The organism is Nocardioides sp. CFH 31398 (genome assembly GCF_022436705.1).
Taxonomy (GTDB): Bacteria; Actinomycetota; Actinomycetes; order Propionibacteriales; family Nocardioidaceae; genus Nocardioides.
In genome coordinates, this window is the sequence record NZ_JAKUHT010000029.1 from 1 (window position 1) to 82,872 (window position 82,872).

Annotated in this window: 81 protein-coding genes, 1 pseudogene and 1 riboswitch; of the genes and pseudogenes, 13 read left to right on the plus strand and 69 right to left on the minus strand. The window is 74.3% G+C overall.

From position 1 onward, the window contains the following. Positions 1–170 precede the first annotated feature (170 nt). Positions 171–1,391: an alanine racemase gene (locus MJ876_RS18670; protein WP_240238768.1), complete on the plus strand. Its 1,221-nt coding sequence runs from the start codon at positions 171–173 to the stop codon at positions 1,389–1,391. Positions 1,392–1,411: 20 nt separating this feature from the next. After that, complete coding sequence (locus MJ876_RS18675) at positions 1,412–1,963, plus strand: AAA family ATPase (RefSeq protein ID WP_240238770.1); 552 nt, start codon at positions 1,412–1,414, stop codon at positions 1,961–1,963. Between the two features lie 7 nt (positions 1,964–1,970). Here the strand turns inward: MJ876_RS18675 and MJ876_RS18680 are convergent, their stop codons facing one another. From MJ876_RS18680 to ligD, 13 genes are all read right to left on the minus strand, one after another. Continuing rightward, a complete protein-coding gene (locus MJ876_RS18680) occupies positions 1,971–2,411 on the minus strand; it encodes a PH domain-containing protein (RefSeq protein WP_240238772.1) in 441 nt (146 codons plus the stop codon). Then, complete coding sequence (gene hisG, locus MJ876_RS18685) at positions 2,395–3,249, minus strand: ATP phosphoribosyltransferase (protein ID WP_240238773.1); 855 nt, start codon at positions 3,247–3,249, stop codon at positions 2,395–2,397. Before hisG ends, MJ876_RS18680 begins: the two co-directional genes overlap by 17 nt. Beyond that, positions 3,246–3,509, minus strand: a complete 264-nt coding sequence (locus MJ876_RS18690) for a phosphoribosyl-ATP diphosphatase (protein ID WP_240238774.1) — start codon at positions 3,507–3,509, stop codon at positions 3,246–3,248. Before MJ876_RS18690 ends, hisG begins: the two co-directional genes overlap by 4 nt. Before the next feature lie 304 nt (positions 3,510–3,813). Then, a complete protein-coding gene (locus MJ876_RS18695) occupies positions 3,814–4,152 on the minus strand; it encodes a transcriptional regulator (protein ID WP_240238775.1) in 339 nt (112 codons plus the stop codon). Next, positions 4,149–4,616 carry a hypothetical protein gene (locus tag MJ876_RS18700; protein WP_240238776.1) on the minus strand — a complete coding sequence of 156 codons (468 nt, stop codon included), beginning with the start codon at positions 4,614–4,616 and terminating at the stop codon, positions 4,149–4,151. The genes MJ876_RS18695 and MJ876_RS18700 overlap by 4 nt, the downstream gene beginning before the upstream one ends. A gap of 61 nt (positions 4,617–4,677) precedes the next feature. Beyond that, positions 4,678–5,145 (minus strand): 6,7-dimethyl-8-ribityllumazine synthase, encoded by a 468-nt coding sequence (ribH, locus tag MJ876_RS18705; protein ID WP_240238777.1) that lies wholly within the window; start codon positions 5,143–5,145, stop codon positions 4,678–4,680. Then, positions 5,142–6,413 carry a bifunctional 3,4-dihydroxy-2-butanone-4-phosphate synthase/GTP cyclohydrolase II gene (locus MJ876_RS18710; protein WP_240238778.1) on the minus strand — a complete coding sequence of 424 codons (1,272 nt, stop codon included), beginning with the start codon at positions 6,411–6,413 and terminating at the stop codon, positions 5,142–5,144. Before MJ876_RS18710 ends, ribH begins: the two co-directional genes overlap by 4 nt. Next, positions 6,410–7,102 (minus strand): nicotinamide riboside transporter PnuC, encoded by a 693-nt coding sequence (gene pnuC, locus MJ876_RS18715; protein ID WP_374202485.1) that lies wholly within the window; start codon positions 7,100–7,102, stop codon positions 6,410–6,412. The genes MJ876_RS18710 and pnuC overlap by 4 nt, the downstream gene beginning before the upstream one ends. Next, positions 7,102–7,713 (minus strand): riboflavin synthase, encoded by a 612-nt coding sequence (locus MJ876_RS18720; RefSeq protein WP_240238781.1) that lies wholly within the window; start codon positions 7,711–7,713, stop codon positions 7,102–7,104. Before MJ876_RS18720 ends, pnuC begins: the two co-directional genes overlap by 1 nt. A 112-nt stretch (positions 7,714–7,825) precedes the next feature. Beyond that, positions 7,826–7,955: riboswitch (FMN riboswitch) on the minus strand. Between the two features lie 108 nt (positions 7,956–8,063). Next, positions 8,064–8,735: a ribulose-phosphate 3-epimerase gene (rpe, locus tag MJ876_RS18725; RefSeq protein ID WP_240238783.1), complete on the minus strand. Its 672-nt coding sequence runs from the start codon at positions 8,733–8,735 to the stop codon at positions 8,064–8,066. Positions 8,736–8,766: 31 nt separating this feature from the next. Further along, entirely contained in the window at positions 8,767–9,783 is a 1,017-nt protein-coding gene (locus MJ876_RS18730; protein WP_240238786.1) for a zinc-binding dehydrogenase, read from the minus strand. 28 nt (positions 9,784–9,811) lie between these two features. Continuing rightward, positions 9,812–10,246: a hypothetical protein gene (locus MJ876_RS18735; RefSeq protein ID WP_240238788.1), complete on the minus strand. Its 435-nt coding sequence runs from the start codon at positions 10,244–10,246 to the stop codon at positions 9,812–9,814. A 13-nt stretch (positions 10,247–10,259) separates the two neighbouring features. After that, a complete protein-coding gene (ligD, locus tag MJ876_RS18740) occupies positions 10,260–11,225 on the minus strand; it encodes a non-homologous end-joining DNA ligase (RefSeq protein ID WP_240238790.1) in 966 nt (321 codons plus the stop codon). A 32-nt stretch (positions 11,226–11,257) separates the two neighbouring features. Here ligD and MJ876_RS18745 point away from each other — a divergent pair, with 32 nt between their 5' ends. Further along, a complete protein-coding gene (locus MJ876_RS18745; RefSeq protein WP_240238792.1) occupies positions 11,258–11,995 on the plus strand; it encodes an AAA family ATPase in 738 nt (245 codons plus the stop codon). Between the two features lie 37 nt (positions 11,996–12,032). Here MJ876_RS18745 and MJ876_RS18750 read toward each other — a convergent pair whose 3' ends face one another. The 14 genes from MJ876_RS18750 to MJ876_RS18815 form a co-directional block, all read right to left on the minus strand. Further along, positions 12,033–13,328: an RsmB/NOP family class I SAM-dependent RNA methyltransferase gene (locus MJ876_RS18750; protein WP_240238794.1), complete on the minus strand. Its 1,296-nt coding sequence runs from the start codon at positions 13,326–13,328 to the stop codon at positions 12,033–12,035. Further along, the gene (gene fmt / locus MJ876_RS18755; RefSeq protein ID WP_240238796.1) at positions 13,325–14,263 is read right to left on the minus strand and encodes a methionyl-tRNA formyltransferase; all 939 of its coding nucleotides are present in this window, start codon (positions 14,261–14,263) and stop codon (positions 13,325–13,327) included. Before fmt ends, MJ876_RS18750 begins: the two co-directional genes overlap by 4 nt. A gap of 10 nt (positions 14,264–14,273) precedes the next feature. Then, on the minus strand, positions 14,274–14,819 hold the full coding sequence (gene def, locus MJ876_RS18760) for a peptide deformylase (protein WP_240238798.1): 546 nt from the start codon (positions 14,817–14,819) through the stop codon (positions 14,274–14,276). 70 nt (positions 14,820–14,889) lie between these two features. Then, on the minus strand, positions 14,890–17,016 hold the full coding sequence (locus MJ876_RS18765) for a primosomal protein N' (RefSeq protein WP_240238800.1): 2,127 nt from the start codon (positions 17,014–17,016) through the stop codon (positions 14,890–14,892). A gap of 79 nt (positions 17,017–17,095) precedes the next feature. Next, positions 17,096–18,286 (minus strand): methionine adenosyltransferase, encoded by a 1,191-nt coding sequence (gene metK / locus MJ876_RS18770; protein WP_240238802.1) that lies wholly within the window; start codon positions 18,284–18,286, stop codon positions 17,096–17,098. A 131-nt stretch (positions 18,287–18,417) separates the two neighbouring features. Further along, positions 18,418–19,662 (minus strand): bifunctional phosphopantothenoylcysteine decarboxylase/phosphopantothenate--cysteine ligase CoaBC, encoded by a 1,245-nt coding sequence (gene coaBC / locus MJ876_RS18775; RefSeq protein WP_240238804.1) that lies wholly within the window; start codon positions 19,660–19,662, stop codon positions 18,418–18,420. Further along, the gene (gene rpoZ, locus MJ876_RS18780; protein WP_308192624.1) at positions 19,659–19,988 is read right to left on the minus strand and encodes a DNA-directed RNA polymerase subunit omega; all 330 of its coding nucleotides are present in this window, start codon (positions 19,986–19,988) and stop codon (positions 19,659–19,661) included. The genes coaBC and rpoZ overlap by 4 nt, the downstream gene beginning before the upstream one ends. A gap of 72 nt (positions 19,989–20,060) precedes the next feature. Next, positions 20,061–20,642 (minus strand): guanylate kinase, encoded by a 582-nt coding sequence (gene gmk / locus MJ876_RS18785; protein ID WP_240238806.1) that lies wholly within the window; start codon positions 20,640–20,642, stop codon positions 20,061–20,063. Beyond that, positions 20,639–20,965 (minus strand): integration host factor, actinobacterial type, encoded by a 327-nt coding sequence (gene mihF / locus MJ876_RS18790; RefSeq protein WP_240238808.1) that lies wholly within the window; start codon positions 20,963–20,965, stop codon positions 20,639–20,641. The genes gmk and mihF overlap by 4 nt, the downstream gene beginning before the upstream one ends. Positions 20,966–21,083: 118 nt before the next feature. After that, on the minus strand, positions 21,084–21,512 hold the full coding sequence (locus tag MJ876_RS18795) for a hypothetical protein (protein WP_240238810.1): 429 nt from the start codon (positions 21,510–21,512) through the stop codon (positions 21,084–21,086). 17 nt (positions 21,513–21,529) lie between these two features. Next, the gene (gene pyrF / locus MJ876_RS18800; protein ID WP_308192625.1) at positions 21,530–22,381 is read right to left on the minus strand and encodes an orotidine-5'-phosphate decarboxylase; all 852 of its coding nucleotides are present in this window, start codon (positions 22,379–22,381) and stop codon (positions 21,530–21,532) included. After that, positions 22,378–23,265, minus strand: a complete 888-nt coding sequence (locus tag MJ876_RS18805; RefSeq protein WP_240238812.1) for a hypothetical protein — start codon at positions 23,263–23,265, stop codon at positions 22,378–22,380. The genes pyrF and MJ876_RS18805 overlap by 4 nt, the downstream gene beginning before the upstream one ends. Continuing rightward, the gene (locus MJ876_RS22375; protein WP_240238814.1) at positions 23,265–24,185 is read right to left on the minus strand and encodes a hypothetical protein; all 921 of its coding nucleotides are present in this window, start codon (positions 24,183–24,185) and stop codon (positions 23,265–23,267) included. Before MJ876_RS22375 ends, MJ876_RS18805 begins: the two co-directional genes overlap by 1 nt. Then, entirely contained in the window at positions 24,182–25,237 is a 1,056-nt protein-coding gene (locus tag MJ876_RS18815; protein WP_240238816.1) for a quinone-dependent dihydroorotate dehydrogenase, read from the minus strand. Before MJ876_RS18815 ends, MJ876_RS22375 begins: the two co-directional genes overlap by 4 nt. Before the next feature lie 107 nt (positions 25,238–25,344). On the opposite strand from MJ876_RS18815, the gene MJ876_RS18820 reads away from it, so the two are divergent. Further along, positions 25,345–26,508, plus strand: coding sequence for an MFS transporter (locus tag MJ876_RS18820; RefSeq protein ID WP_240238817.1), 1,164 nt, complete (start codon positions 25,345–25,347; stop codon positions 26,506–26,508). 269 nt (positions 26,509–26,777) lie between these two features. Here the strand turns inward: MJ876_RS18820 and carB are convergent, their stop codons facing one another. Both carB and carA read right to left on the minus strand, forming a co-directional pair. Continuing rightward, positions 26,778–30,140, minus strand: coding sequence for a carbamoyl-phosphate synthase large subunit (carB, locus tag MJ876_RS18825; RefSeq protein WP_240238819.1), 3,363 nt, complete (start codon positions 30,138–30,140; stop codon positions 26,778–26,780). Continuing rightward, positions 30,140–31,284 (minus strand): annotated as a pseudogene (gene carA, locus MJ876_RS18830) (glutamine-hydrolyzing carbamoyl-phosphate synthase small subunit). Before carA ends, carB begins: the two are co-directional and overlap by 1 nt. An 87-nt stretch (positions 31,285–31,371) precedes the next feature. On the opposite strand from carA, the gene MJ876_RS18835 reads away from it, so the two are divergent. Continuing rightward, positions 31,372–32,283, plus strand: a complete 912-nt coding sequence (locus MJ876_RS18835; protein ID WP_240236700.1) for a hypothetical protein — start codon at positions 31,372–31,374, stop codon at positions 32,281–32,283. Between the two features lie 30 nt (positions 32,284–32,313). Here MJ876_RS18835 and MJ876_RS18840 read toward each other — a convergent pair whose 3' ends face one another. Further along, positions 32,314–33,303, minus strand: coding sequence for a sulfotransferase (locus MJ876_RS18840; RefSeq protein WP_240236699.1), 990 nt, complete (start codon positions 33,301–33,303; stop codon positions 32,314–32,316). Between the two features lie 107 nt (positions 33,304–33,410). Here MJ876_RS18840 and MJ876_RS18845 point away from each other — a divergent pair, with 107 nt between their 5' ends. Beyond that, positions 33,411–34,433: a metallophosphoesterase gene (locus MJ876_RS18845; RefSeq protein ID WP_240236698.1), complete on the plus strand. Its 1,023-nt coding sequence runs from the start codon at positions 33,411–33,413 to the stop codon at positions 34,431–34,433. Between the two features lie 35 nt (positions 34,434–34,468). Here the strand turns inward: MJ876_RS18845 and MJ876_RS18850 are convergent, their stop codons facing one another. The 5 genes from MJ876_RS18850 to MJ876_RS18870 form a co-directional block, all read right to left on the minus strand. After that, positions 34,469–35,779, minus strand: coding sequence for a dihydroorotase (locus MJ876_RS18850; protein WP_240236697.1), 1,311 nt, complete (start codon positions 35,777–35,779; stop codon positions 34,469–34,471). Beyond that, entirely contained in the window at positions 35,776–36,708 is a 933-nt protein-coding gene (locus tag MJ876_RS18855; protein WP_240236696.1) for an aspartate carbamoyltransferase catalytic subunit, read from the minus strand. Before MJ876_RS18855 ends, MJ876_RS18850 begins: the two co-directional genes overlap by 4 nt. Next, positions 36,705–37,259: a bifunctional pyr operon transcriptional regulator/uracil phosphoribosyltransferase PyrR gene (gene pyrR, locus MJ876_RS18860; RefSeq protein WP_374202475.1), complete on the minus strand. Its 555-nt coding sequence runs from the start codon at positions 37,257–37,259 to the stop codon at positions 36,705–36,707. Before pyrR ends, MJ876_RS18855 begins: the two co-directional genes overlap by 4 nt. Positions 37,260–37,335: 76 nt before the next feature. Beyond that, positions 37,336–38,163 (minus strand): DUF1206 domain-containing protein, encoded by an 828-nt coding sequence (locus tag MJ876_RS18865; RefSeq protein ID WP_240236695.1) that lies wholly within the window; start codon positions 38,161–38,163, stop codon positions 37,336–37,338. A 7-nt stretch (positions 38,164–38,170) separates the two neighbouring features. After that, positions 38,171–39,580 carry an NAD(P)/FAD-dependent oxidoreductase gene (locus MJ876_RS18870; RefSeq protein ID WP_240236694.1) on the minus strand — a complete coding sequence of 470 codons (1,410 nt, stop codon included), beginning with the start codon at positions 39,578–39,580 and terminating at the stop codon, positions 38,171–38,173. Between the two features lie 53 nt (positions 39,581–39,633). Here MJ876_RS18870 and MJ876_RS18875 point away from each other — a divergent pair, with 53 nt between their 5' ends. Next, positions 39,634–40,434 (plus strand): tryptophan 2,3-dioxygenase, encoded by an 801-nt coding sequence (locus MJ876_RS18875; protein WP_240236693.1) that lies wholly within the window; start codon positions 39,634–39,636, stop codon positions 40,432–40,434. Between the two features lie 105 nt (positions 40,435–40,539). Here the strand turns inward: MJ876_RS18875 and MJ876_RS18880 are convergent, their stop codons facing one another. The 25 genes from MJ876_RS18880 to MJ876_RS19000 all read right to left on the minus strand — a co-directional run bounded on the left by MJ876_RS18880 (position 40,540) and on the right by MJ876_RS19000 (position 67,151). Then, the gene (locus MJ876_RS18880) at positions 40,540–42,057 is read right to left on the minus strand and encodes a hypothetical protein (RefSeq protein ID WP_240236692.1); all 1,518 of its coding nucleotides are present in this window, start codon (positions 42,055–42,057) and stop codon (positions 40,540–40,542) included. Between the two features lie 55 nt (positions 42,058–42,112). Then, positions 42,113–42,601, minus strand: a complete 489-nt coding sequence (nusB, locus tag MJ876_RS18885) for a transcription antitermination factor NusB (RefSeq protein WP_240236691.1) — start codon at positions 42,599–42,601, stop codon at positions 42,113–42,115. Between the two features lie 3 nt (positions 42,602–42,604). Then, on the minus strand, positions 42,605–43,168 hold the full coding sequence (efp, locus tag MJ876_RS18890; RefSeq protein ID WP_240236690.1) for an elongation factor P: 564 nt from the start codon (positions 43,166–43,168) through the stop codon (positions 42,605–42,607). Positions 43,169–43,212: 44 nt separating this feature from the next. After that, positions 43,213–43,386, minus strand: coding sequence for a CsbD family protein (locus tag MJ876_RS18895; protein WP_240236689.1), 174 nt, complete (start codon positions 43,384–43,386; stop codon positions 43,213–43,215). 79 nt (positions 43,387–43,465) lie between these two features. Continuing rightward, a complete protein-coding gene (locus tag MJ876_RS18900) occupies positions 43,466–43,891 on the minus strand; it encodes a type II 3-dehydroquinate dehydratase (RefSeq protein WP_240236688.1) in 426 nt (141 codons plus the stop codon). Further along, complete coding sequence (gene aroB / locus MJ876_RS18905) at positions 43,888–45,039, minus strand: 3-dehydroquinate synthase (RefSeq protein ID WP_240236687.1); 1,152 nt, start codon at positions 45,037–45,039, stop codon at positions 43,888–43,890. Before aroB ends, MJ876_RS18900 begins: the two co-directional genes overlap by 4 nt. After that, positions 45,036–45,548: a shikimate kinase gene (locus MJ876_RS18910; protein WP_374202472.1), complete on the minus strand. Its 513-nt coding sequence runs from the start codon at positions 45,546–45,548 to the stop codon at positions 45,036–45,038. Before MJ876_RS18910 ends, aroB begins: the two co-directional genes overlap by 4 nt. Then, entirely contained in the window at positions 45,545–46,741 is a 1,197-nt protein-coding gene (gene aroC, locus MJ876_RS18915; RefSeq protein WP_240236686.1) for a chorismate synthase, read from the minus strand. Before aroC ends, MJ876_RS18910 begins: the two co-directional genes overlap by 4 nt. Before the next feature lie 13 nt (positions 46,742–46,754). Next, positions 46,755–47,483 carry an A24 family peptidase gene (locus MJ876_RS22380; RefSeq protein ID WP_240236685.1) on the minus strand — a complete coding sequence of 243 codons (729 nt, stop codon included), beginning with the start codon at positions 47,481–47,483 and terminating at the stop codon, positions 46,755–46,757. A 1-nt stretch (position 47,484) separates the two neighbouring features. After that, entirely contained in the window at positions 47,485–48,354 is an 870-nt protein-coding gene (locus tag MJ876_RS18925) for a shikimate dehydrogenase (protein WP_240236684.1), read from the minus strand. 7 nt (positions 48,355–48,361) lie between these two features. Beyond that, positions 48,362–49,741 (minus strand): endolytic transglycosylase MltG, encoded by a 1,380-nt coding sequence (gene mltG, locus MJ876_RS18930; protein WP_240236683.1) that lies wholly within the window; start codon positions 49,739–49,741, stop codon positions 48,362–48,364. Beyond that, the gene (gene ruvX, locus MJ876_RS18935; RefSeq protein WP_240236682.1) at positions 49,738–50,271 is read right to left on the minus strand and encodes a Holliday junction resolvase RuvX; all 534 of its coding nucleotides are present in this window, start codon (positions 50,269–50,271) and stop codon (positions 49,738–49,740) included. Before ruvX ends, mltG begins: the two co-directional genes overlap by 4 nt. 2 nt (positions 50,272–50,273) lie before the next feature. Beyond that, on the minus strand, positions 50,274–52,988 hold the full coding sequence (gene alaS / locus MJ876_RS18940; RefSeq protein WP_240236681.1) for an alanine--tRNA ligase: 2,715 nt from the start codon (positions 52,986–52,988) through the stop codon (positions 50,274–50,276). Further along, a complete protein-coding gene (locus MJ876_RS18945) occupies positions 52,988–53,263 on the minus strand; it encodes a DUF6167 family protein (RefSeq protein WP_240236680.1) in 276 nt (91 codons plus the stop codon). Before MJ876_RS18945 ends, alaS begins: the two co-directional genes overlap by 1 nt. Then, positions 53,263–53,775: a hypothetical protein gene (locus MJ876_RS18950; protein WP_240236679.1), complete on the minus strand. Its 513-nt coding sequence runs from the start codon at positions 53,773–53,775 to the stop codon at positions 53,263–53,265. The genes MJ876_RS18945 and MJ876_RS18950 overlap by 1 nt, the downstream gene beginning before the upstream one ends. Positions 53,776–54,007: 232 nt before the next feature. After that, on the minus strand, positions 54,008–54,988 hold the full coding sequence (locus MJ876_RS18955) for a hypothetical protein (protein ID WP_240236678.1): 981 nt from the start codon (positions 54,986–54,988) through the stop codon (positions 54,008–54,010). 350 nt (positions 54,989–55,338) lie between these two features. Next, positions 55,339–56,625, minus strand: coding sequence for a replication-associated recombination protein A (locus MJ876_RS18960; RefSeq protein WP_308192601.1), 1,287 nt, complete (start codon positions 56,623–56,625; stop codon positions 55,339–55,341). 116 nt (positions 56,626–56,741) lie between these two features. Then, positions 56,742–57,962 (minus strand): dipeptide ABC transporter ATP-binding protein, encoded by a 1,221-nt coding sequence (locus tag MJ876_RS18965; RefSeq protein WP_240236677.1) that lies wholly within the window; start codon positions 57,960–57,962, stop codon positions 56,742–56,744. Further along, positions 57,962–59,101, minus strand: a complete 1,140-nt coding sequence (locus MJ876_RS18970) for an ABC transporter ATP-binding protein (protein WP_374202471.1) — start codon at positions 59,099–59,101, stop codon at positions 57,962–57,964. The genes MJ876_RS18965 and MJ876_RS18970 overlap by 1 nt, the downstream gene beginning before the upstream one ends. Further along, positions 59,098–60,102 carry an ABC transporter permease gene (locus MJ876_RS18975; protein ID WP_240238822.1) on the minus strand — a complete coding sequence of 335 codons (1,005 nt, stop codon included), beginning with the start codon at positions 60,100–60,102 and terminating at the stop codon, positions 59,098–59,100. Before MJ876_RS18975 ends, MJ876_RS18970 begins: the two co-directional genes overlap by 4 nt. Positions 60,103–60,245: 143 nt before the next feature. After that, positions 60,246–62,021, minus strand: a complete 1,776-nt coding sequence (locus tag MJ876_RS18980) for an ABC transporter substrate-binding protein (RefSeq protein WP_240236675.1) — start codon at positions 62,019–62,021, stop codon at positions 60,246–60,248. A gap of 95 nt (positions 62,022–62,116) precedes the next feature. Continuing rightward, a complete protein-coding gene (locus MJ876_RS18985; protein ID WP_240236674.1) occupies positions 62,117–63,124 on the minus strand; it encodes an ABC transporter permease in 1,008 nt (335 codons plus the stop codon). Positions 63,125–63,245: 121 nt separating this feature from the next. Further along, positions 63,246–65,054 (minus strand): aspartate--tRNA ligase, encoded by a 1,809-nt coding sequence (gene aspS, locus MJ876_RS18990; RefSeq protein ID WP_240236673.1) that lies wholly within the window; start codon positions 65,052–65,054, stop codon positions 63,246–63,248. After that, positions 65,051–66,424: a histidine--tRNA ligase gene (gene hisS / locus MJ876_RS18995; RefSeq protein ID WP_240236672.1), complete on the minus strand. Its 1,374-nt coding sequence runs from the start codon at positions 66,422–66,424 to the stop codon at positions 65,051–65,053. Before hisS ends, aspS begins: the two co-directional genes overlap by 4 nt. 4 nt (positions 66,425–66,428) lie before the next feature. Continuing rightward, entirely contained in the window at positions 66,429–67,151 is a 723-nt protein-coding gene (locus MJ876_RS19000) for an MBL fold metallo-hydrolase (protein WP_240236671.1), read from the minus strand. A 73-nt stretch (positions 67,152–67,224) separates the two neighbouring features. On the opposite strand from MJ876_RS19000, the gene MJ876_RS19005 reads away from it, so the two are divergent. Genes MJ876_RS19005 through opgC form a run of 6 tightly spaced genes read left to right on the plus strand, consistent with a single transcriptional unit; the run spans position 67,225 to position 74,917 of the window. Next, positions 67,225–68,451 (plus strand): DUF349 domain-containing protein, encoded by a 1,227-nt coding sequence (locus tag MJ876_RS19005; protein WP_240236670.1) that lies wholly within the window; start codon positions 67,225–67,227, stop codon positions 68,449–68,451. Beyond that, positions 68,448–69,665 (plus strand): PP2C family protein-serine/threonine phosphatase, encoded by a 1,218-nt coding sequence (locus tag MJ876_RS19010; RefSeq protein ID WP_240236669.1) that lies wholly within the window; start codon positions 68,448–68,450, stop codon positions 69,663–69,665. The genes MJ876_RS19005 and MJ876_RS19010 overlap by 4 nt, the downstream gene beginning before the upstream one ends. Before the next feature lie 17 nt (positions 69,666–69,682). Then, on the plus strand, positions 69,683–71,683 hold the full coding sequence (locus MJ876_RS19015) for a glycosyltransferase family 2 protein (protein WP_240236668.1): 2,001 nt from the start codon (positions 69,683–69,685) through the stop codon (positions 71,681–71,683). Beyond that, positions 71,680–72,009, plus strand: a complete 330-nt coding sequence (locus tag MJ876_RS19020; protein ID WP_240236667.1) for an STAS domain-containing protein — start codon at positions 71,680–71,682, stop codon at positions 72,007–72,009. The genes MJ876_RS19015 and MJ876_RS19020 overlap by 4 nt, the downstream gene beginning before the upstream one ends. Then, the gene (locus MJ876_RS19025; protein ID WP_240236666.1) at positions 72,009–72,431 is read left to right on the plus strand and encodes an ATP-binding protein; all 423 of its coding nucleotides are present in this window, start codon (positions 72,009–72,011) and stop codon (positions 72,429–72,431) included. The genes MJ876_RS19020 and MJ876_RS19025 overlap by 1 nt, the downstream gene beginning before the upstream one ends. Then, positions 72,428–74,917: an OpgC domain-containing protein gene (gene opgC / locus MJ876_RS22385; protein WP_240236665.1), complete on the plus strand. Its 2,490-nt coding sequence runs from the start codon at positions 72,428–72,430 to the stop codon at positions 74,915–74,917. The genes MJ876_RS19025 and opgC overlap by 4 nt, the downstream gene beginning before the upstream one ends. 89 nt (positions 74,918–75,006) lie before the next feature. On the opposite strand, the gene MJ876_RS19035 is transcribed toward opgC, so the two are convergent. The 9 genes from MJ876_RS19035 to MJ876_RS19075 all read right to left on the minus strand — a co-directional run. Next, positions 75,007–77,364 (minus strand): bifunctional (p)ppGpp synthetase/guanosine-3',5'-bis(diphosphate) 3'-pyrophosphohydrolase, encoded by a 2,358-nt coding sequence (locus MJ876_RS19035; protein WP_374202470.1) that lies wholly within the window; start codon positions 77,362–77,364, stop codon positions 75,007–75,009. Positions 77,365–77,395: 31 nt separating this feature from the next. Continuing rightward, positions 77,396–77,935 carry an adenine phosphoribosyltransferase gene (locus tag MJ876_RS19040; protein WP_374202474.1) on the minus strand — a complete coding sequence of 180 codons (540 nt, stop codon included), beginning with the start codon at positions 77,933–77,935 and terminating at the stop codon, positions 77,396–77,398. Positions 77,936–77,947: 12 nt separating this feature from the next. After that, positions 77,948–78,280 carry a preprotein translocase subunit YajC gene (gene yajC / locus MJ876_RS19045; protein WP_240236664.1) on the minus strand — a complete coding sequence of 111 codons (333 nt, stop codon included), beginning with the start codon at positions 78,278–78,280 and terminating at the stop codon, positions 77,948–77,950. Positions 78,281–78,485: 205 nt separating this feature from the next. Next, complete coding sequence (gene ruvB, locus MJ876_RS19050) at positions 78,486–79,514, minus strand: Holliday junction branch migration DNA helicase RuvB (RefSeq protein WP_374202473.1); 1,029 nt, start codon at positions 79,512–79,514, stop codon at positions 78,486–78,488. A 61-nt stretch (positions 79,515–79,575) separates the two neighbouring features. After that, a complete protein-coding gene (gene ruvA, locus MJ876_RS19055) occupies positions 79,576–80,184 on the minus strand; it encodes a Holliday junction branch migration protein RuvA (protein ID WP_240236663.1) in 609 nt (202 codons plus the stop codon). Continuing rightward, positions 80,181–80,702: a crossover junction endodeoxyribonuclease RuvC gene (gene ruvC, locus MJ876_RS19060; RefSeq protein ID WP_240236662.1), complete on the minus strand. Its 522-nt coding sequence runs from the start codon at positions 80,700–80,702 to the stop codon at positions 80,181–80,183. The genes ruvA and ruvC overlap by 4 nt, the downstream gene beginning before the upstream one ends. A 95-nt stretch (positions 80,703–80,797) precedes the next feature. Continuing rightward, on the minus strand, positions 80,798–81,562 hold the full coding sequence (locus MJ876_RS19065) for a YebC/PmpR family DNA-binding transcriptional regulator (protein ID WP_240236661.1): 765 nt from the start codon (positions 81,560–81,562) through the stop codon (positions 80,798–80,800). A gap of 106 nt (positions 81,563–81,668) precedes the next feature. Continuing rightward, positions 81,669–82,187, minus strand: a complete 519-nt coding sequence (locus MJ876_RS19070; protein ID WP_240236660.1) for a hypothetical protein — start codon at positions 82,185–82,187, stop codon at positions 81,669–81,671. Next, positions 82,187–82,872, minus strand: a 686-nt coding sequence (locus MJ876_RS19075; protein WP_240236659.1) for a TasA family protein, incomplete at its 5' end; no start/stop codon positions are given. The genes MJ876_RS19075 and MJ876_RS19070, both read right to left, overlap by 1 nt.

Genomic DNA, 82,872 nt, shown 5'->3' on the forward strand with positions numbered 1-82,872 from the left:
CCGAGGGGGCCGACGGCCGTCCCGCCGTCGGCGCGGGCCAGGACCGGGCCCCGGCGGGCCGGCGCGGTCGCTCCGCGCGCCAGGCCCCGCCGGCCCAGCAGCCCGCCGACGAGGGCATGGACGACATCGAGGCCATCCTCCGCCGTCGCGGCATCGAGTAGGCGCGGCGGATGAGCGAGGACCGGGACCTCCTCGCGGCACGGCTGGGCCGCGCGCTCGCGGCGTACGGCGAGGCCGGCGCCCGCCGTCCCGTCGTGGTGGTCGACCTCTCCGCGTTCGACGCGAACGCCGCCGACCTCGAGCGCCGGGCGGGCGGGGTGCCGATCCGCGTGGCGTCGAAGTCCGTGCGCGTCCCCGCGCTGCTGTCGCGGGTGCTCGCCCGCGACGGGTTCTCGGGCGTCCTGGCCTACACGTTGGCCGAGGCGCTGTGGCTGCACCGCACTGGCGTCACCGACGACGTCCTCGTCGCCTACCCGAGCGTCGACCTGCCGGCGCTCACTGCGCTCGCCGCCGACCCCGAGGCGGCCGCGGCGATCACGGTGATGGTCGACGACGTGAGGCACCTCGACCTCGTGGACGAGGCGCGCCGCTCGGTCGGGGACCCGGCGGTCGTCCGGGTGGCCCTCGACGTGGACGCGTCCCTCCACGCCGGCCCCGGGCGCCTCGGACCCCGACGCTCGCCGCTGCGCTCCGTCGCCGACGTGGTCCTCCTCGGTCGCGAGGTCCTCACCCGCGACGGCCTCGACCTGGTCGGGGCGATGACCTACGAGGGCCTCGTCGCCGGCCTGGGCGACGCGGTCCCCGGCCAGGCGGTCCGCACCACCGTGCTGCGGCGGCTGCAGGCCGCCAACCTGGCGCAGCTGCGCCGCCGGCGCCGTCGGGTCGCGGTCGGCCTCGCCCGCGCGGGGGCGGCGCTCGAGCTGTGGAACGCCGGGGGCACCGGGTCGGTCGAGGCCGCGGCGTCCGACCCGGTGGTCACCGAGGTCGCGGCCGGCTCCGGCCTGCTGGCGCCCCGCCTGTTCGACCACTACCGGGCGTTCGCGCCCACCCCCGCGGCGTACCTGGGCCTGCCGGTCACCCGGCGTCCCGACGCCACCACCGCCACCGTCCACGGGGGCGGGTACGTCGCCTCCGGGGCCGCCGGGCCCGACCGGCTCCCGACGCCGTGGGCGCCGTCCGGGCTCGAGCTGACGGCCACGGAGGGCGCGGGCGAGGTGCAGACCCCGCTCGTCGGCGCGGGCGCCGCCGACCTCGCCGTGGGCGACACGGTCTGGTTCCGGCACGCCAAGGCCGGTGAGCTGATGGAGCACGTCGGCTCCGTCCTGCTGCTCCGCGGTGCGGACGTCGTCGACGAGGTGGCGACCTACCGCGGGCTGGGGCAGGTCTTCTGAGCACCGGGTGGGCCGAGGCCGTGGCCGGCGAGGTGCTGGCCCTGGCGCGCTCCCGGCCGCCGACGCTGGGGACGGGCCGGCTCGTCTGCCTCGACGGACCGGCCGGCACCGGGAAGACCACCCTGGCCGCCGCGATCGCCGACCGCGCGGGGCCGGACGGCTGCGAGGTCGTCCACGCCGACGACCTGTACGCCGGGTGGTCCGGCCTCGGCGAGGTCGCCGTCCAGCTCGACTCGCTGCTGCCGCCGCTCGCCGAGGGCCGGCCCGGCGCCTACCGCCGCTGGGACTGGCACGCCTCCGCGTGGGCGGGCACCGTCACGGTGGCGCCCTCCCCGCTGCTCCTCGTCGAGGGGGTGGGGTCCTGGGCCGCCGCCCACGCGGCCCGGGTCACCGTCCTGGTGTGGCTGACCGCACCGGTCGCGCTCCGCCGCGACCGGGTGCTCGCGCGCGACGGCGCTACGGTCGCGCCGCACCTCGACGCGTGGTCGGCCGACGAGGACGCCCACCACCGGGCGCAGGGCACCGAGGCCCACGCCGACCTCGTCGTCGACGCGGCGGCGGCTCGGGACTGACGCGCGCCTAGCGCTCGAGGAGGGCGCGGAGCTCGCGGAGCTGCGCGCGGGCGCGGTCGCCGTCCGACGACTGGATCCCGAGCGCCGTGCGCGTCGTGCCGTCCGCGAGGTCGAGCGTCGCCCACGGCGCTCCCGAGGGGAGGCGCACGGCGAGCACCTGCGCCTGGTCGTAGTCGTGGCGGCGGAACCCGTTCACCACGACCAGCCTCTCGGCCGTGACGGTGATGCGCGAGCGCACCAGGCCCCACCAGACCGAGAACAGCAGGAGCCCGAAGAACAGCATCGTGCCGATCTGGAACGGGGTGAAGCGGTCCCGGATGTCGCGGGCCAGCAGGAACCACGCGGCCAGGCAGATCACCAGCAGCATGCCGCCGAGGAGCGTCGCCGCCATCCGGGTGGCGAGCGGCCGGAACGTGCGGGGCAGGCCCCGCTCAGATGCGGCAGGCATGGATGTCCGTGAGGAGGATGCCGCGGGCGCCGACGCCGTACAGCTCGTCCATGAGGCGCTGGGCCCCGGCCCGCGGGACCATCGCGCGGACCGCGACCCAGCCCTCCCGCTGGAGCGGGGAGATGGTCGGGCCCTCGATGCCGGGCGTCAGCGCGGTCGCGGGCTCGAGGTGCTCGCGGGCGATGTCGTAGTCCATCATCACGTAGCTCCGGGCGAGCAGGACGCCGTCCACGCGACGGCGGAAGACGTCGAACCCGTCCGGCATCTCGCCGCCGCGGCGCGTGACCAGCACGGCGCGCGACGTCATCACCGGCTCGCCGAAGATCTCCAGGCCGGCGGCGCGCAGGGTGCTGCCGGTCTCGACCACGTCGGCGACGACATCGGCGACGCCGAGCTGGATGCTGGTCTCGACCGCACCGTCCAGCCGGGTCACGGACGCCTCGATGCCCTCGCGCTCCAGGAACGAGGTCACGATCCCGACGTACGAGGTGGCGATGCGTGCGCCGGCCAGGTCCGACCACTCGCGGTAGGCGCCGGGGCGCGCCGCGAAGTGGAAGCGGGAGCCGCCGAACCCGAGGTCCATGACCTCGTCGGCGTCCGCGCCGGAGTCCAGCAGCAGGTCGCGGCCGGTGATGCCGAGGTCGAGGGTCCCCTCCCCGACGTACAGGGCGATGTCACGGGGGCGCAGGTAGAAGAACTCGACGCCGTTCTCGTGGTCGGTGAGCGCCAGCTCCTTGCTGTCGCGGCGCTGGCGGTAGCCGGACTCGCGCAGGATCGCGGACGACGCCTCCGACAGCGCCCCCTTGTTGGGGACGGCGATGCGCAGCGGCCGGCTCACAGGTGCGCGTACACGTCGTCGGGGCTGATGCCGACGGCGAGCATCAGCACCTGGGCGTGGTAGAGCAGCTGGCTGATCTCCTCGGCGGCGCGCTCGGCGCCCTCGTGCTCGGCCGCCATCCAGGACTCGGCGGCCTCCTCGACCAGCTTCTTGCCGATGGCGTGCACGCCGGCGTCCAGCGCAGCCACGGTGCCCGAGCCGGCGGGGCGCTCGACGGCCTTGGTCGACAGCTCCGACCAGAGCTCCTCGAAGGTCTTCACGAGGGTCCAGCCTAGGCGGGGCGACGCAGGCACGCCGAGTCGGCCCGAACGCACGCCCCACGGACCCCGAGTCGGCCCGAACGCACGCCCCACGGACCCCGAGTCGGCCCGAACGCACGCCTCCACGGACTCGAGTCGCCACGTCCGGACGGCTCGTGGTCTCGTCGGCGCCTCGCCCGGCTGCTCAGACGTGCCGACTCGACGCCGTACAGCTGCGCAGACGTGCCGACTCGACGCCATACAGCTGCGCAGACGTGCCGACTCGACGCCGTACAGCTGCGCAGACGTGCCGACTCGACGCCCCTCAGCTGCGCAGACGTGCCGACTCGGCGATGTCTCCCCCGGCGATCTCGGCGAGGGCCGCGAGGTGGCCCTCGAGCGCTCGGGAGCCCTCCCGGGTGAGTCCGACCCAGGTGAGACGGCGGGCGTCGCCGCGGCCGGGCGAGCCCTCCTTGCGCAGCCGGACGTAGCCCCGGTCGACGAGGACCTTGAGGTTCTTCGAGAGGTGGGCGTCGCTGAGCCCCAGGGTGTCGCGGACGACGCCGAACTCCACCTCGTCGAGCCGTCGCAGCACCCCGCAGATGCGCAGACGGACGGCGGAGTGCACCACCTCGTCGAACGCCGGCTCGACGGGAGCGCTCATCGCCGGCCGGCGGCGAGGTCATGCCGCAGGGCCTCGTCGTAGCGGCGCCCGAGGACGACGACCGCGACCAGCACCAGCCCCGCCGGCACGAGCGCCCACACGGGCGCGAGCACGCCGAGCAGCGCTCCCCCGACGATGCCGAGGACGATCGCGGCCATCACCCACCGGAACATCCGCCGGCTCCGGTCGCCCGCGGGCTGGCTCACCCGGACGCCGTACCGGCGCCGGTACGCCACGGGCAGCAGCGCGAGGACGACGACGCAGAGCGCCACGACGGCCACCGTCGCCGACGGGGGCAGGGCCGGGCTCAGCGCCACGGCGGCCACCACCGCCCCCAGGACGGGGTGGTACCACCACGGCGTCACGACCCGGTCGGCCAGACGGGCGTTGTCGTCGTCCAGCCCGCTGAGCGCCTCGCGAGCCGCCTCGGCGGTGAGTCGCTGGCCGTCCGAATTGGTTGCCATGTCGGCAACACTATGACTTACCGTCTCGGCAAGTCAATGCTCGCCCGGGGACGGTGAGGGGTCAGACCCGCAGGGCTCGGACCGTCGCGAGGGCCGCGCTGGCGGCCTCGTGGCCCTTGTCCTCGCTGCTCCCCGGGAGCCCGGCGCGGTCGAGCGCCTGCTCGTCGGTGTCGCAGGTGAGGACGCCGAAGCCGACGGGGACGGCGTGATCGACCGCCACCCGCGTCAGGCCGTCGGTGGCCGCCGAGCAGACGTAGTCGAAGTGCGGCGTCCCGCCCCGGACGACGACGCCCAGCGCGACGATCGCGTCGAACCCGCGCTGCGCGAGGGCGGCCGCCGCCACCGGCAGCTCGAACGTGCCGGGCACCCGGACGACGGTCGGCTCGCTCACCCGGTGCTCGGCCAGGGCGCGGTGCGCGCCGTCCAGCAGCCCGTCCATGACCTCGGTGTGCCAGCTGGCCGCGACGACGGCGACCCTCAGGTCGCTCGCGTCGTACGCCGTGGTGTCGGGGGCTCCGTGGCCGCTCATCGTGGGGTCTCCTCCAGGTCCTTCTCGAGGTCGTCGAGGTCGTCGAGGTCGGGCAGTCCGGGCAGCACGTGGCCCATCCGGTCGCGCTTGGTCAGCAGGTAGGCGAGGTTGTGGTCGTTCGGGCGCGGCGTGAGCGGCACCCGCTCGGCCACGGGAACGCCGTACTCGGTCAGCGACTCGGTCTTGTCCGGGTTGTTGGTCAGCAGCCGCACGGAGGTGACGCCGAGGTCCTTGAGGATCTGCGTGGCGGTCCCGTAGTGGCGTGCGTCGGCGGGTAGCCCGAGGTCGAGGTTCGCGTCGACGGTGTCGCGGCCGCCGTCCTGCAGCTGGTAGGCCTGCAGCTTCGCCACGAGCCCGATCCCGCGTCCCTCGTGGCCGCGCAGGTAGACCACCACGCCGCGCCCCGCGTCGACGATGCGCTCCATCGCCTCCTCGAGCTGCGGCCCGCAGTCGCAGCGGTCCGAGCCGAAGACGTCGCCGGTGAGGCACTCGGAGTGCACGCGGACGAGCACGGGCTCGTCCCCGGCCGCCTCCAGGTCGCCGTGGACCAGCGCGACGTGCTCGGAGTCGTCGAGGTCGACGCGGTAGCCGTACGCCGTGAAGTCGCCGTACCGGGTCGGCAGGCGGGTGGTCGCCACGCGCTGGGCGTGCCGCTCGGTGCGACGGCGGTACCGGACGAGCTGCTCGATGGAGATCATCGACAGCCCGTGGGTGTCGGCGAACTCGCGCAGCTCCGGCCCGCGCTTCATCGTGCCGTCGTCGTTGACGATCTCCACCAGCACGCCCGCCGGCGTCAGCCCGGCGAGGCGGGCCAGGTCGACGGAGGCCTCGGTGTGGCCGCGGCGCACGAGGACGCCGCCCTCGCGGTAGCGCAGCGGGAAGACGTGCCCGGGTCGCGTCAGCTCCCAGGGCTCGGTCGCGGAGTCGGCGAGGGTCCGCGCGGTGTGGGCGCGGTCGGCGGCCGAGATGCCGGTGGTGACGCCGTCTCGGGCGTCGACGGAGATCGTGTACGCCGTCCGCAGCGGGTCGCGGTTGTGCGGCGTCATCAGCGGGATCTCGAGGCGGTCGAGGGTGCGGGCCTCCAGGGGCACACAGATCACGCCGCTGGAGTGGCGGATCGTGAAGGCCATCAGCTCGGGCGTCGCGCGGGAGGCCGCGAAGACGAGGTCGCCCTCGTTCTCGCGGTCCTCGTCGTCGACGACGACGACGGCCTTGCCGGCCGCCACGTCGGCGATCGCCTGCTCGACGTCGTCCAGGCGCACGCTCACGCGGGGACCTCCTCGGTCGGTCGGGTGGTGTCAGTCGGTCCGGGGAGGCGCCGCGACGCGCGGACCCAGGCCACGAGCCCGGCGACGCAGAACACCCCGTAGAACAGGTACATGAAGGCCGTCGGGTAGTAGCCGGCCTGGACGAGGGTGGTCACCCCGACGACGTCGACGGCGATCCAGACCAGCCAGAACTCGACGTACCCCTTGGCCATCCCCCAGGTCGCCAGCAGCGAGCCGGCGAGGATCCAGGCCTCGGTGACCGGGCCCCAGGACCCGATCAGCAGCAGCAGGACGTACGCCGCGGCGTAGCCGAGGGCCGCGAGCCCGAGCAGCCGCAGCCGCTCGCCGGCGGAGGCCCACCGCGGGGTCAGCGCGCCGCCGTCCGCGGCGTCGGCGCCGTGGGTCCAGCGCCAGAACCCGTAGACCCCGACGGCGACGAACATGAGCTGGCGGCCCGCCTGCCCCCACAGCGGTTCCCCGGCGGTGTGGCCGCCGAGCTCGCCGGTGACGAACACGGTGAAGAGCAGGACGTTGCCGACCAGCCCGACCGGCCAGGCCCACACGGTGCGACGCATGCCGAGCACGGCGCTGGCCAGGCCGAACAGGTTGCCGACGACCTCGCGCACGGCGAGGGCGCCGCCGGCGACGGGGATCACCCCGTGCAGCAGCCACTGGATCGCGGTCTCGATCACGGGGTCACCGCCGTCGCGCGCGCGCCGAGCAGCTTCTCCACGTGCTTGGCGAGGACGTCGACCTCGAGGTTGACGCGGTCACCGGGCTGCCGGTGGCCCAGCGTGGTGCGGGCGAGCGTCTCCGGGATGAGGCTGACGGCGAAGCCGGTGGGGGTCGTCCGCAGCACGGTGAGGCTGACGCCGTCCACCGCCACGGACCCCTGGTCGACGAGGTAGCGGCCCAGCGCGGGGTCGGGCAGGTCCACCGTGACGACGTCCCAGTTCTCACCGGGCTCCCGCGACACCACCGTGCCCACGCCGTCGACGTGGCCCTGCACGAGGTGGCCGCCGAGCCGGGTGGACAGGGTCGCTGCGCGCTCGAGGTTGACCGGTGCGCCGTCGACGACGTCGCCGAGCGAGGTGCGCTCGAGCGTGGCGAGCATGACGTCGGCGGTGAAGGTGCCGTCGCCCTGGTCGGCGACGGTGAGGCAGCAGCCGTTGACGGCGATCGAGTCCCCACCGGCGGCGTCCGCCAGCACGACCTCGGCGGCGACGGTGAGCCGCGCTGACTCCGTCCCGCGCTCGACGGCGCGGACGGTGCCGAGCTCCTCGACGATCCCGGTGAACATCTGACCCTGCCTTCCCTGCTGCCTGCTGGAGGCTCCGGGGCGGGTCGTGCGCGGGGCGGATCGGCACTGGACCTCGTCGCACGGGGCGTCGTCGTCGGGTGCCGGCCACCGCCTGCGCGCTCTTCCCATCCGGACTCTCACCGTCGGTCCAGGAATCCCACCTGGTCAGCCGGTCACTGGATGTGACCGGGTCGCGGACTGTCACCGCCGGCTCGGAATTGCACCGACCCCAGAGCACGCGAGCGTTCGCTCGTCTACGGGCCCAATATGCCAGAGGTGCGCTTTGTTCCCGGTGTCGGATCGCTCACGCCCGCCGACCCCCACCTCGGCGGTTCCTGGCGGGTCCGCCGCTACGCGCCCTCGGTCGCGGCGGCCTCCGCGAGGCGACGGAGCTCCGCCACCATCGCGTCGGGGTCGTCGGCGGAGTAGACGGCGCTGCCGGCGACGAACGTGTCCGCCCCGGCCTCGGCGCAGCGGCCGATGGTGTCGGGCGAGACCCCGCCGTCCACCTGCAGGCGGACCTCGCCGCCGTGCGCGTCGACGAGCGCGCGGGCGCGCCGGATCTTGGGCAGGACGAGGTCGAGGAACGACTGGCCGCCGAAGCCGGGCTCGACGGTCATGAGCAGGAGCATGTCGAGCTCGCCGAGCAGGTCGGCGTACGGGTCCACGGGGGTGGCGGGCCTCAGCGCCATGCTGGCGCGGGCGCCGGCCGACCGGATCTCCCGCGCGAGCCGCACCGGGGCGGCGGCCGCCTCGACGTGGAACGTCACCGAGGCGCACCCCGCCTCGACGTAGGTCACGGCGTGCCGGTCGACGTCCGCGATCATCAGGTGGGCGTCGAGCGGGACGCTGCTCACCGCGGCCAGCGCCTCGACCATGGTGGGTCCGAAGGTCAGGTTCGGGACGAAGTGGTTGTCCATGACGTCGACGTGGACGAGGTCGGCGCCGGGGATGCGGGCCACCTCCTCGCCCAGTCGCGCGAAGTCGGCGTTGAGGATGCTCGGCGTGATCTGGATGCCCACGGCCCGAACCTAGCGGTGCGCCACCGGTGGCTCAGCGGTGCGGCTCGATCACCGTCTTGAGACCGTCGCGGGCCAGGGCACGGTCGAACGCCCCGCCCGCCTCGTCGAGGGCGAAGGTGCGGTCGACGAGGCCGTCGAGGCTCAGACGGCCGGACGCCAGCAGGGCCAACGCGGCCGGGTAGCTGTCGCGCATGCGCCGGACCGTCGTGAGACGCACACCCTTCCGGCGGGCCAGGTCGGCCGGGAACGAGGTGACGTTGCCGTCGGGGATGCCCGCCAGGACGACGTCGCCGTCCGGCGCCACGGCCCTCAGCGCCTCGACGAGCGCGTCCGGCGAGCCGCAGGCGTCGTACACGACACCCACGCCGTCGGGCGCGGTCTCGGCCCAGACGTCCTCCTCGCGGGCCGGGGCGGCGTCCAGGACGGCGTCGACGCCCCCGGGTCCGACCAGCGCGGCCTCCCGCCGGTGGGCCAGCGGGTCCACGCCGACCACGCGACCGGCGCCGGCCGCGCGGGCGACCCGGCAGACGAGCTGGCCGATGGGTCCCAGACCCACGACGGCGACGGTGCCCCCGACCGGCACCCCGACCAGCTGCACGGCGTACGTCGCGACCCCGAGCGGCTCGAGCAGCGCGGCGTCGACGGCGGTGCTGCCCTCGGGCATCGGGGAGAGCAACCGGGTCGGCCAGGCGATCCGCTCGGCCAGACCGCCCGGCGCAGTGCCGTCGCCGGCGAAGCGGATGGCGCGGCACAGGTTGTGCTTGCCCGCCTCGCACAGTGCGCACCGCCGGCAGCTGTCCGCCGGGTCGAGCGCGACGACCAGGCCGGCGTACGGGCCGGTGAGGGCACGGCCACCGATCTCGTGGCCGGGCACGACGGGCTGCGACAGCACGGCGCTGCCGATGCGGCCCTCGTCGTACCAGTGCAGGTCGCTGCCACAGATCCCCAGCGCCTCGACGGCGACGAGCGTCTCGTCCTCGGCGGGCTCCGGGTCGGGCACCTCGGCCGGGCGAAGGTCGTGGGCGCCGTGCAGCAGGGCGGCCCTCATGTCGTGCTCACGGCGTCCTCACGCATCCTCACTCGGGCTCCGGTTCCTCGCGGGTCCGGGTGACCTGCAGGGTCTCCATCTCGCACCCCATCGCCTGCAGCGCCCGGACCAGCGCGCGGGCCATCCGGGGCGCCGACTGCAGCGGGGCCTCCCGCCACAGGGTGGTGCTGTCGGTCGACCACGGCTTCTCCCACCCCTGCGCCAGCAGGGCGTCCACCGTCGCCGGGTCGAGGTCCCACTCGCCGCCCCACGACCGGGCACCGACCACCTCGCCGATCAGCACCGACTGCGCGGCCGTCACCGAGACCCAGCGCCGGGCGGGGACGGGCGGCAGCGGGCCGAGGCCGAAGAACGACCGCTTGCGCGGGCCGGTGTCGTCGCCGACCACGACGCAGTCGTACACGTCCAGCGACAGCATGGCGCTCGTGAGCCGTCGGGCCAGGTCGTCCCAGCTGCCTCTCATCGGCGGAGCCTCCTCATCGGTCCTCGTCCCCCGCGCCGTCGGGCTGCTCGGCGCCGTCGCGCTCGTCGCGGTCCGCCCACTCGAGGAGCGGAGTGACGTCGAAGGCGTGCTCGTCGATGTCCGCGTGGAGGTCGCCGAGCTCGGCGAAGCGCGCCGGGACCGTGGCGATGGTGAAGTCGTCCGGCTCGACGTCGTCCACCTCGTCCCACGTCACGGGCGTCGAGACGGTGCCGCGGGGCGTCCCGCGGACGGAGTACGCCGCCGCGATGGTGTGGTCGCGGCTGTTCTGGTTGTAGTCGACGAACAGGTCGGCGGGGTCGCGGTCCTTGCGCCACCAGGCCGTGGTGACGTCGTCCGCGCGCCGCTCGACCTCGCGGGCGAACGCGAGCGCGGCCCGCCGGACGTCGGCGAAGGGGCGCGGCTCGATGCGCACGTAGACGTGCAGCCCTCGCCCGCCGCTGGTCTTGGGGAACCCCACCGCGCCGAGCTCGTCGAGCACCTCGTGGACGACGGCGGTGGTGCGCTGCACCGTGGCCCAGTCGCAGTCGGGGCCCGGGTCGAGGTCGATGCGCCACTCGTCGGGCTCCTCGACGTGGCCGCGGCGGCTGTTCCACGGGTGGAACTCCACGGTCGACATCTGCACCGCCCAGATGACGCTGCCCAGCTCGGTGACGCAGAGCTCGTCGGCGGTGCGGTTCCAGCGGGGGAAGTGCAGGCGGACGGTCTCGACCCAGTCGGGGGCGCCCTTCGGCAGCCGCTTCTGGTGGACCTTCTCCCCCGACAGCCCCGTCGGGAACCGGTGCAGCATGCACGGCCGCTCCCACAGGGCGTTCACGATCCCGGGACCCACCGCGAGGTAGTAGTCGACGAGGTCCTTCTTGGTGGCGCCGGTCTCGGGGAAGTAGACCCGGTCGGGGTTGCTGACCCGGACCACCCGGTCGTCCACCTCGACCTCGATCGCCGGACTCGTGCTCGCCACCCGCTCAACCTACGGGTCCTAGCCTGCTGCGCGTGGACTTCGACCAGCCTCCGGTGCGCCGCTTCACCCTCGCCGACCCCGGCGCCCTGCCGCGCGGAGCCTGGCCCGCGACGGTGCCCGCCGTCGCGCAGGTGCTGCGCGAGGGCTTCACGCCGGCGAAGGGCGTCACGATGCTGGTGGGTGAGAACGGGTCGGGGAAGTCGACGCTGGTCGAGGGGTTCGCGGAGGCGTTCGGCCTCGCCCCGGAGGGCGGGACGCCGTACGGGCGGCACACGACGCGTCGCTCCGAGTCGCCGCTCGGGCGGGCGCTGCGGGTCGAGCGAGGTCTCGGGTCCGGACGCTACGGGTTCTTCCTGCGCGCCGAGACCATGCACCACTGGTACACGTTCCTCGAGGACAACCCGCCGCCGGACTCGTCGCGCTCGCGCGAGCCGCGCTTCCACGAGATGAGCCACGGCGAGTCGTTCCTCGCCGTCCTGCGCACCCGCTTCGACTCCCCCGGCTTCTACTGCCTCGACGAGCCCGAGGCGGCGTTGTCCTTCTCCTCGACGCTGGGCCTGATCGGCGCCCTCGCCTACCTCGTCGCGGACGGCGGGCAGGCCGTCTGCGCCACCCACTCGCCCGTGCTCGCCGCGATGCCGGGCGTCCGGCTGCTCGAGGTCGGCGAGTGGGGCCTGCGGGAGACCACCTGGGAGGACCTCGAGCTCGTGCGCCACTGGCGCGCCTACCTCGACGCCCCCCAGCGCTACCTCCGGCACGTCGTCGACTGACGCGGTCGGCCGCAGGACGTCGAGGGCGACGCGGACGTCAGGCGCGGCGGAGGAGGGCCGTGAACATCGCGTCGGTGCCGTCGCGGTGCGGCCAGAGCTGGTCGGTGGACTCGACGGCGACGTCCGGGGAGTCGGCGTACGGCGCCACGACGTCGCGGGTCTCGGCGAGCACGGGCGAGCAGGTGGCGTAGAGGACGACGCCGCCCGGGCGGACCAGCCGCAACGCGGAGTCGAGCAGCTGCCGCTGGAGCGGGACGAGGTCGTCGAGGTCCGAGGGACGCCGCCGCCACCGTGACTCCGGGCGCCGCCGCAGCGCGCCCAGCCCCGTGCAGGGGGCGTCGAGCAGGACGCGGTCGAAGGACCCGGCCTCCCAGGGCCCGTCGCGACCGTCGGCGACCGTCACCTCGGGCTCGCCCGGCATGCCCGCGAGCGAGCGGCGGACCAGGTCGGCGCGGTGCGGCGCGACCTCGTTGGCGACGAGGTGGGCGCCGCGTCCGGCGGCGAGGCCCGCCAGGAGCGCGGCCTTGCCGCCCGGTCCGGCGCAGAGGTCGAGCCAGCGGTGGTCCCCGCCGGCCAGCGGCGCGTCGGCCAGGGCGGTCGCGACCAGCTGGGAGCCCTCGTCCTGCACCCCGGCGAGGCCGTCCCGGACGGCGAGAACGGCGCCGGGGTCCCCGGAGGCGAGCACGACGCCGTACGGCGACCGCGGGGTCGCGGTGCCCTCGACCTGCGCGAGCAGGTCGGCGCGGGTGAGTCGGCCGGGACGCGCCACCAGGGTCACGGCGGGCGGCGCGTTGTCGGCGGCCAGCAGGGCGGGCAGCTCGCCGTCGGCGCCGTCGGCGGCCAGGGCCTCGCCGAGGCGCTCGACCACCCACGCCGGGTGGCTGTGACGCAGCGGGAGGTCGTCGCCGGCCGGGTCGAGGCGGTCGAGCCAGGCCGCGAGGTCGTGCTCGGCGACCCGGCGCAGGACGGCGTTCGCGAACCCGCCGGCACCCGCCCCCGCCCGGTCCCGGACCAGGTCGACGGTCGTCGAGATCGCGGCGTGCGCGGGGACCCGCATCGCGAGCAGCTGGTGGGCGCCGAGGCGCAGCGCGTCGAGGACCTTCGCCGGGGTCGAGGCCAGGGGCCGGTCCGTGCAGGCGTCCAGCACGGCGTCGTACGTGCCCCGGCCGCGGAGGGTCCCGGCGGCCAGCTCGGTGGCGAACGCGGCGTCCCGGCCGCTCAGGCCGGCCTCGCGCAGCACGCGCGGCAGCACCAGGTTGGCGTAGGCGTCGTCGACCCGGACCGCCTTCAGGACCTCGTAGGCGGCGAGGCGGGAGGGGTCGGGGCGGCTCACCCGAGACGCTCGCCGTCGGCGAGGCGCGCGCCCCGGGCCCAGTCGGCGGCCGGCATCATCCGCTTGCCGGTGGCCTTGACCTCACCGAGCCGCACCGGGCTGGTGGCGGTGCCGACGTACACGGCGTTCTTGCGGACCACGAGGCTCCCCGGCGCCGGCCGCGCGGCCCGGACGTCGTCGGGCACGTCGAGGGCGACCGGGCCCAGCTTGAGCCGGTCCTCGCCGTGGGTCGTCCACGCCCCCGGCGCAGGAGTGCACGAGCGGATGCGGCGGTCGACGGCGGCGGCGGGCTCGGACCAGTCGACCCGCGCGTCGGCGACCTCGACCTTGGGGGCGTGGGAGACGCCGTCCTCGGGCTGCTCGCGGGCCTCCAGCGACCCGTCCTCGATGCCGTCGAGGGTCGCGACGAGGAGGTCCGCCCCGGCGACGGCGAGGCGTCCCAGGAGGTCGCCGGCCGTGTCGGTCGGACGGACCCGCTCGGTCATGACGCCGAAGGTGGGGCCGGCGTCCATCGCCCGCACGATCCGGAAGGTCGTGGCGCCCGTGAACTCGTCGCCCGCCCGCACGGCGTGCTGCACCGGCGCGGCACCGCGCCAGGCCGGGAGGAGCGAGAAGTGCAGGTTCACCCAGCCGTGCGGCGGGATGTCGAGCGCGGACTGCGGCAGCAGCGCGCCGTACGCCACGACGGGGCAGCAGTCCGGCTCCCAGCCCCGCAGGGCCGCCTGGAAGTCCTCCTCGCGCGGGTGGCTCGGCTTCAGCACGGGCACGCCGAGCTCCTCGGCCGCCTCGGCCACCGGGCTGGCGACGAGCCGTCGCCCCCGACCGGCCGGTGCGTCCGGGCGCGTGACCACGCCCACGAGCTCGTGGCCCGAGGCGGCGACGGCGCGCAGCGACGGGACGGCGACCTCCGGGGTCCCGGCGAAGACGACCCTCACAGGCTCCCCCTCACAGGCCGAGCCCGCCGGTGACGTGCGGCGAGACCTGCACGCGCGGCTGCTCGGCGGCGAACCAGTCCGCGGCGCGGACCTCGGCCATCACCCGACGGCGCTCCTCGGTGTCGAGGCGGTCGATGAACAGCACGCCGTCCAGGTGGTCGGTCTCGTGCTGGATGGCGCGCGCCAGGAGCTCGGAGCCGTGGACGGTCACCGGCTCGCCGTGCATGTCGAAGCCCCGCGCGACGACGCTCATGGCCCGTCGGCACTCCGCGGTCAGCTCGGGCAGGGACAGGCAGCCCTCGAGGCCCTCCTGCTGCTCCTCGCTGAGCTCGAGCACGGGGTTGACCAGGTGACCGACCTCGCCGTGCACCGACCACGTGAAGACCCGCAGGCCGACCCCGATCTGCGGTGCCGCGAGACCGGCGCCGGGGGCGTCGAGCATCGTGTCGGTGAGGTCGGCGACCAGTCGGCGCAGCTCGGCGTCGAAGTCGGTCACCTCGGCGGCGCGGCGACGCAAGACGGGGTCGCCGAACAGACGGACGGGCCGGACGGCCACCGGCACTCCTCTCCCCCGGCTCTCGCCGGGGACTTCTCGGGCGAGCACCCGATTCTAGGGAGGCGGGAGGTCACAGCCCGGGCGGGTCGACCTGCACCCGGACGGCCGCCTGCTTGCGGGCCGACCGGGTGCGCTGCAGGTCGCCCAGGACCGTGGACAGCGTCGTCCCGTCCGCGCGCGGCACCCGCAGGACGAGCCGCTGCAGGTCGGACTCGGTCGGTCCGGTGCCGGCGGCCGGGACCGGCCCGAGCACCGTCACCTGCGGCGGCGGGTCGAGCTGCGCCAGCACCTCGTCGAGGACGTCGGGCGCGGCGGTCAGCGAGGCCATCCGGGTCGCGGGCGGCAGGCCCGCCTCGGTGCGGACGGCGACCTCGCGGTCGGCGAACCCGGCCGGGTCCCACCGCACGAGCGCCTGCAGGGCGGGGTGCGACGGGTCGCCGACGGCGACCACCCTCCCGCCGGGCCGGACGAGGCCCGCGGCCCCGAGCCAGCGCCGCAGGGCCTCCTCGTCGCTGCGGAGGTCGACCCGGCCGAGCGTCAGCCAGGTGTCGAGCAGGACCACGGCGGCGTACCCGTCGCCCTCGACGACCGGTTCCGCCCCCGGCGTCGCCACGACCACCGCGGGCTCGTCGCCCACGGTGGCGAGGACCTGCTCGCCGCTGGAGGACCGCATCCGCGCGCCGGGCAGGGCGCGACCCAGCTCCTCGACCGTGCGGTCCGAGCCCCGCACGGGGGCCCGCAGGCCACGGGAGCCGCAGACCGCGCAGCGGTGGTCGTCGGCCCGCTGCCCGCACCACCGGCAGGTCGGCACCCCTCCGGCTGCGGTGACCGCGAGCGGCCCGGCGCACCGGGCGCAGCGCGCCGGGGTGCGGCAGGTCTCGCACGCCAGGCTGGGCGCGTAGCCCGCCCGCGGCACCTGGACCAGAACCGGCCCCGGGTCGGCGCCGGTCAGGGCGTCGCGCACGAGGTCGCGCGCCGCCGTCGGGAACCGGGCGGCCCGCCCGGCGGGGTCGCGGGCGACCTCGCGGTCGTCGGCGCCCGCCACGTGCACGGAGACCCGCGCCCGGAGCGTCTCCCGGGTCGGTGCGATGGCGTGCGCCCAGCCGGAGTGCACGAGCTGCGCGCCCTCGACCGTCCGGGTGAAGCCGCCCACGAGGACGGCGGTGTCCTGCTGCGTGGCCCGCAGCAGGAGGGTCTCCCGGGCGTGGGGGTACGGCGCACGCGGCTCGGAGAAGAGGTCGTCGCCGTCGTCCCAGATCGCCACGAGGCCGAGGTCGGCCACCGGCGCCAGCGCGGCGGCGCGGGTGCCGACGACGACGCGGACGGCGCCGCGGGAGACGGCGAGGAAGTCGCGGTAGCGACGGGAGGGTCCGGCGTCCGCGCGCAGGGCGACGTGGCGGCCCTCGCCGAGCGCCGCGGTGAGCGCCGCCGAGACCCGGTCGACGTCGCGGCCGTCCGGGACGCAGATCAGCGCACCCTGGCCCGCCGCGTCGGCGACGGCCGCCGCGGTGGCGAGCATCGCCGGCCAGTCGGCGCCCGGCGCCGCCGTCCACACCGCCCGGGGCCGGGGGCCGTCGCTGCCCTCGGCCAGGTGCGCGAGGAAGGCCTCCGCGGGCTCGTGGTCCACCCAGGCCGCGGTGGCGGCGGCGAGCGCGGGCCCCGGCGCGGGCGGCTCCGGGGCGGGCGGGGTGTCCTGCTTCTCCACCGTCGCGTGGCGGGGCGGGACCGCGAGCCTCAGGACGTCGCCGCGCGTCCCCGCGTAGCGCCGCGCGACGGTGGCGGTCAGGGTCGCGACCTCCGGGTGGAGCACCCGCTCGGCGCTCACCACCCGCCGCAGCGGGCGCAGGGTCCCGCCGTGCTCGCTGGCGTCGCGGCGGGCGACGACGAAGCCGTCGACGTCCTGCCCGGCGAAGCGCACCTTGACCCGGACGCCGGGCCGGGCGGTCTCGGCGGCGTCGGCCGGCACCAGGTAGTCGAAGGGCCGGTCGAGGTGTGCCAGGGGCACGTCGACCAGCACCGAGGCGACCGGGTCGACCTCCGCCACGGGCTTCGGGGGCTTCTTCTCCCGTGCCTCCGCCCGCTTCCGCGACGCCCGCGCCGTCGAGCGCACGACCTCGGGCAGGAGGGCCGGCTGGCCGGCGTCCTGCTCGTGGTGGCGGCCCGGGTCGTGGCCCGGGCCGGGGTCGGAGTGCGTCACGTGGCCGATCCTGGCAGCGACCGCCGACAGGTCACGGGTCCCCGTCCACAGGCCCCGGACCGGTGGCCCGGTGCGGTGCTCAGACGCCTGCGGCGGCCTTCAGCGCGTCGGCACGGTCGGTGCGCTCCCAGGTGAACTCGGGCAGCTCGCGGCCGAAGTGGCCGTACGCCGCGGTCGCGGCGTAGATCGGGCGCAGCAGGTCGAGGTCGCGGATGATCGCGGCGGGGCGGAGGTCGAAGACCTCGAGGACCGCCTCCTGGATCTTCTCGTCGTCCACGACGCCGGTGCCGAAGGTCTCGATGAAGACGCCGACCGGCGCGGCCTTGCCGATGGCGTAGGCGACCTGAGCCTCGCAGCGTCGGGCGAGGCCCGCGGCGACGACGTTCTTGGCCACCCAGCGCATCGCGTACGCCGCGGAGCGGTCCACCTTGCTCGGGTCCTTGCCCGAGAAGGCGCCGCCGCCGTGGCGGGCCATGCCGCCGTAGGTGTCGATGATGATCTTGCGACCGGTCAGCCCGGCGTCGCCCATGGGGCCGCCGACGACGAAGCGCCCGGTGGGGTTCACCAGCAGCCGGTAGTCGGCCGAGGGGATGTCGAACGCCTCCAGGACCGGGTCCACGACGTGGGTCTTGACGTCCTTCTCGAGGGTGTCGAGGTCGACGTCCTCGGCGTGCTGGGTCGACAGCACGACGGTGTCGACGCGCACCGGGCGACCCTCGGCGTCGTACTCGATGGTGACCTGCGTCTTCCCGTCCGGGCGCAGGTAGGGCAGCGTGCCGTCCTTGCGGACCTCGGTCAGCCGCTGCGCGAGGCGCTGGGCGAGCGTGATCGGCAGCGGCATCAGCTCGGGGGTGTCGTCGCAGGCGTAGCCGAACATCAGGCCCTGGTCGCCGGCGCCCTGCTTGTCGAGCGCGTCCACGGACCCGGTGCGGGACTCGTGGCCGGTGTCGACGCCCTGGGCGATGTCGGCGGACTGGCCGCCGATCGCGACCTGCACGCCGCAGCTGGCGCCGTCGAAGCCCTTCTCGGAGGAGTCGTAGCCGATCTCCAAGATCTTCTTGCGCACCAGCTCCGCGACCGGGGCGTACGCCGTGGTGCCGACCTCGCCGGCCACGACGACGAGGCCGGTGGTCAGCAGGGTCTCGACGGCCACGCGGCTGCCGGGGTCGTGCTCGAGGAGGTAGTCCAGGACGGTGTCGCTGATCTGGTCGGCGATCTTGTCCGGATGACCCTCGGTCACGGACTCGGACGTGAAGAGGCGTCCTGGCACGGGCTCAGCTCCTGTGAGGTGGGATGGGGCCCCCTGCGGACCCGGTCCGTCAACCCTAACCAGATCGATGGTCGATGCCCGCACCCGGACGAGTCGTGGGCACGGCCGCCCCGGAGGGGGTCAGGGACTCCTCAGGACCCGGCCAGGCGCCGGGTCACGGCGTCCCACACCGCGTGGGCCAGCACGCCCTTGGGACCGGCGGGCACGGGGGTGGGCTCCGAGCCCTCGGCGTCGAGGACGACGGCCTCGGTGTCGGGGCGGCCGAAGACGCGCCCGTCGCCGACGTCGTTCAGCACGAGCAGGTCGCAGCCCTTGCGCCGCAGCTTGTCGGTGGCGAGCGTGAGGACGTCGGTGTCCCCGTCGCCCGTCTCGGCGGCGAAGCCGACGACGACCTGGTCCGGGCCGCCGGGCCGGGTGGCCGACAGCTCCCTGAGCACGTCGGGGGTCTGCACGAGCTCGAGCGCGGGTGCGCCGTCCCCGGTCTTCTTGATCTTGGTCTCGCTGCGCGCGGCGGGAGTGAAGTCCGCGGGGGCGGCGGCCATGACCACCGCGTCCGCGTCGGACGCGGCGGCGAGCACGGCGTCGCGCAGGTCCGCCGTCGAGTCGACCTCGACCACCGTGACGCCAGCCGGTGTCGGCAGGTCGACGTGGGCGCGGACCAGCGTCACGCGGGCGCCGCGGCCGAGCGCCGCGACGGCCAGCGCCTGGCCCTGGCGGCCCGACGAGCGGTTGCCGAGGAACCGGACGGGGTCGAGGGCCTCCCGGGTGCCGCCCGCGGAGACGACGACGTGCCGGCCGGCGAGGTCGGTGCCCCGCTCACCGCGCAGCAGCAGGTCGCGGGCGGCCTCGAGGATCGCGTCGGGGTGCGGCAGCCGCCCGCGGCCGGTGTCGGCGCCGGTCAGCCGGCCGGAGTCCGGGTCCAGCACGTGCACGCCGCGCTCGCGCAGGGTGGCGACGTTCGCCCGCGTGGCGGGGTGCTCCCACATCTCGGTGTGCATCGCCGGCGCCATGAGCACCGGGCACCGGGCGGTCAGCAGGGTGTTGGTGAGCAGGTCGTCGGCGAGGCCGTGGGCGGCCTTGGCGAGGATGTCGGCCGTCGCGGGGGCCACGACGAGCAGCCCCGCCTCGCGGCCGATGCGGACGTGCGGGACCTCGTGGACCGACGCCCACACGTCGGCGGCCACCGGCTTGCCGGACAGGGCGGCCCAGGTGGGGGCGCCGACGAACTCCAGCGCGCTTGCGGTGGGCACGACGGTGACGTCGTGGCCCGACTCCGTCAGGCCGCGGAGCAGCTCGCAGCCCTTGTACGCGGCGATGCCCCCGGCGACGCCGAGGACGACGCGGGGGGCGGGGGCCCGGAGGCCGGGCTCGCTCACTCCTCGAACGCGGGACCGGACTCCGTGGCGGCCTGCAGGGCGGCCTCCTCGGCGGCGAGCTCGGCCGGGTCGGCCTTCTCGCAGGTGAGCAGGTCGTCGTTGATCTCGCGCAGCGCGATGGAGAGCGGCTTCTCCTGCACGTGGGTGTCGACCAGCGGGCCGACGTACTCGAGCAGGCCCTCGCCGAGCTGGGAGTAGTACGCGTTGATCTGACGGGCGCGCTTGGCGCTGTAGAGCACCAGCTGGTACTTGCTGTCGGTCTTCGTCAGCAGGTCGTCGATGGACGGGTTGGTCACGCCCTCGGCGGCGATGTGGGGGGCAGACACAGGAGGACCTCGCTGGAGCTCGGAGTAACCGGGGTGTCGACGGGCGAGCGGTGCTCTACCTCTCAGCGCCTCTCAGCGCTGTCGCCCGGACACGGACGTCAGCAACGTTACCAACTCCGCCGCAGCGGCACGAACTTCGTGGTTGACGATGGTGACGTCGAACTCGGTCTCGGCGGCCAGCTCGGTGCGCGCGGTGAGCAGCCGGCGCTCCCGCTCGGCCTCGGACTCGGTGCCCCGGCCGACGAGCCGGCGCACGAGCTCGTCCCACGACGGGGGCGACAGGAACACGAACAGCGCCTCGGGCATCGTCTCGCGCACCTGCCGCGCGCCCTGCAGGTCGATCTCGAGCAGGGCCGGGCGACCCTCGGCCAGCGCGGCCTCCACGGGGGCGCGGGGGGTGCCGTAGCGGTGGGTGCCGTGCACGACCGCCCACTCGAGCAGGTCGCCGGCGGCGACCATGGCGTCGAACTCGGCGGCGCTGACGAAGCGGTAGTGGACGCCGTCGACCTCCCCGGGCCGCGGTGGCCTCGTGGTCGCGGACACCGACAGCCACACCTCGGGGTGGTCGGCGCGGACGGCGGCCGCGACGGTCCCCTTGCCGACGGCGGTGGGGCCGGCGAGGACGACGAGCCGCGAGGTGGCGGGTGCGCTCACGCGCCGTCGCGCGGGCCGAACTCCTCGCGCAGGGCGGCGAGCTGCTTCGCGCCGAGCCCCCGCACGCGCCGGGACTCCGCGATGCCCAGGCGCTCCATGGTCTGGCGGGCACGCACGCGGCCGAAGCCGGGCACCGACTGCAGGAGGTCCACGACCCTCATCTTGCCGACGACCTCGTTGCGCTGGCCCTCCTCGAGCACCTCGACGAGCGATCCGCCGCCGTGCTTCAGGCGGTTCTTGACCTCGGCCCGTTCGCGGCGGGACGCCGCGGCCTTGTCCAGAGCGGCCTGGCGTTGCTCGGGCGTCAGGGGGGGCAGTGCCACGGAAAGGAGTCCTCGTCGTCGACGGCTGGGCCGGTCGGGTCAATCTGTCAGATGCCCAGGCCCCCCGGCAATCGGGGGCACGGGCGTGCTCCCGCCGGGGCCGGGGCGGCGGGCCGCGTCACAGCCGGAGGGGGGTCCCGCACACGTCGAGGGCCTGCTGCTCGAGGTCGTCCATGGCCTGGACGGTCTCGGGCGCGGCGAGGTCGTCGGCGGCCTGGCGGATGCGGGCCCGCTCCTGGTCGTCGAGGTCGGCGGGCGGGTCCCGCGGGTCGTACGTCGCGGGGTCGACGTCGGCCTCGTCGAGGGTGGTCTCGAGGACGTCGATGCGGTCGAGGACGAGGTCCCAGTCGTCGGTGATGTCCTCGGGTGCGTCGCCGGCGAGCTCGCGGTAGACGTCGCGCGCCTCGAACAGGGCGAGGGCGTCGCCGGACTCGGCGATCTCGCCCAGGCGGTCCTGGTTGTCGGCGACGGCGTCGCAGTAGGTCTCGGTCGCGTCGGCGCAGCCGCCGGCGAGCAGCAGCACGCCGGCGAGGGCCAGGCCGGCCACCGCCGGACCTCGGGGCCTCACGGCTCGGCCAGCGCCGCCGCCTGCGCCTGGGCGGCGCGGCAGGCGTCCGCGAGCGCCTCCGGGTCGGGCCCGGCGGCCAGGACCTCGCGGGAGGTGGTGGGCAGGGCGGCCCGGGCGGCGGCGCCGACGAGGCGGCGTACGTCGGCCACGCCGGCGCCCTGCGCCCCGACGCCGGGCAGCAGCAGGGGTCCCCCGACGTCGAGGACCCCGGCGTCCGCGCCCGCGGGCAGCGTGGCGGTGGCTCCGACGACCGCGCCGAACGAGCCCAGCGCGGCGCCGTCGGCGAGCTCGGGGCGGTTCAGCTCGCGGAGGCCGTCCAGGACGGTGACGGCGACCGCCCGGCCGTCGTCGCCCCGCGCGTGCTGGACGGCGGCGCCCTCGGGGTTCGAGGTGAGCGCGAGGACGAACAGCCCCGCGCCGTGGGTCCGGGCGGCCTCGACGAAGGGGTCGAGCGAGCCGAGGCCCAGGTAGGGGCTCAGGGTGACGGCGTCGCCCGCGAGGTCGCTGGCGGGGTCGAGCAGCCCGTCGGCGTACGCCGCGGAGGTGGAGCCGATGTCGCCGCGCTTGGCGTCGAGCAGCGCGAGCGCCCCGGTGGCGCGGACGTCGGAGAGGGTGCGTGCCAGGACGGCGACCCCGGCGCTGCCGAAGCGCTCGAAGAACGCCGCCTGGGGCTTGAGGACGGGCGAGAGCGGGCCGAGGACGGCGACCGCGTCGCGCGCGAAGCGCTCGAGGCCCGTGACGTCGTCGGGGAGGCCCCACGCGGCCAGCAGGCCGGGGTGGGGGTCGATGCCCACGCACATCCGGCCCCGCTCGCCCAGCGCGGTGTGCAGCCGTGCGCCGAACCTCACGCCGGCACCCCCGCCCCGTCCGCCGCCCCGTCGCCGCCCGCGGGCTCGGCGGCCAGCTCGGCGCTGATGCGGTGGGCCGTCGTCGGGTCCGCCAGGAGCGCGGAGCCGACCTGGACGGCGACGGCACCCGCGGCGAGCATCGCGCGGGCGTCGTCCGCGGTCGCGACGCCGCCGCACCCCATCACCGGCAGGGTCGGCAGCCCGGCGTGGACCTCGGCGACGCAGCGCCGGGCGACGGGGAACAGGGACGGGCCGCTGAGCCCGGCGTGGCGGCCGTCGGGCATCAGGGCAGGCAGGGAGTGGCCGACCACGAGGCCGTCGACGCCCGCCTCGACGAGGGCGAGGGCCTGGTCGAGGACGCGCAGCGGGTCGGGGCGGACCTTCGCCAGCACCGGGACGTCGCGCGGCAGCTCGCGCCGGCACGTCGCGACGATGCGGGTCGCGACGAGGCCCGAGGCCATCGGCTCACGGGTCTCGACGAGGCCCCAGTCGAGGGGGTCCGGCTCGGACAGGTCGACCTCGACCGCCGCGACGCCGGGCGACTGCCCGACGCGGCGGGCGAGCTCGGCGTGCTCGGCGACCGTCTCCCCCGCGATCGAGACCACGACCCTGGCGCCGGCCCGGACGAGCCAGGGCAGCTCGGTGGCCAGGAACCGGTCGAGGCCGGGATTCTGCAGGCCGACGGCGTGGAGCAGCCCGGAGGGCGACTCGACGACCCTCGGCAGCGGTCCCCCGGGGCGGGGGCGCAGCGTGATGGTGCGGGTGACGAAGCCGCCGAGGGCCGACAGGTCGCCGTACGCGGCGAGCTCGCGGCCCGTCCCGGCGCAGCCGGCGGCGGTGAGGACCGGTCCCGGCAGGTCGACGGTGGCGACGTGGCGGCCCATCAGACGGCGCCTCCCCCGGCGGTCTCGGCGGTCTCGGTGGGCACACGGCCGAGCGAGTCCCACCGGACCCGGTCGCCGCGGAGCACGGGTCCCTCGGTGCAGCCGCGGACCATCCGCACCACGCGGTCCTCGCCGAGGACGGGGACGGCGCAGCCCTGGCACAGTCCGGTGAGGCACGGACCGGGCTGCTCGAGCGCGGTCTGGCTCCACGCGCCGGCGTCCTCGGCGGCCCCGGCGACCCGTGCGAGGGTCGCGGCGGGGGCGGCGGCGTACACGACGTCGGCCTCGGCGCGGGCGAGCACCTCGGGCAGCGCGGCGCCGACGAGGTCGGCGAGCGACGACCCGGCCCCGGCGCGACCGACGGAGCCGTCGCCGGTGACGACCGTGACGGACCGGGCGGTGCGGCGGGCCTCGAGGGCCGCGAGGAGGCGCGACTCGTCGGCGGCGGCGAGGAGGATGACGACGGTGCAGCCGCGCTCCTTCAGCCGTGACGCCAGCGGGAACAGGCAGGCGGCGGAGTAGCCCTCGCCGACCAGGACGCACGAGACCGGGTCGCGAGGCAGGGAGAACGGGCGTCCGAGGGGGCCGGTGACCTCGAGCCGGGTGCCGGCGGGCTGGGCCGCGAGCCACCGGCTGCCGGGGCCGACGGGGTCGACGACGACCTCGACGGCGCTGCCGAAGCCGCCGACGGTGCGGACGCCCCGGATCCAGAAGGCGCGCCGTCCGAGGCGGCCCTCACCGGCGGGCAGCGCGACGAAGGTGCCGGGGCGGGCGCGCTCGGCGACGTCGGGGACGGCGAGGGTGAGGTGCTGGTAGGCACCGACCTTCTTCGTGGTGAGGATCTCGCCGGTGACGTGACGCGGACCGGTGGGGGTGTCGGGGGCGCCGCCCGCGGTGGTCGACCCGGTGGCGGTGCTCACGGGACCAGCCCCGCGACGGTACGGCGGACGAACGCCGGGCCCTCGTAGACGAACCCGGTGTAGGACTGCAGCAGCGTGGCACCGTCGCGCAGCCGCTCGGAGGCCTCGGCGGCGTCGGCGATGCCGCCGACCGACACCAGCGTGAGGCGGTCGCCGGCACGGCGGTGAAGGAGGCGCAGCACCTCCCGGGAGCGGGCGGCGACGGGTGCGCCGGACAGGCCGCCGGCCCCGGCGGCGGCGACGTCCGCGGGCGGGCTGAGCAGCCCGTCGCGCGCGATCGTGGTGTTGGTGGCGACGATCCCGGCCAGCCCCTGGGCGACGGCGAGGTCGGCGACGGCCTCGACGTCCTCGTCGGCGAGGTCGGGCGCGATCTTCACCAGCAGCGGCAGCGGGCTGGTCCGGTGCGGGGTCGCGGTGTCCGCGCGACGTCGTACGGCGGCCAGGATGGGCTCGAGCCGCTCGACGTTCTGCAGGTCGCGCAGGCCCGGGGTGTTCGGGGAGCTGACGTTGACGACGAGGTAGTCGGCGTACGGCGCCAGCAGGCCGGCGCTCAGCTCGTGGTCGGCGACGGCCTCGTCGTCGGCGACGACCTTGGTCTTGCCGATGTTGACGCCGAGGACGACGTCGGGGGTGCGTCCGGCGTGGGCGAGACGGGCGGCGCGCAGCGCGAGCCGGGAGGCGACCGCTTCGGCACCCTCGTTGTTGAAGCCCATCCGGTTCACGACGGCGCGGTCGGCGGGGAGGCGGAACAGCCGCGGTCGCGGGTTGCCCGGCTGCGGGCGTCCCGTGACGGTGCCGACCTCGACGTGGGAGAACCCCAGGCCGGCCAGCGCGTCGACGCCGACGGCGTTCTTGTCGAAGCCGGCGGCGAGGCCCAGGGGGTGCGAGAAGCGCAGCCCCATGGCGGTGACGGGGCGGGCGCCGGAGGGGGCGACGGGCGCCCGCTGGAGCACCGGACGGGCGGCGCGGACGGCGGCGAACCCGACCCGGTGCGCGCGCTCGGCGTCGATGCGGGTGGCGACGACGTCGAAGAGGCGGCGGTACGTGCTCACGCCTCCGGCCCTCCTCGCGATGCTGACCCCCGAGAGCCCCGCCGCTCGGCGGGCTGCGGTGAGGCTAACAGGGCGGGGAGGCGAGCCGACCTGCGAGGATGCGCCGCGTGCGCGACTCCCGGGCCCTCGCCGGTGTGCTCGGCGTCCTGCTGGCGACCGGCTGGGCGGCGAACCACTTCTCGGCCACCATCCCGGTCCTGACCGGGCGCGAGGGCCTGTCGGTCACGCTGATCGACGCCGTCTTCGGGCTGTACGCCGTGGGGCTGGTGCCCGGCCTCTTCCTCGGCGGCGGTCTCTCCGACCGGTGGGGCCGCCCGGCCGTCGTCCTGCCCGGGGCGCTGCTCGCGGCGTGCGGGACCGTCGTCCTGCTGACCTGGCACGAGCCGGCGGGTCTGCTGCTGGGCCGCTTCGTCGTGGGTCTCGGCGCCGGGCTCACCACCGGGGCCGGCACGGCCTGGGCCGGGGATCTCGGCGGCACCCGCGGGACCGTCCTCGCCGGGGTGTTCCTCACCGCCGGCTTCGGCTTCGGTCCGTTGACCTCCGGGGTCGTGGCGCAGTTCCTGCCGCTGCCGCTCGTGCTGCCCTTCGGGCTGTCGCTGGTGCTCTCGCTGGCGGCCGTCGCGGCCGCCGTCCGGTGGAGCGTGCCGGTGACGCCCCGGCCCGTCCGTCGCACGGCCGACTCACCCGCGCCGCCGCCGGTCGAGGCGCACCGCGGCGTCGGGGTGACGCTGGCCTGGTCGGTGCCCGTCGCGATCGTGGTGTTCGCGAGCGCGACCGTCGTCCTTGTGACCCTGACGCCGCGGCTGCCCGGTGACCTCGACGGCCCGCTGCTCATGGGTGTCTCGGCCATCCTGTCCCTGGGCAGCGGGATCGCGGTGCAGACGCTCGCGCGGCGCCGCGGCTTCGGGCCGCGGGCCGGGGTCGTGGGCCTGCTGTTCTCCGCGCTCGGCTTCGCGCTGCTCGCCGCCGGGGGCTCCACGGTGGGGCTGCCGCTGTTCGTCACCGCGTGCGTCGTGATGGGTGCCGCCTACGGCCTCTGCCTGCGGGAGGGCCTGCTGGACGTCGAGTCCCTCGCCCCGCCCGCCCGGCGCGGCGTCCTGACCGGCTTCTTCTACGTCGTCACCTACGTCGGGTTCGGCCTGCCGCTGCTGCTGACCGTCCTCACGCCGTCCGTGGGCGTCCTCTGGCCCCCCGTCGTCCTCAGCGGCGTCGCGCTCGCCCTCGCCGCCCTCCGCACCACCCAGCTCGCCGCCGGCCACCCCGCCCGCTGACGCCCGCCGGGTCGGCACGTCTGCGCACCGAACAGGGCTCGAGTCGGCACGTCTGCGCAGCCCACACGGCTCGAGTCGGCACGTCTGCGCAGCCCACACGGCCCGAGTCGGCACGTCTGCACCGCACGGAGCTCGAGTCGGCACGTCTGTGCCCGCGACTCCCCGCCAGCGCCCCGACCTGCGCAGACGTGACGACTCGACGTCCTCAGCCTGCGCAGACGTGCCGACTCGGCGTCCTCAGCCTCCGCAGACGTGCCGACTCGACGTGCCTAGCGACCCAGCCGGGCGGCCCAGCCCTGGAGGGACTCGACCTGGATGTCGCCGCGCCGGGCGGCCTCGATGCCCTGGACGGCGGCGCCGAGGCCCTGGACGGTGGTGAGGCAGGGGACGTTCGACATCACCGCGGCGGTGCGGATCTCGTAGCCGTCGAGGCGGGCGTTCTCGGTGCCCGCGCTCGCCTGCGCCGAGCCGTACGGCGTGTTGATGATGAGCTGCACCTGGCCGCTCGTGATCATCTGCACGGTCGTCGGCTCGCCGTCCGGTCCCTCGCCCTCGTGGTGCTTGCGGACGACGGTGGCCGGGACGCCGTTGCGCCGCAGCACCTCCGCCGTCCCCTCGGTGGCGAGGATCTCGAAGCCCATGTCGGCGAGGACCTTCACCGGGAAGATCATCGACCGCTTGTCGCGGTTGGCCATCGACACGAAGACCCGGCCGGACGTCGGCAGCGGGCCGAACGCCGCGGTCTGGGCCTTGGCGAAGGCGCGGCCGAAGTTCGCGTCGACGCCCATGACCTCGCCCGTCGACTTCATCTCGGGGCCGAGGACGGTGTCGATCTGGGCGCCGTCCGGGGTGCGGAACCGGTTGAACGGCATCACGGCCTCCTTGACCGCGATCGGCTGGTCGGGCGGCAGCGTGCCCCCGTCGCCGGTCGCGGGCAGGACGCCGGCCGCGCGCAGCTCGGCGACCGTCTCCCCCAGCATCACGCGGGCGGCGGCGCGCGCCAGCGGCGTGGCCGTCGCCTTCGAGGTGAACGGCACCGTCCGCGACGCGCGCGGGTTGGCCTCGAGCACGTAGAGGATGTCGGAGCCGAGCGCGAACTGGATGTTCAGCAGCCCCCGGACGCCGACCCCGCGGGCGATCGCCTCGGTGGCCTCGCGGATCCGCGCGACCTCCCGCTCGCCGAGCGTGATGGGCGGCAGCGCGCACGAGGAGTCGCCGGAGTGGATGCCGGCCTCCTCGATGTGCTCCATCACGCCGCCGAGGAACAGCTCGGTGCCGTCGAAGATCGCGTCCACGTCGACCTCGACGGCATCGTCGACGAACCGGTCGACGAGCACCGGCGCCGTGGGTCCGATGAGCCCGGCGGCGACGTACTTCGTGAGGTAGGTGCGCAGCGACTCCTCGCCGTACACGATCTCCATGCCGCGCCCGCCCAGCACGTACGACGGCCGCACCAGCACCGGGTAGCCGATCGAGCCGGCGATGCGCCGCGCCTCCTCGAACGACGTGGCGGTGCCGTGCTGCGGCGCCACCAGGCCGGCCTCCGCGAGCACGCGCCCGAAGGCGCCACGGTCCTCGGCGAGGTCGATGGCGTCGGGCGACGTGCCGACGATGGGGACGCCGGCCGCGGCCAGGCCCTGGGCGAGCCCCAGCGGGGTCTGGCCACCGAGCTGGCAGATGACGCCGGCGACGGGCCCGGCGGCCTGCTCGGCGGCGATGACCTCGAGCACGTCCTCCAGCGTGAGCGGCTCGAAGTAGAGCCGGTCGGAGGTGTCGTAGTCGGTCGAGACGGTCTCGGGGTTGCAGTTGACCATCACGGTCTCGTAGCCGCCGCCGGGGATCGACTCGTCGGCCAGCGCGAGCGAGGCGTGCACGCACGAGTAGTCGAACTCGATGCCCTGCCCGATCCGGTTCGGCCCCGAGCCGAGGATGACCACGGCCGGCTTCTCGCGGGGCCGCACCTCGGTCTCCTCGTCGTACGACGAGTAGTGGTACGGCGTCGCCGCGGCGAACTCGGCCGCGCAGGTGTCGACCGTCTTGTAGACGGGGCGGATCCCGAGCGCGTGCCGCACGCCGCGGACGACGTCCGGGGTGTAGCCGCGGATCTTGCCGATCTGCGCGTCGGAGAACCCGTGCCGCTTCGCCTTGCGCAGCAGGGTCGGGGTGAGCTCGTCGGCGGCGGTGACCTCGACGGCGATCTCGTTGATCAGGCTGAGCTGATCGAGGAACCAGGGGTCGATGCGCGTGGCCTCGAAGACCTCCTCGAGGCTCGCGCCGGCGCGCAGGGCGTCCATGACGAGCTTGAGGCGACCGTCGTGCGGCGTCCGGATCGCGTCGAGCAGCTCGTCCTTCTCGAGGTCGACCCACTCCTTCGACCAGTCGAAGACGGCGTCGGGGCGCTCGAGGCTGCGCAGCGCCTTCTGCAGCGCCTCGGTGAAGTTGCGCCCGATGGCCATGGCCTCGCCGACCGACTTCATGTGGGTCGTCAGGGCCGGGTCGGCGCCGGGGAACTTCTCGAACGCGAAGCGCGGCACCTTCACCACGACGTAGTCGAGCGTCGGCTCGAAGCTCGCCGGCGTGCTCTGCCCGTCGGGACGGGTGGTGATGTCGTTGCCGATCTCGTCGAGCGTGTAGCCGATCGCGACCTTGGCGGCGATCTTGGCGATCGGGAACCCGGTCGCCTTGCTGGCCAGCGCCGAGGACCGCGAGACCCGCGGGTTCATCTCGATGACGACGATGCGTCCGTCCTCGGGATTCACCGCGAACTGGATGTTGCAGCCGCCGGTGTCGACGCCGACCTCGCGGATCACGCCGATCGAGATGTCGCGCAGCCGCTGGTACTCCCGGTCGGTCAGCGTCATCGCCGGCGCGACGGTGATCGAGTCGCCGGTGTGCACGCCCATCGGGTCGAGGTTCTCGATCGAGCAGACGATGACGACGTTGTCGGCCTTGTCGCGCATCACCTCCAGCTCGTACTCCTTCCAGCCGAGGATCGACTCCTCCAGGAGCACCTCGGTGGTCGGGCTGGCGGCCAGGCCCGCGCCGGCGATGCGCCGCAGGTCGGTCTCGTCGAACGCCAGGCCGGAGCCGGCGCCGCCCATCGTGAAGCTCGGCCGGACGACGACCGGGTAGCCGAGTTCGGAGACCCCGGCCAGGCAGTCCTCCATCGAGTGGCAGATCGCGCTGCGGGCCACCTCGGCGCCCCACTCGGGGGGCAGGTCCTCGACGATCCGCTTGAAGGTCTCGCGGTTCTCGCCCTTCTCGATCGCGTCGATCGAGGCGCCGATGAGCTCCACGCCGTACTTCTCGAGGATGCCCTCGGCGGCGAGGTTCATCGCGCAGTTGAGCGCGGTCTGCCCGCCCAGGGTCGCCAGCAGCGCGTCGGGGCGCTCGCGGGCGATGACCTGCTCGACGTACGCCGGGGTGATCGGCTCGACGTACGTCGCGTCGGCGAACTCGGGGTCGGTCATGATCGTCGCCGGGTTGGAGTTCACCAGGACGACCCGGATGCCCTCCTCCTTCAGCACCCGGCACGCCTGCGTGCCGGAGTAGTCGAACTCGCAGGCCTGGCCGATGACGATCGGCCCGGAGCCGATGACGAGGACGCTGGAGATGTCGTCGCGCTTGCCCATCAGCGAGCACCTCCCATGAGGTCGCAGAACCGGTCGAACAGGTACGCCGCGTCGTGCGGCCCGGCCGCGGCCTCGGGGTGGTACTGCACCGAGAACGCCCGCAGCCTCTCCGCGTCGTCGCGGAGCTCGAGGCCCTCGACGACGTCGTCGTTGAGGCAGACGTGGCTGACGCTCGCCGCGCCGTACGGCGTGGCCGTGACGGCGTCCAGCGGCGCGTCGACCGCGAAGCCGTGGTTGTGGGCGGTGACCTCGACGCGCCCGGTGGTGCGGTCCATCACGGGCTGGTTGATGCCGCGGTGGCCGTAGGTGAGCTTGTAGGTGCCGAAGCCGAGCGCGCGGCCGAACAGCTGGTTGCCGAAGCAGATCCCGAAGTACGGCAGACCCTCGTCGAGCGCCCCCTGCAGCAGGGCGATCTGGTCGGTCGTGGCGGCCGGGTCGCCGGGGCCGTTGGAGTAGAAGAGCCCGTCGGGCGAGACGGCGCGGACGTCGTCCAGCGAGGCGGTCGCGGGCAGCACGTGCACCTCGACGCCGCGGGCGGCGAGCATCCGCGGGGTGTTGGCCTTGATGCCGAGGTCGAGCGCGGCGACGCGCAGGCGGGCGGTGCCCTCGGCGGGGACGACGTACTGCTCGGCGGTGGTCACCTCCCCCGCCAGCTCGGCGCCGGCCATCGGCGCCGACGCCTGCACGCGCTCCAGGAGCGCGGCGGCGTCGGTGGTCGGAGAGGATATGCCCCACCGCAATGCGCCGCGCTCGCGAGGTGGCGGGTGAGCGCCCGGGTGTCGACCCCGGAGATGCCCACCACCCCCTGCTCGCGCAGGGCGTCGTCGAGCGAGGCGTTCGCACGCCAGGACGACGGGCGGCGCGCGGGATCGCGGACGACGTACCCCGCGACCCAGATGCGACGCGACTCCGGGTCCTCGTCGTTGACGCCGGTGTTGCCCACGTGCGGGGCCGTCATGACGACGACCTGCCGGTGGTAGCTCGGGTCGGTGAGCGTCTCCTGGTAGCCGGTCATGCCGGTCGAGAACACGGCCTCGCCGAAGGTCTCCCCCTCGGCGCCGTAGGACTCCCCGGTGAACGTGCGTCCGTCCTCGAGCACGAGGATCGCAGGCGAGACCACGCCGTACCTCCTTCTCCGCCTCACGGGACGGCCAGTTAAAGGATGTCGGTCGGCGCGACCCTACCAGCGCGGCGACCCACCCATTCCTGACCGTTTCACTACACTTCGGCCATGACCGTCCTCGACCTGGGCCTGCCCTTCCTCGACGAGCCGCGCGTGGTCGTCCCCGCGCCCGACGCGGGCCCCGGCAACTGGAGCGGGGCCGCGTCCGCCGTCCTCGTCGACGGCGTGACCTACCTCACCTACCGCGTCCGCCGCCCGCTCACGGAGGGCCGCGGGGTCGCGGTCGTCGTCGCGGCGTCGCCGGACGGCGTCGCCTTCGAGACCGTGTGCGAGGTCGAGCGGGACGAGTTCGGGGCGGAGTCCTTCGAGCGTCCCGTCGTGCTGCGGCGTCCGGACGGCGGCTGGCGCCTCTACCTGTCGTGCGCCACCCCCGGCTCGAAGCACTGGTGGGTGGAGGCCCTCGACGCCGACACCGTCGAGGAGCTGCCCCGGGGGCGCCGCACCGTGACCCTGCCCGGTGACGAGACCGTCGGCGTCAAGGACCCCGTCGTCGCGGTGGACGACGCCGGCGGCTGGCACCTCTGGTCGTGCGACCACCCCCTCACCGACACCGGGGAGGAGGACCGCATGTCGACGTCGTACCACTCGAGCTCCGACGGCCTGGCCTGGACGCGGCACGGCACCGTCCTCTCCCCGCGGTCCGGCATGTGGGACGCGCGGGGTGCCCGGGTCACCGCGGTGGTGTCGCTCGACCCCCTCGTCGTCCTGTACGACGGGCGCCCCCGCAAGGAGGACAACTGGCACGAGCGCTGCGGGGTCGCGACCGGGGAGCCCGGTGCCGGCCCGGCCTCGGCGCTGACGAGCCGGACGACGCAGCCGCTGGCCTCCCAGGACTCCGACGGCGCCTGGCGGTACGCGGCGACGGTCCGGCTGCCCGACGGCCGCCTGCGCTGCTACGCGGAGATCGCACGCCCGGACGGCGCGCACGACCTGGTGACGGGGATCCTCACCGGCTGGTGAGGCCCCGGCGCGGGGCGGACCCGGCCGGGCTCAGCCGGCCTGGCCGACCCGCTGCTGCTCCTCCGCCTGGCGGGTGGCGAACGACCCGCCGTCGCGGTGCAGCAGCCACTCGGAGAAGTCCTGCCCGGTCAGCTCGGTCAGCAGCGCGATGTCCTCGCGGTGCGGCTCGAGGAGGAGCGAGCGCTGCTCGGGCGTGAGGCTGGGGCGACCGCCCTCGCCGCTGCGCTGGAGCTGACGGACCAGCGGGCTGCTGGCCCTGCGCCACGCCTGCGGCGGTGCGAACTGGCCCGCCCACGCCCCGGCGCGGATGACGGGGCCCAGGAGCCTCGTGCGCAGACCGTCCTCGACGAAGGGTCGCGAGTTGTCGGCAGGGATGGTCTCGATCTCGACGGGCGGGACGCCGAGGAAGTCGAAGACCCGTCGCAGGGTCGGTCCGGGCGAGGCGACCAGCTCCTTGTAGCGGAGCAGGAGCACCTGGTCCGCGGGGACGTGGTCGTACAGGTCCGCCAGCTGCCGGCCGTACATGCCCAGCGACGAGTAGTGCCAGAACGGCGCCCAGCCCTGGTCGATGCGCCACTGCTCGCGCTTCACGGCCTCGACGACGTCGCACCGGGGCTCGAGCCCGTCCATCCACAGGTGCATCCAGTTGGAGTACGCCCGGTCGACCGGGTCCCGGAGCACGGCGACGAGCTTCGCGTCGGGGTTGTCCGCGGCGATGCGGCGCCGCGCGTCGCGGTTGTACAGGTAGAACGGCGTGCTCTCACCGCGCAGCGCGCCCTCGGGGGCGCCGTCGAACAGGGCGAGGTAGCGCTCGCGCTGCCAGACCCACTCCTGGTTGCTGTGGGCGTCGCCCGGGCCCTTGTACGCCGGCGGCGGCGAGTCGCCGCACATGTAGTACTTCGGCTCCTTCGGGCGGGACAGGAACAGCCCGGGGTGCTGCTCCAGCGCCTTGTGCAGCGCGCTCGTGCCCGCCTTCGGGGCGCCGATCAGGAAGAAGTCAGGGCCGCGGCGTCGTGCCATGACCAAAGTGTAGTCATCTGATCGACTTGGTGGCCATGGCTGCACCGGACCGCGCCGGCGCCGAGACCCCCTCCCGCGGCGTCGATGGCCGCTGAGACAGTGGGGTCATGGCCCTCCCCCGCCTCGCGGCCGTCCTGGCCGTCCCCACCCTCGCCCTCGGCCTCCTGCTCGGCTCCGCCACGCCCGGAGTCGCCGCCGACCCCGAGGACGACCCGCGCTTCACCCTCGCCGTCATCCCCGACACCCAGGACGAGGTGGTCCGCGCCGACGACGGCCGCTTCGCCCAGCGCACCCGCTGGCTGGCCGACCGTGCCGCCGCCGACGACCTGCGCTTCGTGCTGCACACCGGTGACGTGGCGAACTGGGGCTGGGCGGCGCCCGAGCAGCTGTCGCGGGCCAAGGCGGCCATGCAGGTGCTGGGCGCCGCGGGCGTCCCGTGGCAGCTCGCGCTCGGCAACCACGACAGCCGCCGGCACGGGTGGGACGGGCAGGGTGGCTACGGCCGGTTGCCCTACGTGCAGAACCCCGAGTGCACGCAGCGGTTCGCCGCCGCGTGCACCGACGCCGCGCTGCTCCGACGGACCGACGAGACCGACGAGGCGTTCGCGCGGGGCTTCGCCGGGCGCTTCGAGGCGGACTCGATCGCCAACGCCTACCGGCGCTTCGACGCCGGCGGGCTGCGGTGGATGGTGCTGAGCCTCGAGCCGTGGCCCCGCGCCGAGGTGGTGGCCTGGGCCAACCGCGTCGTCGCCCAGCACCCGCGACGCAACGTCGTCATCGCCACCCACAGCTACCTCGCGGACGACGGCTCCATCGCCACGTCCGCCGAGTACGGCGACACCAGCCCGCAGCAGCTGTGGCAGCAGCTGGTCTCGCAGCACGCCAACATCAAACTCGTCTTCTCGGGCCACACCGGCGCCGCGGCGTACCGCACGGACACCGGGGTGCACGGCAACCGGGTCGCGTCGTTCCTCGGCGCCTTCCACTCCCCCGACGCCAACCCGGTCCGGCTCGTCACCGTCGACCCGGAGGCCGGTGCCGTCTTCTCCCGCTTCCGCGTCCCGTCCACCGGCGGGCACCTGTCGCAGTACGACGCCTACGTCAACGGGCTGGACTTCGTGCGCCCCTGACCCGACCGGGGTCGTCCCCGACCGTCGGGCCGCGGTCAGACCGCGTGGGTGACCCGGCCCCGCAGCACGGTCGCCCGCACCCGACCGACGAGCTCGCGCCCGTGCCAGGGGTTGTTGCGCGACAGCGAGTACGTCGCGTCCCGGTCGACCCTGACCCGCGCCGACGGGTCGACGAGCACGACGTTCGCCGGCTCCCCCACGGCCAGCGGACGGCCCTGGCCGGCCAGGCCGGCGATGCGGGCCGGGTTGGCGGACATCACCCGGGCGACGTCGTCCCACCCGAACGGGCCTCCCTCGGCACCGGCCACCATCACGGTCGACACGACCGCCAGGGCCGTCTCGAGCCCGACCATGCCGAACGCGGCGTCGGTGAACGCGTGCTCCTTGTCGTGCCGCGCGTGGGGGGCATGGTCGGTGGCGACGGCGTCGATGGTCCCGTCGGCCAGGGCGGCCCGCAGGGCGGCGACGTCCTCGGCGGGGCGCAGCGGCGGGTTGACCTTGTACGTCGGGTCGTAGCCGGCGAGCTCGTCGGTGGTGAGCAGCAGGTGGTGGGGGGTGACCTCGGCGGTGACCGGCAGCCCCTGCGCCTTGGCCCAGCGGAGCACCTCGACCGTGCCGGCGGTCGAGACGTGGCACACGTGCACCCGCGAGCCGGTGTGGCGGGCGAGCATGACGTCCCGGGCGACGATCGTCTCCTCGGCGACGCCGGGCCAGCCGGGCAGCCCGAGCCGCCCCGAGGTCTCGCCCTCGTGGCAGCAGGCGTCGGGCCCGGCGAGGGTGGGGTCCTGGGCGTGCTGGGCGACCACGCCGCCGAACGCCTTGACGTACTCCAGGGCCCGTCGCATCACCCGGGCGTCGGCGACGCAGCGCCCGTCGTCCGAGAACACCCGGACGGCGGCCCGCGACCGCGCCATCAGCCCCAGCTCGGCGAGCTGCTGGCCCTCCAGGCCATGGGTCACGGCCCCGACCGGCTGGACGTCGACGAGCCCCGCGGCGCGCCCGAGGTCGAGCACGCGCTCCGCGGCCTCGGCGGTGTCGGTGACCGGCGAGGTGTTGGCCATCGCCAGGACGGCGGTGTAGCCCCCCGCCGCCGCGGCCCGCGAGCCGGTGGCGACCGTCTCGGCGTCCTCGCGGCCGGGCTCGCGCAGGTGGGTGTGGAGGTCCACCAGCCCGGGCAGGGCGACCAGGCCGTCGGCGTCGAGCACCTCGGCGTCCCCGGGCGCACCGGCGTCGACGCCGGACCCGGTCGCACGCACGAGCCGCTCGGCCAGCAGCAGGTCGCCGCGGGTGCCGTCCGGCAGCGTCGCACCGCGCACCAGGAGCGGCCGGTCGGTCGTCTCACTCACGCGGGTTCCTCCCCAGCGAGCAGGTGGTAGAGCACGGACATGCGGACGGCGACGCCGGCCGAGACCTGGTCGAGGACCATTGACTGGGCGGCGTCCGCGGCGTCCGCGGCGATCTCGAGGCCCCGGTTCATGGGGCCGGGGTGCAGCACGGGCACCTCGTCGCCGAGCAGGGCGAGGCGGTCACGGGTCAGGCCGTAGCCGACGGTGTACTCCCGCGCGGTCGGGAAGAACCCGCCGCTCATGCGCTCGCGCTGGACCCGCAGCATCATCACCGCGTCCGCGTGGGGCAGCGCGGCGTCCAGGTCCCAGGAGGTGGCGAACCCGTCCTGCTTCGCCCAGGCCTCGACGCCCGACGGCATCAGGGTGGGCGGCGCGACGACGGTGACGCGGGCGCCGAGCCGGGTCAGCAACCGGACGTTGCTGCGGAACACCCGGCTGTGGGTGAGGTCGCCGACCAGGACGACGTGCCGGTCCGCCAGGTCACCGAGGCGGCGGGTCAGCGTGTAGGCGTCGAGCAGCGCCTGGGTCGGGTGCTCGTGGGTGCCGTCGCCGGCGTTCACGACCGACGCGTCCACCCACTCGCTGATCCGCTGCGCGGCGCCGCTCGCCCCGTGGCGGACGACGAGCGCGTCGACCCCCATCGCCGCGATCGTGAGCACGGTGTCGCGCAGGCTCTCGCCCTTCGACGCGGAGGACCCCTTGCCCGTGATGTTGATGGTGTCCGCCGAGAGCCACTTGCCCGCGATCTCGAAGCTGGATCGCGTCCGGGTGGAGTCCTCGAAGAACAGGTTGATGACGGTGCGGCCCCGCAGGGCGGGCAGCTTCTTCACCGCCCGCCGCTGGACGTCGTGCATCTCCGCGGCGGTGGCGAACAGCACGGCGACGTCGTCGGTGGTCAGGTCGTCCACGCTCAGCAGGTGTCGCCTCATCCGATCAGCACCTCGTCGCGGCCGTCGGTCTCCTCGAGCCGGCAGCCGACCCGCTCGGCGAGGGCGCTCGGGAGGTTCTTGCCGACGTGGTCGGCGCGGATCGGCAGCTCGCGGTGGCCGCGGTCGACGAGCACCGCGAGCCGGACGGCGGCCGGCCGGCCGAGGTCGGCGAGCGCGTCGAGGGCCGCGCGGACCGTGCGCCCCGAGAACAGGACGTCGTCCACGAGCACGACGACCTTGCCGTCGACGCCGCCGGGGGGCACCTCGGTGTGGTGCACGCCGCGGGTGGGCTGGCGGCGCAGGTCGTCGCGGTAGAGGGTCACGTCGAGGGACCCGGTGGCGACCGGGGCGCCCTCCACCGCCTCGATCCGCTGCGCGATGCGACGCGCGAGCGGGACGCCGCGCGTGGGCAGCCCGAGCAGCACCAGGTCGGTGGCGCCGCGGTTGCGCTCGAGGATCTCGTGCGCGATCCGGGTCAGCGCCCGGGACACGTCGCGGGCGTCCATGACGGCGCGGCCGTGCTCGTCGAGCTCGGTGGGGACTCCGACCACTCCGGCCACCCCGACCTCCTTCCCCGCCTCACGGGACGGTGACTTAAAGGACGTCTGTGCGCGGGTGACCCTACCCCTACCGCGAGAGGTGCCGGGCCCGCGCGAAGCAGAACAGGCCGAAGCACCCGATGCCGAGCGCCACCGCGAGGAGCAGCCACGGGCCGTACGGCAGGTCCAGGAGGCTGGCCAGGCCGTCGTCCAGGCCGCCCGACTGCCCGGACTCGTGGGTCGCGGCGGCGACCGCGAACAGGACCCCGACCAGGCCGATCGCGATGCCCTTGCCGATGTAGCCGACCTTGCCGACCAGCAGGTACGCGCGGCCGGCGTCCCCGGTGCGTCCCTCGGTCGCCAGCTTCTCGGCGTGCTTGCCGGAGACGCCCTTGCGCACGTGGTCCGCCGCGACCGCCAGGATCACCAGCGCGACCAGGCCGACCAGGAGCTGACCGCCGGGCAGGTTCATGATCCGGGCGGTGAGGGCCTCCTCGCCGCCCCCGCCGCCGTTGCTGCGCAGCGGCCCCGTCGCCGTGGTCGCCGCGGTGATGCCGAGGACGACCCAGCCGGACGCCTTGCCCACGTCCGTCGCCCGGTGCCGCCACAGCTCGGCGCCGTCCTCGCCGCGGTGGCCGGCGACGAGCTCGATGGCGCTCCACACGACCAGCAGCAGCATCCCGAACGCGATGAGCCACAGCGCCGCGCGGCCGAAGAGCTGCTCGGCCACCGCCTCCATGGCGCCCGAGCCGCTGGGCGCCTCGGAGCGGTCACCGAGGGCGAGCTGCACCGCGAGGGCGGCGATCACGAGGTGGACGACGCCGTACAGCACGAGCCCGAGGCGGGCGGCGCGGTCGACCCAGTCGGAGTTCCGCGCCTGCCGGGCCGTGGCCCGGGCGTCGGCGGCGGCGGTCACGGGCGCCTCACCCGAGCTCGTCGAGGGCGGACTCGACGGCCCGGTGGAAGGTCGGGTAGGCGTAGATCATCGAGCGCAGCGTCGCGGTCGGGACCCGGGCGTGGACGGCGAGCGCCAGCAGGCCCAGGATCTCCCCGCCGGACGGCCCGGCGGCCGTGGCCCCGACGAGGACCCCGGCGTCGGCGTCCTCGACGACCTTGATCACTCCCCTGGCCCCCGGGCCGTGGGTGAACCCGCGGGACGACGCCTCCAGCGGCGTCACCCCGACCCGGACGGTGAGCCCGGCGTCACGGGCGGCCTGCTCGGTCATCCCGACGCCGCCGACCTCGGGGTCGGTGAAGGTCGCGTGCGGCACGGCGTGGTACTCGGCCGGGTGGTGCTCCGCGCCGGTGACGTCGGCCAGGGCGACCGCGGCCTGGTACATCGACACGTGCGTGTACGCACCCTTGCCGGTGATGTCGCCGATGGCCCACAGCCGCTCCCCGGCCCGCATCCGCTCGTCCGTCTCCAGGGTGCGCGCGGACGGGTCGAGGCCGATGGTCTCGAGGCCCAGGTCGTCGAGGTTGGGGGTGCGCCCGGCGGCGACGAGCAGCTGGTCGGCGACGAGCTCCTCGCCGTCGTCCAGGGACAGGGTGAAGGTGCCGTCGGCGTAGGACGCCCGCGTCACCTCGGCGCCGGTCATCACGCGGATGCCCTCGGCGACGAAGACCTCCTCCAGCAGCCGGCCGGCCTCGGGCTCGTCGCCGGCGAGCAGGCGGTCGCCGTGCTGCACGACCGTGACCCGGCTGCCGAAGCGGGCGAAGGTCTGGGCGAGCTCGCACCCGATCGGGCCACCACCGAGGACGACCAGGCTGCCGGGCACGTGGTCGGCGCGGACTGCGTCCCGGTTGGTCCAGTACGGCGTGTCCGCGAGGCCCTCCACGGGCGGCGCGGCGGGGCGGGTGCCGACGTTGAGCACGACGCCACGGCGCGCCTCGAACGTCGGGCCGGCGGAGCCGTCGGGGAGCTCGACCGCGACCGTCCCGGTGCCGGTCAGGCGCCCGATGCCGTGGTACACGGTCGCGCCGGCGTCGGTGAGGCGGTCGACGGCGACGGTGTCGTCCCAGTCGGCTGTCGCCTCGTCGCGGACGCGGGCGTGCACGGGCGCCCAGGACGGGCTGACGCTCACCTCGCCCGCGAGCTCCGACACCCGGCCGGCCTCGGCGAGGGCGTCGGCCGCGCGCAGCATCATCTTGGAGGGGATGCAGCCGTAGTAGGGGCACTCGCCGCCGACGAGGTGACGGTCGACCACGACGACCTCGAGACCGGTCGCGGCGGCCCCGGAGGCGAGCGACTCGCCGCCCGGGCCCGCGCCCAGGACCACGAGGTCCACCTGCGTCGCTGCGCCGTCGTCGGCGCCGTCCTGGGGGCTGCTCATCGGGTCTCCTCGCTCATGGTCGCCAGCATGCCGGTTCTGGTTGGGTGGTGCCCGTGGACCCCGGCACCGATTCGTTCGTCTCGTTCGGCGAGCAGGGGGCGCAGCTGACCTACGGCAGCTACCTGCGCCTGCCCGACCTGCTCGACGCCCAGCACCTCGAGTCGGACCCGCCGGCGCACGACGAGCTGCTGTTCATCACGATCCACCAGGTCTACGAGCTGTGGTTCCAGCAGCTGCTGCACGAGCTGGAGGCGGTCCGGGCCGCGATGACGTCCGGCGAGCTGTGGCGCGCCCAGCACCTGCTCGGGCGGGTGCACGTCATCGAGCGCGTGCTGGTCGAGCAGGTCGACGTCCTCGAGACGATGACGCCGCAGGACTTCGCGACCTTCCGCCAGCGCCTGGCCCCGGCGAGCGGGTTCCAGTCCGTGCAGTTCCGCGAGCTGGAGTTCCTCTCGGGCGCGCAGGACCCGGGCTACCTGCGCCGCTTCCGCGGGCTCACCGCCGAGGAGGAGTCGCGGCTCGAGCGGCGGCTGTCGGAGCCGACGCTGTGGGACGCGTTCCTGGACGTCCTGCGCGCCGCCGACCTGCCCACCGACGACGACGAAGCGGTGCTGTCCTCGATCCGCTCCCTGGCGCACGACCGCAACCGGTACGGCGCCGCCTGGGCGCTGTCGGAGGCCCTGCTCCAGCACGACGAGCTCGCGGCCGGCTGGCGCGCCCGCCACGTCGTGATGGTCGAGCGGATGATCGGCGCCAAGTCCGGCACGGGCGGCTCCAGCGGCGCGGCCTACCTGCGCGGCCGCCTCGACCTCCGCTACTACCCGCTCCTGTGGGAGGTCCGCAGCACCCTGTGAGGCCTGCCGTCCCGAGGGGTCCCTGGCCAGGCCGTGGCCGACCTGGCTCCCGTCGACAGGCTCAGGACACCGCCTCGACCACCGGACGGGTCAGGCGGCTCGCGGTCACAGGGCCGAGGCCATGCCCGCGCAGGCGCGGAGCCAGGAGTCGCGGGTGCTCCGCGACAGCTGGGCGTAGGGGATCTCCGAGCCGGAGACCAGCGACGGGTCGTAGGGCACCCGGTAGACCTCGCGGGTGCGCTGCTCGTAGACCTGCATGAGGTCGTGGGCCAGCGTGGCGTCGACGCTGGGGCTGGGGTCGGACAGCACCGTGATCGTGCGGTGCTTGAGGTCCTGGTAGCCGGCGTCCTGCAGGGCGTCGAGCATCCACAGGCCGCTGTAGCCGGTGTCCTCACGGACCGTGCTGGTCACGACGAGCAGGTCGGCGGCCTCGGCGGCGGCGAGCCAGTTCTCGGCGCGCATGTTGTTGCCGGTGTCGACGAGGATGACCCGGTAGAACCGTTCGAGCAGCTGGTGGACGGCGGTGAAGTCCTTCGCACGGATCGTGCCCGTCACGTCCGGCCGCTCGTCGGAGGCGAGGACGTCGAAGTGCGCGTCGCCCTGCGCCCGCACGAACGCCCCGAGGTCACCGATGCGCGACTGGTAGACGTCGCTGAACTTCTCGAGGTCCTCCAGCAGCTCGCGGGTGGTGTTGCGGTGCGTGCTGCGCATCGCGCGGATCCCCAGCGTGCCGCGGGTCTCGTTGTTGTCCCACGCGACCACCGTGCCGCCGCGGACGGTGCCGAACGTGTAGCCGGCGGCCAGCACCCCCGTCGTCTTGGCCGCGCCGCCCTTCGGGTTCAGGAAGGCGATGGTGCGCGGGCCGTCGAAGTCCTTCTGGATGACCCGGCGGTAGTCCTCGTGGACCATCTCCGCCGGACCCATCTGGGGCGAGACCAGGCCGCCCGACCAGCGACGCACCCGGCCGCGCCAGCCCCACGTGGCGGGGCCGTACTCCACGACGTCCGCGCGCCGGTCGAGGAAGTCGGTGGCCGTCATGAAGCGACGCGGCTCACCCTCCGGACCCTGCTGGGGGCCTGGCGCCTCCGGCAGGGGGCCGGGCTGCTGCTGCCAGCCGGGCGGCGGGCCCTGCCGACGTCCCGGCTGCTGGGCCGGCTGCTGGGCCGGCTGCTGGGCCTGTTGCTGGGCCTGTTGCTGGGCCGGCTGGCCCCATCCCTGCGGCGAGGCGGGACCCGGGCTCCAGCCCGGTGATGTCTGCTGCTGCTGCTGCGGCTGCTGCGGCCACGCGGGCGGGGCCTGCTGGGCCGAGGGTGCGGCGGCGATGCGGGTCTGCTCCGCGCCGCCGCCCTCGACCGGGCGGGCGGGGCCGGGGGCGTTCGGGTCGGGCACCGGACCCGGGCGCGCCTCCTCCGCGGGTCGACCGGGGCTCGGGGAGCCCCCGACCATCGGGTCGGTGAGGGGGTCGCCCGTCACCGGCCGGCCGGACGGCGTCGGCTCCGCCTCGAGCCGGGCGCCGTAGTCGGCGAGCTCCTCGGTCGTGTACAGCCGCTCGCTGGTGTCGGGCTCGTGGGCGGGGTCGTGCCGACCCTCACCCTGCTCGCTCCCGCCCTGCTCCTGCGACATGCTGGTCCCCCTCGTCTCGCGGCCTCACGCACCGTCTGCCCGCTGGGCCCGAACGTTAGTCCTCCGACGGCCCGTCCTCGTCGACATCCGGGAGGTCCGGCCCCGGCGTCGCGTCGGTCCCGGTGTCCCCGACCGCCTCCAGCTCGTCGGCGACGGAGGCGAGGACCCCGTTGACGAAGGGCGGCGACTCGTCGGTGGAGAGGTCGCGCACCAGCGCGACCGCCTCCGACAGGGCGACCGGGCTCGGGACGTCGTCCACGGCGAGGAGCTCGTACACCGCGAGGCGCAGCACGTTGCGGTCCACGGCGGGCATGCGGGCCAGCGTCCAGCCGCGGCTGTGACGGGTCAGCAGCTCGTCGATCCGGTCGCGCTGCTCGACGACGCCCCGCACGAGGGTCTCGCTGTACGGGTTCGTCGGCGCGTTGCCGTCGGTGACGAAGGCCTCCAGGGTCACCAGGGGAGGCTCGCCGCGCAGCTCCGCGGCGTAGAGCACGTCGAGGGCCCGCTTGCGCGCCTTGGAGCGCGCGGTGGTCCGGGTCGCCATCGGCTAGGAGCTCACCCGTCCGAGGTAGGAGGAGTCGCGGGTGTCGACCTTGACGCGCTCACCCGCGGAGATGAAGAGCGGCACGTTGATGGAGTGGCCGGTCTCCAGCGTGGCGGGCTTGGTGCCGCCGGTGGACCGGTCACCCTGCAGGCCGGGCTCGGTGTAGGTGATCTCGAGCTCGACGGAAGCGGGCAGCTCGATGTAGAGCACGCGACCGTCGTTCGTGGCGACGATGGCCTCGCCGTTCTCGAGCAGGAAGTTCTTCGCGTCGCCGACGATCTCCGGCGACACCTCGAGCTGCTCGTAGGTGCCGGTGTCCATGAAGACGTACGACGTGCCGTCGTTGTAGAGGTACTGCATGGTGCGCTTGTCGACGTTCGCGACCTCGACCTTGACGTCCGCGTTGAAGGTGCGGTCCACCGTCTTGCCGGACTCGATGTTGCGGATCTTGGACCGCACCACCGCGCCGCCCTTGCCGGGCTTGTGGTGCTGGAACCACATGACCTGCCAGAGCTGACCGTCGAGCCGCAGGACCATGCCGTTCTTGAGGTCGTTCGTCGTCGCCATGCCCAGCAGTCTAGGAGCGGCGGGGCATGGCGACCGACCCGGGCTCAGCGCTTGAAGGCGTCCTTGACCTTCTCGCCGGCGTCCTTGAGGTTCGCCTTCGACTGGTCGTTCCGGCCCTGGCGCTCCAGGGCGTCGTCACCGGTCGCCCTGCCGACGGCCTCCTTCGCCTTGCCGGCCAGCTTGTCCTTCGTGTTCTCGGCCTTCTGCTCGTCGCCCACGCGCGTCTCCCGATCGGTCGCAGCCTCTGCCCGCGGGGCCCCGCGGGTCCCACGACGGTAGCGGCGGGCGGGCGCCGCGTCAGCCCGCGAGGAAGGCGAGCGCGTCGCGGTAGCCGTCGACGCCGCGGCCGGCGATGACGGTGGCGGCGTGCGGCGTGACGAGCGAGGTGTGCCGGAACTCCTCCGGGCGCTGCTTCGGTTCGGAGATGTGCACCTCGACCAGCGGGGCCTCGAGCTGGGCGCAGGCGTCGTAAAGGGCGTAGGAGTAGTGCGTCCAGGCCGCGGCGTTGAGGACGACGGGCACGGCGTCGTCCGCGGCGGCGTTGAGCCAGTCGATCATCTGGCCCTCGTGGTTGGTCTGGCGCACCTCGACCTCCTGGCCCCGCTCGCGGCCCCAGGCGACGCAGCGTGCGGCGAGCTCGTCGTGGGTGGTCGAGCCGTAGATCTCGGGCTGGCGACGGCCCAGGCGCCCGAGGTTGGGTCCGTTCAGCACGAGCACCTTCATCGGGGTCCTCCCAGCGCGGCGTACGCCTCGGCCAGCACGGCCGGGTCGGGGTCGGTGAGGATGCGGGGCGAGCCGACGTCGTCCAGCACCACCAGGCGCAGGCTCGCGCCGCGCGCCTTCTTGTCGACGCGCATGACGGCGAGCAGGTCGTCGAACGACGCCGCGTCGTACGTGGTCGGCAGGCCCAGCCCGGCGAGCACGGCCGCGTGGCGGTCGGCGACGTCGTCGGCGAGCAGCCCGCTGCGGCGGGCGACCTCGGCGACGAACACCGAGCCGATCGCGACGGCCTCGCCGTGACGGACCGTGTAGTCGGAGGTCCGCTCGACCGCGTGGGCGAGGGTGTGGCCGTAGTTGAGGGCCTCGCGCCCGGGGTGCCCGCCGGCGCCGCCGGTCTCCCTGAGGTCGCCGGCGACCACGTGGGCCTTGACCCGCACCGCGCGCAGGACGAGCTCCGCCAGCACGTCGCCGGACGGGTCCAGCGCCGCACCGGGGTCGGCCTCGGCGATCTCGAGGATGCCGGGGTCGGCCACGAAGCCGCACTTGACGACCTCGGCCATGCCGGCGACCAGCTCGGGTCGGGGCAGCGTCGTGAGCAGGTCGAGGTCGCACACGACGGCGGCGGGCTCGTGGAAGGCGCCGACGAGGTTCTTGCCGGCGCCGGTGTTCACGCCGGTCTTGCCGCCGACGGCCGCGTCGACCATCGCGAGCAGGGTGGTGGGCACGTGGACGACGGCGACCCCGCGCAGCCAGCAGGCGGCGACGAAGCCCCCGAGGTCGGTCGTCGCTCCCCCGCCGAGGGTGAGGACGGCGTCGCTGCGGGTGAAGCCGGCCTCCCCGAGCCGCTCCCAGCAGCGCTCGGCGGTGGCGACGGTCTTGGCGACCTCCCCGTCGGGGACGGCCAGCGGCAGCACCGTCACGTCGTCCAGGGCGTCGGTCACGGCGTCGCTGAGCGCCGCGGCACGGTCGGCCAGCGGCTCGGGATGGACCAGGGCCACCCGCCGTACACCGGGCAGCAGGTCGGCGAGCAGGCGCGGGACCTCGGCGAGCAGCCCGCGGCCCACGAGGACGTCGTACGGCGCGGCGGTCGCGACGCGCACCGCCTCCACCCCGGCCCCGGACCCGGCCCCGGCCCCGGGAGCCTGGGTCACGCCCGTACCTCGACGGCGTCGCGGACGGCCTCGGCCACGGCGGCGGAGTCGAGGTCGTCGGTGTCGACGACGACGCTCGCCACCGCGGTGTAGACGGGCGCGCGCTCGTCGAGGATCGCCTTGAGGCGTCCGCGGACGTTGCCGAGCAGCAGCGGCCGGGCGGAGCCCAGGCCGACCCTCGACACGGCCTGCGTCAGTCCGACGCGGAGGAAGACGACGGTGTGGCCGGCCAGCCGCTCGCGGGTCTCGGAGTCCATGACGGCGCCGCCGCCGAGGGCGAGGACGCCGTCGTGCTCGGCGAGCGCCGTCGCCACGGCCTCCCGCTCGAGGGCCCGGAACCGGGCCTCGCCCTCCTCGACGAACACGTCGGCGACGCTGCGGCCCGCCGTGGTCTCGACGTCGGCGTCGGTGTCGCGGAACCCGACGCCCCAGGCCTCGGCGAGCAGCGGGCCGACGGTGCTCTTGCCGGCGCCCATGGGGCCGATGAGCACGACGCGGGGTCCGCTCACGGCTGCTGCCACTTCGCCGCGATCGCCTCGAGGTAGGTCCGCGCGTTGCGGCGGGTCTCCCCGAGGGAGTCGCCGCCGAACTTCTCCAGCGCGGCGTCGGCGACGACGAGGGCGACCATCGCCTCGGCCACGACGCCCGCGGCGGGCACCGCGCACACGTCCGAGCGCTGGTGGTGCGCCACGGCCTCCTCGCCGGTGGCGACGTCGACGGTGCGCAGGGCCCGCGGGACGGTCGCGATGGGCTTCATGGCCGCGCGGACGCGCAGCGCCTCCCCGGTGGTCATGCCGCCCTCGGTGCCGCCGGCACGGCCGGTCACCCGCGAGAACGAGCCGGCCTCGTCGCCGTGGACGATCTCGTCGTGGGCCAGCGAGCCGGGGGTCGCGGCGAGCGCGAAGCCGTCGCCGACCTCGACGCCCTTGATGGCCTGGATCCCCATGAGCGCCCCCGCGAGGCGGGAGTCGAGCCGGCGGTCCCAGTGCACGTGCGAGCCGAGACCGGGCGGCAGCCCGTGGACGACGACCTCGACGACGCCGCCCAGGGTGTCGCCGTCCTTGTGGGCCTCGTCGACACGGGCGACCATCGCGGCGGACGCCTCGGGGTCCAGGCAGCGCACCGGGTCGGCGTCCAGGCGCTCGACGTCGTCGGGCACCGGGACCACGCCCGCGGGCGCGGCGACGCCGCCGAGCTCCACGACGTGCGAGACCACGTGGGCGCCGAGGGCGTGCTCGAGGAACGAGGCGGCCACGGTGCCGAGGGCGACGCGGGCGGCGGTCTCCCGGGCGGAGGCGCGCTCGAGGACGGGCCGGGCCTCGTCGAAGTCGTACTTCTGCATGCCGACCAGGTCGGCGTGGCCGGGCCGGGGCCGGGTGAGCGGGGCGTTGCGGGCCAGGGAGGCGAGCTCCTCGGCGTCGACCGGGTCGGCCGACATCACGCGCTCCCACTTCGGCCACTCGGTGTTGCCGACGCCGATGGCGACGGGTCCGCCCTGGGTCAGCCCGTGGCGGACGCCGCCGACCAGGGTGACCTCGTCGGCCTCGAACTTCATCCGGGCCCCGCGGCCGTAGCCGAGCCGGCGGCGGGCCAGGGCCGAGGCGACGTCGGCGGTGGTGACGGGGACCCCGGAGGGCAGTCCCTCGAGGATGGCGACCAGGGACGGGCCGTGGGACTCCCCCGCGGTGAGCCAGCGCAGCATGGGGGCGAGTCTGTCACGGGCCGCTGACGGCCCAGGACCCCGCTGCCGGGCCGAGCAGGACGCCGACCACGACGCCCAGCAGGAGGAACGGCCCCAGGGGGTAGGCGCGGCTGCGCCGGCGGTCGAGCAGCCGCAGCAGCAGGCCGCCGACGCCGCCCAGGAGCAGGCCGGACCACAGCCCGAGCAGGAGCGGGGCCCAGCCGAGGTGGCCGAGCACGATCCCGATCAGCCCGGCCAGCCGCACGTCGCCGTACCCCAGCGAGGCCGGCGAGAGCAGCCACAGCAGGAGGAAGAACCCGCCGCCGACGGCCCAGCCGAGGGCGGAGCCGACGACGCCGTCCCAGTCGCCGGAGACCGGGCGGCCCAGCAGCGCGAGGGGGACGACGACGGCGTACGTCGGGAAGACGAGCCGGTTGGGCAGCATCCGCGTGCGCAGGTCGACGTACGCGAGGACGACGCCGGGCGGGACGAGCACGAGCAGCAGCACCAGCGCCCAGGTGGCGCCCGTCGCGGCGGCCAGGGCGGCGCCGAGGATCCCGGCGACCACCGCGGCGCCGGCGCGGAGGCCGCGGGCCGCGCCGATCGCGGCGTACGTCGGCCTGGGGGCCTCGTCGTCGCGGCGGGCGGGCGGCTCCGTCGGCTCGGGCAGCCGGGCGACGCCGGCCGCGACCGGCAGCGTGGCCAGGGCGCAGAGGAGCGCGCAGGCGACGACGAGCACGGGGCCGTCGGCGAGCGGGGCCACGTCAGGCCCGGGTGGCCAGCGCGGCCAGGCCCGCGTCGCGCATCGCGCCCAGCGGCGCCGCGTGGCCCGTGAACAGGGCGAGCTGCAGCGCGGCCTGGTGGACGAGGAGGTCGAACCCGCTCACGAGGACGGCACCGGTGGCCTCGGCGGCGCGGGCCAGCGGGGTCGGCCAGGGGTCGTAGAGGGCCTCGAAGACCGCACCGGACGCCCCGGCCGCCACGACGCAGGCGGCGACCAGCTCCTCGGACTGCGCGGCGGCGGGCACCGTGGACACGACGAGGTCACCGGTCACCGTCGACGGCTCGAGCAGGTCGATCTCCACCCTCGGTGCTGCGGGGTGCGCCCGCACCGCCGCGGCCGCCTCCTCCGCGCGGCCGGGCTCGCGCACGCAGAACCGCACCACCTCGGCCCCCAGGTCGGCGGCGGCGAGGGCGAGCGACGCCGCCGTCGCTCCCCCGCCCAGCACCGCCACCCGGCGGGGCAGGACGTCGCGCTCGGCCAGCGCCGCGACCGCCCCCGGCACGTCGGTGTTGTGCCCGTGCACCGGTCCGACGACCCCGCCGGACCCGGGGTCGAGCACGAGGGTGTTGACGCCGCCGGCGCGCGCCGCGGCGTCGTCGAGGCTGCCGCGCCGCTCCGCGAGGGCGTGGGCCTCCCGCTTGAGCGGCATCGTCACCGACAGCCCCCGCCACCCCTCGCCCGAGCCGAGGAGCTCGTCGACGAACCCCGCGAGGCCACCCGCCGGCACCCGGTGCGCGGTGTAGCGGCCCGCGAGCCCGAGGGCGTCGTACGCCGCGGCGTGCAGCACCGGGGACAGCGAGTGCGCGACGGGGTCGCCCACCACGCCGCAGCGGATCAGGGCAGCGGGCACCAGACCCTCAGCACGCGTCCGAGGTCGTGCAGTACTCGTTGAGCTCCGCGACGTTCTGCTCGTGCTCGGCGAACGTCTCAGCGAACTTCGTCTCGCCGGTCGCCAGGTCGACGGTCACGTAGTAGAACCAGTCGCCGTCCGCGGGGTTCGCCGCCGCCTCGATGGCGGCGTCTCCGGGCGCCTCGATCGGCGTCGGCGGCAGGCCCGGGTAGCGGTAGGTGTTGTACGGCGAGTCGATCTGCCGGTCCTCCTCGGTGGTGCGGGCACCGAGGTCCTCGCCGGAGGCGTAGTTGACCGTCGCGTCGAGCTGCAGCAACCCGTCGGTCTCGTCGCCCTCCAGGCGGTTGTAGATGACGCGAGCGACGCGGGCGCGGTCCTCGGGCCGGCTGGCCTCCGCCTCCACGAGGCTGGCCACGGTCATGACCTCCTCCGGCGTGTAGCCCAGCTCCTGCGCGCGGCCGACGAGGTTCGCCGCGTCGGCGGACTGCTGCCACCGGGCGACCATGGCCCGCAGCATGCTGCGCGGGGACTGGTCCTCGCCGAAGTCGTACGTCGCGGGGAACAGGTAGCCCTCGACCTCGCCGCCGGCGAACGACGGCAGCCCCAGCGCGTCGGGGTTCTCCAGCGCCTGCTCGAAGCGGCGGACGGGGACGCCGGTGCCGTCGCTGAGGACGTCCACGATCTCCTCGACCCGCAGCCCCTCCGGGACGGTGACGCCGTTGCCGCTCACGAGGTTGTCGGGGTCCACGAGGACCTCGAGGGCCTCCTGCGCGCTCATCTCGCGGCGCAGCTCGTAGAAGCCGACCTGGATGCCGGTCGAGCGGTCGTCGGTGGACGCCGCGTCGGTGAAGGCCTCGGCGGACGCCACGACGTCCTCGGCGACGAGGCCCTGGGCGATGTCGGTGGCGTTGTCGCCCTGCTGGACCTCGAACTGCACCCGTCCCGTCCCGGGGCCGGGGTAGTCGTCCGGGCCGTCGCCGAAGCGCGACTCCAGGGCGCCGATGCCGCGCGAGACGGCCAGGTAGAGGCCGCCGACCACGAGGGCGAGGACGACGACGGCCACGAGGCAGCCGACGCCGGAGGTGCGCTTGCGCTTGGCGCGGCGGCTGCCGGGGCGGCGGGTGGCGACGAGCACCTCGCCGCCGGCCGTAGCCACCAGCGGGTCGCCCCGGTCGTCGACGACCGGCTCGCCCTGCTCGTCGTAGATCGGCTCGACGGGACCGTCGTAGGTGACCTCGCCGTGCTCGTCGAACAGGTGCCCGTCGTACGGCTGGTCGTCGTACGCGCCGCCATCGTGGGGCGGGCCGCCGGGCTCGGAGGCGTGAGGATCGGGTCCCAGGGCGTCGTCGTCGACGCCGTGGGGGCGGGGATTCCCCGGTTCGCTCATGCCTCTCCTCCTCCGGACGGGGTGTCTCCCGTCGCGGGGTGTGTCTGCGGCTGGTCCTGTGACGGTGTGGTGGGTCGGCCTCCCGAGACGACCTCGCCGGGCGCAGCCCCCGTGCTGCGCTCGGTGTCCAGGGCGTGCTGCAGGATCAGCACCGCGGCGGCCTGGTCGACCACGTCGCGCCGGGCGCGGCCGTGCCGACCCTGCTCCCGCAGCATAGATTCTGCCGACACGGTGGTCAGGCGTTCATCACACAGCCTGACGGGGACCGGGGCAACCTGACGCGCCAGGCGACGCGCGAACCGTCGCGACTCCGCGGCGGCGGGGCCCTCGCCCCCGTTCAGCGAGCGGGGCAGCCCGACGACGACCTCGACGGCCTCGTGCTCGCGCACGAGGGCCGCGAGGCGGCGCAGGTCGTCCTTGCCGCGACGGACCGTCTCGACGGGGACCGCGAGCACACCGGCGGGGTCGCTGCGGGCGACCCCGATCCTGGCCTTCCCGGGGTCGACGCCGAGGCGCGTGCCGGATCGCACCCTCAGACCCCGCCGACCTGCCGGGACACCTCGGGGGCCACGACCGCGACGGCGTCGTCCGCGCGGGAGACGTCGCTGCCGCCGCCCTGCGCGACGTCCGGCTTGCCGCCACCGCGGCCGCCGACGACCTCGCCGACCGCGCGGACGAGCGCGCCGGCGTCCGCGCCGAGGGCGCGGGCGGCGTCGTTGGTCGCAGCGACGAAGGCGACCTTGCCGCCGTCGACGCCGAGGACCACGACGACGCCGGGCTCGTCCGCGGGCAGGCGACCACGCACGTCCAGCGCGAGCTGGCGCACGTCACCGCCGCCGAGCCCGTCGGCGCGGTGCGCGACGACCTTGACGGGGCCGACCTGCCGGGCGCCGTCGGCGAGCGAGCCGGCGGCGGCGAGCACCTGCGCCGCACGCACCCTCTCGAGCTCCTTCTCGGCGCCCCGCAGGCGCTCGACCATCTCGGACACGCGGCCCACGAGGTCGTCGGGGCGGGCCTTCAGCATCGAGGTCAGCTCGGTGACGACGTCGCGCTCGCGGGCCAGGTAGGCGAACCCCTCGACGCCGGTGAAGGCCTCGATGCGGCGGTTGCCGGAGCCGACGGACGACTCCCCGGTGACGACGATGGTGCCGATCTGCGAGGAGTGGTCGACGTGGGTGCCGCCGCACAGCTCGCGCGACCACGGGCCGCCGATGTCGACGACCCGGACCTGCTGGTCGTCGTACGTCTCGCCGAAGAGGGCCAGCGCGCCCGCCTCGCGGGCCTCGGCGAGCGTCATGTAGCGCCAGTCGACGGGCAGGTCGGCGCGCAGCGCCTGCTGGGAGACGGTCTCGATGTCGCGGACCTGCTCGGGGCTCAGGGACGACGTCCACCCGAAGTCGAGGCGCAGGTAGCCGGGCCGGTTGTACGAGCCGGACTGCAGCGCCGTGGGGCCGAGCACCTCGCGCAGCGCGGCGTGGACGACGTGGGTCCCGGAGTGCGCCTGGCGGGCGCCGGTGCGCCACTCGCGGTCGACGGTGGCGAGCACGCCCGCGGAGGGGTCGAGCTCGCCCTCGACGACGCGGACCTGGTGGACGACGAGGCCACGCACGGGGCGCTGGACGTCGACCACCTCGAGGCGGGCGCCGCCGCTGACGATGGTGCCGGCGTCGGCGACCTGGCCGCCGGACTCGGCGTAGAACGGCGTGCGGTCGAGCACGAGCTCGCCGACCTCGCCCTCGGAGAGCGCCGGGACCTCGTGGCCCCCGCGCAGGAGCGCGACGGGCCGCGACTCGGTCTCGAGCGTCGAGTAGGCGAGCCACTCGGTGGGGCCGTGGGTGTCGAGGACGGTGCGGTACACGCCGGTGTCGGCGTGGGCGCCCTTCTTGGCGCGGGCGTCGGCCCGGGCACGGTCCCGCTGCTCGGTCATGAGGCGGCGGAAGCCGTCCTCGTCGACCCGCAGGCCCTGCTCGGCGGCCATCTCGAGGGTGAGGTCGATCGGGAAGCCGTAGGTGTCGTGCAGCGCGAACGCCCGGTCGCCCGGGAGCACGGTCTCGCCGCGGGAGGCGACCTCCCCGGCCGCGAGGTCGAAGATCTGCGTGCCGGAGCGCAGCGTGGTGCGGAACGCGTCCTCCTCGGCGTACGCGACCTGCGCGATGCGGTCCCAGCCGGTGACCAGCTCGGTGTACGTCTCACCCATCTTGTCGCGGCTGACGGGCATCAGCTCGGGCAGCGCGCGGTCCTCGTAGCCCAGCAGGCGCATCGAGCGGACGGCGCGTCGCAGCAGGCGCCGCAGCACGTAGCCGCGGCCCTCGTTGCCCGGCGTGACGCCGTCGTTGATGAGCATCATCGACGAGCGCACGTGGTCGGCGACCACCCGGAAGCGGACGTCGTCGCCGTGGTCGGCGCCGTACCGGCGGCCGGTCAGCTCCTGCGCCCGGGCGATGACGGGGAACATGACGTCGATCTCGTACATGTTCTCGACGCCCTGCATCAGGTAGGCCACCCGCTCCAGGCCCATGCCGGTGTCGATGTTGCGCTGCGGCAGCGACCCGGCGACGTCGAAGTCGGACTTCGAGCGGACGGCGGACAGCTCGTCCTGCATGAAGACGAGATTCCAGAACTCGAGGTAGCGGTCCTCGAGGCGGGGGTCCATGTCGGTGCCCATCGACGCCCAGTCGGCGTCGGGGCCGTACGCCGGGCCGCGGTCGTACAGGATCTCCGAGCAGGGGCCGCCCGGGCCGGGCACGCCCATCGACCAGTAGTTCTCCTTGTTGCCCAGGCGCACGATGCGGTGGTCGGGCACGCCGACCTCGTCGCGCCACACCGCCAGCGCCTCCTCGTCGCCGTCCAGGATCGACGGGTAGAGGCGGCCCTCGTCGAAGCCGAAGCCGCCGTCGGCGACGGACTTCGTCACGAGGTCCCAGGCGAGCCGCGCGGCGCCGGACTTGAAGTAGTCGCCGAAGGAGAAGTTGCCGCACATCTCGAAGAACGTGCCGTGGCGGGTGGTCTTGCCGACCTCCTCGATGTCCGGCGTGCGGATGCACTTCTGCACGGTCGTCGCCCGGTCGAACGGGGGCGTCTGCTGGCCGAGGAAGTACGGCTTGAAGGGCACCATGCCGGCGTTGACGAACAGCAGCGTCGGGTCGTCGGCCAGCAACGAGGCCGACGGGACCACCGTGTGCGGACCCACCGTGGTGTCCCGCTCGAAGTGGGAGGTGAACCGGCGGCGGATCTCCGCGGTGTCCATCAGTCCTGGTCCTCTCTCGACGTCGGCTCCGGCACCGGGCCCGACTCCAGCGCGCGGTACCCGGGCTCGGGCACCCCGTAGCGCTCACGCAGCTCCACCTCGCGCTCGACGGCGCCGGCGCGGACCTCCTCGGCCATGATCCGCGCGCCCAGCGCGACGGCACCGATGCGGTCGCGCAGGCCGTCGGCCGTGAGGGACTCGGCCAGCCGGCGCGCACGGGCCATCGCGTAGACCCCCGCACCGGCCCCCGCGACGAACCACAGGGTCCTGGGCATCAGGCGGCCTCCCGCTCCTCGGCCTGCATCCGGCGCAGCGCGGCCTTCATGTCGCTGCGGCGCTGCTTGCGCGCGCGCCGCACCTCGCGCCGCATCTCGAAGCGGACCCGGTTGCGGGTCTCCGCGTTGAGCGCGCGTCGTACGCCGTGGGTGAGGGAGGCGAGCCGGATGACGGACTCGCGCAGCACCATGTCGGTGAACACCGGCGCCGGCAGCGCGCGGCCCTCGACGGCGGCCGCGCCGACCGAATGGTCGGGGTCCCCGTCGTCCGGGAGTCCGAGCGGCACGCTCGGGGTGACGGCGGCCGGTGCCGCCGGCCTCGCGGACCCCGTCGGGGTCACCCGCCCGCGGCCGGCCTCGAGCTCGTCGAGACGCCGCCGCAGCTCGGCACCCTCGGCCCGCGCGGCCTCGAGGTCCCGCCGCGCGGCCCGCCGCGTCCGGGACGCCAGCAGCAGGGCCCCGAGCCCCGCCACGAGGGCGGTCCCGGCGCACACCAGCAGCGCGACGTCCATGACGCCGCACCCTACCCGCGCGCCGAGTCGGCCCGAACGCACCGCCCCACGACGCCGAGTCGTCCCGAACGCACGCCCCCACGACACCGAGTCGTCCCCAACGCACGCCCCCACGACGCCGAGTCGTCCCGAACGCACGCCCCCACGACACCGAGTCGTCCCCAACGCACGCCCCCAGGACGCCGAGTCGTCCCCAACGCACGCCCCCACGACACCGAGTCGTCCCGGACCGTCAGCGGGTGAAGTGAATCCGGCGGCCCGCGCGCCGCCTCGCCTCACGGACTCCGGCGCGCAGCAGGAGCTCCGCGTCCTGGTGAGGACCGACCAGGTTCTCGTTGCGCACGACGACGATCGTCCAGTCCTGGGTGCTCTCCAGGTCCGCACGGCGGTCCAGGTCGTTCGCCACCTGCCGCTCGGAGGAGTGGAATGCGACGCCGTCGTACTCGGCCGCGAAGCGCAGGACCTCGTCCCCGAGGTCGAGCCGGGCCAGGAACCGTCCGTCGTCGTGCACCTCGAGCTGAGGCACGAGTCCCTCGATCCCTGCCTGCAGGCAGCGCAGTCGCAGGACAGACTCGGGTGGGGACTCCGCCCGGCCGTCCGCCAGCGGAGCGATCTCGCGCAGCGTCCTCACCCACCGCTGCCCGGCGAAGCGCGGCACGCTGGCCAGGATCTCGGCCGGCGAGAGGCCGCCGAGCCGGACCATGGCGTCCATACCGGCGATCGCCCGGTCCGGGTTGCGCACCCGACCGAGGTCGAGGGCAGTCCGCAGCCGGGTCGTGACGGGGAGGCCCATGACCTCGGTGACGTCGTACGGCGCGAGTGCCCTCTCGCCACCAGCCGCGAGATCGCCCTTGACCCGCCCACGGTCGCTGAGCCGAGCGACGGAGACGGGTGAGAGGTGCAGGTGTTCGTTCGGCGCGAGGACCATGTCCGCTCCGTGGAGGTATCCCGCGTGTCGATCGACGATGTAGCTGTCCGGCGGCAGCACCAGCGCGAGTGCCTGTGACCGGAGCAGCGGCGAGTCCCCCGCCTGCGCGGCCAGGTAGACCCGGCGCACCGGTCGTCGGAGCAGGCCCAGCGCACACAGCCGGGTCAGGTCGGGTGACCTGACGCCCTCGGCGCGCGCTTGGTCGAGGGTGAAGGGTCGGTCGAGTGGCAGCGGGAAGGCAGGGCCGAGGAAGCGCCCGTCGGTCGTGAGCGGGATGGTCTTCATGTGCCGGGTCTGCCCGGACCCATCCGCTTCAGCCCACTGATCTCTCCGCCCTGTGCAGGAGCGATGCCCGTCTGCGGCTGTGGATGACTCGCGGCTTGCGCAGACGTGGCCCCAGCGGGTGACACACGGTGCGGGCGTTGGGGCCGACTCGGCGCCCCTACGGGGGTCCGTTTGGGCCGACTCGGCGCCCCTACGGGGTGCGTTCGGGCCGACTCGGCGCCCCTACGGGGTGCGTTTGGGCCGACTCGGCGCCCCTACGGGGTGCGTTCGGGCCGACTCGGCGCCCCTACGGGGTGCGTTCGGGCCGACTCGGCGCCCCTACGGGGTGCGTTCGGGCCGACTCGGCGTCCCTACGGGGTGCGTTCGGGCCGACTCGCGCTTCGTGTGCCGCGGATGAGGCGGCGGACGCGCTCCCAGCGCTCCTTGACGGCGCCCTCGGCGCCGAGGGCGGTCGGCTGGTAGTAGGTGGCGTCGGCGACGACGTCGGGGGCGTACTGCTGCTGGGCGATGCCGTACGGCGCGTCGTGGCTGTAGACGTACGACGAGCCGTGGCCCAGCTTCTTCGCGCCCGAGTAGTGGGCGTCGCGCAGGTGGGAGGGGACGGGGCCGACCTTGCCGGCACGCACGTCGGCGCTGGCCGCGCCGATGGCGGTGGTGACCGCGTTCGACTTCGGAGCGACGGCGAGGGCGATGGTCGCCTGGGCCAGGGTCAGCCGGCCCTCGGGCATCCCGATGAGCGCGACCGCCTGGGCCGCGGCGACCGCGGTGGTGAGCGCCGTCGGGTCGGCGAGGCCGATGTCCTCGCTGGCCAGGATGATCAGGCGGCGGGCGATGAAGCGGGGGTCCTCCCCCGCCTCCATCATCCGCGCCAGGTAGTGCAGCGCGGCGTCGGCGTCGGAGCCGCGGACCGACTTGATGAAGGCGCTCGTGACGTCGTAGTGCTGGTCGCCCTGGCGGTCGTAGCGGACGGCGGCGACGTCGACCGCGGCCTCGGCGGTGTCGAGGTCGATCACGTCGAGGCCCCGCGCGGACGCCGCCCGCGCCGCGGCCTCGAGGTAGGTCAGCGCGCGCCGGGCGTCGCCCCCCGCGAGGCGGACGAGGTGGCCGCGGGCGTCGTCCGCGAGATCGACCGTGCCACCCAGGCCGCGCTCGTCGCCCAGCGCGGAGTCGAGGACCCCGCCCACGTCGTCGTCGGTGAGCGACTCCAGCCGCAGCAGCAGGCTGCGGGAGAGCAGGGGGGAGATGACGGAGAAGAACGGGTTCTCCGTGGTCGCCGCGACGAGGGTGACCCAGCGGTTCTCCACGCCGGGCAGCAGGGCGTCCTGCTGCGCCTTGCTGAACCGGTGCACCTCGTCGACGAACAGCACCGTCTCGGTGCCGGTCGCGACCAGGTCGCGCCGCGCGGCGTCGATGGCGGCGCGGACCTCCTTGACGCCCGCGGCCACCGCGGAGATCTCCACGAACCGCCGGTCGGTCTGCCGCGACAGGATCGAGGCGATCGTGGTCTTGCCCGTGCCCGGAGGTCCCCACAGCAGCAGCGACATCGACGCGTCGCCCTCGACGAGCTGGTGCAGCGGCGACCCGGCGTCCCGCAGCTGGGACTGCCCGGCGAGCTCGTCGAGGGTGCGCGGGCGCATCCGGACGGCGAGGGGCGCCGAGGCATGGTCGCTGGCGCCGAGGGACCCGGCGGAGCCCGACGTCCCGGAGGGCCCCGTGGAGGGAGCCCCCGGGACGTCGAAGAGACCGTCGCCGCTCAGCCGGCGTCCTGCGTCGTGGACCTGGAGGTCGCCCCGGCCATCTGGCGCTTGTCGAGGTCGAACCAGGTGTCGGCGAAGCCGGGCGGGTTGCCCAGGTCCGTCGGCGAGCCGCCCGGGTCGGGGCTGCCCTGGTCGTCCACGCCGAGCAGGCGCGCGGTCACGGGCTCCTCCGGGTGCTTGCCGAGCTCGCCCGGGAAGTGGCACGCGACCTTATGGCGGCGCCCGATCTGCATGAGCGGGGGCTCGACGCGCGCGCAGATCTCCTTCGCCAGCGGGCACCGCGTGCGGAAGCGGCACCCGGACGGCGGGTTGATGGGGCTCGGCACGTCGCCCTCGATGCGGATGCGCTCGCGGCGCCCGCCGACGGCGGCCTGACGGACGTCGGGCACCGCTGACAGCAGCGCCTGGGTGTACGGGTGGTGCGGCCGGTTGTAGAGCGTCTCCCGGTCCGCGATCTCGACGATCTTGCCGAGGTACATCACCGCCACCTCGGGGCAGAAGTGACGCACCACAGCGAGGTCGTGCGCGATGAAGAGGAACGCGATCCCGAACTCCTTCTGGAGGTCGTCCAGCAGGTTCACGACCTGCGCCTGGATCGACACGTCCAGCGCCGAGACCGGCTCGTCGGCGACGAGCAGCTTCGGCTGCAGGGCGAGCGCACGGGCGATGCCGATGCGCTGGCGCTGGCCGCCGGAGAACTCGTTCGGGTAGCGGTTGTAGTGCTCGGGGTTGAGCCCGACGACCTCGAGCAGCTCCTGGACCCGCGACAGCACCTTGTTCTTCGGCACCATGTCGTGGGTCACCAGCGGGCTCGAGACGATCGCCCCGACCGTGTGACGCGGGTTCAGCGAGCTGAACGGGTCCTGGAAGATCATCTGGACGTCGCGCCGCATCGGCTTCATCTGCCGCGGGCTCAGCTTCGCCAGGTCGGTCCCCTCGAACCGGATCGCCCCGGACGTCGGGTCGTGCAGCCGCGTGATCAGCCGGCCGGTCGTCGACTTGCCGCAGCCCGACTCCCCCACCAGGCCGAGCGCACCGCCGGCGGGGACCTGGAACGAGACGCCGTCGACGGCCTGGACGTGGCCGACGGTGCGGCGCACCAGCCCCGAGGACTTCACGGGGAAGTACATCTTCAGGTCCTCGACCTCGAGGACCGGCTCGCCGCCGCTGCGGTGGCGGGTGAGCGTGGCGTCGGCGTCCTTCTGGACCGAGACCATCACGCCTCCTTGTTCGTGGGGGCGGCCGCGGGGGCCGCGGGAGCACCGTCGGCGAGGTCGGGCGCGATCTCGGGCAGGATCTCGGTCGCGTAGATCCGCTCCGGGTCGGCGAGGTGGCACCGCTTCAGGTGGCCGGGCCCGCGACCGCCGGGGCTCAGGTCCGGGATGGTCGTGGTGCACAGGTCGCCGGGGACCTTGTCCCGGTGGACGCAGCGCGGGTGGAACGAGCAGCCCGACGGCGGGTCCAGCAGGCTCGGCGGGTTGCCGGGGATCGGCAGCAGCCGGGCGTCCACGTCGCCCGACACGTCGGGCACGCTCGACAGGAGCCCCCAGGTGTAGGGCATCTCCGGGTGCGTCAGCAGCTCGCGGGTGGCGCCGTACTCGACCGCGCGCCCGGCGTACATGACGAGCACCTCGTCGGCCATCTCCGCGATGACGCCGAGGTCGTGGGTGATGATGATGATCGCGGAGTCGAACTCGCGCTGCAGGTCGCCCAGCAGGTCCAGGATCTGCGCCTGCACGGTCACGTCGAGCGCCGTGGTCGGCTCGTCCGCGATCAGCAGCGACGGGTCGTTGATCAGGCCCATCGCGATCATGGCCCGCTGGCGCATGCCGCCGGAGAACTGGTGCGGGAAGTCGTCGACGCGCCGGTCGGGCTGCGGGATGCCGACGAGGTCGAGCATCTCGATCGCCTTGCGGCGGGCGTCGCGCGCGCTGGCCTTCGGGTGGTGCGCGGCGTACGCCTCGGACAGCTGCTTGCCGACCCGGTAGAACGGGTGCAGCGAGGCCAGCGCGTCCTGGAAGATCATCGCCGCGCTGTTGCCGCGGATGCGGCGCAGCTTGGCCTCGGACAGGCCGATGACCTCCTGGCCGTCGACGCGGATCGAGCCCTCGATGCGGGTGCGCCGGGGGTCGTGCAGCCCGAGGACCGCCATCGACGACACCGACTTGCCCGAGCCGGACTCGCCCACGATGCCCAGGGTCTTGCCCCGCGCGACGCCGTAGGAGAGGTCGGTGACCGCGTTGACGAGGCCGTCGGCGGTGGGGAACTTGACCGTGAGGTGCTCGACCTCGAGCAGGCGCTCCCCCGCCGCGGCGGCGCCGGCGGCGCCGGTGGTGACTCCGGTGTCGGTGCTCACGAGATCCTCACTCGGGGGTCGAGCACCCCGTAGAGGATGTCGACCACGATGTTCGCCACGATCACCACGATGGCACCGAAGAGCACGGTGGTCTGCACCACCGGGAAGTCCTCGATCTGGATGGCCTCCAGGCCCCAGCGACCGATGCCGTTGATGCCGAAGATGATCTCCGTGAAGATCGTACCGGCCAGCAGGAACGCGAAGTCGATGCCGAAGATCGTCACGATCGGCACGAGCGCGGAGCGCAGGCCGTGCTTGAACGTCACGGTCCGCGAGCTCAGGCCCTTGGCCCGGGCGGTGCGGATGTAGTCCTCCGACAGGGCGTCGATCATCGCGCCCCGGGAGAAGCGGGTGTACTGCGTCGAGTTGTAGAAGCCGAGCGCGAGCCACGGCAGCAGCAGGCCGCTCAGCCACGCCACGGGGTTCTCCGTCAGCGGGGTGTAGCCCGCCTCGGGGAACACCTCGTTGATGACGTTGAGGTAGAGGTACACGAGCAGTGCGAACAGCACGTACGGGATCGAGCTCATCAGCAGGGTCGCGCTGACCAGCGCCTTGTCGGCGACGGTCCCGCGACGGCGGGCGGCGAGGACGCCGCTGGTCACGCCGACGAGCAGGATGATGACGGCCGCGCCGACCGCGAGGCTGATCGTGGCCGGCAGGCGGCGCACGAGCTCGTCGAACGCGGGCACGAAGGTCCGGTAGGACAGCCCGAGGCACGGGGCGGAGCACTCGACGAACGTGTTCGCGCCGAGCTGGATGTCGCGGCCGGTGAAGATGCCGGCGACGTACTTCCCGAGCTCGGAGAGCATCGGGTTGTTGTAGCCGAAGTTCTCCTCCAGCTGGGCGCGGAAGTCCGCGGTGCAGCGGTTGTTCGTCCGCTGCTCGCACAGGCCCTGGACGGGGCTGCGCGGGCCGTACCAGAACAGCAGGAAGATGCTGACGACCAGCGTGCTCAGCACGAGGAGGCCGGCCAGCAGGCGCTTCACGATGAACGCGAACATGTCGCTCCTGGGGCTCGGTGCGGGCGGACGGGACACCGGGATCCTCCGGCGCCCGTCCGCCCGACGGGCGTCGTGCCCGGCCGGCTCAGGGCCGACCGGACACGACGGGGTTGGTGCGAGGTGGTGCTGCTAGCTCAGGCCGGTCACTCCGGGACGACGTACATGTCGCGCCAGTTCGGGAAGCCCTGGGCGGCGTCGTTCTGGAAGTTGCCCACCCGCTCGCCGTAGGCGAACAGGTTGTTGAGGTAGCCGAGCGTCAGGGTCGGGAAGTAGTCCTGACGGATGGTGCGGTCGAGGTCGGCCCACGCGGCGGGCTGCTCCTCCACCGGCAGGGACGAGATCTCGCCGATGCGGTCGTCGACCTCCTGCTCGGAGAAGTTGCCGGTGTTGTACTCCTGGCCGCTCTCGAACAGCGCCGGGATGAACGTCGAGGCCGACGGCCAGTCCGAGCACCAGGCGACGCCGCGGACGTTCAGCTCCTGGTAGATGTTGTTGTCCGGGTCGGTCCACACGTCGTACGGCGAGCCGCCGTAGCCGAACGCCTGGGTGGCGAAGCCCGCGTCCTCGAGGGCGGTCTCGATCTGCTCCTTGGCCGCACGGCCCTCCGGGGTGGAGTTGGTGAAGGAGAAGCGGATCTCGTACTCGCCGGGCTCGTAGCCGGCCTCGGCGAGCAGCTCGCGCGCACGCTCCGGGTCGGTCTCGATGGTCTCGCCCGGGATCGCCTCGTAGTCCTCGCGGCCGGCCATGCCCGGGGGCAGGATCGGCTCGCCGAAGGTACGGGTCAGGCCGGGGATCTCACCGGCGGCCGCGGCGGCGTCCTCGTAGGGGTACGCGAAGGCGAGGGCCTGGCGGACCTCGATCTCGTCGATCTTCTCGTAGTCCGGGTTCCAGAACGAGGTGCAGGCCTGCGAGGCCGGCACGACGCGGTCACCGAGGTTCTCGGTGGCCTGCTGGTACGACGAGCCCTGGAGCGCGGTGAGGACCGTGGTCTCGGAGTCGGCGGTGTTGTTCAGCATGACCTGGTCGCTGGCCGTGGTGTCCTGGCCGAACTCGAACACGTACTCGTCCGGGTACTGGTGGCGCGACGCGTCGGTGTTGGGGTCCCACTCGTCGTTGCGCTCGAGGCGGAGGATCTCCCCGGCGCGGAACTCGGCGACCTTGTAGGGGCCGGTGGCCAGCGGCGCGTTGCCGTAGCCGGGAGCCTCGCCCTCGGGGCCCGAGGGCACCGGGCCCATGGCCATGAAGGAGCCCCAGTAGTCCATCTCCGGGAAGGGCTGGGACATCTCGATGGTGATGTCGCTGCCGTCGACCGTGATGGCCGGGAAGTCCTCGCCGTCCTCGTACGGGCCGGCGTAGTCCTTGCCGCCGGCGAAGTACGTCTTCGAGTACTTCGTGCCGGGGCCCTGCAGGTCGGCCGACTCCGACAGCGAGCGCTTCATGCCGAAGGCGACGTCCTCGGCGGTGACGGGATCACCGTTCTCCCAGCGGATGCCGTCCTTGATCGTGAACGTCCACTCGGTGAAGTCGTCGTTCGGGGTGCCGAGGTCGGTGGCGAGGTCGGGGACCAGCACCATCTCGTCGGTCTCGTAGTCGTACTTGAAGGTCGTGAGCGACCGGAAGACGAGGTTCTGCAGGATCGAGTTGTCGGTGACCGACCACCCGGCCGTGGGGTCCAGGGTCGTCGGGCCCTCGTCGGGCAGCGGGAGGAGCACGTTCAGCGTGCCACCCTCCTCGGCGCCCTCGATGGGCTCCGCGGGGCCCTGTGCCTCGGGGTCCTTGAGCTCGCCCGCGGCGCCGCCCTCCTGGAACCCCTCGCCGGCCTGAGGCTGGTCGCCTCCACCGCCGCCGCCGCCGCATGCCGCCAGCGTGAACAACGCTGCCGCTCCTGCGACCGCAGCCATGGACTTGCTGCGCTTCATGTCCAGCCTTCCTTGTCGTGATGGTCGGTCGCGGTGTGGATGCCGCGTCCGCGTTCCCGAGAACGCTTCTGGCGCCTCGAAGATCGGAGCAGGCGTCAGCGCCTGGTCTTGGGGTCGAGGGCGTCGCGGATCGCGTCGCCCAGGAGGTTGAGGGCGATGACCAGGAGGACGATCCCGATCACCGGCTGCCACAGGTACTGCGGGTAGACGTCGAACCACTGCACGGCACCCGCGACGGTCTGGCCCCACGAGGGCCGGTCGACGACGCCGATGCCGAGGTACGACAGCCCGGCCTCCGCGGCGACGTACGCCGGCAGGGCCAGGGAGAAGGCGACCACGATGGGGGCCACCAGGTTGGGGAGGATCTCCTTGCGGAGGATCCGGTGGGTGGGGACGCCGATCGCGCGGGCGGCCTGCACGAACTCGCGCTCGCGCAGCGACAGCACCTCGCCGCGGATCAGGCGGGCCATCGTCATCCAGCCGAAGAGCGTCAGCACCGCGATGACGGAGTAGAACTGGATCTCCCCCAGCCGCTGGGGGTCGGTGCCGAACCGGTCGGACAGGATCGGCGCCAGCGCGAGCGCGGCCAGCAGGAACGGGATGGTCAGGAACAGGTCCGTGACGAACATCAGGACCCGGTCGACCACGCCGCCCAGGTAGCCGGCCAGCAGGCCGACGATCACGCCGACCACGGTCGACAGCACCGCCGCGGACGCCGCGATGATCATCGACGTCCTCGCGCCGTACAGCCACACGGCGAGGTTGTCGGTGCCCACGCGGGGCGCGACGCCGAAGGGGTGCTCGGGGTCGAAGCCCCCGAAGGGCGGGCCCTCCAGCGGCAGCTGGCTGATCAGGTTGATCCGCTCCGAGGCGAGCGGGGTCTCCAGCGAGACGCCGAACAGGTTCGCGATGGCTCCCGCGAACACGGCGATCACCGCGAAGACGAGGACCACGAGCAGCGACGCCATGGCCAGCCAGTCGCGACGCAGCCGGTCGAAGGCGATGCGGGTCGGCGACTTGCCGGCGATGGCCTTCGGCGCCGACTGGGGGGCCCCGGGGGGCTCCGTCGACTGCGTCTGCACCTCCGCCTGCGGCAGGGTCATGCTCACCTCGTGTTCGTCACCCGAATGACCGTGCGCCCCGGTGGCGCGTGGTGAGCCTAGACCGGCGCGGATCGAGACAGGATCACTGCGGAATAACGATTGCGTCTCGCGCCGGTCCTTGCTAGGAGCCCGCTGAGGACCCCGCCGCGGCGTCGGGCTGAGGTGCCTTCGGCTTCGCGTCGACACCCGCCTCGCGCCGCTGCTCGGGGCTGATGGGCGCCGGCGCGGCGGTCAGCGGGTCGTAGCCGCCGCCGGACTTCGGGAACGCGATGACCTCGCGGATCGAGTCCGCCCCGGCCAGCAGCGCGACGATCCGGTCCCACCCGAAGGCGATGCCGCCGTGCGGCGGGGCGCCGTAGGCGAAGGCGTCGAGCAGGAAGCCGAACTTCTCGGTCGCCTCCTCCTCGGAGAGCCCCATCACCGCGAAGACGCGCTTCTGGACGTCCTCACGGTGGATACGGATCGACCCGCCGCCGATCTCGTTGCCGTTGCAGACGATGTCGTAGGCCCACGCCGGTGCCTCGCCGGGGTCGACGTCGAAGGTCTCGAGGTCCTGCGGGCTGGTGAAGGCGTGGTGGACGGCGGTCCAGGCGCCCGAGCCGACCGCGACGTCGCCCGCGGCCTGGGCGTCGGACGCCGGCTCGAACAGCGGCGCGTCGACGACCCACACGAAGCTCCAGGCGTCGGTGTCGATGAGGCCGAGGCGGTGGCCGATCTCCAGGCGCGCGGCGCCGAGCAGCGCCCGCGAGGTCTTGGGCGGGCCGGCGGCGAAGAAGACGCAGTCCCCCGGCTGGGCGCCTACGTGGGCGGCCAGCCCGGCCTTCTCGGTGTCGCTGATGTTCTTGCTGACCGGGCCGGTCAGCTCGCCGTCGGGCTGCACCAGGACGTAGGCCAGGCCCTTGGCGCCGCGCTGCTTGGCCCACTCCTGCCACGCGTCGAGCGTGCGGCGCGGCTGGTCCGCCCCGCCGGGCATGACGACCGCCCCGACGTACGGCGCCTGGAAGACGCGGAACGGGGTGTCGGCGAAGAACGCGGTGCAGTCGACGAGCTCCTGGCCCATCCGCAGGTCGGGCTTGTCGGTGCCGAACCGGGCCATGGCCTCGGCGTACGGCATCCGCGGGATCGGCGTGGTGATCTCGTGGCCGACCAGGCGCCACAGGGCGGCGAGGATCTCCTCCGACAGGGCGATCACGTCGTCCTGGTCGACGAAGCTCATCTCGACGTCGAGCTGGGTGAACTCGGGCTGGCGGTCGGCGCGGAAGTCCTCGTCGCGGTAGCAGCGCGCGATCTGGTAGTACCGCTCGAGGCCGCCGACCATCAGCAGCTGCTTGAACAGCTGGGGGCTCTGCGGCAGCGCGTACCAGGACCCCGGCCGCAGGCGGGCGGGCACGAGGAAGTCGCGGGCGCCCTCCGGCGTGGAGCGGGTGAGGGTGGGCGTCTCGACCTCGACGAAGTCGTGGGAGGCCAGCACCCCGCGGGCGGCGGCGTTGACCTTGCTGCGCAGGCGCAGCGCGTGGGCGGGCCCGGCGCGACGCAGGTCGAGGTAGCGGTGGCGCAGGCGCGCCTCCTCCCCCACCTCGCCGCCGGCGTGGCCGGAGGCGTCGTCCACGGGGAACGGCAGCGGGGCGCTGGCGCTGAGCACCTCGAGGTCGGTGGCGACCACCTCGATGTCGCCGGTGGCCAGGGCGGGGTTCTCGTTGCCCTCCTTGCGGGCGACGACCTCCCCGGTCACCTTCACGCAGTACTCGCTGCGCAGGCTGCCGGCGACCTCCTCGTCGCGGACGACGACCTGCACCACGCCGGACGCCTCCCGCAGGTCGAGGAAGGCGACGCCGCCGTGGTCGCGGCGGCGGGCGACCCAGCCGGCGAGGGTGACGGTCTGGCCGACGTGCTCGGCGCGGAGGGCTCCGGCGTCGTGGGTGCGGATCACTGCTGCTCCTTCGCCTGCACGCGGGGGCGCAGGTCCTCGGTGGGTGGGGTCCAGGTGTCGGGGTCGGCCGTGACCTGCTCGCCGCTGCGGATGTCCTTGACCTCGTGCTCCGTCGTCTCCCCGTCCGTGCCGGCGGGCGCGGGGAACCAGACGTACGGGATGCCGCGCCGCTCGGCGTAGCGGATCTGCTTGCCGAACCGCTGCGGCGTCGCCGCCACCTCGCAGGGGACGTCGCGGGCCCGCAGCCGGTCGGCCACGGCGTCGGCGTGGGCCCGGGACGCCTCGTCGGGCAGCGCGACCAGCACGGCGCTCGGCACGGCCCGGTCCGCCGCGAGACCCGTGCGGGCGAGCAGGGGGACGACGACGCGGCTGACGCCGAACGAGATGCCGACACCCGGGTACGTCGTCCTGCCGTCGGTCGCGAGGGCGTCGTAGCGCCCGCCCGAGCAGATCGAGCCCAGCGACTCCCAGCCGCGCAGGCGGGTCTCGAAGACGGTGCCGGTGTAGTAGTCGAGCCCGCGGGCCACCGAGAGGTCGGCGACGACCGAGACCCGGTCGTCGACCAGCCCCGCGCAGGCGCCGAGCACGCCGACCAGCTCGGCGAGGCCCTCCTCGAGCAGGGGGTCGGTGACCCCCAGGGCGCGGACGTCGGCCTCGAGCGCGGCGGCGTCCGTGGCGCGGACGGCCGCGAGCGCGAGCACCCGCTCGGCCGTGGCGTCGTCCAGGCCGACGGGCCCCACGAGCTCGCCGCGGACGGACTCGACGGGCAGCTTGTCGAGCTTGTCGACCTGGCGCATCACCTCGTCGACGAGCTCGCCGCCGGTGATCCCGAGGCCCGCGTAGTAGCCGGCGATGACCTTGCGGTTGTTGACCTGCAGCGTGAACCCGGGCAGAAAGTCCAGGCGACGGAGCGCGTCGACCATGACGCGCGCGACCTCGGCGTCGTGGTGGGTCCCGAGCTCGCCGCGCCCGACGATGTCGATGTCGGCCTGGGTGAACTCGCGGAACCGGCCCTCCTGGGGCCGCTCCCCGCGCCACACCTTCTGCACCTGGTAGCGGCGGAAGGGGAACTCGAGGTGCCCCGCGTGCTCCAGCACGTAGCGCGCGAAGGGGACGGTGAGGTCGAAGTGCAGGCCGAGGCCGGCGTGGCCGTCCGCGGAGGTCTCGTGGAGGCGCCGCAGCAGGTAGACCTCCTTCGCGGTGTCGCCCTTGCGCAGCAGCACGTCGAGCGGCTCGACGGCGCGGGTCTCGACGCCGGCGAAGCCGTGCAGCTCGAAGACGTGGCGCAGGGTGTCCAGCACCTGCTGCTCCACGGCGCGCTGCGCGGGCAGCAGCTCGGGGAACCCGCTGAGCGGGGTGGGCTTGCTCATCGACTCACAGACCTCGGGTGACTCGTCCGGCGTCGTCCCCGCGCTGGAGGTCGAGCAGGTAGGGGTTGGTGGCGCGCTCGCGGCCGATCGACGTCTGCTCGCCGTGACCGGGGAGCACGACCACGTCGTCGTCCAGCGGCAGCACCTTGTCGGCCAGGGTGCGCAGCATCGTGGCGTGGTCGCCGCCCGGCAGGTCCGTGCGGCCGATGGAGCCGGCGAACAGCACGTCACCCGCGAACAGCACCTCGCTGACGCCCTGCTCGGGGTGGGGGGTGCGGAAGGTCACCGACCCACGGGTGTGGCCGGGCATGTGGTCGACGGTGAAGGTGATCCCGGCGAGCTCCAGGGTGGTGGTGTCGTCGAGCAGGCGGACGTCGTCCGGCTCGACCCACGTGTGCTCCCTGCCCCCGAGCAGCTGCGGCATCATCTGCCGCGTGTCGGCGCTCATCCCCGCGAGCGGGTCGGTGAGCAGGTGCCGGTCCTCGCCGTGGATCCAGGCGGTCGCGTCGTACGCCCCGGCGACGGGGGTCACGCACCAGACGTGGTCCAGGTGGCCGTGCGTCGCGAGGACGGCGACGGGCTTGAGGCCCCGCTCGCGGACCACCTGGGCCACCCCGTCGGCGGCGTCCTTGCCGGGGTCGACGACGACGCACTCGCTGCGGTCGCCGGTGGCCACGACGTAGCAGTTCGTGCCCCAGGGTCCGGCGGGGAAGCCTGCGATCAGCACCCGCCGCACACTACCGATGCGGTGTGCGGACGGAGCCGACGCCCACGGGCCCGGCTCTCGATACGATGATGCGGTGACCAGCCACGAGTGGGGCCGGGTGGACGACGAGGGCACGGTCTTCGTCAGGACGGCGGACGGCGAGCGCGCCGTCGGCTCCTACCCGGCCGGCACACCCCAGGAGGCCCTGGCGTTCTTCACCGAGCGCTACGACGGACTCGCCTTCGAGGTCGAGCTGACCGAGCAGCGGGTCCGGGGCGGTGTGGTGGGGCCGGACGAGGCCGCCGCCGCCGTCGCCCGGGTGCGCGGCCAGGTCGACGGCGCGAACGCGGTCGGCGACCTCGACGGCCTGCTGCGCCGCCTCGACGCGCTCGGCGAGGTGATCGCCACCCAGCGCGAGGCGAAGCGCGCCGAGAAGGCCAGGGCCCAGACCGAGGCGCGCACCGGCAAGGAGGAGATCGTCGCCGCCGCCGAGCAGATCGCCGCCGGCAACGACTGGCGCCACGGCGCCAACCGCCTGCGCGAGCTGCTGGAGCGGTGGAAGGCGCTGCCGCGGCTGGACCGGCCGACCGACGACGCCCTGTGGAAGCGGTTCTCCGGCGCCCGCACGGCGTACACGAAGGCCCGGAAGGCCCACTTCGCCGAGCAGGACACCAAGCGGGAGGGCGCCAGGGTCGTCAAGGAGCGCCTGGCCGCCGAGGCCGAGTCGCTGGCCGGCTCGACCGACTGGGGCCCGACGTCCGGCCGCTACCGCGACCTCATGCGGGACTGGAAGGCCGCCGGCCCGGCGCCCCGCGACGTCGACGAGGCGCTGTGGCGGCGCTTCCGCGGCGCACAGGACCAGTTCTTCGGCGCCCGCGACGCCGCCAACCGCGCCCAGGACGAGGAGTTCGCGGCGAACGCCGAGGTCAAGGAGGCCCTGCTGGTCGAGGCCGAGGCGCTGGTGCCGGTGACCGACCTCGACGCCGCGAAGCGCGCCTTCCGCGACCTGGCGGACCGCTGGGACGAGGCCGGCAAGGTGCCCCGGGACCGGATGAAGGAGCTCGAGGGGCGCTTCCGCGCCGTCGAGTCCGCCATCCGGGGGGCCGAGGACTCGCAGTGGTCGCGGTCCGACCCCGAGAAGTCGGCCCGGGCCGGTGACCTCGTCGCGAAGCTGGAGGCGGCCATCACCGGCCTCGAGGCCGAGCAGGAGCAGGCCCGGGCGGCCGGGGACGAGAAGAAGGCCGAGCGCCTCGAGTCCGACCTGGCCTCGCGCAGGATGTTCCTCGACGCTGCCAGGCGGGCGTCCGCGGACTTCTCGTGACGCCCGAGGCGGGAGCCGAGCCGGAGCGGCGCAGCCGCGGGCTCGACGCCCTGGACCTGCTGGACACCCCGGCCGAGGAGCGCTTCGACCGGTTCACCCGGCTCGCGCTGGTGCTCTTCGACGTCCCGATCGCCTCGATCACGCTCGTCGACGGCGAGCGGACGTTCTTCAAGTCGCTGACCCGGATCCCCCAGGTGCCGCAGCCACCGGCGAGCGACGACTTCTCCCTCGCGTGCGTGAAGTCCGGGGAGCTGCTGGTCGTGCCCGACGCCCGCGAGGACCCGACGTACGCCGGGGCGCCCACGGTCGTCGGCGCGCCGCGGGTCCGGTTCTGGGCCGGTCACCCCGTGCACGACGCCCACGGCACCGCGATCGGCACCCTGGCGCTGGCCGACCGCCGGCTGCGGCCCTGGGAGGACCGCGACGCCCAGCTGCTGCGGGAGCTGGCCCGCTGGGTGGACACCGAGCTCCAGACGGAGGGCGAGGCGCAGCGCGCGACCGCCGTCCAGGAGGCGCTGCTGCCGCCGCCGCTCGTGCTCGACGGGTACGACGCCGCGGCCGTCTGCCTGCCCACCTCCGTCGTCTCCGGCGACTTCTACGACCACGCGGGCTTCGGCGACGCCGGGCACCTCCTCGCGCTCGCCGACGTCATGGGCAAGGGCACCGGGGCGGCCATCCTCACCGCCACCGTGCGCGCCTCGCTGCGCGCCGAGGCGACGGCGTACGCGCAGGGCCGCGGGGGGCGGCACGAGGACGGTGCCGACCTCGGCACGGTGGTCTCCGCGGTCAACGCGCTGCTGGTCAGCGACCTGGCGGCCTCCGACGCCTTCGTCACCGGGTTCGTCGCCTGGGCGCACCCGGGTCGGGGCGAGGTGCGCTGGGTGGACGCCGGCCACGGCCTCGCCCTGGTCTGCCGCGCCGACGGGGCGGTGGAGCAGCTGCGGGGCGGGGACCTGCCCCTCGGCATCACCGCGGACTGGACCTGGACCGAGTCCTCCGTCGGGCTCGAGCCGGGCGACTGGTTCGTGCTGACCAGCGACGGCCTGCTCGACCTGCTGGGCGGGACGATGGACTCCCTCGGCGAGATCGCCCGTCTCGCGCTCGCCGCCGAGCACCCCCGGGCGCTCGTCGAGCGGGTCGCCGAGCTCGCGGAGACCGACCCCGCACGGGACGACGTCACCGTTCTGGCGATTCGGCGAACAAGTCCCTTGTAACTACCTAGGGTTCAGGGGTGTCTCGGGACAGTCCCCCCTCCCCCGCACCCCAGTGGCTCATCCGGGTCGCGGTGCTGCTCACCGTCGTGCTCGGCGTCAACTACGTCGTCTGGCGCTGGCTGTTCTCGGTCAACTGGAACGCCTGGTGGATCGCGGTCCCGCTGGTCGTGGCCGAGACGTACAGCATCATCGACGCCCTGCTGTTCGGGACGACCGTGTGGAAGGTGAAGCGCCGGGGCGAGGCGCCCCCACCTCCCCCGGACGCGACCGTCGACGTCTTCGTCACGACCTACAACGAGCCGCTCGACCTCGTGCAGCGCACCGCGCTGGCCGCCCGCGACATCCACCACCCGCACCGCACCTGGATCCTCGACGACGGCTCCCGCACCGAGCTCCACGACTGGGCCGAGGCGCACGGCATCGGCTGGATCCGCCGCAGCGAGGACTGGGTGGACCGGCCACGGCACGCCAAGGCGGGCAACATCAACAACGCCCTCATGCAGACCGAGGGCGAGTTCCTGCTCATCCTGGACGCCGACCAGGTGCCGGCCCCCGAGATCCTCGACAAGACCCTCGGCTGGTTCACCGACCCCGAGGTCGCGCTGGTGCAGACCCCGCAGTACTTCGTCAACGTCCCGAGGTCCGACCCGCTCGGCAGCCAGGCGCCGCTCTTCTACGGCCCGATCCAGCAGGGCAAGGACGGCTGGAACGCCGCGTTCTTCTGCGGCTCCAACGCCGTCCTGCGCCGCGAGGCGCTCATGCAGCTCGGCGTCTCCCGGTACGCCCAGGAGGTCGAGACCGCCGTGCGCCGGGCGCTCAAGACCTCCGACGCGGTGCTGGCCAACGCACGCGACGACCTCGACCCCGACGACCACCGTCTGCGCGCCGCGATCGACGAGGTGGCGGCGGAGGTCCGCCACGCCCGCGCGGAGCTCGACGCGGGCGCCGCGCTCGCCGACGTCACCTACGGCTTCCAGCAGCGCATCGACGCCGTGACCGACCGGCTCGTCGCCGAGGACCTCACCGCCCTCCGCGCCGACCTGGAGGTCATCGCCGGCCTCGAGGGCGCCATCGCGGAGGAGTCGAGCCCGCTGGCCGTCCTCGACGAGGTCGCCCTCGACCGGGTCACACGACGGGAGTGGTCCCCCCTCGGGGCCCTGGAGACGGTCAAGGCCCTGATCAGCGCCGTCGACATGAGCCGCGACGACGAGGCCCAGCCCGTCATGCCGCTGGCGACCATCTCGGTCACCGAGGACATGGCCACCGCGATGCGGATGCACGCGATGGGCTGGCGCTCGGTCTACCACCACGAGGTCCTGGCCCACGGCCTCGCGCCCGAGGACCTCGGCTCCATGCTCACCCAGCGGCTGCGCTGGGCCCAGGGCACGATGCAGGTGATGTTCCGGGAGAACCCCCTGTTCGTGAAGGGGCTCAGCGTCCCGCAGCGCCTCATGTACTTCTCCACCATGTGGAGCTACCTCTCGGGCTTCGCGGCCGTCGTCTACGTGACCGCGCCGGTGGTCTACCTGTGCTTCGGCGTGCTGCCGGTGCAGTCGCTGTCGAGCGAGTTCTTCGCCCGCCTGATCCCGTTCCTCGTGGTCAACCAGCTGATGTTCCTCGTCGTCGGCAAGGGCGTGCCGACCTGGCGCGGGCAGCAGTACTCGCTGGTGCTCTTCCCCACCTGGATCAAGTCGGTGACCTCCGCCTTCGGCAACGTGTTCCTCGGCCGGCACCTCGACTTCTCGGTCACGCCCAAGGAGCGTCCCGTCACCGACGGGCCGCAGTGGCACCTGGTCAAGCCGCAGCTCATCGTCATCGGCGCCCTCGTGGTCGCCGTCGCCCTCGGCATGGTCCGCCTCGCCGTCGGGCAGGCCGACCCCCTCGGGGTGTGGGCCAACGTGGCGTGGGTCCTCTTCGACCTCCTCATCTTCAGCGTCGTCATCCAGGCCGTGCTCTACCGCGGTCCCGACCCAGAACCGGATCCCCAGGAACACCCCCAGGAAGGGAGCACGCCGTGAGCGACTTCGAGGTCACCGTCACCGACGAGGGCGTCGGTGTCGTCCGCCCGCTCGACCGCCTGACGATGGTCTCGGCCAAGCGGTTCTCCGGACACGTCGCCGACCTCATCGGCGGCGGCACGTCGCGGATCGTCGTCGACCTGTCCCGGACCGGCTTCGTCGACTCCTCCGGCCTCGGCGCGCTGATCGCCGGGCTCAAGTCCGCCCGGCAGGCGGGCGGCGACCTCCGTCTCGCCGCTCCCTCCGAGCAGGTCACCACGATCCTGTCGCTGACGAACCTCGACAAGGTCCTGCGCCCGCGGGACAGCGTGGAGAGCGCGTTCTGATGGACGCCGAGCTGGTGCGCTCGGTGCGGCTGCCGGGCCGGGTCGAGAGCGTCGACGCCGTCGGGCGCGAGCTCGCCGACGTGTGGCGCGACGCGCCGGACGTCTCCCCGACCGACCGCACCCGGGTCGAGACGGCGCTGGTCGAGGTCGTCGGCAACGTCGTCGAGCACGCCCTCGCGGGCCGGCGCGGCGGCGAGGTCGTCGTGCAGCTCCGCGTCACGGGCCGGGAGGTCGTCGCCGAGGTCGCGGACGACGGCACCGAGCTGACGGTCGACCCGGGCGCGGCGACGATGCCCGGCGCGGACGCCGTCAGCGGGCGCGGGCTCGCGATGGCGGTCGCCGTCACCGACGAGCTGCACTACCGCCGCGACGGCGACACCAACCGCTGGCGGCTGCGCTGGGAGCGGGGTGACGGGTCGTGACCACGCTCCTGCGTCGCCTCGCCGCCCTGCCGGGCGCCGTCCTGGTCCTCCTCGCGCTCCTCCCCGCCGGCCCGGCCTCCGCGGCGGCGGCCGACCCGGTCCCGGCGCCGTCGGGCGGGCCGTACTTCGGCCCTCAGCTCGACTGGACCGACGACTCGGCGGCGCAGTACGCCGACCGGCTCGGCGCCCGCCCCTCCGCGTACGCCCAGCTGGCCGCCTACCCGCTGTCCGGCGCCGACGTCACCGTCGTCGAGCAGTTCGCGCAGCAGGCCGCCCAGCAGGGCGCGCTCGCCGAGCTGACCCTGGAGCCGTCGGTCGCGCTGGAGGAGCTCACCGCGGACGACGCCGAGGCCCTCGTCGACGTCCTCGTCGACGTGCACGACCAGTACGACACGACGGTCCTCCTGCGCTTCGCACCGGAGATGAACGCCTCCTGGACGCCGTGGGGCCAGGAGCCGTCGGCGTACGTCGACGCCTTCCGCGAGCTGGCCGACGTCGTCCACGCCGGCGCGCCGGACGCCGTCATGGTGTGGGCGCCGTCGTACGGCTCGGGCTACCCGTTCACCGGCAGCTCCGGTCGCATCGAGGGCCTCGGCTCCCGCGACCTGGCGCGCCTCGACACCACGGGCGACGGGCTCGTGGACGCCGCCGACGACCCGTACGGCCCGTACTTCCCGGGCGAGGACGCGGTCGACTGGGTCGGCCTCAGCGTCTACCACTACGGCGTGCGCCTCGACGACGGCGAGACCGACGACGAGACCGAGGGCATCGACGAGGAGACCAACACGGTCCCCGAGCCCGGCGCGTACGCCGCCCGGCTGGAGGAGGCCGCCGGCTACGGCGACGACCGCACCCGCGAGAGCTTCTACGACCGGTTCTCCGCGGCGTACGACCTGCCGATGTCGGTCCGCACGGGCGCGTTCTACGACCCCGAGGCCTCGGGCGACGACGGCCCCGAGGAGATCAAGCGCTCCTGGTGGCGCCAGGTGATCGACCCCGACACGGCCGCGGCGTACCCGAACATCGAGCTGATCACCTGGCTCGAGGTGCGGCGGGCCGAGGCCGAGACCGGCGACACCGTCGTCGACTGGCGGGTCACCCACACCCGGGCGCTCGCCGGGGCGCTGCGCACCGACCTGCGCGCCGCCGGGGTCGACCTCGGCCCGGTCACCCGCGTCATCGACCAGGAGGCGTCGAACGAGGCGACCAACCAGTACCTCACCGACCGCATCGACGCCGGCGACCAGATGGGGTGGATCACCGCGCTCGTCGTCGCGGCGTTCCTCGCGTTCGTGCTGTCCGGGCTCCTCGGACGGCTGGTGCCGTCCTGGCGCTACCCGACGCCCGACGACCCGCGCGACCAGCGCCTCGACCTGCTGCGCGGCTGGATCATCTGTGCCGTCGTCATCACCCACATCGAGGTCGCAGGCCCGTACAGCTACGTCGCCCTCAACGCCATCGGCGCGATCACCGGCGCCGAGCTGTTCGTGCTGCTGTCCGGGATCGTGCTGGGGATGGTCTACCCCGTCGCGGTGCGCCGGCAGGGTGAGTACGTCGCCGCGGTCCAGGCCCTGCGCCGCGCCCGCAAGCAGTACGTGACCGCCCTGGTCGTCGTCGTCCTGGTCTTCCTGATCTCGCTCGTGCCGTTCGTCGACGCCTCGGTCATCACCACGTTCACCGACCGCGGCACCGGCTCCGCCGGGCCCGAGGCCGCCGGGCAGGTCTACGACCTGTACGTCAACGCGCCGCGGCTCTTCGACTACCCGCCGCCGTGGTACGCCGTCCGGCAGCTGCTGCTGCTCGAGATGGGGCCGTGGGTCTTCAACATCATGGGCCTGTTCGTGGTCCTGTCGTTGCTGGTGCCGGCCCTGATGTGGGCGATCCAGCGGGGCTTCTGGTGGGCGGTGCTGCTCGGGAGCGCCGCGCTCTACGGGCTGGACCACTGGGTCGGTCTCGACCTGCTCCCCTCGCAGTTCGACGACGTCTTCCCCCTCGCGGTGTGGCAGGTGCCGTTCTGCGTCGGGCTGGTCGTCGGCAAGTACCGCCGCGAGATCACCCGCGCGCTGACCTCCCGGGTCGGCAAGGTCGCGGTGGGCGTCGCCCTCGGTGCGTACGCCGCCACCCTCGGCCTGCTGTGGCTGCAGCACGGCTCGGCGTACGACTGGCTCTACCCGAACCTCTACCAGCGCACCGAGCTCCAGGGCGGCCGCCTGATCGACCTGGTCCTGGTCATCGTCGTCGCCTACGCGATCCTGACCTGCGTGTGGAAGCCGATCGCCGCGGCGTTCGGCTGGTTCCTCGTCCCGCTCGGCCGGGTCAGCCTCTACGTGTTCATCGTCCACGTGTTCTTCGTGCTCGCCGTCGGCAACGTCCCCGGCCTCGACCGCACCAGCTGGTGGCAGGGCCTGGTCGTCCACACCGTCGTCCTGGCGGTCATCTGGGTGATGGTGCGGACGAAGTTCCTGGCCAAGGTGATCCCGGCCTAGGAGGCGGGAGGTGGTCGAGCAGCGGAGCCGTGGTTCCTGAGCCTGTCGAAGGGCGCCCGCGGCTCCGCGTCGAGACCTCGGCGACCGACCTACTGGGTCACGCGGTAGGCGTCGAAGACGCCGGGCACGGTGCGGACCGCGCGGAGGACCGAGTCGAGGTGCTTCGCGTCGGCCATCTCGAAGGTGAAGCGGCTCTTGGCCACGCGGTCGCGGGTGGTCGACAGCGACGCGGACAGGATGTTCACGTGGACGTCGGACAGCGCCATGGTGATGTCCGAGAGCAGGCGGGCCCGGTCGAGGGCCTCCACCTGGATGTTGACCAGGAACATCGACTGCGCCGTCGGCGCCCACTCGACGGCGAGCAGCCGCTCGGGGTGGGACTGCAGCTCCCGGGCGTTGGTGCAGTCGCCGCGGTGGACCGAGACCCCGCCGCCCTTCGTGACGAAGCCGAGGATGGGGTCCGGCGGCACCGGGGTGCAGCACTTCGCCAGCTTCACCCACACGTCGGGGGCGCCGGCGACGATCACGCCGGGGTCGCCCGCGGCGGCGGCCTTGGAGCGCCCGCGGCGCCCCGTGATGGTGACGGCCTCGGCGAGGTCCTCGGCCGCGCCGGCGTCGCCCCCGTGGAGCTCGATGACGCGGCGTACGACGGCCTGCGCGGAGAGGTTGGCCTCGCCGACGGCGGCGTAGAGCGACGTGACGTCGGAGAGGTGGAAGTGCGTCGCCGCCTCGGTCAGCGTCTCGTGGGACATGAGGCGCTTGAGGGGCAGGCCCTCCTTGCGCATGAGCCGCGCGATCTGGTCCTTGCCGCGCTCGATGGCCTCGTCGCGGCGCTCCTTCGTGAACCACTGCCGGATCTTCGACCGGGCGCGGGGTGACTTGACGAAGCCGAGCCAGTCGCGCGACGGGCCGGCGTTCGCGGCCTTCGACGTGAAGACCTCGACGTTGTCGCCGTTCTCCAGCTGCGACTCCAGCGGGACCAGCCGCCCGTTCACGCGGGCGCCGATCGTGTGGTGGCCGACCTCGGTGTGGACGGCGTACGCGAAGTCGACGGGGGTCGCGCCGGCCGGGAGGGCGATGACGTCGCCGCGGGGGGTGAAGACGTAGACCTCGGACTGGTTGACCTCGAAGCGCAGGGACTCCAGGAACTCGCCCGGGTCCTCGACGTCGCTCTGCCAGTCGAGGAGCTGCTTGACCCAGGTCATGTCGTCCAGGTCGCCGCGACGCTCGGTGTCGGCACCTGAGCGGCCGTCCTCCTTGTACTTCCAGTGCGCCGCGACGCCGTACTCCGCCCGGCGGTGCATGCCGTAGGTGCGGATCTGCAGCTCGACGGGCTTGCCCTGGGGGCCGATCACCGTGGTGTGCAGCGACTGGTACATGTTGAACTTCGGGAGCGCGACGAAGTCCTTGAACCGGCCGACGACGGGGTTCCAGCGGTGGTGCAGGACGCCGAGCACGGCGTAGCAGTCGCGGTCCTGCTCGACGAGGACGCGGATGCCGACCAGGTCGTAGATGTCGGAGAACTCGCGGCCGCCGACGATCATCTTCTGGTAGATCGAGTAGTAGTGCTTGGGCCGGCCGGTGACGGTGGCCTTGATGCCCGCGGCCTTGAGGTCGGCCTCGACCTCGCTGATGACCTGGGCGAGGAACGAGTCGCGGGACGGCGCCCGCTCGGCCACCAGGCGCACGATCTCGTCGTAGATCTTGGGGTGGAGCGTCGCGAACGCGAGGTCCTCGAGCTCCCACTTCAGGGTGTTCATGCCCAGCCTGTGCGCGAGGGGGGCGTAGATGTCGAGCGTCTCGCGGGCCTTCCGCTCCTGCGTCTCCGGCTTGACGTAGCGCAGCGTCCGCATGTTGTGGAGCCGGTCGGCGAGCTTGATGACCAGCACCCGGATGTCGCGGGCCATCGCGACGATCATCTTGCGCAGCGTCTCGGCCTGGGCCGAGTCGCCGTACTTGACCTTGTCGAGCTTGGTGACGCCGTCCACGAGCTGCGCGACCTCGTCGCCGAAGTCGGCGCGCAGCTGGGCGAGGGTGTACTCGGTGTCCTCGACGGTGTCGTGCAGGAGCGAGGCGACGAGCGTCGGCTCGGTCATGCCGATCTCGGCGAGGATGGTGGTCACCGCGAGCGGGTGGGTGATGTACGGGTCCCCGCTCTTGCGCGACTGGTGCGAGTGCAGGCGCTCCGCGGTGGTGTACGCGCGCTCGAGCAGGGCGAGGTCCGCCTTGGGGTGGTGCGTGCGGACCGCCTTGAACAGCGGCCCCAGCACCGGGTTGTCACCGGAGCTGCTGCGCGTGCCGATCCGCGCCAGGCGTGCGCGCATCCCGCGGGCGGAGGTGACCGGCTCGGGTGCGGGACGGGGCTCGGGCGGCGGCGCCGCCGGGCTCGTCTCGACCCGGGGCTCGGTGGCGGTCCCGGAGGGAGCGCGCCCGGTGTCGTCGGTCACGCCTCCAGTGTAGGGCCGTGCCCGACGCGACTCAGACCGCGAGCAGGCTCGTCAGCGGGATGTCGCCCAGCGACTCGCGACCGGGCAGGAACGTGAGCTCCATGAGCATCGCGACGGACGTCGTCCGCGCGCCGCAGCGCTCGACGAGCTCGCGCGTGGCGGCCAGCGTGCCCCCGGTGGCGAGGACGTCGTCCACGAGCAGCACGCGGTCGCCCTCCCCCAGCGCGTCGGTGTGGATCTCGAGGGTGGCCTCGCCGTACTCCAGCGAGTAGGAGACGGAGTAAGTCTCGCGCGGCAGCTTGCCCGCCTTGCGGACCGGCACCAGCGGCACCCCGAGGGCCAGCGCGACGGGCGCGGCGAGCAGGAAGCCGCGGGCCTCCATGCCGACGACCGCGTCGACGGTGGTCGTGCCGTCGGCGTCGCGGCCGGCGGCCGCGAGTGCCTCGACGACGTCGCCCAGACCGGCCGGGTCGGCCAGCAGCGGGGTGATGTCCTTGAACACCACGCCCTCGGTCGGGAAGTCCGGGACGTCGACCACCAGCCGCTCCATGGCGGAGCGGGCGCGCTCCAGGGCGTCGCTCACTCAGAGCTCCTTGCGGGTGTCGTCGGTCGTGTCGACGGCCGGGTCCGCGGCGGTGTCGCCGAGCGGGGTCCTCTCCGGGACGACCGTGGCGATCGCGGCGCGCGCGACCGTGACGACGACGCCGTCGGCGATGGAGACGTCGACGCGCTCGGGATCGTCGACGGCCACGAGGGTCCCGAAGATGCCGGAGGTGAGCATGACCTCGGAGCCCACCCCCAGCGCCGCCTGCATCTCACGCTGCTGCTTGGCGCGCTTGGACTGCGGCCGGATCACCAGCAGGTAGAAGATCGCGACGATCGCGATGATCGGAAGGAGGGCGGACAGCTGCTCCACGAGGAGACCTTTCACGGGTGGGTGGGACCGACCCGAGTCTAGGAGGAGGCTGTCACCGCCCCGTCCGAGGTGGTCGGTTCCGCCGGTGAGCCACGAGATCGCCTCGCGGGCCCGGGAGCACCGGCCCGGGTCGACGCGGCCTCGGGCCCCGCGCACGACCTGGTCCCCGCCGGCTCGACCGGCCGTGTGCCGGCGACCGGGAGCGTCAGCCCTCGAAGAGCGTGCTGTCGCCGCCGGTGACCGGCGGCGGGGTGAGGCCGAGGTGGGCCCAGGCCGCAGGGGTGGCGACGCGGCCGCGCGGGGTGCGCGCGAGGAGGCCCTGCCGGACCAGGAACGGCTCGGCGACCTCCTCCACCGTCTCGCGCTCCTCCCCCACGGCGACGGCGAGGGTCGAGACGCCCACGGGGCCCCCGCCGAAGCGGCGGCAGAGGACGTCGAGGACGCCGCGGTCGAGACGGTCGAGCCCCGACTCGTCGACCTCGTAGAGGTCGAGCGCCGCGCGGGCCGCCTCGGGCGTGACGACACCGTCCGCTCGGACCTGCGCCCAGTCACGCACGCGGCGCAGCAGGCGGTTGGCGATGCGCGGCGTGCCGCGCGAGCGCGACGCGATCTCGGCGGTGCCCTCACCGGTCACGTCGACCCCGAGCAGGTCGGCCGAGCGACGGACGATGAGGTCGAGCTCGGCGGGCTCGTAGAACTCGAGGTGGGCGGTGAACCCGAACCGGTCCCGCAGCGGCCCCGGCAGCAGCCCCGCCCGGGTCGTCGCGCCGACCAGGGTGAACGGGGGGATCTCGAGCGGGATCGCGGTCGCGCCGGGGCCCTTGCCGATGACGACGTCGACGCGGAAGTCCTCCATCGCGACGTAGAGCATCTCCTCCGCCGGCCGGGCGGTGCGGTGGATCTCGTCGACGAAGAGGACGTCGCCCTCGTTCATCCCGGACAGGATCGCCGCGAGGTCGCCGGCGTGGGTCAGCGCCGGGCCGCTGGTGATGCGGAGCGGCGCCCCCATCTCGGCCGCGATGATCATGGCCAGCGTGGTCTTGCCCAGGCCGGGCGGCCCCGAGAGCAGCACGTGGTCCGGGGCCCTCCCGCGCCGACGGGCGGCCTCGAGGACCAGGCCGAGCTGCTCACGGACCCGGTGCTGGCCCACGACCTCGTCGAGCGAGCGGGGCCGCAGGGCGGCCTCGACCGCGCGCTCGTCGCCGTCCGCGTCGGCGGCGACCAGCGACCTCAGGTGGGTCGCCTCGACGGCCTCGTAGTCGTCCAGGCCGTGCTCCGGGCCAGCATCCACGACGTCAGGCCTTGCTCAGCGCGCGCAGCGCGGCTCGCAGCAGCGCCCCGACGTCGGGCACCGGGCCGGCCTGGTCGGCAACCGTCTCGACCGCCCGGTCCGCCTCCTTGGCCGACCAGCCGAGGCCGACGAGACCCTGGTGGACCTGGCCGCGCCAGGCGTCGGCGGAGCCCGCGGCCGGGCCGGCCGGGGTCGTGGTGGCGGCACCGACGGGCGGACCGATCCGGTCCTTGAGCTCGAGGATGATCCGCTGGGCGCCCTTCTGCCCGATGCCCGGCACCGCCGTGAGGCGCTTGGTGTCCTCCGCGGCGATCGCCCGGCGCAGCTCGTCGGGGCCGAGGACGGCGAGCATCGCCTGGGCGACCTTCGGACCCACGCCGGAGGCGGTCTGCGCCAGCTCGAAGCAGTCGCGCTCGTCGTCGCTCGCGAAGCCGAACAGGGTCAGGGAGTCCTCCCGGACGACGAGCGAGGCCGCGAGCGTGGCCTCCTGCCCGGTCCGCAGCCCCGCCAGGGTGCCCGGCGTGCAGGCGAGGTGGAGGCCGATGCCGCCGACCTCGACGACCGCGCCGGTCAGGGTCACGGCCAGGACGGGGCCGCGGACGCTGCTGATCATCGTGCTCCTCCCGAGCGGGCCAGCGCGGCGTCCAGCCGCGCCTGGGCGCCGCCGCGCCAGATGTGGGTGATCGCGAGCGCGACGGCGTCCGCCGCGTCCGCGGGCTTCGGGGCGGCGGGCAGCCGCAGGATGCGGGCGACCATCAGGCCGACCTGGGCCTTGTCGGCGCGGCCGTTGCCGGAGACGGCGGCCTTGACCTCGCTGGGGGTGTGTGTCGCGACGGCGATCCCCCGCCGCGCGGCCGCGACCAGCGCGAGGCCGCTGGCCTGCGCGGTGCCCATCACGGTCGAGACGTCGGAGCGCGCGAAGACCCGCTCGACCGCGACGGCGTCGGGGCGGAACTCCTCGATCCACTCCGCCAGCCCGGCCTCGATGGTCACGAGCCGGGTCGCGATCGGCACCCCCGCGGAGGTCCTGATGACGTTGGCGTCGACGAGCCGCAGCGGCCGGCCCACGTCACCCTCGACGACGCCGACCCCGCACCGGGTCAGCCCGGGGTCGATCCCGAGCACGCGCATGGGCCACCTCTCGCCGTACGAACACCTGTTCGCACACGCTAGCGGCCGGCACCGACGTCGCCCACGCGACACGCCCCGGCGGGACGGCCGGGGGCTCAGGCGTCGACGGTCGCCATGACCTCGTCGGAGACGTCGAAGTTCGCGTAGACGTTCTGGACGTCGTCCAGGTCCTCGAGGGCCTCGACGAGGCGGAACACCTTGGGCGCCACCTCGGCGTCGAGCTCGACCTGCGAGTCCGGGACGAAGGAGGCCTCGGCGGAGTCGTAGTCGAAGCCGGCCGCCTGCAGCGCGGTCCGCACGCCGAGCAGGTCGGTGGCCTCCGAGATGACCTCGAACGACTCCCCCAGGTCGTTGATGTCGTCCGCGCCGGCCTCCAGCGTGGCCTCGAGGACGTCGTCCTCGGCGAGGGTGCGCCCCTCCTGCTGCTGAGGGACGACGACCACGCCCTTGCGGTGGAAGAGGAAGGACACCGAGCCCGGGTCGGCGAGCGTGCCGCCGTTGCGGGTCATCGCGGTGCGGACCTCCATGGCGGCCCGGTTCTTGTTGTCCGTCAGGCACTCGACCAGCAGCGCGACGCCGCCAGGGCCGTAGCCCTCGTACATGATCGTCTGGTAGTCGGCCCCGCCCGCCTCGGCGCCGGAGCCGCGCTGCACGGCGCGCTCGATGTTGTCCTTCGTGACCGACGACTTCTTCGCCTTCTGGATGGCGTCGTACAGCGTGGGGTTGCCCGCGGGGTCGCCGCCGCCCATCCGGGCCGCGACCTCGATGTTCTTCACGAGCTTGGTGTTCATCTTGCTGCGCCGCGCGTCGATGACGGCCTTCTTGTGCTTCGTGGTCGCCCACTTGGAGTGGCCTGACATCGCTCGTCCCTTCGTCGTCGCTGCGCACGGTCAGGGGCCGCCCGACCCCTCCGCGAGGATCGATCCTACCGACCTGCCGCTGGTCGCCCGGCGGGCACGGGAGCGCTCAGGTGCCGGTGCCGCAGGTGAAGTTGGCGATGAGCAGGCCGCCGTTGCGGAAGTTGCGGAGCCGCGCGGGGCTCGACTCGCGCGCGGAGTCCGTCAGCCGGGTCGTCACCCGGGCCTGGTAGGCCGTGTCCTGCAGGAGCGTGAGCCCGCCCCCGTCGAAGGTGAGCGTCGCCGTCGTCGGCCCGACGTTCATGAGGAAGTCCGGACCCAGCTTGGTCGCGGGGGTGACGTCGACCCGGTAGACGCGCAGGACGTACTGCACGCCCCCGCGCGGCGGCTCCGCGACGCGATCGGTCGTGAAGGTGACGCTCGCGCCCGGGTTGAGCGTCGGTCCCGACTCGACGCAGGACACCGGGTTCGCCGCCGGGGGCACGAAGACGGTCGACGCGCCGACCTCGCCGGTGGTCGAGGCCGCGGCGTCGGTGTAGACCGCCGCGGTGCCCGCGACGTGGCCGGGGAGGAGCAGCAGCAGTCCGGCGAGCAGCGTGGCGGCCACCGCGGGGCGACGCCGGACCATCAGGTCACCTGGGTCAAGGTCGCGCGCAGCAGCAGCGTGCCGGTCTTGCCCTGGTTGCCGTTGCCGGCGTTGACCGAGATCCCGATGCGCACGCAGACCGACTCCTGCGCCCCCGCGGCGAGGGACCGCGCGGAGGTCGTCAGCGAGAACGCGGAGGTGCTGGTGAGCAGCTGCTCCGGGCCGAGGGCCGCGCCCGAGCAGGTGTCCTGCACCGGGTAGGTCGTGTCCTCGACCGGGCTCCCCGTGTAGGCCTGCACCACGACGGCGTCGTCGAGGTAGGTCCAGGTGCCGCCCCGCAGCGCCTCCAGCCGGTACGTGCCCGGGGGGTCGCCGACGTTGCGGAGCGTGAGGCTGTACGCCTCGTACTCCCCCGGGGTCCGGTTCGCGAACGCGATCGACGACTTGGTGTAGCCGGCGCCCTGGCCGACCGCCTGGTCGTCCACGCGCAGGTCCATCGTGCCGGCGCTCACCGAGCCCGTCCCGACGTCGGCGCGGTCGTTCCAGAACGCGTACGTCCCCCCACCCCCGACCCCGACGCCGAGCGCGGCGACGAGGGCGAGCGCCAGGGCAGCGCGGTGGCGGGTCCGGCGCGGCAGGGAGGCCGGGGTCGCGCGGTGGCGGCTCACGTCGGGACCTCCGCCGGCGCGGGCTCCGCGGTGGGCCGCCCGGCGGGGGCGGTGCCGTC

Coding starts and splice junctions, on each gene's coding strand:
- MJ876_RS19070 (WP_240236660.1), bottom strand. CDS start 82,187: ATGGTCCGGCGTCGCCCCGCGGTGGCCGCCACGCTGCTCGCCGGACTG.
- ruvA (WP_240236663.1), bottom strand. CDS start 80,184: ATGATCAGCAGCGTCCGCGGCCCCGTCCTGGCCGTGACCCTGACCGGC.
- MJ876_RS18720 (WP_240238781.1), bottom strand. CDS start 7,713: ATGTTCACCGGGATCGTCGAGGAGCTCGGCACCGTCCGCGCCGTCGAG.
- MJ876_RS19065 (WP_240236661.1), bottom strand. CDS start 81,562: ATGTCAGGCCACTCCAAGTGGGCGACCACGAAGCACAAGAAGGCCGTC.
- MJ876_RS18835 (WP_240236700.1), top strand. CDS start 31,372: ATGACCGTCCTCGACCTGGGCCTGCCCTTCCTCGACGAGCCGCGCGTG.
- MJ876_RS18695 (WP_240238775.1), bottom strand. CDS start 4,152: ATGAGCGCTCCCGTCGAGCCGGCGTTCGACGAGGTGGTGCACTCCGCC.
- MJ876_RS18880 (WP_240236692.1), bottom strand. CDS start 42,057: ATGTCGCAGGAGCAGGGCGGGAGCGAGCAGGGTGAGGGTCGGCACGAC.
- MJ876_RS18700 (WP_240238776.1), bottom strand. CDS start 4,616: ATGGCAACCAATTCGGACGGCCAGCGACTCACCGCCGAGGCGGCTCGC.
- MJ876_RS18965 (WP_240236677.1), bottom strand. CDS start 57,962: ATGGTCTCGGTCCAGAAGGACGCCGACGCCACGCTCACCCGCCACCGC.
- mltG (WP_240236683.1), bottom strand. CDS start 49,741: ATGAGCGAACCGGGGAATCCCCGCCCCCACGGCGTCGACGACGACGCC.
- alaS (WP_240236681.1), bottom strand. CDS start 52,988: ATGGACACCGCGGAGATCCGCCGCCGGTTCACCTCCCACTTCGAGCGG.
- MJ876_RS18735 (WP_240238788.1), bottom strand. CDS start 10,246: ATGAGAGGCAGCTGGGACGACCTGGCCCGACGGCTCACGAGCGCCATG.
- MJ876_RS18855 (WP_240236696.1), bottom strand. CDS start 36,708: ATGAGGCGACACCTGCTGAGCGTGGACGACCTGACCACCGACGACGTC.
- MJ876_RS18840 (WP_240236699.1), bottom strand. CDS start 33,303: ATGGCACGACGCCGCGGCCCTGACTTCTTCCTGATCGGCGCCCCGAAG.
- MJ876_RS18870 (WP_240236694.1), bottom strand. CDS start 39,580: ATGAGCAGCCCCCAGGACGGCGCCGACGACGGCGCAGCGACGCAGGTG.
- nusB (WP_240236691.1), bottom strand. CDS start 42,601: ATGGCGACCCGGACCACCGCGCGCTCCAAGGCGCGCAAGCGGGCCCTC.
- MJ876_RS18945 (WP_240236680.1), bottom strand. CDS start 53,263: ATGCCCAGGACCCTGTGGTTCGTCGCGGGGGCCGGTGCGGGGGTCTAC.
- carB (WP_240238819.1), bottom strand. CDS start 30,140: ATGGGCAAGCGCGACGACATCTCCAGCGTCCTCGTCATCGGCTCCGGG.
- MJ876_RS18805 (WP_240238812.1), bottom strand. CDS start 23,265: ATGGGCCGCCACGTCGCCACCGTCGACCTGCCGGGACCGGTCCTCACC.
- MJ876_RS18980 (WP_240236675.1), bottom strand. CDS start 62,021: ATGAAGCGCAGCAAGTCCATGGCTGCGGTCGCAGGAGCGGCAGCGTTG.
- MJ876_RS18900 (WP_240236688.1), bottom strand. CDS start 43,891: ATGAAGGTGCTCGTGCTGAACGGACCCAACCTCGGGCGCCTGGGCCGT.
- MJ876_RS18955 (WP_240236678.1), bottom strand. CDS start 54,988: ATGAAGACCATCCCGCTCACGACCGACGGGCGCTTCCTCGGCCCTGCC.
- MJ876_RS18680 (WP_240238772.1), bottom strand. CDS start 2,411: ATGCCTGCCGCATCTGAGCGGGGCCTGCCCCGCACGTTCCGGCCGCTC.
- hisS (WP_240236672.1), bottom strand. CDS start 66,424: ATGAGCAAGCCCACCCCGCTCAGCGGGTTCCCCGAGCTGCTGCCCGCG.
- MJ876_RS19025 (WP_240236666.1), top strand. CDS start 72,009: ATGGACGCCGAGCTGGTGCGCTCGGTGCGGCTGCCGGGCCGGGTCGAG.
- MJ876_RS18845 (WP_240236698.1), top strand. CDS start 33,411: ATGGCCCTCCCCCGCCTCGCGGCCGTCCTGGCCGTCCCCACCCTCGCC.
- MJ876_RS18985 (WP_240236674.1), bottom strand. CDS start 63,124: ATGACCCTGCCGCAGGCGGAGGTGCAGACGCAGTCGACGGAGCCCCCC.
- efp (WP_240236690.1), bottom strand. CDS start 43,168: ATGGCGACGACGAACGACCTCAAGAACGGCATGGTCCTGCGGCTCGAC.
- aroC (WP_240236686.1), bottom strand. CDS start 46,741: ATGCTGCGCTGGCTCACCGCGGGGGAGTCCCACGGCCCGTCCCTGGTC.
- MJ876_RS18960 (WP_308192601.1), bottom strand. CDS start 56,625: ATGCGCCCGCGCACCCTCGACGAGCTCGCCGGGCAGTCCCAGCTGCGG.
- ribH (WP_240238777.1), bottom strand. CDS start 5,145: ATGAGCGGCCACGGAGCCCCCGACACCACGGCGTACGACGCGAGCGAC.
- MJ876_RS18730 (WP_240238786.1), bottom strand. CDS start 9,783: ATGAGGGCCGCCCTGCTGCACGGCGCCCACGACCTTCGCCCGGCCGAG.
- MJ876_RS18950 (WP_240236679.1), bottom strand. CDS start 53,775: ATGGACGTCGCGCTGCTGGTGTGCGCCGGGACCGCCCTCGTGGCGGGG.
- MJ876_RS18670 (WP_240238768.1), top strand. CDS start 171: ATGAGCGAGGACCGGGACCTCCTCGCGGCACGGCTGGGCCGCGCGCTC.
- MJ876_RS18975 (WP_240238822.1), bottom strand. CDS start 60,102: ATGTTCGCGTTCATCGTGAAGCGCCTGCTGGCCGGCCTCCTCGTGCTG.
- ruvC (WP_240236662.1), bottom strand. CDS start 80,702: ATGCGCGTGCTCGGGATCGACCCCGGGCTGACCCGGTGCGGGGTCGGC.